At 43.2% G+C, this 115,343-nt stretch carries 78 protein-coding genes and 1 tRNA gene (1 of these 79 only partly in view); 48 read left to right on the top strand and 31 right to left on the bottom strand.

Annotation, left to right across the window (positions count from 1 at the left end; genetic code table 11):
* On the bottom strand, nucleotides 1-882 hold the beginning of the coding sequence (locus BUB99_RS11870) for a sensor histidine kinase (protein WP_084190526.1). It extends 1,116 nt beyond the left edge of the window; the window shows 882 of its 1,998 coding nt (coding positions 1-882); the start codon lies at nucleotides 880-882; its stop codon lies off the left edge, out of view.
* 402 nt (nucleotides 883-1,284) lie between these two features.
* Here BUB99_RS11870 and BUB99_RS11865 point away from each other — a divergent pair, with 402 nt between their 5' ends.
* The 5 genes from BUB99_RS11865 (at nucleotide 1,285) to BUB99_RS11845 (ending at nucleotide 6,481) form a co-directional block, all read left to right on the top strand.
* A complete protein-coding gene (locus BUB99_RS11865; protein ID WP_073122734.1) occupies nucleotides 1,285-3,501 on the top strand; it encodes an NADP-dependent isocitrate dehydrogenase in 2,217 nt (738 codons plus the stop codon).
* A 166-nt stretch (nucleotides 3,502-3,667) separates the two neighbouring features.
* On the top strand, nucleotides 3,668-4,135 hold the full coding sequence (locus BUB99_RS11860) for an NADH-quinone oxidoreductase subunit A (RefSeq protein ID WP_073122733.1): 468 nt from the start codon (nucleotides 3,668-3,670) through the stop codon (nucleotides 4,133-4,135).
* Nucleotides 4,136-4,242: 107 nt separating this feature from the next.
* A complete protein-coding gene (gene nuoB / locus BUB99_RS11855) occupies nucleotides 4,243-4,764 on the top strand; it encodes an NADH-quinone oxidoreductase subunit NuoB (protein WP_073122732.1) in 522 nt (173 codons plus the stop codon).
* The gene (locus tag BUB99_RS11850) at nucleotides 4,764-5,267 is read left to right on the top strand and encodes an NADH-quinone oxidoreductase subunit C (protein ID WP_073122731.1); all 504 of its coding nucleotides are present in this window, start codon (nucleotides 4,764-4,766) and stop codon (nucleotides 5,265-5,267) included. Before nuoB ends, BUB99_RS11850 begins: the two co-directional genes overlap by 1 nt.
* The gene (locus BUB99_RS11845; RefSeq protein ID WP_084190525.1) at nucleotides 5,264-6,481 is read left to right on the top strand and encodes an NADH-quinone oxidoreductase subunit D; all 1,218 of its coding nucleotides are present in this window, start codon (nucleotides 5,264-5,266) and stop codon (nucleotides 6,479-6,481) included. The genes BUB99_RS11850 and BUB99_RS11845 overlap by 4 nt, the downstream gene beginning before the upstream one ends.
* 633 nt (nucleotides 6,482-7,114) lie before the next feature.
* On the opposite strand, the gene BUB99_RS11840 is transcribed toward BUB99_RS11845, so the two are convergent.
* The 4 genes from BUB99_RS11840 to BUB99_RS11825 all read right to left on the bottom strand — a co-directional run bounded on the left by BUB99_RS11840 (nucleotide 7,115) and on the right by BUB99_RS11825 (nucleotide 13,062).
* On the bottom strand, nucleotides 7,115-7,921 hold the full coding sequence (locus BUB99_RS11840; RefSeq protein ID WP_073122729.1) for a hypothetical protein: 807 nt from the start codon (nucleotides 7,919-7,921) through the stop codon (nucleotides 7,115-7,117).
* Between the two features lie 606 nt (nucleotides 7,922-8,527).
* Nucleotides 8,528-10,066 (bottom strand): flavin-containing monooxygenase, encoded by a 1,539-nt coding sequence (locus BUB99_RS11835; protein ID WP_073122728.1) that lies wholly within the window; start codon nucleotides 10,064-10,066, stop codon nucleotides 8,528-8,530.
* On the bottom strand, nucleotides 10,056-10,451 hold the full coding sequence (locus tag BUB99_RS11830) for a hypothetical protein (RefSeq protein ID WP_073122727.1): 396 nt from the start codon (nucleotides 10,449-10,451) through the stop codon (nucleotides 10,056-10,058). The genes BUB99_RS11835 and BUB99_RS11830 overlap by 11 nt, the downstream gene beginning before the upstream one ends.
* A 280-nt stretch (nucleotides 10,452-10,731) precedes the next feature.
* The gene (locus tag BUB99_RS11825; protein ID WP_073122726.1) at nucleotides 10,732-13,062 is read right to left on the bottom strand and encodes a carbohydrate-binding protein; all 2,331 of its coding nucleotides are present in this window, start codon (nucleotides 13,060-13,062) and stop codon (nucleotides 10,732-10,734) included.
* 449 nt (nucleotides 13,063-13,511) lie between these two features.
* Between BUB99_RS11825 and BUB99_RS11820 the strand changes: the two genes are divergently transcribed.
* Both BUB99_RS11820 and BUB99_RS11815 read left to right on the top strand, forming a co-directional pair.
* Nucleotides 13,512-15,035: a bifunctional ADP-dependent NAD(P)H-hydrate dehydratase/NAD(P)H-hydrate epimerase gene (locus BUB99_RS11820; RefSeq protein WP_073122725.1), complete on the top strand. Its 1,524-nt coding sequence runs from the start codon at nucleotides 13,512-13,514 to the stop codon at nucleotides 15,033-15,035.
* A 142-nt stretch (nucleotides 15,036-15,177) separates the two neighbouring features.
* A complete protein-coding gene (locus tag BUB99_RS11815; RefSeq protein ID WP_073122724.1) occupies nucleotides 15,178-15,567 on the top strand; it encodes a T9SS type A sorting domain-containing protein in 390 nt (129 codons plus the stop codon).
* Between the two features lie 184 nt (nucleotides 15,568-15,751).
* On the opposite strand, the gene BUB99_RS11810 is transcribed toward BUB99_RS11815, so the two are convergent.
* On the bottom strand, nucleotides 15,752-18,700 hold the full coding sequence (locus BUB99_RS11810; RefSeq protein ID WP_073122723.1) for a glycosyltransferase family 117 protein: 2,949 nt from the start codon (nucleotides 18,698-18,700) through the stop codon (nucleotides 15,752-15,754).
* Nucleotides 18,701-18,896: 196 nt separating this feature from the next.
* Between BUB99_RS11810 and BUB99_RS11805 the strand changes: the two genes are divergently transcribed.
* From BUB99_RS11805 to BUB99_RS11785, 5 genes are all read left to right on the top strand, one after another.
* Nucleotides 18,897-21,386 carry a M1 family aminopeptidase gene (locus BUB99_RS11805; RefSeq protein WP_084190523.1) on the top strand — a complete coding sequence of 830 codons (2,490 nt, stop codon included), beginning with the start codon at nucleotides 18,897-18,899 and terminating at the stop codon, nucleotides 21,384-21,386.
* 116 nt (nucleotides 21,387-21,502) lie between these two features.
* Nucleotides 21,503-22,033, top strand: a complete 531-nt coding sequence (locus BUB99_RS11800; protein WP_073122722.1) for an RNA polymerase sigma-70 factor — start codon at nucleotides 21,503-21,505, stop codon at nucleotides 22,031-22,033.
* A gap of 124 nt (nucleotides 22,034-22,157) precedes the next feature.
* Entirely contained in the window at nucleotides 22,158-23,102 is a 945-nt protein-coding gene (locus BUB99_RS11795) for a FecR family protein (protein ID WP_073122721.1), read from the top strand.
* Nucleotides 23,103-23,176: 74 nt separating this feature from the next.
* Entirely contained in the window at nucleotides 23,177-26,413 is a 3,237-nt protein-coding gene (locus BUB99_RS11790; RefSeq protein WP_073122720.1) for a SusC/RagA family TonB-linked outer membrane protein, read from the top strand.
* Nucleotides 26,414-26,419: 6 nt separating this feature from the next.
* Nucleotides 26,420-28,168, top strand: coding sequence for a RagB/SusD family nutrient uptake outer membrane protein (locus BUB99_RS11785; protein ID WP_073122719.1), 1,749 nt, complete (start codon nucleotides 26,420-26,422; stop codon nucleotides 28,166-28,168).
* A gap of 157 nt (nucleotides 28,169-28,325) precedes the next feature.
* On the opposite strand, the gene BUB99_RS11780 is transcribed toward BUB99_RS11785, so the two are convergent.
* Nucleotides 28,326-30,230: a metallophosphoesterase family protein gene (locus BUB99_RS11780; protein ID WP_073122718.1), complete on the bottom strand. Its 1,905-nt coding sequence runs from the start codon at nucleotides 30,228-30,230 to the stop codon at nucleotides 28,326-28,328.
* Nucleotides 30,231-30,649: 419 nt separating this feature from the next.
* Here BUB99_RS11780 and BUB99_RS11775 point away from each other — a divergent pair, with 419 nt between their 5' ends.
* Nucleotides 30,650-31,177: a DUF1697 domain-containing protein gene (locus BUB99_RS11775; protein WP_073122717.1), complete on the top strand. Its 528-nt coding sequence runs from the start codon at nucleotides 30,650-30,652 to the stop codon at nucleotides 31,175-31,177.
* 22 nt (nucleotides 31,178-31,199) lie between these two features.
* On the opposite strand, the gene BUB99_RS11770 is transcribed toward BUB99_RS11775, so the two are convergent.
* From BUB99_RS11770 to BUB99_RS11755, 4 genes are read right to left on the bottom strand one after another with little or no spacing between them, the layout of a single operon-like run.
* On the bottom strand, nucleotides 31,200-31,913 hold the full coding sequence (locus BUB99_RS11770; RefSeq protein ID WP_073122716.1) for a LytR/AlgR family response regulator transcription factor: 714 nt from the start codon (nucleotides 31,911-31,913) through the stop codon (nucleotides 31,200-31,202).
* Complete coding sequence (locus BUB99_RS11765; protein ID WP_073122715.1) at nucleotides 31,910-32,962, bottom strand: sensor histidine kinase; 1,053 nt, start codon at nucleotides 32,960-32,962, stop codon at nucleotides 31,910-31,912. Before BUB99_RS11765 ends, BUB99_RS11770 begins: the two co-directional genes overlap by 4 nt.
* A gap of 39 nt (nucleotides 32,963-33,001) precedes the next feature.
* On the bottom strand, nucleotides 33,002-33,559 hold the full coding sequence (locus BUB99_RS11760) for a DUF7010 family protein (protein ID WP_073122714.1): 558 nt from the start codon (nucleotides 33,557-33,559) through the stop codon (nucleotides 33,002-33,004).
* A gap of 12 nt (nucleotides 33,560-33,571) precedes the next feature.
* A complete protein-coding gene (locus BUB99_RS11755) occupies nucleotides 33,572-34,477 on the bottom strand; it encodes an alpha/beta fold hydrolase (protein WP_073122713.1) in 906 nt (301 codons plus the stop codon).
* A 266-nt stretch (nucleotides 34,478-34,743) separates the two neighbouring features.
* Between BUB99_RS11755 and BUB99_RS11750 the strand changes: the two genes are divergently transcribed.
* From BUB99_RS11750 to BUB99_RS11735, 4 genes are all read left to right on the top strand, one after another.
* Nucleotides 34,744-35,901, top strand: a complete 1,158-nt coding sequence (locus tag BUB99_RS11750) for a J domain-containing protein (RefSeq protein WP_073122712.1) — start codon at nucleotides 34,744-34,746, stop codon at nucleotides 35,899-35,901.
* 61 nt (nucleotides 35,902-35,962) lie between these two features.
* Nucleotides 35,963-37,516: a M1 family metallopeptidase gene (locus BUB99_RS11745; RefSeq protein ID WP_073122711.1), complete on the top strand. Its 1,554-nt coding sequence runs from the start codon at nucleotides 35,963-35,965 to the stop codon at nucleotides 37,514-37,516.
* A 111-nt stretch (nucleotides 37,517-37,627) separates the two neighbouring features.
* Entirely contained in the window at nucleotides 37,628-39,463 is a 1,836-nt protein-coding gene (locus BUB99_RS11740; RefSeq protein WP_073122710.1) for a M61 family metallopeptidase, read from the top strand.
* 230 nt (nucleotides 39,464-39,693) lie between these two features.
* Entirely contained in the window at nucleotides 39,694-41,040 is a 1,347-nt protein-coding gene (locus BUB99_RS11735; RefSeq protein ID WP_073122709.1) for a PhoH family protein, read from the top strand.
* Nucleotides 41,041-41,323: 283 nt separating this feature from the next.
* On the opposite strand, the gene BUB99_RS11730 is transcribed toward BUB99_RS11735, so the two are convergent.
* Nucleotides 41,324-43,048, bottom strand: coding sequence for a 7TM diverse intracellular signaling domain-containing protein (locus tag BUB99_RS11730; RefSeq protein WP_084190521.1), 1,725 nt, complete (start codon nucleotides 43,046-43,048; stop codon nucleotides 41,324-41,326).
* Between the two features lie 349 nt (nucleotides 43,049-43,397).
* Here BUB99_RS11730 and BUB99_RS11725 point away from each other — a divergent pair, with 349 nt between their 5' ends.
* Genes BUB99_RS11725 through BUB99_RS11715 form a run of 3 tightly spaced genes read left to right on the top strand, consistent with a single transcriptional unit; the run spans nucleotide 43,398 to nucleotide 57,667 of the window.
* A complete protein-coding gene (locus BUB99_RS11725; RefSeq protein ID WP_073122707.1) occupies nucleotides 43,398-53,975 on the top strand; it encodes a LamG-like jellyroll fold domain-containing protein in 10,578 nt (3,525 codons plus the stop codon).
* 3 nt (nucleotides 53,976-53,978) lie between these two features.
* Entirely contained in the window at nucleotides 53,979-56,750 is a 2,772-nt protein-coding gene (locus BUB99_RS11720) for a cadherin domain-containing protein (protein WP_139280990.1), read from the top strand.
* Between the two features lie 2 nt (nucleotides 56,751-56,752).
* Nucleotides 56,753-57,667, top strand: a complete 915-nt coding sequence (locus BUB99_RS11715; protein WP_073122705.1) for a PorP/SprF family type IX secretion system membrane protein — start codon at nucleotides 56,753-56,755, stop codon at nucleotides 57,665-57,667.
* Nucleotides 57,668-57,671: 4 nt separating this feature from the next.
* Here BUB99_RS11715 and BUB99_RS11710 read toward each other — a convergent pair whose 3' ends face one another.
* The gene (locus BUB99_RS11710; protein WP_073122704.1) at nucleotides 57,672-58,622 is read right to left on the bottom strand and encodes an ABC transporter ATP-binding protein; all 951 of its coding nucleotides are present in this window, start codon (nucleotides 58,620-58,622) and stop codon (nucleotides 57,672-57,674) included.
* An 82-nt stretch (nucleotides 58,623-58,704) separates the two neighbouring features.
* On the opposite strand from BUB99_RS11710, the gene BUB99_RS11705 reads away from it, so the two are divergent.
* From BUB99_RS11705 to BUB99_RS11695, 3 genes are all read left to right on the top strand, one after another.
* Nucleotides 58,705-59,223, top strand: coding sequence for a hypothetical protein (locus tag BUB99_RS11705; RefSeq protein WP_073122703.1), 519 nt, complete (start codon nucleotides 58,705-58,707; stop codon nucleotides 59,221-59,223).
* Between the two features lie 85 nt (nucleotides 59,224-59,308).
* Nucleotides 59,309-59,764 carry a lipocalin-like domain-containing protein gene (locus BUB99_RS11700; protein ID WP_073122702.1) on the top strand — a complete coding sequence of 152 codons (456 nt, stop codon included), beginning with the start codon at nucleotides 59,309-59,311 and terminating at the stop codon, nucleotides 59,762-59,764.
* 101 nt (nucleotides 59,765-59,865) lie between these two features.
* Nucleotides 59,866-60,279 (top strand): GNAT family N-acetyltransferase, encoded by a 414-nt coding sequence (locus BUB99_RS11695; protein WP_073122701.1) that lies wholly within the window; start codon nucleotides 59,866-59,868, stop codon nucleotides 60,277-60,279.
* A 3-nt stretch (nucleotides 60,280-60,282) separates the two neighbouring features.
* Here the strand turns inward: BUB99_RS11695 and BUB99_RS11690 are convergent, their stop codons facing one another.
* Nucleotides 60,283-63,003 (bottom strand): triple tyrosine motif-containing protein, encoded by a 2,721-nt coding sequence (locus tag BUB99_RS11690; RefSeq protein ID WP_073122700.1) that lies wholly within the window; start codon nucleotides 63,001-63,003, stop codon nucleotides 60,283-60,285.
* A gap of 299 nt (nucleotides 63,004-63,302) precedes the next feature.
* Between BUB99_RS11690 and BUB99_RS11685 the strand changes: the two genes are divergently transcribed.
* Nucleotides 63,303-64,160, top strand: coding sequence for a bestrophin family protein (locus BUB99_RS11685; RefSeq protein ID WP_073122699.1), 858 nt, complete (start codon nucleotides 63,303-63,305; stop codon nucleotides 64,158-64,160).
* Nucleotides 64,161-64,239: 79 nt separating this feature from the next.
* Here BUB99_RS11685 and BUB99_RS11680 read toward each other — a convergent pair whose 3' ends face one another.
* From BUB99_RS11680 to BUB99_RS11660, 5 genes are all read right to left on the bottom strand, one after another.
* Nucleotides 64,240-64,704, bottom strand: a complete 465-nt coding sequence (locus tag BUB99_RS11680; protein ID WP_073122698.1) for a periplasmic heavy metal sensor — start codon at nucleotides 64,702-64,704, stop codon at nucleotides 64,240-64,242.
* 12 nt (nucleotides 64,705-64,716) lie between these two features.
* On the bottom strand, nucleotides 64,717-65,007 hold the full coding sequence (locus tag BUB99_RS11675; protein WP_073122697.1) for a hypothetical protein: 291 nt from the start codon (nucleotides 65,005-65,007) through the stop codon (nucleotides 64,717-64,719).
* Nucleotides 64,997-65,563: an RNA polymerase sigma factor gene (locus tag BUB99_RS11670; RefSeq protein ID WP_073122696.1), complete on the bottom strand. Its 567-nt coding sequence runs from the start codon at nucleotides 65,561-65,563 to the stop codon at nucleotides 64,997-64,999. The genes BUB99_RS11675 and BUB99_RS11670 overlap by 11 nt, the downstream gene beginning before the upstream one ends.
* A 54-nt stretch (nucleotides 65,564-65,617) precedes the next feature.
* Nucleotides 65,618-66,076, bottom strand: a complete 459-nt coding sequence (locus BUB99_RS11665) for a Spy/CpxP family protein refolding chaperone (RefSeq protein ID WP_073122695.1) — start codon at nucleotides 66,074-66,076, stop codon at nucleotides 65,618-65,620.
* Between the two features lie 77 nt (nucleotides 66,077-66,153).
* The gene (locus tag BUB99_RS11660; RefSeq protein ID WP_245816832.1) at nucleotides 66,154-67,371 is read right to left on the bottom strand and encodes an S-adenosylmethionine:tRNA ribosyltransferase-isomerase; all 1,218 of its coding nucleotides are present in this window, start codon (nucleotides 67,369-67,371) and stop codon (nucleotides 66,154-66,156) included.
* Nucleotides 67,372-67,432: 61 nt separating this feature from the next.
* Between BUB99_RS11660 and BUB99_RS11655 the strand changes: the two genes are divergently transcribed.
* A complete protein-coding gene (locus tag BUB99_RS11655) occupies nucleotides 67,433-68,527 on the top strand; it encodes an o-succinylbenzoate synthase (RefSeq protein WP_073122693.1) in 1,095 nt (364 codons plus the stop codon).
* Nucleotides 68,528-68,642: 115 nt separating this feature from the next.
* Here BUB99_RS11655 and BUB99_RS11650 read toward each other — a convergent pair whose 3' ends face one another.
* The 5 genes from BUB99_RS11650 to BUB99_RS11630 form a co-directional block, all read right to left on the bottom strand.
* On the bottom strand, nucleotides 68,643-69,440 hold the full coding sequence (locus tag BUB99_RS11650; protein WP_073122980.1) for a queuosine precursor transporter: 798 nt from the start codon (nucleotides 69,438-69,440) through the stop codon (nucleotides 68,643-68,645).
* A 143-nt stretch (nucleotides 69,441-69,583) separates the two neighbouring features.
* Nucleotides 69,584-70,813: an ATP-dependent Clp protease ATP-binding subunit ClpX gene (clpX, locus tag BUB99_RS11645; protein WP_073122692.1), complete on the bottom strand. Its 1,230-nt coding sequence runs from the start codon at nucleotides 70,811-70,813 to the stop codon at nucleotides 69,584-69,586.
* Between the two features lie 27 nt (nucleotides 70,814-70,840).
* Complete coding sequence (locus tag BUB99_RS11640) at nucleotides 70,841-71,518, bottom strand: ClpP family protease (protein WP_073122691.1); 678 nt, start codon at nucleotides 71,516-71,518, stop codon at nucleotides 70,841-70,843.
* Between the two features lie 87 nt (nucleotides 71,519-71,605).
* Nucleotides 71,606-73,030 (bottom strand): trigger factor, encoded by a 1,425-nt coding sequence (gene tig / locus BUB99_RS11635; protein ID WP_245816831.1) that lies wholly within the window; start codon nucleotides 73,028-73,030, stop codon nucleotides 71,606-71,608.
* Nucleotides 73,004-73,085 (bottom strand) — tRNA-Leu (locus BUB99_RS11630). The genes tig and BUB99_RS11630 overlap by 27 nt, the downstream gene beginning before the upstream one ends.
* A 258-nt stretch (nucleotides 73,086-73,343) precedes the next feature.
* On the opposite strand from BUB99_RS11630, the gene BUB99_RS11625 reads away from it, so the two are divergent.
* From BUB99_RS11625 to BUB99_RS11570, 12 genes are all read left to right on the top strand, one after another.
* A complete protein-coding gene (locus tag BUB99_RS11625; protein ID WP_073122690.1) occupies nucleotides 73,344-75,566 on the top strand; it encodes a RelA/SpoT family protein in 2,223 nt (740 codons plus the stop codon).
* Between the two features lie 59 nt (nucleotides 75,567-75,625).
* Nucleotides 75,626-76,099 (top strand): Fur family transcriptional regulator, encoded by a 474-nt coding sequence (locus BUB99_RS11620; RefSeq protein ID WP_170863790.1) that lies wholly within the window; start codon nucleotides 75,626-75,628, stop codon nucleotides 76,097-76,099.
* 14 nt (nucleotides 76,100-76,113) lie between these two features.
* Nucleotides 76,114-76,455, top strand: a complete 342-nt coding sequence (locus BUB99_RS11615; RefSeq protein ID WP_073122689.1) for an STAS domain-containing protein — start codon at nucleotides 76,114-76,116, stop codon at nucleotides 76,453-76,455.
* Between the two features lie 7 nt (nucleotides 76,456-76,462).
* Nucleotides 76,463-77,731 (top strand): adenylosuccinate synthase, encoded by a 1,269-nt coding sequence (locus tag BUB99_RS11610; protein WP_073122688.1) that lies wholly within the window; start codon nucleotides 76,463-76,465, stop codon nucleotides 77,729-77,731.
* 217 nt (nucleotides 77,732-77,948) lie between these two features.
* Nucleotides 77,949-78,866 (top strand): sugar phosphate isomerase/epimerase family protein, encoded by a 918-nt coding sequence (locus tag BUB99_RS11605; protein WP_073122687.1) that lies wholly within the window; start codon nucleotides 77,949-77,951, stop codon nucleotides 78,864-78,866.
* A 128-nt stretch (nucleotides 78,867-78,994) separates the two neighbouring features.
* Nucleotides 78,995-79,768 (top strand): LytR/AlgR family response regulator transcription factor, encoded by a 774-nt coding sequence (locus tag BUB99_RS11600; RefSeq protein ID WP_073122686.1) that lies wholly within the window; start codon nucleotides 78,995-78,997, stop codon nucleotides 79,766-79,768.
* Between the two features lie 50 nt (nucleotides 79,769-79,818).
* Nucleotides 79,819-81,426, top strand: coding sequence for a histidine kinase (locus tag BUB99_RS11595; RefSeq protein WP_170863789.1), 1,608 nt, complete (start codon nucleotides 79,819-79,821; stop codon nucleotides 81,424-81,426).
* A 101-nt stretch (nucleotides 81,427-81,527) separates the two neighbouring features.
* Nucleotides 81,528-84,026 carry a zinc-dependent metalloprotease gene (locus BUB99_RS11590; protein ID WP_221407502.1) on the top strand — a complete coding sequence of 833 codons (2,499 nt, stop codon included), beginning with the start codon at nucleotides 81,528-81,530 and terminating at the stop codon, nucleotides 84,024-84,026.
* Nucleotides 84,027-84,038: 12 nt separating this feature from the next.
* On the top strand, nucleotides 84,039-87,311 hold the full coding sequence (locus BUB99_RS11585; RefSeq protein WP_073122683.1) for a SusC/RagA family TonB-linked outer membrane protein: 3,273 nt from the start codon (nucleotides 84,039-84,041) through the stop codon (nucleotides 87,309-87,311).
* Nucleotides 87,312-87,322: 11 nt separating this feature from the next.
* Complete coding sequence (locus BUB99_RS11580) at nucleotides 87,323-88,657, top strand: RagB/SusD family nutrient uptake outer membrane protein (protein ID WP_073122977.1); 1,335 nt, start codon at nucleotides 87,323-87,325, stop codon at nucleotides 88,655-88,657.
* Between the two features lie 25 nt (nucleotides 88,658-88,682).
* Nucleotides 88,683-89,711, top strand: coding sequence for a DUF5018 domain-containing protein (locus BUB99_RS11575; RefSeq protein WP_073122682.1), 1,029 nt, complete (start codon nucleotides 88,683-88,685; stop codon nucleotides 89,709-89,711).
* 353 nt (nucleotides 89,712-90,064) lie between these two features.
* Entirely contained in the window at nucleotides 90,065-91,552 is a 1,488-nt protein-coding gene (locus BUB99_RS11570; protein WP_221407501.1) for a glycosyltransferase, read from the top strand.
* A 24-nt stretch (nucleotides 91,553-91,576) separates the two neighbouring features.
* Here BUB99_RS11570 and BUB99_RS11565 read toward each other — a convergent pair whose 3' ends face one another.
* Nucleotides 91,577-92,752, bottom strand: coding sequence for an MFS transporter (locus tag BUB99_RS11565; protein WP_073122681.1), 1,176 nt, complete (start codon nucleotides 92,750-92,752; stop codon nucleotides 91,577-91,579).
* A 363-nt stretch (nucleotides 92,753-93,115) separates the two neighbouring features.
* On the opposite strand from BUB99_RS11565, the gene BUB99_RS11560 reads away from it, so the two are divergent.
* On the top strand, nucleotides 93,116-94,744 hold the full coding sequence (locus BUB99_RS11560) for a methyl-accepting chemotaxis protein (protein ID WP_170863788.1): 1,629 nt from the start codon (nucleotides 93,116-93,118) through the stop codon (nucleotides 94,742-94,744).
* A gap of 48 nt (nucleotides 94,745-94,792) precedes the next feature.
* Here BUB99_RS11560 and BUB99_RS11555 read toward each other — a convergent pair whose 3' ends face one another.
* The 6 genes from BUB99_RS11555 to BUB99_RS11530 all read right to left on the bottom strand — a co-directional run bounded on the left by BUB99_RS11555 (nucleotide 94,793) and on the right by BUB99_RS11530 (nucleotide 99,482).
* A complete protein-coding gene (locus tag BUB99_RS11555; protein WP_073122679.1) occupies nucleotides 94,793-95,698 on the bottom strand; it encodes a helix-turn-helix domain-containing protein in 906 nt (301 codons plus the stop codon).
* 1 nt (nucleotide 95,699) lies between these two features.
* Nucleotides 95,700-96,461 carry an SDR family oxidoreductase gene (locus BUB99_RS11550; protein ID WP_073122975.1) on the bottom strand — a complete coding sequence of 254 codons (762 nt, stop codon included), beginning with the start codon at nucleotides 96,459-96,461 and terminating at the stop codon, nucleotides 95,700-95,702.
* Nucleotides 96,462-96,773: 312 nt separating this feature from the next.
* The gene (locus BUB99_RS11545; protein WP_073122677.1) at nucleotides 96,774-96,992 is read right to left on the bottom strand and encodes a DUF6500 family protein; all 219 of its coding nucleotides are present in this window, start codon (nucleotides 96,990-96,992) and stop codon (nucleotides 96,774-96,776) included.
* Nucleotides 96,993-97,017: 25 nt separating this feature from the next.
* Entirely contained in the window at nucleotides 97,018-97,620 is a 603-nt protein-coding gene (locus tag BUB99_RS11540; RefSeq protein WP_073122675.1) for a WG repeat-containing protein, read from the bottom strand.
* 303 nt (nucleotides 97,621-97,923) lie between these two features.
* Nucleotides 97,924-98,586, bottom strand: coding sequence for a hypothetical protein (locus BUB99_RS11535; protein ID WP_073122674.1), 663 nt, complete (start codon nucleotides 98,584-98,586; stop codon nucleotides 97,924-97,926).
* Nucleotides 98,587-98,954: 368 nt separating this feature from the next.
* Entirely contained in the window at nucleotides 98,955-99,482 is a 528-nt protein-coding gene (locus tag BUB99_RS11530) for a DUF4924 family protein (RefSeq protein WP_073122672.1), read from the bottom strand.
* Nucleotides 99,483-99,713: 231 nt separating this feature from the next.
* Here BUB99_RS11530 and lepA point away from each other — a divergent pair, with 231 nt between their 5' ends.
* From lepA to BUB99_RS11480, 10 genes are all read left to right on the top strand, one after another.
* Entirely contained in the window at nucleotides 99,714-101,501 is a 1,788-nt protein-coding gene (gene lepA, locus BUB99_RS11525) for a translation elongation factor 4 (protein WP_073122670.1), read from the top strand.
* Nucleotides 101,502-101,505: 4 nt separating this feature from the next.
* Nucleotides 101,506-102,378: a bifunctional 5,10-methylenetetrahydrofolate dehydrogenase/5,10-methenyltetrahydrofolate cyclohydrolase gene (locus BUB99_RS11520; protein ID WP_073122668.1), complete on the top strand. Its 873-nt coding sequence runs from the start codon at nucleotides 101,506-101,508 to the stop codon at nucleotides 102,376-102,378.
* A 40-nt stretch (nucleotides 102,379-102,418) separates the two neighbouring features.
* Nucleotides 102,419-103,000: a 7-carboxy-7-deazaguanine synthase QueE gene (locus BUB99_RS11515; RefSeq protein WP_084190520.1), complete on the top strand. Its 582-nt coding sequence runs from the start codon at nucleotides 102,419-102,421 to the stop codon at nucleotides 102,998-103,000.
* Between the two features lie 109 nt (nucleotides 103,001-103,109).
* Nucleotides 103,110-105,044 carry an OmpA family protein gene (locus BUB99_RS11510; protein WP_073122664.1) on the top strand — a complete coding sequence of 645 codons (1,935 nt, stop codon included), beginning with the start codon at nucleotides 103,110-103,112 and terminating at the stop codon, nucleotides 105,042-105,044.
* 257 nt (nucleotides 105,045-105,301) lie between these two features.
* Complete coding sequence (locus BUB99_RS11505; RefSeq protein ID WP_084190519.1) at nucleotides 105,302-108,445, top strand: SusC/RagA family TonB-linked outer membrane protein; 3,144 nt, start codon at nucleotides 105,302-105,304, stop codon at nucleotides 108,443-108,445.
* 12 nt (nucleotides 108,446-108,457) lie between these two features.
* Nucleotides 108,458-109,948, top strand: a complete 1,491-nt coding sequence (locus BUB99_RS11500; RefSeq protein WP_073122659.1) for a SusD/RagB family nutrient-binding outer membrane lipoprotein — start codon at nucleotides 108,458-108,460, stop codon at nucleotides 109,946-109,948.
* A gap of 12 nt (nucleotides 109,949-109,960) precedes the next feature.
* Nucleotides 109,961-110,773 carry a hypothetical protein gene (locus tag BUB99_RS11495; RefSeq protein ID WP_139280988.1) on the top strand — a complete coding sequence of 271 codons (813 nt, stop codon included), beginning with the start codon at nucleotides 109,961-109,963 and terminating at the stop codon, nucleotides 110,771-110,773.
* Between the two features lie 20 nt (nucleotides 110,774-110,793).
* Nucleotides 110,794-111,639, top strand: a complete 846-nt coding sequence (locus BUB99_RS11490) for a hypothetical protein (protein ID WP_073122654.1) — start codon at nucleotides 110,794-110,796, stop codon at nucleotides 111,637-111,639.
* Nucleotides 111,640-111,783: 144 nt separating this feature from the next.
* Nucleotides 111,784-114,144, top strand: a complete 2,361-nt coding sequence (locus BUB99_RS11485) for a TonB-dependent receptor (RefSeq protein ID WP_073122651.1) — start codon at nucleotides 111,784-111,786, stop codon at nucleotides 114,142-114,144.
* Between the two features lie 12 nt (nucleotides 114,145-114,156).
* The gene (locus BUB99_RS11480) at nucleotides 114,157-115,233 is read left to right on the top strand and encodes a DUF4249 domain-containing protein (protein ID WP_073122647.1); all 1,077 of its coding nucleotides are present in this window, start codon (nucleotides 114,157-114,159) and stop codon (nucleotides 115,231-115,233) included.
* Nucleotides 115,234-115,343: the final 110 nt, after the last annotated feature.

Raw genomic sequence — 115,343 nt, 5'->3', positions numbered from 1 at the left:
ATTAGCTGTCGAGACTTGCAGTGTATAGATGATGGCAACTCCTAGAACAATCCATAGGCTGCGTCCTAGCCATAGCCAGAAACTAAACATAGCAAACTCCTCTTGGTCGTCGGGGGATGAAATTGCGTATTCCCATCCCTGGTTGATGAAGTTCGTCTGTAGTTTGAGCGCATTGTTTTGTTCGAAAAGCTGAGGGTCACCGTACAGGTTGATATAAGCGTCTTTGTGCAACCGACGAATGGCCACTTCATAGCCTTTGGAGGTAAACTCTGTAAAAGCGGCGTTAAAAAAGGGTGAGATTTCTACCACAGTGGATAGGATGCCCCATAGCTCACCGTTGGTATAGATTGGTTTTCGGTAGATAAAAGACTCTCCTCCCTGAACGAGGCTGACAGGGCCTAAGAGTAAGCCTTCTCCAGTTTGGATTATTTGGTTGATGTCAGGCCATTGCTCTGGATTTTTTCGATAGTCCATACCTATGGCTTCTTCATTGCCTTCTATGGGAGCTACGTATTGGATCACAGTACCTCGTGATAGTCCCAAACTCCGTATGAACGGAGATTGTTTCCATGTTTCTGTTAATACTTTTTGAAGTTTTTCCGTGTTTATTTCCTGGTGATAAACTTTGAGATAAGCTTCTATCCCCATAGAGAGGTAGGCGACTTTGTTGAGCTCACGGTCGAGTCTAGGAATTAATTCTTTCCCAAGAGAGAGTGTTCTTATGTCGAGACTTTTTTGATGTTGCTGTTGCCGATAGTGCATCATCGTTTCAAATAACACGAGCAAGGATATGGACATCAGACTGCCGATAAAGAAAGAAAAGAAAGAGAAATGGAAGGTCTGACCTTTTTTATTCGTTCTGGATCTTATAAAGTTTAGCATGGAAGAATTTTAACCGTAACGAATAACTTAATCTAGCACATCAGGTGAATGGCTTATCAATATAAATATTGGGTTTCCATTACGCAATAATGACCAAGTTTTTTTATGAAATAAACTTGGTTAGAACCAGTGGTTTTTGACCAGTCTTTAAAAAAGGGGCTTGCCGTTTTTGTAATCTTATGAATGATTTCTTGCAAATCGTTCATTAATCAGGAGGGTTACTTCTTTATCCATTCAATCAATAAGCCATTACGCTAAGATTTACTAAATTCGCCCTCTCAAAAGAAGGCTTTGTGGACGAATGCCGAAACCCCGTTTTGGAATCCTCATTCCCTCGATTGACCAAGACTATTTATTCAGTAAAACACGCGGGCTACACCGCTACCAAGCAGTTTTAAAAATATGACAAAATCTAAGATCATTTACACCAAGACGGACGAAGCGCCTGCTTTAGCTACTTATTCATTTTTGCCTATCGTTTCAGCTTTTACTTCAGCGGCTGGCGTGGAGGTTGAGACCAGAGACATTTCCTTGGCAGGTCGTATCATTGCCAATCTTTCTGACTACTTGACGGATGATCAAAAAGTAAGCGACGCTTTGGCAGAGCTCGGCGACTTGGCCAAGCAGCCAGAAGCGAACATCATCAAATTGCCCAACATCTCAGCTTCTATTCCGCAGCTACAGGCCGCTATCAAGGAGCTGCAAGCGCAGGGCTATAAGTTGCCTAACTACCCGTCTGAGCCTAAGACGGACGAAGAAAAAGAAATCAAAGCGAAATATGCTAAAGTACTCGGTAGTGCAGTAAACCCTGTCTTGAGAGAAGGTAATTCTGATCGTAGAGCACCCAAGGCTGTAAAGAATTATGCCAAGAAAAACCCACATAGAATGGGTGCTTGGGCTGCAGACTCTAAGACGCATGTTGCTAGTATGACGAGTGGAGATTTTTACGGGAGTGAAAAATCAGTTACGCTCGCAGAGGCGACAGATGCTAAAATAGCGTTTGTGGGAGCTGATGGCACTAGTGAAGTATTGAAAGCTTCTACGCCTCTTTTGGCAGGAGAAATCATCGATGCTTCTGTGATGAGTATTTCTAAATTAAAGACATTCATTGCCGAAGAAATCAAATCAGCCAAAGAAGCTGGTGTGCTCTTCTCATTACATATGAAAGCGACGATGATGAAAGTCTCTGACCCAGTGATATTCGGTGCGGCTGTAGAGGTTTTTTACAAAGATGTATTCGAAAAATATGCAGAGCTGTTCGCTGAGTTGGGCGTGACCGCTACCAACGGACTAGGTGACGTCTATGCGAAACTCGCTGGACATGCCAAAGAAGCAGAAGTACTCGCTGCGATCGAGGCAGTATATACCGACAGCCCTGACCTAGCGATGGTCAACTCTGACAAAGGAATCACCAACCTACATGTGCCGTCTGACGTAATCATCGACGCTTCTATGCCAGCGATGATTCGTACGTCAGGCCAGATGTGGAACAAAGCAGGAGATCAACAAGATACCAAAGCGGTCATTCCAGACAGATGCTATGCGGGCGTGTATCAGGCAACGATTGATTTTTGTAAGAAAAATGGTGCTTTCAATCCGTCTACGATGGGTTCTGTGTCCAATGTAGGATTGATGGCACAGAAAGCCGAAGAGTACGGGTCACATGACAAAACTTTCCAAATTCCAGCAAAAGGCACAGTTCAAGTAACGGATGCATCAGGAGCAGTATTACTAGAGCAGCCGGTAGAAGAGGGAGACATCTTCAGAATGTGTCAAGTGAAAGACGCTCCGATCCAAGAATGGGTGAAGCTAGCCGTGAACAGAGCAAAGGCTACTGGAGATCCTGCGATATTCTGGTTGGATGAGAACAGAGCGCACGATGCACAAATCATCGCCAAGGTGAATACTTACCTAAAAGATCACGATACGACAGGTTTGGATATCCAAATCCTAGGGCCAGTAGATGCGACGAATTTCTCTCTAGAAAGAACGTTGAAAGGTGAAGATACGATCTCTGTGACGGGTAACGTACTGAGAGATTACTTGACAGACTTGTTCCCGATTTTGGAATTGGGTACGTCGGCGAAGATGCTTTCTATCGTACCGTTGATGAACGGCGGTGGATTGTTCGAGACAGGTGCTGGCGGATCAGCACCAAAGCACGTACAGCAGTTCAACGAAGAGGGATACTTGAGATGGGATTCTTTGGGCGAGTTCTTGGCACTTGCGGTTTCGTTGGAGCACCTTTCGGAGACTTTTGACAACCCCAAGGCCAAAGTTTTGGCAGAAGCACTAGATGCAGCGACTGGGTTGTTCTTGGACAATGACAAGTCTCCTGCGCGTAAAGTAGGCGGTATCGACAACAGAGGATCACACTTCTACTTGGCGATGTATTGGGCACAAGAATTGGCTGCTCAGGACAAAGACGCTGAGTTGAAAGCACGCTTTGCGGGATTGGCCAAAGCCTTGACAGAAAACGAAGCGAAAATCAACGAAGAGTTGATCGGCGCACAGGGCAAGCCAGAAGACATCGGTGGATACTTCCAGCCTAACGTCGACTTGGCATCAAAAGCCATGAGACCTAGTGCGACTTTCAACGAAACACTTGCTGCACTCTAAAGAGCATAGATAAAGTAAAGAGGCTAGCTCGGTTTGGGTTAGCCTCTTTTTGTATAAATGGTATAATTTAGTGAAGGGGTAGTCCAGAGACAATTGATCTGGAATATATGGGCTTAGATCAACTCACCGTAGAGGTCTTCGTTAACTTCACGAAATACAAATGACAATGGAACTAACTAACTACCAAATCATACTATTGTTCGCTGTGGGGGGCTTTGTGGCCATCATGGGTTCATTAGTGACGAGCTGGGTACTCAGACCCCGCAGACCCAACGAGGAGAAACTGACTACCTACGAGTGTGGAGAGGACCCGACGGGCACGGCTTGGGGTAAGTTCAACATCCGATTCTATGTGATTGCACTGGTGTTTGTGTTGTTTGAGACAGAGTTGTTGTTTTTGTTTCCTTGGGCGATCGTCTTTGGGGACGAAGGACTCAATGCCCTCACGCAAGGCAAATGGGGAATGCTCGCATTCGTCGAGATGTCACTGTTTATACTGATTTTAGCATTGGGTCTAGCCTATGTCTGGGGCAAGGGGTTTCTCGAATGGGAAAAGCCAGACGTGAAAGTCACCGACGTAGAGAGCAAAGTCCCAGAAAGCCTCTACGAACAATTGAATACAAAATACCAATAGCGTGGATATGTGTTAGACTCCAGAGACTAGATTGAGACAGAGCATGTACATTCTAGTATTCCCAAAGTCTAATATCTAACATTTAGAATCTAATATCTAAAAAAGAAATGAAAGGTTTACTCGATCAAAAATTCAGCAACGGCGGGGTAGTCATCAGCAGCCTCGAAGATATCACCAATTGGGCACGACTGTCCAGTATCTGGCCTATGGGCTTTGGCTTGGCTTGTTGTGCGATCGAGATGATGGGTGCCTATGCGTCTGGCTATGACTTGGATCGCTACGGCGTGATCCCACGTGCCAGTCCTAGACAGTCCGATGTGATGATCGTAGCAGGTACGGTGACCTACAAGATGGCCGACAGAGTCAGACGACTCTACGAGCAAATGGCCGAACCACGCTATGTGATCTCGATGGGCTCTTGCTCCAACTGTGGAGGTCCCTACTGGGAGCATGGCTACCATGTCGTCAAAGGAGTCGACAAAATCATCCCAGTAGATGTCTACGTGCCTGGATGTCCTCCAAGACCCGAGGCACTGATCGGAGGGATATTGAAGCTCCGAGAGAAAATAGAAAAAGAAACCTTGAGAGAGCCAGAAGGCCTGCGCGAAATCGTAGAAAATCTAGACTAATGGAAATAGCTGAATTCAAAACCCTTGTACAGGATCGTATCGGCGAAGCAGTCGTGATCGGTGTGGACGAAAATGCAACGCCCAAGGCATTGCTCATTGCGCCAGGTTACATCAAGGATGTGTGTCTCTATCTTCGTGACAATGACCAGTCGTATTTCGATATGCTCTCTTGCCTCACGGCCATCGACAATGGGCCAGAGGTCAATACCATGGAGGTCGTCTACAACCTGTACTCGATCCCACTGGAGCAATCCCTCATGCTCAAAGTGACCCTTGATAGAGAAAAACCAGAAATAGACTCGATGACCGAGCTCTGGAAAACAGCCGATTGGCACGAAAGGGAGGCCTATGATCTATTCGGGATACAATTCGTCGGGCACCCCGACTTGAGGAGAATCCTGATGCCAGGAGACTGGCAGGGACACCCCATGCGCAAAGACTATGTAGAGCCCGAAGAATACCGAGGCATGAAAACCATCAGAGAGGAGGAAGATCCATCATGAGCCAAGCCATAGAATACAAATACCGTCCAGAAAACCTCAACGAGTCTGCTCCCAACAAATACACCGAGGCAGACCTGACTCGTGAGGAGATGATCATCAACATCGGGCCACAGCACCCCTCTACACATGGTGTATTGCGACTGGAGGTCGTCACCGATGGAGAGATCGTCGTGGATGTGGTGCCGCACATGGGCTACCTGCACCGATGCTTTGAGAAGCACACCGAGTCGGTACCTTTCAACCAAGGGCTACCCTTCGTAGACCGCATGGACTATGTCGCTGCGATGAACTCAGAACATGCCTTTGTGATGGGAGCGGAGCGAATGCTCGGCATAGAAAACGACATCCCAAAGCGGGTAGAGTACATCCGTGTACTGGTCGCGGAGCTCAATCGCATCGCATCGCATTTTGTGGCGATAGGTACTTATGGACTGGATATTGGAGCGTTTACCCCCTTCTTGTGGGTGATGCGTGATCGGGAGCACATCCTGCGTATGCTGGAGTGGATCAGTGGAGCACGTATGCTCTACAACTACATCTGGGTAGGGGGCTTGTTTTACGATCTACCTGTAGGGTTCGAGGAGAAATGCATGGAGTTCATCAGTTACCTGAAACCGAAACTCAAAGAATTGGATGATGTCCTCATCAACAACAAGATATTCGTAGAGCGTACCGCCAACGTCGGCGTATTGCCTCGCAACCTAGCCATTAGCTATGGGGCAACAGGCCCCGTACTACGTGGTTCGGGATTGAAGTACGACTTGCGTCGTGTCGACGGCTACTCGGTCTATCCGGAGCTAGACTTTGATATTCCCGTAGGTACAGGAGCCATGGGACAAGTGGGAGACTGTTGGGACCGAACCTTCGTCAGAGTACAGGAGGTCAAAGAATCTGTCAAGATCATCGAGCAGAGCCTAGAGCAGCTCACCAAAGCACACAAGCGCACCAAAGATTTTGATCCGAGAGCGGCAGTGCCCAAGAAGATCAGACCCAAAGCGCAGGACTTCTACGTCCGTGCCGAAAACCCAAAAGGAGAACTGGGCTTTTTCTTCCGTACAGACGGTCGATCCGACATCCCTGTGCGCTGCAAGGCGAGAGCTTGTAGCTTCTCCAATCTCTCCGTACTGGCAGATATCACACGTGGACACATGATCGCTGACTTGGTCGCCATCATCGGCTCCATTGATATCGTCATGGGCGAAGTGGATAGGTAAGGCTGTATTTTTGTCTGAACTATGTGGTTGAGTGAAGATTTTTCCTAGCGCGCTGTTGCAAAAGCGCGCTCATTTAGTTTAGTATTATCGATGCGAGTAACCGCATGACGCCAGTATAATGAACCTGCACACAATCTACTCAGCAGGCAATCGTGAGGAAGTATGAAATCCTCGAGTCATAAGCCGTGTATTTGTCTGACATTTCATCAATTCATATCCTTATCCATCGCATTGTAAATACCAGGAAAATAGAGGGGAGAAGCAACAATTGAAATCAGTTATCTTTAAATCGAGCGGATGCTATGACTAGAGGAGCAGTCTTTTTCTTTCCAGTCATTACTGATAATCATAAATTCAAGAATATTTCTACTACTGTTTGAAATTTTATAATCAATATCAGTCAAATCAAAGAGAAGTTTTAGTGCCGCCAAATTGGAAGTTTCGTCTCTTGTATACGTCGGCTGTTGCTATATGCAACAGCCCTGTTTTTATGCACCAACAAAATCAGAAACTATAAAATATTGGATAGCATCGAATTAGATCCCGATGCTATCTAATATTTTATATCCTTAAAAACTGTATCGTTTATTCAGGACTAGAGGTACACAAATTCATGAAAAAATTCACCAATTCTTAAAACGGGACTCCAGGCTGGTACTGACGGTAATCATAAAGCATCGTAACCTCAAGAATATTGCCACTGCTGTCTGAAATTTTATAATCAATATAATTGACACCAGCCTTGGTTATTGCTGTACCGGGAGCTGGCGTCTGCTCTATAACTGTAAGTCCATTGTCACAATTATCAGTCAAATCAAAGAGAAGTTTTAGTGTTGCTAAATTGGATGCCTCGCTTTTTACATACGTCGGGAATTCTGCGTATACAAGTACAACTTCACAAGACCAACCACCAAATAAACCAGTTCTATATTCACATTCACGATTAAAAATAGGCGCTTCTGTATCATTTTCGCATGGATCTACTTCATATATATATGATTTCCATTCCACCCATTCTCCAAAATCATCATGCAAAAACCAAACACTAGCTTTATCATTAGGTTTCCATGTCGGTAAAGCCATACTAAGATCACGAGAATCATCATATATATATAGGAAATCTATACCTTGAAAATAAACTGAAAAAGTCACAACGGTTTCACCCCCTTTCTTTTCTATCACTTGATCCCCTTCGAGATAAAAATATGATGAATTTGGATCATTCGGGTTATCAGAAGGAGACCAAAACGTTGAAGTCTCCGTTGCGAATAATCTACCTTGCTCTATACCATCATTATCATTAATTGATGATTCGAGTAGTTCGATATCCATAGGCTTTATTTGTTGGATATCTTCTTGTAGTAGAACCTCGTCATTACTACAACTAACTGAAATAAATAGCAAACCTATGATTGCTATTTTCTGTATTGTTTTATTCATTTCTTTATTTGTTGTTTAAAACGCAAGAATATAGTCATCACTATACAAATCAATTGTTCGGTAAAAAAAAGATGAGGAGACAGGCAAATACCACTATTTATAGGGGGGTAATTACCAAATCTTATCACTAAATTTAGTGATAGTGCAATCGCACGATTAATAATATTGAACCAATCAAAATGAAAATCTATTTAGAATTAGCCTGTTTATCATAGTTCCACTGCTAATAAAGATATCAATGTTAGTGGTGCGTTTGGAAGAGGGCTTTCTCGATTTAAAATATTGAAAACTTATCTATATCCAATAGGGTTTTATATGATGATGTTCCTGCTAGGTCGTCATTGAAAGTCTCTTTTTCTTGCCTTGCTCATGTCCTCTAAAAACGACTTGTACACCCAGAAAATGATAAGTCGAGATTAGTAAATAGGCTTTTGTCTCTTCAGATTGCCATATTTCACCTTTACCTATTTTTACTTCCCAGTATAGTCAAAGCATTCATACTAAGAGTACCTTATCCCCAGATCTATATGACAGCTACGATATAGATACAGGGATAAGATTATTCATGACTGATGAGCTAAGCTACATGACAGGCATAAACTAGATCTAAGCATCGACTGGCATGACATGTTTGACTTGGCCTTTGGCTTTTCTCTTTGCACTTTTTGCCAAATACTCTTCTACGACTCCTTTGTAGTCGGTAGGGTCGTAGCGCGCGAATATTTCGGCAGGTACATTGGGGAGCTTTCTCCATTGAGAGATGCCCAAGTCTTGAAGCAGAATATCTAGATGTTGCTGATACCTCGTGCTCACAGCGATGTTGAATGTAGACTCATAGGAGGAGTGCGCTATCTTCCACTGGGAAACACGCTGAGCAGAGGCGAGCATTTCTGTCTCTGAAGGCAACTGGAGGTCTTTTTGATGTGCGGCTATTTGCCATAGCGTACCCATCTCACATAGTGCGATGTGCATAAACCCATGATTGTACCCCGCAAATCCCAGATCAGGAATCCGAGGGTCTATCTGATGGCGATAGAGTGACGGCCCTCCATGTACTCGGAGGTACTGTGCGTACGTTTCGGGTAAGAAACCGTAGGTAGGTGCCTCATTGCCGCAACAGATACATACCATGTCGGCTTCTATTTTTTGACCATCGGATAAGATGAGTCCATGTTCAAAAAATGAAGCAACCTCCCCTCGGTAAGGGATGATGCGCTGGTGTGCGACGTATTCATAGTAGTGATTCGGAGCTACTGCCGAGGCACTTCTCAAATCCGGAACAAACTGTGATTTGGGAGGGAAAACCAAGTCCAATACGCTTGGGTCAAGTGTGCCTAACTTTGCATCTTTTCGGTGCTGATACTGAAAGAGCGTAGCTATAAAGCCCCAAAAAGACTTGACCACAAAGGTCAGTTTCTTGTGCAGCAAGTTTTGGATCAAGGAGCTATGGCACCAAGACGGCATCATGTCACTGCCAAAGCGAGAGAAAAAAGGCCGAGTGTAGTCAATCCCTAATAAATGATCGGGGATGGTCCACCTTGGAGTCCTAAAGATGTGCTGCGTGCTTTGGGCTACTGCGCCGCTCCATGCTGCAAAATCGAGAGCCGTCTTGCCAAACCCTACGACGGCCACATGCTTGTCCTTGAAGACTTCTTTGGAATTGATGTTGGTTACGACCTCTCCTCGGTATGAATCGATGTTTTCAAAACGAGGCTTATGCTTTTTGTCTCCTCCAGGGTATTGGCCTGTCGCTATCATGACATAGGCAAAATTCCCTTGCGTTCCGTTTTCAAAAGTCAATTGCCAACCGATATCCTGCTTGACCATTTGAGTCACTTTGTGATTGAGCTTGACCTCAATACCATATGCTGCAACCGCAGCATGCATGTATTTCAAGACTTGCTCCCCAGTCGGGTGACGATCAGGAGTAAATGGCCAGGGGAAATCGGAGAACTGGTATTGCGGGGCGGTGTTTTGCAGCCGGACACCTGGGTAGGTCATGTTCCATTGGCCCCCGATCTGATCGGAGGCCTCATATATTGTGACTGAATAGCCGCATTTTTGCCAAACTCTTGCTGCCGAAATACCCGACACGCCAGCTCCTATAATGGCAATATGCTGACTCTTTAATGAATTATTTTGCATCAGGGTCGATCTCGTCTTTGATCCAGTTGATACCAGTTGCTTCCCAGTCTTTGTTGTTAGAAGCATCTATGTATCTTTCCCATTGGTAGATTCCCGTAGTTTTTGCGATCCTTTTGAACTGCATGGTAGGAATCGAACTACTTAATACGACGACAGATCGCACCATCCCTTTTTGTTTGTAGTTCTTTTGGCCTTCTTCCATGACGCTTTGGCTTTCTGCAGGGAGAGGTTTCATGTCTCTCAGGTCTGCAAACACACCGAAATGAGCAGGGGCTTTTTCTAGCAAGGCTAGAGATTCTTTGTACCACTCTTCCATTTCTTCTTTTTTGATAAAGCCACTAAAAGTGAGGTAGTACCCAAAATCTTTTTGTTCAATTTTGTACATAATTAATAAGTCTTTTATTGTTCTTTCGATAACTGTTAAATTGTCGTTAAGATACTTTTTTTTGTGAAAAATAGTAATGATTCGATTACCTACTTATGCATAAGGGGGTGTGTGTGTCTAACGGTAGGGGCAAAGGAGTCGTGCGTGAGATCAGGTTATCTAACAAGACTGTTTTTGTGGAGATTACATCAAAAAAAGCCCCCAATCTCTCGGGGGCTTCTAAACTAAGAATGATTAAAACCCAGATGCCATGTGGTATGGAGGGTTTACTTCAGGATTACTATCTTTTGACGAACCGGATGCAGTGTACTCCGGTAGCTCCTTGGATGCGCAGCACAAATACGCCTGGATTCAGTGCCGACACATCGATGCGGAGTTCGGAGGCTCCTGAGAGCGACTGATCCAGCTGCATGCGTCCATCCAGACTGTAGATGCTCAGGTGTGAGTCATCAGCCGTTAACCCCTGTAGTGTCAACTGATCAGCGGTCGGGTTAGGATAGCAGGTGAGGCTCGATTGGCTCAGTATATCTGCTCCTGTATTGGCTGTTCTTGCCCCCGATACACTTGCGATTTCGAACCAGTTGAGGTTGAATCCACCCGAAGGGAAGGCCAAGGCCAACTGCTGTTGCCCAGCTGTGAGCTGTACACTATGAGAGACGGTCGTCCACGTTTGCCATCCACCTGTGGCGTTGACATTCATCGTACCGTAGACTGCTCCTCCGCCGAATCCTTCGAGTTGGATCTGTCCACCACCATTTTGCGAAGCGACACGGTAGCTGACGGTATAGGTATCCGTCGCTGGGACGTTGACATTGTAGCCTGCCCAGTCGCCTCCATCGATCCAGCCGACGTTTTGTCCACCGTTGGTGTCAGAGGTGTTTTCAGTTTGTAGCCCAGACATTTGGAAGTAGTCTTCTGCTTGGATCAGTAGTGCTGTCGGGTTGGGGTCAGGGTTTGTCGTACCTCCGTCAGGGGAGAATGCCACGTAGTTGACATTGAGTCCCGATACCGGGAAATAGAGGTGCACCGTCTGACTTCCCGCACTCAGCCAAATGGTGGTAGAGACTGTCGTCCAGTTTTGCCATCCGCCTGTGGCGCTGAAATTGGCCGTGGCGGTAGTGCCTCCGGCTTGCAGCTGTATGCTTTTGCTGCCAGCTCCATCTGCCGCTACTCTGAATTGCACCTGATAGTTGCCCGCACTCGTGACATTGACGGAGTAGTCTGCCCAATCTCCTGCGTCTACATAGCCGATGTTTTCTCCTCCTTCGGAGCATGCTTCTGTTTGGATGCCGCTCATGGTGCTATAGCTTTCGGCCTGTACCGTTCCGGGTAGATTCACGGCTGTGTTGTTTTTAACCGCTTCATACCAGCCTTGATCCCAAGTGAGCCCTGGCGCTCCGTTGGCGATGTTGTTTTGACAAAAGGCAATCATATCGTTGTAGATATTGGCAGGTGGATTGCCTCCGCTGTTGATGAAGTTTTTGAGGTCATTGTATGGGCCGTTGGGATGGATGGTCCAGAGCGTTTTGTCGTGCGACATTTTTTTGAATGACCATGGGAAGTAGTCCACGTCGTTGTTGATGCACCAATCGGTCATGTTTCGCAAGTTGTTGTTGTCACTTTCACCGTATTCCCCCAATATCATGGGGACATTGAGTTTGTTGCAGATGGCGAGTCGGCCGTTGAGTGCCGAGACGTCATTGGAGTAGTGGTGTGTCTGGTAGACGAGGTTGTTGTCCCAGCGGTAGTTGATGCCACTTTGGTTTTGTGTTTCGGGATCCATCCAGTCTAGTTTTTGCATGTCCGAGCCCCACCAGCTGCCTTCTGCCACGATGATGTGGTTGTTGTCTACTTGGCGGATGGCATTTCGCATGGTGATCATGGAGGCCATCAGTTCGAACTCACGACCAGGCTGGGGGACGGGCTCGTTGATCAAGTCATAGCCCCAGATGACGGGTTCGTTTTGATAGTAGTCCGCAATGTGACGCCATACATCAGCTGCGATGTTGACATTGTTTCCATCCCAGAAGGTCACCGTCTCGCGCGGTTGGCTGGCGTTGGAGTTGACATTGTCCGAGTGGTCGCCGGGGTTTTGGTAGCCGGGAGCAGCGTGCATGTCGAGTAGGATGTACATGTCATGTGCACGGCAAAAGTTGACTAAGCGATCGATGTATGCAAAACCTCGGTCTGAGGGTGCGTTGCTGTTGTAGTCCCAAAAGAGGTTGTAGTGAAAGGGCACACGTACCGAGTTGAATCCAAGGCCTTTGAGATCTGCGATGGCCTGCTCGGTGACGTAGTTCATGCGCCACTGGTGCTCAAATTCAATGGCTTGATTGAGATCACCACCGAAGGCATCCTTGACGGAATTGAAAAACTGCGTGTGTGTTCGGTAATTGAAATCACCCATCATGAGGTAACCTTCCCAGAGCAGCCAGTTGCCGAGATTCATGCCGGTGAAGTAGATGTCGTTTCCGTTTTCGTCTACGATCTGTGTGCCATTCGTGTGAATGTACTGCGCGGAGAGACGGGTGCTAGGACACATGACCGCCAGACCGAGTAAGGCCATGACGGTAGCCGTCTTCCAGTTGAGGTTCGTTTTGTTTTTTTTCATAGTAATTAGTTTTAAGTGAAGCCTTGTCGGTTTGCAGATTCACTCTCTCATGCTTTCATAATCAATCAAATAGCCAACCGGTCAAACCTCAGGCATTGTGAATCAAATGTCTCTCGAAGAGAATAAAGAAACTATTCGTAGTAGTGGATTGGTGGATGAGGGTGGAAGTATGGTTTTGTTACAGTCTGTAATACAGTTTGTTATGTTTCGTTTGAAGCTAAAATAAGTGGACAGTTGGGAGTGTCATTACCTTGAAAAAGGTGTGATTTGGCAGGAGAATGTTCTTATATATTCCTTATTTTATTGATCAATAAAGAATGACTCAGCTTATAGGTACAAAGTTTAGAGCGTAGTAGTCATGTTAACCGTTGATGTAGTTTTTCTTAATATTAAGGCAATCAGTCAGGGGACATTATTCTTTAAATTGGGCTTTTTTTAATTTGAATTATATGAATAGTAATCTCTGTCTCAAGATTTTTAGTGCCGAACAAACCCGCCAAGCAGATCAATATACGATTACGCACGAACCCATTGCCTCTATTGATTTAATGGAGAGAGCGTCTACGTGTTTTGTTCAGGCTTTTCTGAGAGACTATTCGAAAGATCAATCTGTTAAGGTCTTTTGTGGGACGGGAAATAATGGAGGAGATGGATTGGCTATTGCCCGTTTGTTATTAGACGCTGATTATCACGTGGAGGTGTACCTCCTTGGTGATGTTGAAAAGGGGACGCCTGATTTTCAGTCTAATTTGAAAAAACTCAAAGGGTTGCTAGCGCCTGTATGGGTCAGTGATATGGTCGTTTTTCCTACTATTGAAAATGGAGATTTGGTCATAGATGCTTTGTTTGGGTCGGGCGTATCGAGACCCGTCGAGGGGATTTATGCAGAATGTATCGAAGCAATTAACCGCAGTATGGCGAAAGATGTGATTGCTGTAGATATCGCTTCGGGACTGGGCTGTGAGACGCGATATGGTAAGGGGGCAGTGATGGAGGTGAGTCATACGATTACATTTCAGTCTCCTAAGTTGACACAATTGTTGCCTGAGAATGATGTACATACTGGACGGTTGGACGTGATCAATATTGGATTGAGTGAAGAGTTTATTCGTTCGGTCGCTGTGCAGCAGTATTTTTTGACTGAAGCATTCATAAAGTCTCTTTTGATCCCGAGAAAAAAATATGCACACAAAGGAGATGCTGGTCGTAGTTTGATTGTGGCAGGGAGTTTTGGCAAAATGGGAGCAGCGGTGCTGGCCGCACAGGCATGTCTCCGATCTGGTGTGGGGCTATTGACGATGCAGGTACCTGAGTGCGGTGTAGATATATTACAGTCGACGACACCTGAGGCAATGGTACGTGCAGATAAGAATAGTAAGGTCAATGAAAAGTTCGATGATCTGGAAGGGTTTGATGCCATAGGTGTGGGGCCAGGTATAGGTACGGAGGACGAAACTGCCAAGCGACTAAAGCTGCTTATAGGGTCGAGTAAAGTCCCGATGGTTTTGGATGCAGATGCATTGAATATATTGAGTCAACATCCGACATGGTTAGAGTATCTGCCTAAGGGCAGTGTGTTGACCCCTCATCCAGGAGAGTTTACTCGGTTGGTAGGGGAGTGGGATGATGATGCGCATAAATTGGCGTTGCAAATGGAACTGGCACAGCGGTTGGATGCGATTGTATTACTCAAAGGGGCGCATAGTACGGTGGCTACCCCAGATGGGCGTCTGTTTTTTAATTCGACTGGTAATCCAGGTATGGCCACTGGTGGTAGTGGGGATGTACTGACGGGAATGGTCACTGCTTTTTTGGCTCAGGGGTATGATAGTCTGTCGGCTACTTTGGTAGCTTGTTTTGTTCATGGTCGTGCAGGAGATTTGTTTTTAGCAGAGGGGGCGGAGGAGTCTTTGATCGCATCGGATCTTATCACTAAAACCCCATTAGTGCTTAAGTGTCTAAAAAGTAGATAGATAGCTTTTCTGTTTTTTGACAGTTATCTTAGTTTTAGTCTAAGGGGTCTTCGGATATTAATAATAATTTAACTATATTCATTTGAACCATTACGAAAGTATTTCGTAAAATCTGCAGCAGTGTTTTTAGTAAGTAATATATATGGAGTTAAAAGCAGTTATACTATGTTTCGTTTTGAGCAGTGCTGCCTTGGTGACCCAGGGACAGTTAGCTGATACGAGAGCAGTATTTGCTTCCAACTCAGAGGTCATTGTCTACTCAGACGAATTACTAGACCTCACCAATCAAATCGATATTTATCCCAATCCTTCAGTTAATTTCATTGTAGTGAATATCGAAAATTCCAACCTAAAGAAAGTTACTTTCCAGCTTCATAGCGTGATCGGTAATACAGTAGATGTGCAGGCCGAATCTATTGGGAAAGACAAATACAAGATCGACCTGAGAAATTATTCATCAGGTTATTATTTTCTAATCATAGAAGATGAAGAGACCCAGTTCAAAGAAGCTTATAAGTTTTTGAAAAAATAATAATGGTTGGTTATAAAAGCCAAGTACTCGTATGAGTCTTGGCTTTTTGCTTTTAGTACACCACCATCTCCAAGGAACAGGCGCATGAAAAAGCCGAAGAGATATTTCCCCTCGGCTTAAAATAATTTTCACTAAAATCTGTCAATCTATTTCAGTACTAGCCACAGATGAAACCGTCCTTGGCTTACTCTATCATGCCATAGTAGTTGCGGAATAGTGTTTCATATTTTTGTGCTAGCTCGTTGTTGTCCGCTGATCTGAAGGTTCGGGCTAGCTCGCTTAGCGAAATCAGGTTTTTCTGTAGATCGAATCTATTGGTGATTCCTTTGTCAAACATATAGGCAAGCATTTCATCTGCACGTGTACCGATTTTTTCTGCCATGTCTATAGCAAGTTCTTCTTCTTCGAGTATCATGAGATAGTTAACTTGCTGCACGCTGAAGTGGTCAAATCTAACTGCCTCATCAGGCATGACCTCTAGGCATTTCATCACGGCATTGCGTGCACGTTCTTTGTCTCCTTCCAATAACAGTGCGTCTATCAGTGTGTTGAACGTCGCTCTATGGTTGAGGATGAAGTTGCGGTAATCTTCTGAGTAGTATACCTCAGGATTATCCAGCTCTCTCCAGTGGAAGTTGTTCATCAGATTGTCATACATTTTGTCTGTATCGACCATCATTTCGTTACCTGCTGGGTTCTCTACTGGCAATAGTCTAAAAGCATTTCCTTCTTGCATCATGTATTTCTTGATATTGAAGTTGACACTCGATGCGGAGGTGTTGTTGAAGTAGATCGGGCGTTCCCAGTTGTTGTTGACTATGAGATCGAGTATAGCAAGATCTTTCTTCTCTAGACCACTCCCTTTCATACTCCATGTCATTCTATCTACGAGCATGTTTTGATATTGCTCAGGGACGATTCCTTTAGCCGTTACACTCGCAGTATCTACAGCTAGGAAGAAGTTCTTCGCAGGGACTGAGTTGTACTTGCTGATAGATGTCGGTACCTGAAGAGCAGGGTGCTCATCGTTGATCAGTTTGATGAACTGCTCAGCGTTCATCATACCTCCTTTGATGTTTTGTCTCTCGACTAGCGGTAGGTAGTCATTGAGTCCGCCCTGTGCGTAGCGATCTAGGCTCAGTCCAAATGGCAATGGCTCAGATTCATAGGCGTCACGCATCATCTGCGCGATGTACCAGTCTGTATTGAAATAGCTGAGTACAATCACACGAACGTCTGTTCGGAATCCTTCGACCTCTTGTACATACCACAGTGGGAAGGTGTCATTGTCACCACCAGTGAAGATGATTGCATTTTCCTCGCATGAGGCTAGGAAGTTCTTCGCAGAGTCTACAGAGAAATATCTGTCAGATCTATCGTGATCATCCCATCCTTCACTCGCCATGATCGCAGGAGCGGATAGACATAGTAAGATGGATAAGATCGCAGCGACATTACCCGCTTTGATTATTTTTTTCAATCCTAGCGATAGCGGTATCACAGCTAAACCGATCCAGAAAGCATAAGCATAGTAGGATCCTGCATAGATATAGTCTCTCTCTCTAGGCTCAGTAGGAGGAGAGTTGAGGTAAAGTACCACTGCCACACCTGTGAGGAAAAACAACATCGCGACGAAGGAGAAGTTCCTTGGGTCTTTGTAGTACTGAAAGATCAATCCGATGATGCCCAGAAAGAGTGGGATCATGAAGAAGGCGTTTCTCCCTTTGTTTTCTGCTAGTGAAGAAGGTACCTCTTCGAGTGCATCGAAGATGCCGAGCCAAGTGGCTCCTTGTATGTCGGAGGCTCTACCAGCGAAGTTCCACATAAAGTAGCGGAAGTACATCGTGCCGATCTGATGCCTTAGCATGAAGTAGATGTTATCACTAAAGCTGGGCTTCTCTCCCTGTTTTAGTCCTAAAACTTCACGGTATTTCTGGACATGACCTGGTTGCGAACTGTAGGTTCTCGGTAGGATGGTTGTCTGTTTTGGATCGTATTTGTATTCCAGTTTGTAGTCGGAGATTTCGTATTTTTCTTTGCCTTTTCTATAGACAGCATCTCCCTTTTCTTGCCCCACTAACTCGGCAGTGAAGTATTGGCCATGGAGTAGTGGTCTACTGCCGTATTGCTCACGTTTGAGGTATGATACATAACTGAGTATATCCTCAGGGTTGTTCTCATCAATAGGAGGGTTGTACGTCGAGCGAATCAAGACGATCGAATAGGATGAGTAACCTATGATGATGAAAGCAAAGGCAACCAAGATGGTATTGAGTGTAACTTTTTTTGCTTTGATAGAATAATAGATTCCGTAGATGAGCCCTCCTAAGAACACGACAGCAAAAAAGATAACACCTGAACCAAATGGGAGTCCGAGGTTGTTGACAAAGAAAATTTCTAATACACTGGCCATACTCGGTAGACCAGGGATGACACCACTCATGATGATCATCACGATAGCGCCACTGATGGCGAGGGTAGCGATGATGCCATTTCGGGTGACTTTTTCTCTTTTCTTGAAGTAGTAGATCAGGCCGAGTGCAGGTAGTGTGACCAAGTTCAACAAGTGAACACCAATAGATAGACCTACCATATAGGCGATCAAAATAATCCATCTGTTTTCGTCTGAAGGGTCTTTGATGTTCTCCCATTTGAGGATCGCCCAAACCACGAACGCGGTAAAGAACGAAGACATGGCATATACCTCTGCTTCTACAGCAGAGAACCAAAATGAGTCTGAGAACGTGTAGGCCAATGCACCTACTACACCACTACCGATGATCAGTAGGTAGTTGGTTAATGTTTCTTCGCTAGGGACTAGTTTTTTAGCAATGTGCGTGATTGACCAGAAGAGGAACAAAATCGTGAAACCACTACTCAATACACTGAGCATATTGATCCAGTAGGCCACTTGTTCTCGGTCTCCTCCTGCTAGGAAGGAGAACAACCTACCGAGTAGTAGAAAGAAGGGGGCCCCTGGTGGGTGAGGTACTTCTAGTTTGTACGACACGGCGATGAATTCTCCGCAATCCCAAAAGCTGGCAGTAGGTTCCACGGTCAATGCGTATACGGTGGTTGCTAGTGCGAATATGAGCCAGCCCGAAATATTGTTAAGTCTGTTGTAATCAATCATTGAATATATATTATTAGACTGGCGAAAATAGTAATTATTGACTAAACACAGGGAGACTTTAACCTTATCTTATCTCTTGTCGTTTTAGGGTCTAAATTTTTAACTTGCTACTACATTGTAGCTAGTTGGGTTGAATGCCCTATTTTCGTTTGAACATCATTACACATGGCTCGGGTTGAGCTTAATTATTACCTCTATGCGAAAGATCTCGTTTCTCTTTATTGTTGTTTTGTTATCTATTGGTCATGTGCAGTTATTTGCGCAAGAGACTGAGTCTGATACAGTCTCTCAGGACTATGCCGTACCTGTGTCCTACCGCGCGTCCGAGACGCGGTATTTTGATCTGCTACATACCGATTTGGCCGTTTCTTTTGATTGGGAGAAGGAGCGGTTGATTGGTACGGCTAAACTGAGTCTGAAACCTTATTTTTATGCACAGGAGGATTTGACGCTAGACGCAAAAGCCATGGCAATCCAATCCGTCATGTTACTAGATAGTCAGGGCGGGACTAAAAAACTGACTTATGACTATGACGGATCTGAAATACAGATTCGTTTAGACCGCATCTATGAGCGGACTGACACGTTAGAATTAGCTATAGATTATATCGCCAAACCCAACGAACTACCAGCAGGAGGTAGTGAAGCCATCACTGAGGATAAAGGGCTGTATTTTATCAATGCTGACGGAAAAGATCCTAACAAACCACAGCAGATATGGACACAGGGCGAGACCGAGGCGAGTTCCGTTTGGTTCCCAACCATAGACGCTCCTAACGAGCGTTGTACACAGTCCATCGCGATGACTGTTCAAGACAAATTCAATACACTCTCTAATGGGATTTTGACCAGCCAAAAGGACAATGGTGATGGCACGAGAACGGATAGATGGGTTTTGGATATCCCTCATGCGCCCTACCTATTTATGATGTCGGTAGGAGAATACGCTGTGATTCGTGATCAGTGGAGAGGTATTTCGGTTTCTTATCATGTGGAAAAGAAATACGAGGCAGATGCACAAGCGATTTTTGGTCATACGCCAGAGATGATGGAGTTTTTCTCTGAGAAGCTGGGTGTGGACTATCCATGGCCAAAATATGATCAGGTAGTAGTGCGTGACTATGTCTCAGGTGCTATGGAGAACACCACCGCATCAGTGTTCATGGAAGGGCTGCAGGTGCAAGAAAAGGAGTTGTTAGATTTTAACTGGGATGATATTATCGCCCATGAGTTGTTTCATCAGTGGTTTGGAGATTATGTGACTTGCGAATCTTGGTCCAACTTGACCCTGAATGAGGGCTTTGCCAGCTACTCTGAATACCTATGGAATGAGTACAAATATGGAGTGGACGAGGCGGATTACAACCTGCTGAATGATCGAGAAGCTTACTTAGACGAAGCGGAGGAGGAATCTAAGGATCTCATCCGGTTCTACTATGAGGATAGAGAAGATATGTTCGATACGCACTCTTATAATAAAGGTGCCGCGGTGATTCACATGCTGAGAAACTATCTAGGAGATGAAGCATTTTTCGCAGGACTCAACCTATACCTGACCCAAAATGCGCTGTCTTCCGTAGAGATTAACGATCTCCGAATGGCTTTTGAGGAGGTGAGTGGAGAGGATCTGAATTGGTTTTTTGACCAATGGTTCTTTTTTCCTGGTCATCCTGAGATCATGGTGAGCGAGACGTACGAAAATGATACGCTGACGTTGCTGGTACAGCAGGTGCAAGGAGATGACTCTCCAGTGTACAAGCTGCCGCTCTTTGTCGAGATTTGGTCTGAGGGAAAAAGCGCCAACTACCCGATTATTTTGGAAGAGGCTGTAGAGACTTATGAGTTTGCATTGACCAAAGAGCCAGAGCTGGTAGTTTTTGATACCGAGCGACAGCTACTGGGTACGGTGACGCATGCTAAGTCTCCTGAAGCTTTGGCTTTTCAGATGACGCATTCTCGGAGTTTTCAGAGTCGACTGGAAGTGGTAGAGTCGTTAGATGAGATCACGGACAAGAAACTGATCCAGCAGATATTGACGCAAGCACTCCAAGACCCGCATTACATTATTCAGGAGTTTGCTTTAGACTATATGATAGAAAAGGAAATCAAACCCAAGAAATATCAAGCACTGCTAGATCAAGCCTATACTCATGAGTCCTCCAATGTACGGAGTTATGTGATTTCCTATTTGGCAGAGACGGATTTTGAAGAGAACCAAGACAAGATCGTAGCAGCCTTGGACGATCCGTCATTCCTGGTACAAAGCACCGCTATGACTTTTCTGCTCCGAAATGGGGAGACGGTAAGTGAGGAATTGGTGCAAATTTTTTCTAAAGAGACCAATATCAATGTCGTTTTGGCCATGTCAGAGTACTATCTGACTCGGACTGGCGAAGCTTCTTTCCAGTGGTTTGCGGACAAAGCCATGGTCGTGGATGACGAAGCGCTTTACTTTTTGCTCCAAGTGTATTCGGAAAAGCTCGTCAACGCCTCGGAGGTTCGTCGCAAAGAAGCGGTCGTTTTGTACAGTGATATTGCACGCAATCACCCGACCTATTTCACCCGATTGGCTGCTTATCAAGGGCTAGTCCTGATGTCGGATCTCGATGGCGTCAATGATCTACTAGACGAAATCAAAGCAGGAGAGAAGGATGAGCGGCTACAGGCGTACTACGAGCAGTTTTAGTTTAGTAAATCGATTTATCAAATTTAGATTTCACGAAAACATAATTTTGACATAAAGAGCTTGTAATAGTATCCAGATAACTTGTGCTGACAACTAATCTGAATATTGTTACCTCTATGCATTCATCGAGTGATACGGCGTTAATCGAGCTACTGAAAAAGGACAGTAAAGTAGCATTTGAGGCGATTTATCGTCGCTATTGGGAGAAATTGTACCTCTACGCTTTTAAGTTATCGGCGGATCGTGAGCTATCTCAGAATATCGTACAGGATTTATTTGTTTCTTTATGGAATAAACGGGCATCACTTTCTATTGAGAAATTGGATACTTATTTGTTTCAATCCGTCAAGTATCAGATTTTCAAAAACTATCGAGATCAAAAGCTCTCTAAAGAAGTTTTGGAGTCTAGGTTCGAGGACTTTGTTATAGAGAACCCTTCGGTAATAGATGATTCGGATCTTACTCAGTCACTTTATACTTCTATCAATAAGCTGCCCAGCAAAAGAAAGGAGATATTCCTGATGAATAAGATTCATGATCTGAGCGTAGAGCAAATTGCCTCTGAACTGGCACTTTCTAATCAAACCGTTAAAAATCAAATCTCTTCAGCGCTCAAACAACTCCGTTTGGATCTGCAAGATGTGTAGCAAGGTTGGTATGATTGATCAGATGTTGCTTTTTTAACTTAATGATTCCTTCATCTTTTCATAATATCTACGCATAGTACGATCGGCCTCCCTTCGGTACTCTCCTTCGAATAAGAGATTTACTATGAAGCAAGGTTCCCACATATTGGAGGTTCTAATTGATAAATTTTTCAAGAAAAGGACAACCGTCAAAGAGGAGAAGTTATTAGATGATTTTTCGGAAGCCTACCGAACGGAAGAGGCGTGGGATAATGCTGTGCTGGGGGACAAGGACGAATTGTCCAACCGGATGTTTGAGACGATCTCCAATCAGATAGAGCATGAAGAGCCTAAGGTGATACAACATTATGCGCTCCAGTGGGGGATGTCCATAGCGGCAAGCATTGTCTTATTGATAGGCGTGTTTTTGTGGTTGGATAGCGATGAGGTAGAAAGCCAAACAATGATGTTTGCCTCAGGAAAGCAAATGGATTCTGTCCGTTTAGTAGATGGCACAATGATATACTTGGGAGCACATTCTGCCCTGTCCTGTGCGCCAGATTTCAATAGCAAGACGCGCCAAGTGACTTTAATCCGAGGCAATGCCTTTTTTGATGTAGCTCGCAATCCCCAAAAACCCTTTGTGATATCATCTGGACAGATTAAGACTACTGTGCTGGGTACATCCTTCAACATAGACTTGAAAGAAGACAACTGTACGGTCACGGTTCATACTGGGAAAGTCAATGTGAAATCCCAAGATCAAAGTGTCGATTTGATCCCCAACCAAGAGGCTTATTTCGCTGGAGCAACCTCTAGCCTGAGTAAAAAGACTTTGACAAATAGTCATATGACGCGGTGGTATCGACGAGATCTTCAACTGGAGAATACCTCACTCGGTGAAGTGCTGAGTGTGATTGAGTACAAATTCGGTGTTAAAGCGCAGGTAAAGAATCAAGAGGATTTGAAGACTCCTGTTACGGTATTTATTAGTCATGATGCTACACTCAGTAGCGTGATAGAGCAATTAAATTATATAACAGGTAACCTAAAAATTGAAATGTATGAAGAAATAATCACAGTTAAATAGAAACGAAAAAAACCGCAGTTGGTGCAACAACTACGGTCTTAAATCAAAGCATTGTAAAAACAAATACTTAAATAATGTATTCAAATATAATTTTTTATAAAACAAAAGCAACGGCATGTTTGGTATTCATGCTGGTAGTTTTGCTAGCTGCTGGTCCAGTATGGGCCAATAGTGAGTCACCACAGGTCAGTGTAGCGTTAAGAAATGCTACGTTGACTACTATTTTTTCTCATCTGGGAGAACAAACTGGGTACAAGTTCAGCTACGGAGAGAAGGTGATCGAGGATCAAATGACATACTCTATTGTACATAGAGGAAAACAATTACGAGAGGTACTGGACGAGTTGTCAGCAGAGGCGGACTTTAGTTATGCGGTGTCCGATCGATTGGTTTTGATCCGGAAAAACAACCCGACGGATGCCGTAGTAGGGACGGCAAAAGGTCGAATAGTGGACGAAAATAACGAGCCACTACCAGGAGCCAATGTGCTGCAAATAGGTACTACTAACGGTGTAGTGACTAATATCAATGGAGAGTTTAGCATCGATATGTTAACAGGTGATCAGACATTGGTGTTTTCATTTATTGGTTATGATTCGGAATCGGTGAGTGCTGATGAAAACATGGTGATTCAACTACTCCCGAGTTTAGAGAGTCTACAGGAAGTTGTCGTGATCGGATATGGTACGACCAATAAGGCTGATGTGACAGGAGCTTTGGATAAAGTGGATAGTGATCATTTCAGAGAGGGAATTAACACTTCTCCAGAACTGTTGTTACAAGGTAAATCTCCTGGGGTACGTGTGATTAGTTCTAGTGGGGAGCCGGGCGCAGGTGTCGACGTGATGATCAGAGGTGCAGGGTCTATTCGTAGTGGTAGTACACCGCTGTTTGTCGTGGATGGTGTGCCACTTAGCAACGCCAGTGTCAGCCCGGGAGGTCCCGATTCGGGAATCGGTAGCTCTAGAGCCAAAAACCCGTTGAATTTTTTGAACCCATCAGATATAGCATCTATCAGTGTGCTAAAGGATGCGTCTGCTGCTGCCATCTATGGCGCCAGAGGGTCTAATGGGGTCATCATCATCACTACCAAAAAGGGGCGAAAGGACGAAGGTACGCTGACTTTGGATAGTTATGTAGGACTATCTACGGTCTCTAAAAAACTGGATCTTTTGGATGCAAAGACCTATGCAGAGAACAATCCTGGCCAAGTCTATGACCCTAATGTCTCTACCGATTGGCAAGATGAGGTATTTAGAACAGCGATGACGACTAGCAATAGCTTGTCATTTTCCAAAGGAACAGATTCGGGCAATTACTATGCGTCTATTAGTCAGATGGATCAAGAGGGAGTTATCGAGCAGAGTGAGTTTGAAAGAATCTCTGGACGTATCAATGTGATGGAGTCATTCATGGATAACCAGCGGTTGAAATTGAAGGTGAATTTGACGGCTTCTCAAACGATCGACAATGCAGTACCGACTAGTGAAACTGCTGGTGCGACAGGAGAACTAATCACGCATACACTCAAGGCCAACCCTACGAGACCAGTCTATGATGAAAATGGGGACCTCTTCGATTTTGATACAGAGGGTAGTTACAATCCTATCTATATGTTAGACTTTCATGAGGATGAGACGCGGACACTCAGAGTTTTGGGCAATGTGGAGGCTAACTTTAGAATCATCAATGGGCTAGAGTATCAGCTTAATTATGGAATAGATCGCTCATTTTCGGAACGAAATACTACTTTCTATCCTAATACAACCGAGATCGAATCTTCTGGAGCCTACTACCAGCAGAACTTTGAGAACTATAATCGTTTGCTAGAGCAGTACCTGACCTATAGCAAACTCATTGGTAATTCTAAACTGGATGTATTGGGAGGGTTTTCGTATCAAAAATTTGAGCGATCAGGAACCACTTTTGGGCTCAGGGAACTAGATGACGACAGAGTCGATCCTGCCAACAACCCGAGCGTAGCATCTAACCAAGAGGCAATCGAGACGACAGGCTTTGCGGAGATCAATGAATTGCAGTCGTATTTCGGACGGTTAAACTATACCTACAAAGGAAAATATTTAGTCACGGCATCTATTCGGGCTGACGGTTCGACCCGTTTCGGGGACAACAACAAGTATGGTTACTTTCCATCATTTGCCCTAGGATGGAATATCGGTGATGAAGGCTTTCTAGCAGGTTCTGATATCGTGAATGAGCTGAAACTAAGAACGAGCTGGGGACAGACTGGTAATCAAGAAGTGCCTAACAAGGTGACACAGGAGACTTATTCTACGACTTCTAGCAATGGCTATTTTCTCAATGGCGAGGATAGCGAATTAGTCAATGGAGTGACATATACTCGTACAGCAAACCCTGATCTGAAGTGGGAAGTTGTTACGCAGTTTGATCTTGGTTTGGATTTTCAACTTTATGGAGGAGTACTTTACGGTAGCATTGACTATTATAACAAGGCAACTACAGATGCGATTCTTTTGCTCCCAGCCATACAGCCTAACTTCTCTAGTGTATGGACAAATATGGATGGAGAAATTGTCAACTCAGGTATTGAGTTCATGTTGGGTAGCCAAATCATCCAGAGTAATGATGTGTCCTGGTCCGTAGATTTTAATGGAGCGACACTCAAAAATGAGGTCAAAAATCTGCCAGTTACAGAGATATTATCAGGCAATGTGTCTGGTTCTGGAGTGTCAGGCGAGACAGTCAATATCTACAAAAATGGCTCTGCCGCAGGATCATTCAATTTGTATGAGCATCTAGGTTTTGATGAAAATGGAATCTCTCAATACTCGGATGAAAAGAAGGTTACTGAGAGTGCATTGCCGACTTTTACCTATGGGTTTAATACCATGTTTAGGTATAAGAATATTGATTTGTCTATGTCCGTTGTTGGGCAGACTGGAGCTTATATTTTCAACAATACCAAGCTGGCGACAGATCACATGTCCAATTTCTTGTCTAGCAAAAACGTGACGAATGACGAGCTGAATTCTGGACAGTCTGTGAATGATGCACTTCGTGTGTCTGATTATTATCTCGAGAGTTCAGATTATATCCGTCTCAACAATCTCCGAATAGGCTACACGTTCAATACAGCCAATATCAAATGGTTGAAGAATTTGACCCTCTATGCGACAGGTCAAAATTTGGTAACTATTACGGATTATTCGGGTTTTGATCCATCTGTCAATACCAGCAAAAATGTAGGAGGTAATACGTCTCTAGGAATAGACTATGCCAGCTACCCGAGTTCAAGAAGTTATTTATTAGGTGCAACTATTAAATTCTAAGAAACCATGAAGTTTAATAAAATGTTTAAATCAACTACCCTGTGGGGTTTGAGTTTTCTTTTGGTCGCTACGAGTTGTACTGACTTGGAAGAAATCGTGATAGACGAAATCGTCCCTGAAGACATCGAAACTGTCGAGGGCATAGAGGCCTCTTTGTTAGCAGCTACGTATGCCAAGCAGGAAAATGTATTTGCTGATTATGGTGGCGTATGGGCATTGCAGGAGTTTAGCACCGATGAGGCACTGTTGCCCGTGAGAGGTGAAGATTGGAGAGATGGTGGCAAATGGAAAGAGCTACATGAGTTTGGATGGAGTGCTGCCAGTGTAGTGCCTGAGGGTATATGGATTAGACTGAATCAAGCGGTGGCTCAGGCTGCCAGTTCGATTGAGGTTATCAAGGATAGCAAAACCGAAGAGGCTAGTTTGTACTTGGCGGAGTCACGAGCACTTTGGGTACTGTATACCTTCAATATAGTTGACTTGTTTGGTCAGGTACCATACAGAGACCCGTATGATTTGAGTTTTGGTAGCGCACCACGTATTTTGACGAGTGAGGAGGCGATAGATATATGTATCGAGACCCTAGAAGAAGCAATTCCTGATTTGGCTAGTTATGGTACTAGGGGTACTGATTCTGGCAGGTTTTCTAAGGAAGCGGCTTATGCACTTTTGGCCAAAATCTACCTGAATAAAGCGGTGTATGAGGATCGATACAACCCTAACTCTAGTTTTGATTTTGTAAGTAGTGGGTATATGGATAAAGTGATAGAGTATACCGATTTGGTCATCAACTCAGGGGCTTTTTCACTGGAGGGAGACTACTTCGAAATTTTTGATGTCAGTAATAACAATAACCCAGAACATATCTTAGCCTACATCCAAAGCAATAGTGGAGGGAATACGGGTCAGAATGATTTTACGTATTTGTCAATGGGTAGAAATCAGAAAGCTAACCCTGACAATAACCGGGGATCAAATGCTTCATGTACTACACCTGACTTTTTCGCAACATGGGATGACAACCGTGATGATCCTCGATTTCATAAGCACACGACGAATAATGGAGGAGAAGTGTTTAGAAACGATGGGACAGATGTGAGCCTTCCGTATGATGGTGTTTTTCACTTCAATAGAGGTTTTATAGAAGGACAACAGTACGGCCCCATTATTAGTGATGGAGCCTTCGAGTTTGATCCCGTAGATGCTTCTCGTGTATTGGTACAGGCACTTTATACTGAGAAGACACCTGACTTGTTGATGGACTTTACAGCAGGTTTAAACTTTGATGTAGCGGGTGATGCAGCATTTTCTCAAGACCAAATTAATCGTGGTGTCCGAGTATTCAAGCAGGAGTATGATGCAGAGAACGAGCGAGGGACAGGAGGTGTTAATATCCCATTGTTTAGGCTTGGGGGCATATATACTATGCGAGCAGAGGCGAAATTTAGAAAAGGTGATTTGACTGCTGCACTAGCGGATATCAATTTGCTACGTACCTCTCGGTGGAGTATTGATATAGATGGAAACCAGTTTTTTGGAACAGCTTTGACGAATATAGATGAGGCGGTGCTATATGAAGAGATCAGTCATGAGATGTACTGGGAAGGAGAACGTAGACAGCAGATGATTCGGTTTGGTACTTTTGAGGATGCTTATACTGCCAAGCCAGTGTCTCAGCCTTTTCGTCGCGTGTTTGCTATTCCTCAGTCAGAGATGGACGTCAACAAGGATTTTGTCCAAAACCTAGATTATTGATTTACAGATGAATCATTTCTAGTGTATAGTTGTGAAGCGCTACCAAAAAATGGTAGCGCTTTTTTTGTATGGACTTTTTGAGGTTCGGTCGGAACTAACCCTATGTTGTGTCACACGGTGTGTTCAAGCAAATACTAAGTTCTCTTAGTTTATAGGACTAGTTGTCGACCCTAGATAGGACACCAGTCTTTAGGTCAATATTAAAGTGATCCGCAGGAGCTCCATGCGCGAATGAGTGAAGTATCCGAAGTATACCATGTATGGATTTTTGTAGAGGGTGTCTGGGATCAGTAATTATGGATGTAGAATAGAGTAGCTCATATTGAGCCAGCCTATTTTGACCGATATCCATAAAAGCCAATTCGTCCGCACTTCGAAGACGGTAAAAGTCTAATATAAGATCATATCCAGTCCAAGCTTCTAGTTGTGCTGGAATGATTGATTGATTGCGGATGAGGGAGTCGTAACGCTGTATCGACTCTTCGGATAGGTTTCTGGATGAAACAAAATCGTCGAATTCAGACGCGTGCTGTATCAGTGTAGCACGCAATAGATCCAATCCATTCATGCTTAAAAGTTGATCCTTTAGATCCTTAGGCCAGTCCTGCATAAACCGAAATCGGATGAGTTCCTTGAGGTGCCATTCGGTGTATTCATGGTAGCTCTTGGATTTTAATATTTCGTCATTCCAGAGTTTTTTGCGGTTTTGTGATTGTAGATAGTCATGTTCCATTTGATAGAGAGGAAACAACTCGTCGAATCTTGGAACCTTGTCTAACTTGACAGTTTCTACTTCGAACCGATCAGTATGAATTGTTGCTATTTTATAGCCTGGGATATAAGCGGCCAAGGATGGGACTTGCACATTGGTTAGATGATTCCCTTGTTCTGTCGTCCTCTCTCCGGTATCGTTGATGTGCATATGTCCACCAAAGTGTACTTTCAGTCCAGCGTCCGCAAAGGTTTGTGCGACAATTTCTGAAGGCACACGATGTAATTGGAGTTTGTTCTCCCCTAATACTTGCGCAATGTCTGCCGTCGCATCATCATTGAAGTCTATCATGGGGTAATGACTAAATGGGATCAGTGTTTTATCTAATCTTTTGGCGTTCTTTATGACTTCTTTGATCCATGGGATTAAGTGAGACTTGTGATGCATCACATTGTTAAATCCCGTACTAGCTCCTTCATAGCTATTTGGGTCATGCGGAGCATTTATGGCTTGTTGTTTTGGAACATAGACGTTGGCGTCTATTGACAGGAACCAAACTCCCTCGATAGGTTCTGAGAGATAACTAACGTCGGGAATTCGAAAAGGCTGAGCCCCGATGGTGTATTGTCGGACATCAAGAACTGCTTCTTGCTTAGCCAAATCAAAATCATAGTCTTCATAACTATAGCTAGAGTAGGGACTAGCCCAGTAGAGATCAGATGACTTAGGAAAGAAACCAAAATCTGCCAGTTCATTTGTAATGTCTCGATACCCTGATTTTTGTATATCGGAGGTGATCACCACGGGTAGATCATCCATAGATGAGCTGTTGTATAAGTCGGCTTGACTCATGATGACTTGCTCTTTTCCTCCTAGCCCCATAAAATCCGTTTTGCCAGCAGGCAGATTGAAAGGTCGTACAGGATCATGGTTGCCTGTCGCCATTAAGAAACAGATACCATGTTTTGTCCGGTACTCCTCCAAAATCCGCTTTAGCGCACGAATATTTATGGGTTGACCATCGTCACTAAAGTCACCTGGCATGACTACATACTTGATTTTTCTTGATACTATGTCATCTAATGCAGCGATGAATGCGAAGTAATTTTCGTTAAATATCCGTGTGGAGTGGAGCTGAGCATCCATTGTCCGGATTGTATTATACTTACCGTTTGCCGGGTTTTTTATACCTCTGTAATCTGTGTCGCCCCATTGAGCATAGATGTCCTGTAGATGAATATCTGCTAAGAAGGCTATGGATAGGGGATCGTTATGTTGTGTGCAGCCTAAGTGGCTTATAGCGGCTGCTAATATGATACTAAGGAGTGTTATGCGATTAAAAATCATCATGGAGACGGGTTGAAAGAGTCTTTTGTAAAGTGCAAAATACTTGAAAGTCTATTTTTAATCTGCTTAAAGCAGAGTTATCAAACTGTTACTAATTATTGATTGTCAGAGGAGAGGGACCGTTCTCCTATTCTGCAAGTTGCGACTCTTTGTAGAAAATTGAATAAAGGAGAGCACCAACTATCCGATCATTTTGGAGGACATTTCAGGCGTACTGCGTGCAGTTTTAAATGCCTCACTGACACATGCTTGATTTGGCTGAAATACCTATGGTTATTCGAAGTTGATTCAGAGTGGAGTGAATATATTTTGCCTATGCTATGAGTTGAAAATGAACCGAGTCTGCCAGGTGTTTCGTGTAGGTTTAATTGCTAATTCTGTCTGCTTTGTGAAGTCTAGTTACTAATCTCTATCTTCATCCCATGAAAAAATACGTCGCACTGCTGAGAGGAATCAATGTCAGCGGACAAAAGAAAATCAAAATGGCTGAGCTGAAGGTCGCTCTGGAGGCTGCGGGCTTGCAGTCGGTGCAGACCTATATCCAAAGTGGCAATATAGTGTTCGAGAGTGAGGAGTCGGAGGAGCAGGCCGCTGCCCGCATCGAAGGGGCGATCTATGGAGCATACAATTTTGAGGTGCCGACGGTGGTGTTTGAGCAGTCGACTTTGGAGGGGATTAGAGCGGCGCATCCTTTTCGGACACAGGTAGAAGATACCAAAGGGCTCTATGTCTGCTGGATGCTGGACGAGCCTGCCGAGGATAGATTACAGCTTTTGGCGGATGCCGATCTAGGTGGAGATGAATATCAGATCATAGACCACCTCATCTATACGTGCTACCACCGGGGGATGGGAAAGTCCAAAATGGACATTAGTTTCTTAGAAAAGAAGCTGAAAGTCCGTGCCACCTCGCGCAACTGGAACACAGTGAGCAAACTCATCGAGATGTAATTCGATCAGCTGATGTGCTGAATCAAAAACTCATCAGCTCCTTGAACTTGAGGGTCTGTCGACGGGAAACCTCTACGATGGAGCCATCACGGAGGTGGATGCGTATGCTCCCACTAAACCAAGGTTCGACACGATCGATCCATTTGAGGTTGATGATTTGTTGGCGGTTGGCTCGGAAGAATGTCTGAGGGTCAAGGCGCGTCTCCATATAATTGAGCGTCTTGGGGATCATAGGGGTCTGCTCTTCGAAGTAGATTTTGGTGTAGTTGTCATAGATTTCGAAGATACGGATGTGCTTTAGTTCGACGAACCAGCAGTTCTCCCCGTCCTTGACGAATACTTGGCTGTTTTCAGAAAGTAGTTCTTTGGGTTGCTCTTGTTTGTCACTGAGTTTACTCCTGACTTTGTCCAGTGCTGTTTTGAGACGCTCTTCTTTGACGGGTTTTTGGAGGTAGTCGAGGGCGTTGTAGTCAAAGGCCTTCATGGCGTACTCGTTGTAGGCGGTGACGAAGATCACTTCAGGCACTTCGTCGAGTAGCTCTAGTAGCTGGAACCCGTCCTTGCCCGGCATCTGGATATCTAGGAAGATCAGGTCTGGGTGTACTTGTTCGATGAGGGTTTTGGCTTCATCGACGTTGGCCGCTTCGCCGACTATATCTAGACCCTTCGTGTTTTGGAGTAAAAATCGTAGCTCCTGTCGGGCCAGTTTGGTGTCGTCTATTAGTATTGCTCTCATTGTCTTGCGGGGAATTGTAAGGTTGCGGTGACTAAATTATCCTTTTCTGTCAAATCAAAAGAAGGGGATACATCGAAAAGTAGCCGGATGCGCTCTTGCGCATTTTTGACACCTATGCCTGTGCCTGTTTTGGAATGCTCGAGGCTGCCCGTATTGGATGCAGCGATGACGAGCTGGTCGTCTTGTTGCTGGATCGAGATGCGTATTTGTCCTCCGTCTTTGATTTGTGAGATGCCATGCTTGACGGCATTTTCGGCCATGGTTTGGATGATCATGGGAGGGATGATGCAGCTCAAGGTGTTTTCGTCCGCATCGACGTTGTAATCTAGACGTCCGTCGTACTGGATGCTTTCGAGATCGAGGTAGTTTTTGACGATATCGACTTCCTCAGCGATGGTGACCTGTGCCCGCTGACTAAAGGCGATGGAGTAGCGAAGCAAGTCGGAGAGGTTGGTCACCATGTCGCGGGCGATCATCGGTTGGTCGAGGATGAGTGCCCGGATGTTGTTGAGCGAGTTGAAAAGGAAGTGTGGATTGATTTGTGCCTTGAGGGCAATGAGTTCGGCTTCCTTGAGCGAAGATTGAGTCTCTAGTTTCTCGATTTTATTCTTTCGGGCGCTTTCGGCGTATTTGTATCCCACATAGATAACACTCCAAAACATCAGCATGAAAAACAGGTTGGCAGTGTATAGAGGTATGCTCGACCACTCGATAGGGTGCACGGTGTTGTGCCAATCCAGTAAGCCGACCATCATCAAGTGTATCGCCGCGATCGCCAGTACCGAACCTGCAATCGTGAGTCCTAAAATTCGCAAGGCTAGTGCTCCAGTTCCTAGTTCGATCCATCCTTTGCGCAGAATGACGATTCTGATCGCGTGGGAGGTCAACAGTACACATAGCCCGATGATGACTTGCAGCGCGATGACTTTGGGGAGCTTGTCATCCTCGGTGGTATGAGTGATAGCATTGTAGATGAGTAATCCCACATATATGCCCCAGCCGATGAGTTGGCAGCTCCAGTAGAGGGTGGCTTTGGTGATGTTTTGCATGGGACGTAAAGATAATAGGTTCTTGTTTTCTCCTGTTTCTTATGACGTAACGATACTCGGCAGTTGTTTCTTTCTGTTTCGGAAGATGATGAGAGTTACGATGTAGATCGCTACGATGGCGAAAGGAATCGTGACGAAGCGGTCGTCGGGAAAGATATACCAAAGCGCAAGCAGTCCAAGGGTGCGTGTGACAGCATGAAATATCCCCACCCAGTGCTGAATGATCCAGGTGAAGGGGAGCCACATCGTCCCCGTGAGTATCCCAACAGCGAGCGGGAGCGAGCTGATGTCCTGACGAAAAAATGGGATGGCTATCGCATAGACAAGGAAGGATTGCCCTACGGCGAATAAAAATAGTTGGTCAAAGGGGTTCTTTTTCTTTCTCTGTTCGGAGAAGTTCTCCCCTGTGAATCGGGAGAGGAACATCGCCAAATAGACGATACTACCCGTACCGATGAATAGGATCCAGACGGTGGCCTCAGTAGAGAGAAAAATGCCTGACAAGCCGATGAATAGCCAGATGATTAGTCCCGCTAGAGGAGTAGCGATGAACGGGCGGTTAGAAAATTCGATTCTGTGTTGCTCTAGTGTTTTCATGGTTTGGGGAGATTATTGTTTGGAGAGGAAATCGGTCGTCTGCTGCATGAAGAAGTCCGGGTCGTCCCACATGATGAAGTGCTTGCCTTTGTCAGAGAGTGAAATTTGCACGCCTTTCAGTTCGCTGTATTGATTTTGGAAGTTGGTTAGGGTCATTTCTTTGGTGACGCCATATTGGAGGTAGGCGATGTATGCGCCTAGTACGAGTACGGGCTTGTTGATCTGAGCGATATCGTCTCGTAGGTCGGTCGTGTAGAGATCGTACATGGCTTGCCCTACCGTGGACCGGTCACTGGCAGCACCCCACTGCATGGCAGTATCGATATTTGCTTCGTCAGTGATCATGGAGCGCAGGTACATGCGCTGTTGTTCGGCGTATTGTTCTGGCGGTGTGTTTTGTTGTGCAGCGATCATATTTTTAGCTGCGGGCTTCATGGATTCTTCGGTGGCTTGGGGGTTTTGGATCTTAGCGAGGAAGGGGAGTGCATCTACAATCACGGCTTTGCTGAATAGCTCTGGTTCTTGCGACAGCATATCCAAAGCAAGAAATCCGCCCAGACTGTGTCCGATGACGATGGGCTGATTGAGTTGGTTTTCCTGCACATAGCGAATTAGTTCGCTAGACATCTGGGGAGTGAAACCCTCTGATACATCGATAGCAGGTTGCTCCGCGAAACCTGGTAGTGTGATCACATGACAAGTGTAGTTTTGCTGGAGTTCGCTGACAGTAGCGTCCCATACCGCTCCGTCGCAGGTGAGTCCAGGGATGAGAAGGATGTCTTGCCCCTGACCCGATAGGTCGATGCGAAAGGAGTAGTCCTGTGCCTTGGAGACGGAGGATAGTGCTGTGAAGATGCCGATGAGTACGGCGATCCAGGGTGTGAGTGGGTTTTTGGATTGGCAAATTAGATTTTTCATGGCGTGTTTGTTTTTGTTGATGAATCAAAACTAGAGGGAGCACCTTTCGAATCACAGCAAGTTGTAGGGAGCGGTCGAGGAGGCCGCTGAGTGGTTTGATGTACTATTAGGTTTATTCCTAGGTCTAGGTTAGTTTCTATGAATTGTAGTTTAGAGAGGGGTAATGTGTAAGTCATAAACGGGGTTTCGGAGGTAGGATCGGGAGATGAGCTTGGGTTCTGCTTCATTTAGAATTATCTTGAATGAGGATTCACCTATACTGCGCAATGCAAAATCACTATGATATACTCGGGGTACTCGTCTCAGCGACCAAGGCAGAGATTAGGGGCGCTTACAAGCGAAAAGCACTGGTATGTCACCCTGATAGATATTTTGGTGATCCCGACAAAGAGGAGCAGTTCAAACAGATCAATGAAGCCCATCAAGTCCTGACTAACGACTATGCGCGAGCCAAATATGATATGGAGTTGCGCTATGGACAGATATCCATACCGAGCTATAGCTCACCGCATCCTACTAGTTATCATCGTGCGGCTAGACCTGTGCGACGTAGTACATCCATTACTTCCAAAGAGAATATCCGTGCCACAGGCTATGCCTTTTTGTTCTCTATGATCATCGCAGTGATCATCAAACTGAGTATTTATTTCTATCAGGAGCAAAAATCGGCAGAATTAGCGGAGGTACTGGGTCAGCGTCGTGAGGTGTTCGAACGGGCACGTTCCGCCCGTGATTCGGGACAGTGGGTGAGTAGCTTGGAGATGTTAGCAGGGATGGGATATTTTTATGTTCAGGAGAACGACATCAAGGCGTTCAAGACAGACTTGTGGTCGGATATCAAACGGCAAGGAGATCAATACTTGGCAGAGGAGGAATATGCGGAGGCGTTGGTGCTGTATCAGTCACTTAAGGACTATTCTGTGGGCAACTCTATGGATTATATGAAGAAATTGGCTTTTGCGCACAAAGGGGTTGGCGAGATCAAAGAAGCACTTGATATCTATCGCACTTTGCACCTGTATGGTTATGAGTCTTTAGATTTCTATTACGAAATGGGGGAGTTGTACGAAACAGGAGTAGGCGATTTGACGCAGGCACTGCGCTACTATCAGATTTGTGCTGACAAAGCCATTGCCAGTTATGAAATCACCATTGGTAAAGCATATCCTATCATAATACATGCAGGATTGGTGCCAGATAGACACTATGATGTGTACATGAAGGTGGCCGAATTGCAATATCATACAGCGCAATATGATGCGGTGATCAGATCAGTGGCTTGGACCAAAGATATATGGCCAGACAGTACGCAGCAGTATGTTTGGGAGGCAAAGAGTTACGATGCGATAGGTGATCAAGGTGCGGTACGCCGTATAGTTGGGCTAGCTAGAACCAAAAAATCAGACTTTACCCTTGATCAATAGGAGTGTATGTTTTGACATGACGCAAATAAGCTTATTTTTGATGCATCATTAAACTCAACCTATGTTTCCTCGTTCCCAACTGCTTTTCCTCGTTCTAGTTTTATCTTTTCACCTTCAGGCACAGAATTCACAAGTAGATGCGCAGCATTATCGTTTTGACGTGACACTGAGCGATGCTTCGGACACGATACAGTGTGACGCACAGTTGACATTGCGAGTTGCTGAAGAGGTGGCCGAAGTGAGGGTGGATCTCGCACGGACGATGCATGTCTTAACCGTTACTCAGGGAGGAGATACGATCGGTTTTGAACACGATTTGGATGTACTGAAGTTGCCGACGGGAGGAGTGTCCGGAGAATTAACCTACTCAGTGCACTATCGTGGCGTGCCAGAGGATGGTCTGATCATCTCTCACAATAAGTTTGGGGACCGAACTTTCTTTTCGGATCATTGGCCTGACCGAGCGCGTGAGTGGTTAGCGGTAATAGATACGCCTGCCGACAAGGCTACTTGTGAGTTTGTGGTGACAGCCCCCATCCAGTACGACGTAGTTTCCAATGGTCATTTGCTATCCATAGATACCTTGTCCGCCGAGACCAAAACCACCCACTGGAAGATGGATTATTTGATTCCAACCAAAGTCATGGCGATGGGTGCTGCTGCATTTGAGACGCAGCAGTTGGATAGTATGTCGAGGGCTTGGTTGTACGCTCGCTCTGGTGAGCAGGGACAGAATTATGATTTTGAAGAGGCACCAGAAGTATTGGCTTTCATGGTGGAGCAGCTCGGGGATTATCCTTTTGGGAAACTAGATCACGTAGAGTCTACGACCAAGTTTGGTGGCATGGAGAATGCCAGTTGTATATTTTATAGCGAAAAGCATATTAATGGTAATCAGGATGTTAATGGGCTAATTGCACATGAGGTGGCCCACCAGTGGTTTGGCAACAGTGCCAGCGAATCTAGCTGGGTGGATGTTTGGCTCAGTGAAGGGTTTGCCACCTACTACGAATATCTCTATATCCAGACCCAGTATGGGCTAGATAGCATGAAAGCACTATCAGACGAAAATGAAGAGCGTATTCGTAACTATGAGGAAAAGTATCCAGATCGTGCTATCCTTTACCCAAACTATGATCATATTTTCGAATTACTCAACCCGCTGAGCTATGATAAAGCAGCTTGGATGCTTCGTTTATTATCCTATCAGGTGGGGCAGGATGTTTTTGCTGAGATAGTGAAAACGTACTATCAGAGCCATACTTATGGCAATGCCACCACAGACGAGTTTATTGCAGTGGCGGAGAAAGTGTCAGGCAAGGATCTCAAGTACTTTTTTCATCAGTGGCTTAGTGTACCCGGCGCTCCCGATGTACGCTATACCTGGAAGTATAAACGAAATACACTAGAACTAAGCTTTGAGCAACAGACAACATTTACTTATCAGTTGATGATAGATGTCCCTGTGCAGACTAGCAACAATCAAGTGGAGATTAGGCAAGTGTTTTTGACTCAAAAGAAACAAACTTTTAAACTAGAAGAGGTGATGATCCACAATGCGCCGGATCTTGATCCTCTCAATATTATTTACGGCCGAATCCAAGAGAAAGAATAGATTTCGATGTGAGAAAGGGATTGTGATGGTATGGTTTTGACCATTCATCATAAAGTCATTTTGACCAATAGACGAATTCATTAGCTTGTCATTCCATTATCTTAACTAAGTATGAAAAAGAAAATATCCTCAATATTAGTATGCCTACTAGCGCTGTCCGTACAAGTGATCGGGCAGGAAAAGTACCAAGTCAATATCGATCTTGCTCATGTCGTGGATGACAAAGTACAGGTGACTTACACGCTCCCCAAAGTGACCACAGATACGATAGAGTTTCATGTTCCTAAAATTGTACCCGGCACTTATTCGATCTATGATTTTGGTCGTTTTTTGATGGGAATCGAAGCGAAAGATTCAGAAGGGAATGTACTGCCTACTGCAAAGTTGACCGACAATAGAACGCAGATCACGGGAGCGACTGGATTGACGACATTGTCTTATTGGGTAGAGGATACATATGACACGAGTCAGGGCAATAAGATTTTCGAACCAGCAGGGTCTAACATCGAAGAAGATACTTGTTTCGTACTTAACACTTTTGCGATGGTCGGGTATCTAGAGGGAATGAAAGATTTGCCATACGAGGTGACCGTGACCAAGCCCGTTAGCCTTTTTGGCGCATCAGCACTGAACAAAACAGTGATCAATGATTCTACCGACGTGTTTACTACCTCGGATTATTTTAATCTGGCCGATGGCCCGATCATGTACAGTTTGCCAGATACTGCGACTTTTGCGGTAGGAGGGGCAGAAGTACTGATCTCTGTCTACTCGCCAGGAGGTATATTGGAGTCTTCATTTGTAAAAGAGCAACTGATCCCCACGTTGGAGGCACAGAAACAATATATGGGTGGTGAGTTGCCCGTGGATAAGTATGCTTTTTTGATTTACCTCTTTCAGGGAGCGTCAGCATCAGGAGGGTATGGTGCGTTGGAGCATTCGTATTCATCGATGTATTCTTTGCCAGAGGCTGACCCGAGTTATCTTGCGCAAGTGGTGAGAGATGTAGCTGCACATGAGTTCTTTCACATCGTGACCCCACTCAATATTCACTCAGAAGAAATTGGCGATTTTGATTTTATCAATCCTAAAATGTCAAAGCATCTATGGTTATACGAGGGTATGACGGAGTATGCTGCGGGATTGGCTCAGGCTAAATATGGAGAGATGAGTCTAGATGCGTACTTAGATGGTCTGAAAGGGAAAATAAAAAATGCAGAACGTTATAAGGATGATTTGCCATTCACCGAGATGAGCCTTCATTGCCTAGATGAGACCAAAGATCAGTATGGTAACGTGTATCAAAAAGGAGCGTTGATAGGGATGTCGCTAGATATCGAACTTCGTGACCTCTCGAATGGAGCCTATGGTGTGGAGCAGATGATGATCGACCTGTCTAAGAAGTTTGGTAAGGAAAAGTCTTTTCAGGACGATCAGCTTTTTGACATCATCACAGAGATGACGTACCCAGAGATTAGAGATTTTTTTGCGGAGTATGTAGAAGGGAAATCGGCTATCCCATATGAGGATTATTTGGCGAAAGTGGGGGTGGATTTTACCTATGGAATTTCGAAAGATGAGCTATCGTTGGGGCATATTAGTTTTGGTGTGCATGATTCGCTGTTGATGATCAATTCCGTCTCTCAGGTCAATGCCTTTGGAGAGGAAATGGGTTATGAAGAAGGAGATATACTCTACGAGTTTGATGGTAAAGTCGTAGATATTAGTAACTACGAAGAGGTTTTTTCTACTTTCAAAGAAGAACACCAGGCAGGAGATAAAATCACTGCGGTGGTATTGAGGAAAAATAAGAAAGGGAAATACAAAGAAGAGAAACTAAAGGCGTCGGCATTGGAAGTGAAAGTCAAAACTGCTGGTGAAATTAAACTGATAGAGGAGCCCACAGAGGAGCAATTGTCCCTGCGCAAGGCATGGGTCAACAAGTGATAGTAGTCACAAAAGGGAGTTGAAATACTGTCTTTGTCAGTAGCTATTCGCTTTTAGCCCCCACAATATTTATGAGATGTTAGATGCCATATCAATTTACCCAACGGACTGGTATGGTGTCTAACAATCTAAAGTCTTGATTCTAGGTTTTTGTCTGAAACCAGTAGTGGTTTTTGTTGTAGTTGTTCTGTTTTTTATACAGTTTAACGATAGGAAAAACCACCACTCTTATGGCGAAAAAAAACAGCGTAAAAAAGATTTTTGTTCTTGATACCTCTGTAATCCTCTTTTCTCATGATTCGATCATGAATTTTGCCGAGCATGACGTAGGCATCCCCATCACAGTACTAGAAGAGCTCGATAATTTTAAAAAAGGTAACGATACACTCAACTTCGAAGCACGTGAGTTCACGAGACTGTTAGATAATCTAGCAGCGGATCACATGCTACAGGATTGGATCCCACTCAATGGGCATGGGCGAGGTAGACTAAAGGTCCTCATGTACTCAGATACCAAGACAGACTTGGATGCAGAGCGGATTTTTGGTGAGAAAAAAAATGATCACAAAATCATCAATGCAGCACTGAAACTCCAAAAAGAAGAGCCTAAGAAAAAGGTGATTCTAGTATCGAAGGATATCAACCTGAGACTAAAAGCTAAGTCTCTAGATCTGTCAGCGGAGGATTACGAAACGGGTAAGATCAAGAACGTCGATTCGATGGCAGCACTGGGCAAAAGTGAAGTCAATCGTGTGGCAGCCACGACCATCGATGAGTTGTATAAGAATATGGAGGTTTCGGCGAAAAAAGCACTAGGAAAACTAGAACCTATCAACAACTGCTATTACATTCTGAAGAGTTCTAAGAACTCTGCCCTATCGTTTTACAACCCTGTGTCAGAAAAAATAGCACATGTAGAAAAACGATCGGTCTACGGGATAAAACCTAAAAATGCTGAACAGGCTTTTGCGATCCATGCGATGATGAATCCCGAGGTAAAACTCGTAGCGATTACAGGGATAGCAGGGACAGGAAAGACACTGATGGCACTGGCCTCTGCACTGCAGCAGCGTAGGGACTTCAAGCAGATCTACATTGCTAGACCCATCGTGCCATTGAGCAACAAAGATATCGGTTATCTGCCAGGTGATATTAAATCCAAGCTAAATCCCTATATGGAACCACTCTGGGATAACCTAAAATTCATCCAAAACCAGTGGAAAGAAACTGAAAAGGAGAACAAGCAACTGACCGAGATGGTCAATCAGGAGAAATTACTGATTACACCACTAGCATATATCAGAGGGCGTAGTTTGTCGAATATCTATTTTATAGTGGATGAGGCACAGAACTTGACACCTCATGAGGTGAAGACGATCATTACCCGAGCGGGAGAAAACTGCAAGATTGTATTTACAGGTGACGTGAATCAGATCGATACGCCATACCTTGACTCTCAGAGTAATGGGCTGTCCTATCTAGTAGATCGTTTACAGGGACAGTCAATCTTTGCGCACATCACTTTGGAGAAAGGGGAGCGTTCGGAATTGGCAAATATTGCAAACGAACTACTGTAGAAGCAGCATTTACTGGAGGAGTACTGCAGCTAGTGTGACTTTGTGCATCATGGCTGGAGTACTCTTTTTTATTGCTACTGTACTCTAACAGTGAAAGAACTTCTTCTGGGGTATGAGCTACGATCTTAGACTGGAGGAAGCCCAGTTGTACAATTACTAGGAGCAATATCATTGCTGCGATTAACTTTTTCATCGTGATAGGTTTTGGATATCTATCTAGTAGATGACTGTCGTTAGCGTATAGTTGCACACAGCATTGGTTATTTTAGAAAGATGAGATTGGTTAGATGACCATTTCGGGTTTTAGAGATTGTTCAAGATATTCCAGTAGGTCACAGTCGGATTCTAGTCCTATTTTTTTTCTCATTCTACGTTTACTTTGTTCGATGGCTTTTTTTGTGACGTTGAGTATCTGTGCCATTTCTTTGTTGGATAGCTTCATTTTCATGAATGCGCATATTTTGAGATCATTTTGAGACAACATCGGGTAGTTTTTTTCTATTCGTTCAAAAAAGCCCCTGTAGACATTTTCGAAGTGGAGTTTGAAGCTGTTCCATTGGTCTTCAAAATTCTCAATTTCCTCGATTTGCTTTAAAATTTCTTTATAGAGCTTTTCATCGGTCTCTTTGAGCTCCTTTTTAAGTTTTTTCTTGAGAGATGTGAGCTGGTCGGTCAGATTGAGCCACTGGACGGAGGAAGAGGTCAGTGTTCGAGATTTTTTTTCTATTTCTATTTCTAGTTTTTGTTTCAGGTCTAGTTCGTATTCGATACGTTCTCTTTGGAGTTGATTTTTTACTCGCATGAGATAGAGTTCTTTTTTGGTTACTTTTTGTTTGATTGCGACCGCAAAGGAGAATAGTATGACCTCTAACATCAGCGCTATGATTGTTAGAGAGGACATGTGTACTACGGATATCAGGCCGTAGAGTGATAGCAGCTGTAGCAGCCCCACTGATATGAGAAGTATATTGCCTGCCAGAAAATACCGGGCGTAAGAAAGAGAACGCGCTCGGCACCAAGATGCATAGAGTATGCTCATAAATAAGGGAGGCATCAGGGCTGTAAATACAATAAAAACTAGGGTAAAGTAGGAGAGGAAAATGCCTAGGAGCATGATCGGAAAGATCCAAAACAAATGCCAGAGTATTTGATATAAACGGAAATTTAGTTTTTTCAAATCCAGAAAGGATATAGAAAATAGCAGGTATACAGCTATTCCTATGATCGCTGGTGTGAAACGGAGGTTCCTTTCGAGATCGAAAGGAGTGACCCAGTCTAGCTCTATATGTAGGTTGGAAAAATTGATACCCAATAGGACAAAGCAGAAGTTGTAAATGGAAAAGAGAATGTACTCTCTATAATGTGTGCTCAAAGCAATGCCTAGGTTGTACAAAGACATCATGAGAATGCCGCCGAAAAAAAAGAATAGCAGGGGCTGTGGTAATCGATATTGACTTCTGAATCCGTGGTCCGAATAGATCTTGGCACAGTTGGACGTGAAGTAGCTAGACAGCATTTTAGAATTTCTAGTATGAGAAATCAGTGCCAATAAGTAGGTCTTTCGAGTCTGCTTAGGATGGTGAAAACTTATGATTGAATTCCATTTTTTGGATTTAAAGTACTGTGGGAGGTATCCCGTAGTATTGAGTAGATGGCTACTACTGTCTTGATATATTTCATACAGCCTCACCTCATCATAAAATTTACAATTGATATGCAGCGAATCACCAGAGGATTGCTCACTTTCTATTTCAAAAATCATCCATATAGCCTGGGTTTTAGAATCGGGTGAGATATACTCATACGGTTCGAACTTTCCTTGTGATAAAATGGACCGGACATCTGTGAGCGTATCTGTCCTGAGTTGGTAGAGACTATTGTTCTCTAGGCAGCTCCACCCTTGGATGTCGCTTAGCTGGACAGGAGGTATAGACTCAAGACTCCAACATGGATTGGGTAGAATTAAAACAAATAGGAAATACATCCATCTTGAAAAGGTGAAAATCATCTCTTAGGCATTACTGATAAGCGGTTCGGTAAGGGTAGCGAAGCTATGTTGGAGACTGTGAAATATGTTGTCCTCTGCGTTAATATACTATTAAATAATCGAGAATAATCTATGACTGATTCGAGGTGTGGGAGGATTAGGGTGATCGTTTGGATCGTATACAGGTGGTTTGAATTTTGGAGGTTTTGAGGGTTTTCTGCGTGTTAGAAGTATGATTTAGGATAGTGTAGGGTGTTTGAAGCTATGAGACAAGTAGATGTAGGGTGTTTGAAGCTTGAAGTTTTGAGTACAGGGTGTGGAGCCGTTATAGGTTTGTGGTGGTAATACTACAACCATATCAACGAACATCATGAGAACAATATTCAACAGCCTAGCAGTTATACTCTTTATTTTGCTGAGTCATTGGCAAGCAGTGGCTGGCGGAGGAGTGTCTAACTTTAACTACGACTTCTGTAAAAATCAAGTTTCCTTTAGAGTTCATATTGAGGAAGTTTATAATGGAGGCGGGGTTTGTGCGGTTGGAAGTTTTGCCGACCGTACCAGCAGTGCAGAGGTAAACATTGTTGTCAATGGTACGAGCACTCGAATTTATGACCTTGTCAGAACTTCATCTACTTATTCTTGGAGTAAAAATAGTGGGTTTTCAGCTTCTTATTCTTGGCACAACACTACGGATAATGTAGGGTGTGCAGCCTCTACAGGTCATCGTTATCATAAGTATACGGATTTTACCATTAACCTGCCAGATGATAAATCTGGAGAAGGTCAGACGTTTAAAATAGAATACAAGAGTGTTTACAATGGAAGTTCAAAATCTTGGGATTCCGGTAATCAGACAGCTCCAAATATTCCGCGTATAGTAGGTCCTTTGGAGTTGGAACCACAGTGTGATGGGGTTGAGTTGGAATGGGGGAAACCGAGCTTTTCGTGCACGAATGCGTCATTCGTTATATATCGTGATGGGGTATACCGAGCGGCTGTCTCTTTCAATACGCTCAAATGGAAGGATACTAACGTGACCTACGATAACGTCTCGGATCACGAATACGAAGTACGGGTACGCCATAATTCGGAAGTCAGGGATTTAGGATTGCCTACCTCAGTAGATGGAAACCCAATCAAAAATTTTAACAGTTCGGATTACTTCGAATCTTTTTCTTTGAGCACACCTAATTTTTGTGACCAATCGGTTCGTTTGCAGTGGGAGATAGATGATCAGGTAGATATAGACTATTTCGAAGTAGAGCGAGATGTCACCGATGCGTTTACTGCTCCTATTGTCAGCACAGTCACACAGACTTTTGGCACGATCACATTCGACGATCCAGGAGTACCGGTCAATCAGGATTTTTATTATAGGGTTAGAGCATTTGATAATTGTGGCAACCAAGTATATACCAAGAGTGAGTATACCCAGCACATTATGTTTGAGGGACCTCCTTCCAAACCCTCTATTGTGCAGATCATCCCAGCGACTGATGGGACAGACGAAGCAACGGTCGAATGGACCTACCCATTAGACGGCACTCCTGTGGATTATTTTCAGGTCTATCGCGACGGATCACCTAGATCTGACAAGCTGCCCATCGGGACTACATCGTTTGTAGACGATGGTCTGAGCAACTGTCTACAGTATGAGTACATGGTCGTAGCAGGCAAGGACTGTTTTGATGAGGCCAACTCTATGCGTGTAGAACAGGTCATTTCATTCAATACGGACCTCAATGGCTTTGACGAATTAGAGGTGTCCAAATATCACTACAATGATCGTGTGGCGCTTAATTGGATAGTGAGCAGTGACAATGAGGCTTCCGAGATCATTATATATCGAAAAAGAGAGGGATCGGAGGATAACCCCGAAATCGTAAATAGACAAGACATCAAAACCTCTTCATTTGAAGATTTTGATACCGAGCCAGGCGTACTGTACAACTATGGACAACTGGCCATTTCATGTCCGAACTACGTCCCGTCCAAGTTAGAAATCGCATCGATGATCACAGATGTAGGAGTCAGGTCCGAGACAGGTATCATCAACGGTCAAATCAACTACGAGGGAGGCAATGCCGTCGAAGGAGTGCGTGTATTGGCTACCCCCTCTGATGGAGAAAACAGAGGGGTCAGTCTCGATATGACCAACAATCTCTTGACAATCCCTCTAGAAAATGAAGGAGAAAACTGGTTTCCAGACAAGGAATGGTCTCTATCGTTTTGGTTTCGGTTGGAAGATAAATCCGCAGGACAAACCCTCATGCAGGTGTCTGATGGGACAGATTACTTGCAGATTGCACCTTTGGCAGGTGGTGCTACGGAGTTTCATGAGATAGACTATTTGGAGGCCACAGAGAGGGTAGGGGTAGCAGACGAACTTGTGGGGTATATGTTGCCTTCTGGTGAGGTACAGTCCTTGCAGGGTCAATCGATATTGGGCCAGCTGTCTGGGACGGGTTTTGTCCAGTATAGCAAGGAAGAGATTTCAGCTTTAGCTTCGGGAGATACGCTGTATCACTTTGTGGGAGGAGAGCCATGGATGGTCAAACAGGACGAGAAGTGGTATCCGTTGGAGACACAGCGCACCTCCCTAGCAATGGCAGACTCATTGGTCGGGTACTTGAGAGGAGACACGGTTTACGAAGCTTTTGATAGTGATTTTGTACTGGCTTTTATAGATAGTGATCAGCTGAGACTAGCCAAGCATTTCAATATCTCCTATGAGCTAGGGCAGGCGTATGCTAGCATCAAGGACAACCAAATGATATTCGCGAATGATGCGGACACCAAAGGGACGATTATAGATGATGTCGTATACAATGCAGCGGGTGATGCGATGCATATGATCGTGGGCAACAACGTGTACTACGTCTATAGAGACGAACTCAACAATAAGCTCGTCCGAGGAAAGCGCTTTGCGCGCAGGTTGCCGAATGATACAGACCCAGAAGTGAGTTATGACGTTTTTTTGCTTGACAAAACCATAACAGAGGAAATCCAAAAAGGACAGAGCCTAGGGGTCGTCAATACAGACAGAACGAAAGTATTTGATACTACTGGATCGGGACTGACGCAGTACCTCATCGATCCATCAGGGATTCTTCGCACTGCCGAGTACCAGGACACCGTATTGTATGTGCCACAGGGAGCTGCTAGTCATGCTGTGACTGCTTTGACTTTGACGAACTTATCCACAGGCGAAGAAGAGTTTTTGTTCAACTCAGCGAAGGATACGCTGTATCAAATCTCCCTAAAGGATGGATACCTAGATGTGGAGGATTTTGTCCGGGACGCAACTACCGACGAGTATGTGTACTATTTGGGACAAACGCTAGACGGAGAGAGACAAGTTTTCAAGGCGATGGGAGAGCAGTTTTCATACATCGTCAACGATACCGTCAATACTTATCAAAAGGAGGCCTACCAAGCAGCCTTGAGTATCCAAGCAGGAGGTATGGGGAGCGAAGAGGTTGTTTTGAGCCCGGAGCTTTACTTGGGAGAGTACAACAACCTGCTGATGACCTATGATGGTGCTGACTTGATCTTATATATCAATGGCAAAGGGGTGGATACAGTGGCTGTTTCTCATCTCGAAGATTTGTTTGAGGCGGAGGATCAGGAGATACATTTCGGAGGATTTGCGGGGATGATAGATGAGGTGTTGCTTTGGTCGGGAGCCAAGAGCCAGCAGAGTATTGATCAAGATTACAACCGCTACTTGTCAGGAGGACAGGAAGGTTTGGTTGGGTATTGGAGAATCGATGAAAAGGTCTCTACTCATGCGTTTGATGCCTCGTATGCCTTAGACGGCACAGGCAAGAAGGCTTTCAATGGTCACCATGCGACGATAGGACTTGCACAGTGGACGAATGTTGTGCCGGAGCAAGAGGATTTGTCCTTTACAGCCTTCACGGATGCAGACGGTAATTATTCTATTCAGTCTATTATCTATTCGGGTAGTGGCAACAACTTCAAACTGGTACCAGTTTTTGGGGCACACAGTTTTGAGCCATCCAACAAGATTCTGTATATAGGTCCATCGCAGCAGATACAAAACGAAAAGAATTTTAAGGACAACTCGTCCTTTGCTGTCACAGGTACGGTCAAGTACGATCCGAGGATTTTAGGTTATGAGTCTGCGGATGATCCAGATGCGCCCAATTGCTATGTAGAGGGAGTCAATATATATATTGATGATCAGCCAGTGTTGGTAGATGGGCAGGTGTTGACTACTGATGCGAATGGTCGGTTTGAAATGGATGTACCGATTGGTAAGCATAGAATCAAAGTTGCCAAAAACAATCATACATTCGCAGAGGCGGTTTGGCCTCCGTCGGGTAAGTACAATTTTCAAGACAATGTCTTTGACCTGGTATTCTATGACAACACCACGCGTACCTTGATCGGCAAGGTAGTGGGAGGCGCGACAGAAGGGGAGAAAATATCTGGATCTGGCCAATCAATCAACAACATCGGTACAGCCGAAATCAAACTCAAATCAATTGGGAAGACATGCTTTGAGACGGTGGTGACCACTGATGTCGCTACGGGGGAGTATCTCGTTGACCTTCCTCCATTTCGATACAATATCGTTGACCTTCGAGTCCCCTCACAAACCACTGAATTTAATCGAGAGCTTAAACGGTTGGCAGAGTCTTCGATTGATTTGTCAAGAGACGATCTAGAGACGGATACAGTAGCGTGTACAGGGACTACATGTGATTCGGATTTGGTACTCTATGACTTGAAGAGAGATTTTGTTTTTAGAACACGAGAACGATTTACTGTGAAACAGTACCGGGTAGGGGATGATTTGGTGGAAATACCTGGGGTGTTAGGCTCTGAATTCTATGAGGTTCTTCCGGGTGTTTCACTTGATATTAAGGCCTCTCCACTTCCGTATGAAGTGTTCGCGACAGGTGAATACACATGGGGTATCACACTGAGTGAAGAATATGAAAACAGGGACAATAATGTGTTAGACCCCCATAATCCGATTGTTTATTACCAGGATACCATAAGGTCAGGTACAATACAGATTGATAATGAAATTGCGGGACACTCCGGCGTGATGAGTTTGGAAAATGGGGAGGTTATATACACGTTCTCTGTTGGCGAACCGTCACTGTTAATAGATCGTCAATATCCAGAAAAGAGCTTTACCAAGACGGTTCAGATCATAGGGCCTACTACGTCGTGGAAAGAAAAGGATGATTTGTTTCGTGGAATTGTGCTTGGAACTTCATTGGATAAATCACAGCAAAGTTTCTACACGGTCTCTCAGGAAGAATATCAAGTTGTAGATATTGTTTTAAGAGATCCTCCAGGAAGTCAGAGTTACACTGAGTTTTTGAATAAGGCCAAATTTACAAAAGTCAGATCGTCCACGTATAAGCGAGGGTTTAAGCAACAAGGGTCAATAAAAATGGGGGTTTATTATGAACAAGATATAGGCACACTGATTAGTTCCAATGTGGCAGTCAAAATGAAGACTACTTTGGGGTTTGTGGAGAATTCGAGTGGGGATAGGCAAGCCAAAGAGACCTCTATTATATCATTTACCGAGGGGGTCAAACTCAATACTTCTAAAGAAAACAAAAACACTGGGGCTGGGAGCGATTTATTTGTGGGTAATGCTTTAAATATATTCTATTCTCCCAGTTATAATCTTGATATTATCCCTTTAGACTCTTGTGGAGGGGTCAATGAGTGTTATGCGAATAGTTTTGTTGTTAACAGTGAAGAGTATGCTTTTGCTAGGTCAAAATCTATTTCTTTTAACCTTCAAGAATCGACGCTTTTTTATTACACACAGAGACAAATCGAACAGCTCATTGCTGACCTTGAAAAGGATCTGGTAGCCGTATCTGACGCTGATGATCAAAATAGATTGAAAAATCAGATTAGGATTTGGAAGTCCGCAATTGCCCAGAACGAATATGATAAACTGGTAGCGAAGTATTTTGCCTCTCGAAACGATAGCGATTATAGGAAGGAAAATATATCGTTTGGGTACGGTTCTAACATTGAAAAATCCTATGAACTCGGAGTGACCAATGATTTTGGGTACAGTCAGCAGTATAGTTGGTACACAGCATTTGATTTTCATTCGGACTTTTCTTTTTTCGGAGCTTATACAGATATCAATTTTCAAATAGGCAATGCCGTATATGTAGAAACAGGAAATAGCTCTGAGCAGAGTAGTACCCAAGCTACCACCATCCATCTTCAGGATGATGATCCAGGCGATCAATATTCAGTTGATGTGATTTTGAGTGGAGCTAATTATGATACAGATAGTGCAGTGATCAGTATGAATGATCTATATTCTAGATTTGATCAAGGTGTGGCGGCTGTGCCTGCTAGTGCGGGTAGTATCAATGACGTTGACGGAGAGTTTCATTATGTGAAACCTGATACTACAGACTATATCAATCCCGTGTTTATCACCAAAGGGGGGCGAACCTCTTGTCCATATGAGCCTGAGGAGAAGGCTAGGTATTTGGAGTTTTTAAGACCAGAATTATTGGATGACCTACAATCAAAAGGAATAATTGGAGGGTACTTAGAACATCCTGTCGACGATAACCGATTCGTAATAGAAAATAGCTCGTCGGAGGATTATGTTTTAAACTACGGTACTTTTCAGCGAGATCAGCCTGGCTTTAGGATTGAGCCACGTGTGCAGAGAGGGATTCCTTGGAGTCTAAACGACCGGGCTACTTTTGATATCATTCTTGAAAACAAGAATGCAGAAGACACGGTCCGTACCTATAATCTCGTGGTGGATCAGCGAACTACAGGTGCTGGGCCAACGATGAGGTTGGATGGAGAGCGGTTCATCAAAGGGACGCCCATCGCCCTTTATGGAGGAGAGCAACTGACCAAGTCGATTACTCTCAGGCCCGTCGAAGATGTCTATGACTATGAAGACATCGTCGTTTATCTAGTCGCGGGGTGTCAGTTTGACTTTGGTCAGGATTTGGATTTTCAGGAGGACATCTATGCCCGAGACACGCTATCTGTTTATTTTGACCCCTCGTGTCCAATAGCTACTGTGATCTCACCTACCCCTGGATGGATAGTCAACAATCAAGTAGACTCGAAGGTCCAAGTCGAGATTCAGGAGCAGAGCTTCTATTTTGCCAATCATGAGAAAATTAAACTTCAGTTCAAAGCAACGTATCAGACCGATGAGGATTGGGTAGATGCCGCTGTATGGAGTAGAGATGTTGATGAGGTAGCCGAGCAGAGAGCAATAGGGGAAAATTATTTCGATTTCCCGATAGACAACAATTACATCGTGTATGATTGGGATACAGAGGAGTACAATCTGCCAGATGGTGGGTATCAGCTTCGGTGGCAATACATGTGTACCAACGGGTTGGAGTCCTACTCCAATCTCATCAATGGGACTCTGGACCGTACGAGTCCTCATGCCTTTGGGCGACCCTCCCCCGCAGATGGTGTATTGTCGCCCAATGACGAAATCATACTGACACTGAATGAACCGATAGAGGCGGGGTTGGTCGATAGGGATTTTATCCAAGTCACGGGTAAGATCAACGGTACAACACTAAGACACCCTACGAGTATTCGTTTTTCAGACAGTGATACGGATCAGGTAGTCATAGACCATGTTCAGCTTCAGAATACGGCGATCACTGCAGAAATGTGGGTGAGGCGTGACGAAGAGTTTGCTCATAGAGAGCAGGAACTTTTGCATCATGGTGACGCGACGACTACTGACCTGAGTTTAAAACTGCTTGCCGATGGTCGTCTTCAGTTAACTTTGGGGACGTTTGATGTGACCTCTGATGGACCCGTTTCGTTGGATGTTTGGTCACATGTGGCTTTCAGTATCGACCCGATTGAGAACAAAGCTGCGCTCTATTACAATGCCGAGCTGGTCGGTTTCAACGAGACTTTCGTTGCGACACATTTTGCTGCGACACCTTTAGTGTTGGGCGGAGAGGGAGCTACTTCATTTACGGGAAATGTCCATGAATTGAGACTCTGGGATCAGTATATGTTGTCTACAGACATAGCGTCTAATTTTTACAGAGACCTGTCTGGGCGTGAAATAGGACTATTGGGGTATTGGCCGCTCAACGAAGGGCGTGGCGCATTGTCGGAAGACAGAGTGCTGGCCAGGCATGCTGCGATCCACGCAGATTGGTGGTCTGAACCTACTTCGCTTGCTTATGATTTTGATGGAACCAATCCGGTCACACTCGCATCTCAGGCTTTTGATGATGACGAGGACTTCTCTTTGGAGTTTTGGTTCAAAACCGCCAACACCAGTACCGTCGATACCATGACGCTCGTGAGCAATGGCAATGTCACTGGTCTGGACTGGGAAATTGCCATTACTCCTCTGGGGCAGATTATATTGACTCATGACAATTCCTTTTTTGTACTTGTAGGACAGTCGGTACTGGATCAACAATGGCATCACCTGGCATTGGTTGTCAATCGTGTCGGTAAGACCAGTGCTTTCTTTGATACGAAATTGATTTCGTCTTTTGGTGCAGATTCCTTTGGAGGGTATGGAGGGCCTGCAGTGGTCTTGGGTAGCCGTTTGAGCTTCCATGAGTCAACGCAGCTACCTTTCGAGGATTCCTTTGTCGGTCAGATGGACGAGTTTAGGCTGTGGCGCATGGCCAAACGTAGCGAGCAGATAGAGCGCATGGCGTACTACAAGCTGGACGGTGATGAATTGGGTTTGGTGTGTTATGTGCCTTTCGAAAAGTACAACGAGTTGTTGAGAATCTCCGAAGGTAGTCTTGATTGCTATGACGAGTATGACCTGGGAGAGGAGGGGATGAGTACTGGTGAGCAGTATTCGGTAGAAAATCCTGACATTGTCCTGAAGCCTAACGAGACACCGGTCTATTTTAATTATTCGGTCAACGGGGATAAAATCATCATCACGCTTGATGAAGATAGTCCCGAAACGATCGAAAACTGCATACTGGACATTTCGGTGAGAGGGCTAGTGGATCAGAATGGAAATGTGATGAAGTCTCCTGTGACCTGGTCGGCATATGTGGATCGCAACCAAGTGTCGTGGGAGGATAGGACAGTATCGTTACAAAAATTGATTGATGAACCTTTGAGCTTCACCAGTACCCTGATCAATGAAGGAGGGGAAAACCAGTCTTTCGTCGTGGACAATCTCCCTACATGGCTTAGTGCCACCCCATCATCTGGGGTGATTGCTCCGGAGGGGGAAGAGGACATTGTATTTACAGTCAATGCCGGGCTCAATATCGGTGAATACCAAGAGGCGATTCATCTTAGAACAGATTTTGGTTTCAACGAGACTTTATTGCTGGATCTCAAAGTCAGCCGATCACTTCCAGATGATTGGGTATTCTCACCTGAGGATTTTCAATACACGATGAGTTTTATCGGACAAGTCAAAATAGGGGAGGTCTATTCGGTAGATGATGAGGATGTCGTAGGGGTATTTGTCAATGATGAGTTGCGGGGTATGGCGAACCTTTCGTACCAAGAGGTGTACGATACCTATCAGGTGTTCTTGTCTGCCTATAGCAATGCACTGTCTGGTGAGGAGTTGGAGTTTAGGATTTGGGACGCTAGTGAGGGCAAAGTGCTCAATCATATTGCAACTCCACAAATTCCATCTGATCCTGTTATGTTTATCCAAAACGAAATATATGGTAGTCCTTCTACGCCAATTGTTTTTCAGTCTAGCGAACATGTGGTGACTACAGTCAACATACCAAAAGGTTGGAAGTGGGTGTCCTTTAGTTTGGATTCTGATGATTTGACGCGTAGCAGTCGTTTGTTTGCTGGTCAGCCACTGACGTCAGGTGATCGGATCATCGGCATGGATGGTTTGGATATCTATGATCAGGAAAATGAGCTTTGGATAGGAAGCCTGGCTGGTGACAATTTGCCAGTGGGTCAAGGAGGTTTGGACGTGACGAAATCGTACCGGGTGTTCTCAGCCAACACGCAGCGGATTAGTTTTTCTGGTCAGCCAGTCGACACGCAGGTGTCACAGATACCTCTGTATTCACCGACTAGTGAGTCCTTGGCGCGCGAGTGGAACTGGGTCAGTTTCTTGGGGCAGGAAAACATGGAGATCAATGAGGCGCTTGCTTCGCTACAGGCTAGTGACGGAGATATTATCAAAAGTCAATATGCGTTTGCAATCTACGATCCAGTGCTCAAATGGACAGGGAATCTTAAATACCTATCTCCAAATGAGGGGTATGTGATGAAGGTTTCGGAAGATCAGCAGTTGGTGTTTCCTCAGTCGGGTTTGATCAATGCGTCTTCTAGGGCCAATCAAGTGGCTGCTATCTACGAACAGTCAGGTTTGGATCCGCATCATTACCGAGACAATATGTCCATGGTTGTGCAAGTGATAGGTCTGGATCTGGCAAGTGATGCACCTGTCTTAGAAGCGTATCATGAGGGGCAACTCCGAGGTGTCGCAGAAGCGCAGGAGGTCAATGGCCAATCTGTGTATTATTTGACAGTATATGGAGATGCATCAGAAGATGTGGTATTTAAGCTACGGTTTGGCGAGAAGAGCTATCCACTGGATGAGTCACGAGTATTTGAGGCAGCTACCTTAGAGGGGACAACAGACTCACCAGTTCTATTCAACTTTCATCTAGAGGAGGATGCGTACTTGGGGTCCAATGTCTACCCAAATCCATTTGATACGGATGTCAAGTTTGTTTTTGTCCTAGATAGCGACGGTTTTGCACAACTACGAGTCGTATCGATGGACGGCAAACTATTGATTGATCGTGAGTTTTTAGGAAACCCTGAAGAGCTCGTGGAGTTCGAGTGGAACGGTCTAGATGACCATGGAGGAGAGGTCCATCGAGGAGTGTATGTACTCAAACTACAATCGGCTAGTCAGGATCGATCGCAACTGTTGATTAAAGAATAACCAGTGAATAAGATAATTAGCGTATTGGGGTTTTGGGTGCTATCGATGCAGTGCTTGCATGCCCAAGATCCCGACTGGTCAGTAGACTACAGTCAGTTTCCTTTTCGAATGTCTGTCAGCGCAGTGATTGAGCGAGAGGGTGGGCTACTGGAACAAGGAGAAAACAAAGTGGCTGCATTCGTAGGGGGGGAGATACGTGGCATAGGATATGCCGATTCGTTTCATGAGCCTTCGGGTAGATATTTGGCGATTTTTCAGATAGGCAGTCGGGTAGCACAGGGGGAGCAAGTCACATTCAAAATCTATGACGAAACGGAAGATGCTGTAGTAGAGGGAAGGTTTGAGTTGGCTTTCGTAGCGGATCAACTCGTGGGATCGGTCAGTGATCCGTATGTGATCTCAGACAATCGCTATCCCACTGCTGTCACAGTTTCTACTACGAGATTTGAAGAAAATCTAGCCAGTGGGGAAGTGATCTGTACCCTAGAGGTGTCGGATGGAGATGATGACAGTCATGTTTTGGGATTGAGTGATTTTGATCCTCCTGCAGCATCTTCGCTTATAGCGATCAGTGGGAGCTCTATAGTGGTGAGCCAAGTAGCGAATTATGAAATGCTGAGTGTATTTTCTGTCAGACTGACTGCTACGGATGTTTTGGGTGCTAGTGTGTCCGTGGATTTGGATTTTGATGTGACGAACCTCGAGGAGGCTCCAACTGATATAACCCTCTCTCAGTATGCGATCACCGAAAACAATTCTCCGCAAGCAGTGGTTGCGTTGATCGCTACAGCGGATGAGGACAGGGATGAGATGCACAGTTATTTTTTTACTCCAGTGAGTCAAAATGAGGATACGGCATTTTTCGTGATCAACGGTAGTCAACTGAAGGTGAACACCGTCTTGGATCATGAGAGTCGTTCAGAATATCAACTATTGATATCGAGTGAAGACAAGTTTGGGTTGACATTTAGCAAAGCCTTGACACTATCCGTATTAGATGAGAACGAAGCACCACAGATCAGTGAGGCGACATTCGGTACAGTTGAAAATGTATCCGTTGGATCTTCACTGGGTACGTTGACATTTAGCGATCCAGATGTGGGGCAAACTTTGACTTTGGAGATGCTGACGACTGGCCTTCCGTTTTCGATGGATCCGGTGTCTGGGGTGCTGACCGTGACAGGAGCGATCAATTATGAAGCGGCTACTCAATATGCTTTTGATGTGAAAGTGACTGATGATGGCACGCCATCCCTTTCTTCTACGCAGAGCTTGGTGATGGCAGTGACGGACGAAAACGAACCGCCAAGTGACGTGACTTTGTCAGAGATCTTTATTTCAGAGAATCTAGATGTCGGCTCCTTGGTAGGGGAACTAGAGGTAGACGATCAGGATGCGAGTGAGCGATTTTCATATGAAATTTTAGCGACTGAAAACCAGCAGGATCATACCTACTTTGAACTGATAGATAATCAGTTGATCACCAAAAAGCAGATTGATAAGGAATCTTTGGATAGCTACTCCTTGGATGTGCGTGTCAGGGATAAGGCAGGACATCAACTGGAAAAGACCCTTTTTGTTTTTGTGACAGATCAAAACGAACAGCCCCGAGCCTACGATACGTTATGGACGGTGTCCGAGGAGCATGCTGTGGGGATGTTGGTTGGACAAATCGAAGCATATGATCCGGATGCAGGACAGCAGCTCAGTTATGAACTGAGAAGTACACTAAGCGATTTGCCTTTTGAGATGGACCCAGTGACAGGAGCTGTTTCATTGACAGAGGTGTTGGACTATGAATCTAGGTCGGACTACTATCTATCAGTGAGCATCGTAGATGATGGTGTCCCGTCGTTGGAAGAGGTGATTTCGCTGCATGTTCGACTGACCGACATCAACGAGGCTCCTACACGTATTTTGATTTCAGGTCAGACACTTTTGGAAAACCGAAATTCGGGAGCGCTAGTGGGGACGTTGGAGACGTTGGATGCTGATCAAGTAGACTTTCATAGCTATGAGATCATACAGATTGATCAGTCTCCTACCAACAATGCGTTTGTTGTTTTGGACAACAAGCTGTTTGCCAATCAATTGTTCGACTATGAAACCCAGTCGAGCTATCAAGTAGAGATCAAGTCATGGGACAAAGGAGGACTGTCGGTCTCTGAAAAGGTAGAAATCCTGATTGAAGATACCAACGAGGCACCTGTGGTTTTAGATGCTGTTTTCTCTGTGCGCGAAAACACGGCGTTTGGTCACGTCGTAGGGCAACTTCAAGCTATCGATCAGGATCACGGTCAGCAACTGACTTATACTTTTTTAGAAGATGGGGCTGGGGTATTTGCCCTAGATGATGTGTCAGGAGAGATATCGGTCAATATGCCTGAGGTACTTGATTTTGAGCAGACGATTTCTTTTTCCTTCGAAGTAGTCGTGGAAGATGACGGGGATCCTATACTGCGAGACACGTGTACTGTCAGCGTGGAAGTTGAAGACTTGCCTGAGGCAGAGCTACCTATTCGAAATTATATCTCCCCAAATGGAGATGGTTTCAATGATTTTTTGACCATTGAGAATCCCGAAGTTTACGAAGGATTTGTCTTGCATGTGATGAATGCGCGAGGTGTGCGTCTGTACTCCAAAGCGAATTATGATAACAGCTGGGATGGGTACTACCGTGGAGCGGTTTTGCCTGTGGGAGTTTACTATTATCTATTCGAAAATATCAACACGGGGGTGAGGTATCAAGGTCAGTTTTATATCAAAGATCGATAGTCATGAAGAAAATAATTTTACTACTAATCATCGGTCTTTGTGGTGGGGCAACGTTCTGTTTTGGACAGCAGTATCCTGAGACGGACTTTTACAGTGTGAACCCTTATTTAATCAATCCGGGATTTACCGGCGCGCTCACGGGACTGTCTGGCTATGTGACAGGTAGACGTCCGATGACCCAGCAAGTCAATCAAATCAGCAACTACCGTATAGCTGTCAATCAGTCCTTGGAGAGGACTCAGCTCGGTATTGGAGGGAAAATGACTTACGATCGACGGGCATTTTTTGAATCGTTGTATTTGGATTTTAGTTTCGCTTATAAGCTGGTTTTAGATCACAAGCGCGTTCTTAGTTTGGGAGCGGATGTCGGGATAGTCAATCGGAGTTACTCCTTGGATGAGTTGTCGGCCTATGTAGATTTGTCTGATCCTACGTTATCTTCAGATTATTATTATGGCACCAATTTTCAGATGGGTTTGGGGCTAGCCTATTACTCTACAAGTATAGAAGCAGGTATAGCGATGCCTTATATCTTTGATGACTCGCAGGCAATCAACCAGTATTTTAATGCGTATTTTGCTTACAAACATTACTTTTCTCAAGACAGATGGATACTAAAACCCAATGCTTACTGGGTATCTTATCTTGACAAATCAGAGAAAGTGAATTTGAGTCTGTTTGTGGAGAACCGAGGACGTTTTTGGGGGCAACTGGGTGTGTCAAGTACTAAAGAAGTTTCTATCGGTATGGGGTTGAAGTTTGATATTTATCAGCTGTCCTACAGCTACGCGTACAACTGGAATCAAAACAGTGTCGCTCCTAGTAGTACGGGTGAAATTATGCTGAGCATACACTACAGTAAATCGAATAAAGAATTTGCGCACATTACCACAAAAAGAAATCGCAGAGTCAAGTGATAGTCTAAGTGATTTCGGTTGTCATCAGGTTGAAATGAACGGCCTGTCCGATATTGAGCGCGGAGCTATGGTACAAAAGTATGGTCTTGTCTGCAATATCTGATGTCAACCAAACATGGTAGTGCATTCCCATAAAGATACACTTGGTGACCTTCCCTTCATGTTCACCTTCTTTGTGTATTTTTATTTGCTCAGGTCTTACGCCGATTGGCTTTCCATCGACTTTTAGGTAATTAATTGGCCCTAGGAATTTGGCTGCATAGGGAGAGGTCGGCTCTTGATAGATTTTTTGAGGTGTGTCTATCTGAGCAATGTGACCATCTTCGAGGATGATGACACGGTCTGCGATGGCCATAGCATCTACGGGATCGTGACTCACGAAAATTACAGTGACTTCTGCCTTGCGTAGAATTTCGACGATTTCTCCTCGAATCTGCGTTTTCATGTTGACGTCTAGATTACTAAAAGGCTCGTCCATCAGCAGTAGGAATGGTTCGTCTGCCAGTGCCATTGCGATCGCTACACGCTGTTGTTGTCCACCAGAGAGTTCGCGCGGATAAGCCTCTGCTTTTTCGCTCAGTTTGCAAAGCTCCAGTAGTTCATGGATGCGATCATCAGCATCAGACTGTGCGTAGTATGAGATGACAGAGTAGATGTTGTCACGTACAGTTCTGAACTGTTCTAGCTTGAAGTGCTGTGTGACAAAGTTGATAAAATCATACCCTGGTACAAGGTTATTGGCTGGGCCAGTAATGGTTTCGTCATCTACTGTTACATCACCCTGATCCGCGTCTTCCAACCCGCCGATGATGCGTAGGAGTGTACTCTTGCCTGAGCCACTCTCACCTAGTATACAAATGATCTCCCCTTCAGTGACTTCAAAATGGATGTCATGTAGAACTTGATGATCTTTAAAGGATTTGTTGACGTGTTGGATTTGGACGAGTGCACTCATAATCTTGGCGAAATTAGCCTTATTTTCTGATCTAGAGTCTAGGATTGTTTTAATTTGAAGCGAATTATTGAATCAAAATGATATGAATAAACGGAATGTGGTTCTGTTGATTTTTCTACTAATTGGCAGTATTTCAGGCTATGCTCAAAAGCGATTGATATTTCAGAATGATCAATTGGATGAAAGCGTAGAAATTAAAGAAGGAGACTATGTGAAGTTCAGATACAAGGGTTATCTCAATCAAGAAGCTGAAGTAGAGAGCTATGTACTGGAAGTGACTGATGCCGCAGTTACTTTTAACCCAGGAGGGAAAAAGAGTGAATTTAGAGATGATCGTACGATACTACTTTCTGACGTAACAGGTTTTCGGAAGATGTACAAGCTACGTCCTATATTGGCACCCATCACGAGCTTAGGCGTGGGGATAGGTATATATTATGCGATAGGAACCAATGACCAGTTTAATAATACCGAACAGTTGCTCTACTCGCTGGGAGCGACTTTAGGGACTTCTCTATTGATTAAGTGGGTGTTCAAAACAGATATCAAACTCAAAATGTCTGATGGTTGGTATATACGTGTGGTTGGAGGGCCATATTGAGATGCATATATTGACCATTGAGCGAATATCTTAGGAGCAAGGGTTGTTTTGCTTTTGCTTTACTTTTCAATCAAATCACAATTATATGAATTCGAAAATAACAATGGCTATTGGGGTAGGGGTCATCTTACTAGCCTCGTGTGCCTCTACAGTAGAGAAGACTAACCCACTGATCGGGACATGGGAGTTGCAAACAGGGACAATCATTCGAGGGGGCGATACTACTGTAACGGACTACACGGTAGGGCAGCGGATGATCAAAATTATCAATGCGACACATTTTGCATTTTTGAAGCATGACCTGACGAAGGGAGTAGACTCTACAGCGACTTATGTAGCAGGTGGCGGAACCTATGAATTAGAGGGGAAGCAATATATAGAGCACTTGGAGTTCCTAAATTACCGTGAATGGGAAGGAAATACTTTTGATTTTACGATCGAAATTACCGGAGATACGTTGGTACAGCAGGGACGAGAGGATATACCGTCTCTAGGTGTAGAACAGTACAATATCGAGTGCTATGTGCGTGCGCGTAATTAATCGCAGGGCGATAGCCTGTTGGGTCTAAAGCTCCTTTGCGCTCCGCTGCGACGGACGAGTTTCCCGACGCTCTGCCTCGGGGTTGTTCATTTTAGAAAAATATGTTGATTAAAGAAGTGCCGTTGGAGGATGTGTGGCAGATGCGCTACACGATTATGTATCCTGAGACTAGTTTGGCGTATGTCAAACTCCCCAAAGATGATGCAGGAAAACACTATGGATTGTATGACCGTGGGGAGCTAATGTCAGTTGTTTCTGTCTTTTGGGAAGAGGGTAAACTACAGTTTAGAAAGTTCTGTACTCGGGTAGATCAGCAGGGTAAAGGGTACGGTTCAGCTTTATTGAAGTATCTCTTTGAGGAATTGATCCCGAAGCATTCGGTAAGTGCAGTATGGTGCAATGCGCGAACAACGGCAATTTCTATCTACGAACGCTTTGGCATGACCAAAACAGATCAGACCTACCAAAAGGATGGCTGGGATTTTGTGATCATGGAAAAAAGGTTAGCGGACTAATTATTAAGTACTGACTGCTTCTTTTTTCTTCTTTTTGAACGGTAGGGTGAGGATGTCAATAATCCCCATACCTTCTAATCCTTTTCCTTCTTTTTCTGCCTTGAGGTACTTTTTGAGGAACTGCTCTAGTGGGAATACGCACAGGGCAATCGCTACATCGAGACCAAAATCCACAACAGGAGAACTTTGAATACTGAGGTAATTGCCCGCCGCTGACTGTAAGAACTCAATCACCATCACGATAGTAATGATCGTCAATGCCTCTGTGAGGAGTACGTTTTTGGATTTGGCACGTCTGTTTAGAATGATAGATCCGACTAATAACATGACCATCAGGAGGATCTGTAGTCCGTAGAACCAGAGTGTCTGCCAGTACGGTGGGTGAATGACGAAGTTGATCTCTTCTGATTCCTGGACATTGCCAAACGAGTCTCTTGATTTAACCTTCAAAGCATAGCTTCCTGGTTGCAGGTTGAAATCAATACGGTTGTTTTCTCTCCAGTTGGACCATTCATTGTTGAGGCCTTTGAGTCGATATTGATACTCTGCTTTGAGTAAGCCTCGATAGTCAGGGCGAGACATCTCAAAATGTAAGCTGTTTTCCTCGTGGGTAAAACTCATGTTGTTTTGAATCTTAACATCCCCGTTGTTGTTGGTCACTCGCCTAAAGAACATTTTGCTATTGGCAATGAGGGTGTCGGCTAGCGCAGGTTCGTATTGCAGGATTTCGGTAGATTCATTGAGTAACCATAGTCTGCCGCCATACTCAGAGACGTAGTTCATATTAGGAAAGAGCCTGAAATTCTCCTGCATTTCCAACCTTTTGTCAGCGTGGATTTGATACCAGTTTTCTCCATTATACACCCATACTATTTCATTTCGTTGTTGTAGGTGTTTGAGAGGAGGGCCAATTTCCTTGAGAAGGGTAGTGTCTTCTACGATTTTTTTAAGGGTAGTATTGAGGTAAAAGTATCCTTGGTTATTGATTAGGTAGAGTTGTTTGTCAATATAGGCGAGCTTGGCTTTGTCTACGAATGGATTGTTGAACACATATACATTGAAGTCTTGTGTATTAGATGAGAGCATGTTGAACTCGTAGAGGGCGCCAGCTGTAATGAACCAAGTACGACCGCTTACATCGTTGAGTGTATTGAGGATTAGGTTGCCATGCAGATCGATTTCGTCGGCAATCACCCATATTTCGTCATCTAGTTCGTATAATTTGATCTCATTAAAATAGGTGACTATGATTAGTCGATTCGTTTTACGTTCTTTCTCAATGAGCCGTACAGGTTCATGGATAACGAGTTCGCCAGAACCATCTTTTATTTCGTATACTCCGTTTGTTCCAGCGGCAAGTAACTTGCCCTTGTATATGACAAATTTTTCAATTTTGGAGTGTATTCCTTCTACGGGTTTGAAAAGGAATTTGGAATGCAGAAACTCCTTGTGAATTCTTTTGACATATTGCTTTTTGTCAGCTTTCCTGATGTGCTGTGGGTTAGTATACTTTTCATCCTTTTCCTCTTCTTTGTTTCTCCCGAAAATCCACCATCCTTTTTTCTCTTGCTTTTGATCAGGCTCTTCTTTTTTCACCTTGTTGGTCTTAGCTGACTGTTTGCTCTTTTTCTCTTCATAGTAGACGGTGTTCTTGTAGACGTCTTCTTTATCCAGAAAATAGACCCCTTCGCTGGTGGCGGCATAGAGGGTTCGGTTGTGAAAGTACACTTCTGAGATATTACCATGTAGCCCTTGGAAATTAGAGAAACTTCTGAACGGAATACTGATCTCCATACGGCTCAGTCCATAGGCGTGAGAGATCCATAGTCCCTCTTCTTGATCTGCACCGATGGTATAGATTTGGTTGTCTGGTAGCCCTTTGCTTTGGTTGATGATCTCTTTGATCTCTGATTTTTTATTGTCGTAGAGGATACAGCCATCTTCCAATGTACTAAGCGCAAAGTATCTGTCGTTGACCCATTTTCCATCGTTGACAAACGATTCGTGCTCCTCTAAGAATTCGGATATTTTACATTCGTAGAAATTGGGCTTACGGTAGATGAAGGTTCTGTTGTCAGTGGTACCTGCGACATACTTGTCTTCTGTAGGATGCTTGTCAAAGAACAAAAATTTAGCATCAGAGGGAGGATTCCAATTGTAAGAAGAGAGAGAATCATTTTTGAATTGGTATAGCGTATCACTAGTTTGAACGAGGATTTCGTCATAAACTTCAAACATATTAGTGAAGTAGTCATTTTTGTCATCTAGGTACAACAGGTTTGCACGTTTCTGTACGGTGTGATATCGGATGATATTGTTTTCGCTCATGAAATAGATGCTCGAATCTTTAAAGAGCGTCTTGTTGTAGAGCCCATGATCGTTCTCATTAGGGTTGAGCGAGATGAATTGATATTGGTTATCGAGGTGATCTATCTTTCCAAAATCTCCCACACAGCCTACATAGAGATTGTCATCTTTATCAAAAGTGACCGATAGGGCACTGCTGGGAGTGGACACATAGTCCCATTGATCTCCGTCATAAAAGAGGATACCAGATCGATTGGCAATACAAAGTTGACCTTTGCTATTGCTCGTGATGTCAAAGTTAAGGTTGTCCATACCCTCTATACTCAGTGAGTGATGGGTGAGAAAGAGATCTCCTTGCTGGCCTTGACTAGTCAGAGAGATGCATAGTAATGCAGTGAGGCAAATGTATCGTAACATGGTGTTAGGTGGCTGATATAGTTAAGGTTCTAAATCAAATCGAAAGATAACAAGTTATCAGGAGCACTTCCACGATCCTTAGACGAAAAGTGAAAGATATAATCACCAACGCTATTTTTGAAGGATCAATTTTTGAAAAATTCGATCAAGGTTGTTTTTTATTCTGTCATATTGGGCAATCTTTGAAGAACTATTGGATTACCCTATATTTATTAATCGGCAAAGATGAAACGCTGCATCACGCTGAAATAGAACCATCTTGAAAACTAACTTAACCAAGGTGGGAAGAATTTATTACTATGATAAAATATAACCCGAAAAACTGGCTTGTTTTTAACTTTTATAGCCGTTTTGTATTCCGTAGATTGTTGCCTATGCTCATTGGGATGACTGCTTTTACAGTCGCACTTGAGTATACAGTGTTGGATTTGATGAAGTTGCACTACCCAGGTATTTTGAGTTTTCATTCTATACTTGGGATTTTCTTAGGTTTGTTTTTAGTGCTTAGAACGAATACTGCCTATGATCGATGGTGGGAGGGGCGTAAGCTCTGGGGACAACTAGTGAACAATACCAGAAACCTTGCGATCAAGGTGAATACATATACCGAAGACAAAGAGACGAGGGCTTTTTTTAGAGAAATGATACCTAATATCACCATGGCTATCAAAGAGCATTTGCGTGATAGTCGCATCATCGGAGAGATGGAAATAACTGATGATAAAACCCGTGAGGATATTATCGCTAGTGATCACCGCCCTAACTACATAGCTAATTTGCTGTACAAGAAAGCTAGGGAGATGAAGCAAAACGGTGATATTTCAGAATTGGAATACCATGCAATGGACAAAGAGTTAAAAAGCTTTTCGGACATATATGGTGCCTGTGAGCGGATTCACTCTACGCCGATTCCTTATTCGTACAGCATGTTTATCAAGAAGTTTGTTTTCTTTTACATCTTTACTTTGCCTTTTGGGTTGGTATGGCAGTTTGGCTATTGGACAACTCTTATCGTGCTGCCAGTGTTTTACTTCTTGCTTAGTCTTGAATTGATTGCTGAAGAGATCGAAGATCCTTTCGGGACAGATATCAATGACTTACCTCTCGATGGATTGACCAATAAGATGAAAGCCAACGTTGAGGAGATTCTAAAATAAGATTTAAGTCTTGACTATTTCTAGTCAGTAATGATGAATAAAGTTCTATGATTTAACACCAAAACGGGTGAGGAAAACCTTAGAACTTTTTTTTGTTAATACGGGCTTGTATTCTTTCCATGGCTTTATCAAACGCTTCATATTGATCAGGCCTACAGATTGTTTTGAGCTCTCTAAAATGCGCAAACACCATCATGTCCAGTTCTTTTTGTGATTGAGCAATGCTGTCCGTCTGTGCGTCGATGTTGAAGTTGGGATTGTCCAGACCATCAAACATCTTTTTTCGTAGATCTTGTACCCGACTCATCTTGATGTGCATCTCTTGCATGTGTTTCTTTTTCATTTCCATGAAGGCTTTCACCTGCGCATCATCTAGTCCGATGTCTTTTTTAAGTTTGGCTTCAAACCTTCCTTTTTGTCTATCACGAGGAGCGTCCTGCATTTTGCGGTGATCCTGAAATATGAACCAGACACATCCCAAATTGATAACAATGAGTGCACCTATGAGGATGTTTTTGAGTGTGTTGTATGTTGTAGATTTCATTTGGTGTGTCGATTAATAGTTGTAGTATTCGGGTGTTTCTAGATTATATTCATCAACGATCAGTGTACTTAGCTCTGTTTCGGACTGCTCGGAGGGAGTAGTCGTCTGTGCATAGAATACCCATGATAGGTTCATGAGAAGAAGTACAGCAGCTGCGGCGTATTGCCATGGACTGATACGGATCTCTGGTGTAGACTGATTGATTTTTTGATGTATCCGTTGGTATAAACCAGAGGGGGGCTCGGCTTGCTGGGTTGCTTCTACTGTTTGCAGTAGTCGGTTATAGCTTTTCTCATTTTTCATCTTCGAATAGATTTGTAGTGGATAGTTTCTTTTTCAAATTGCTCTTTGCTCTAAACATCAATGACTCTACGGAGGACAAAGAAATGTTCATGACTTTTGTGATTTCTTGATACGTAAGTCCTTCCATATGAAACAGTGTAAAGGCGACTCTTTGGTTTTCGGCCAAGCCTCCCAAAAGGCGTTGGATCAATGCCATTTTTTCTTTGTGCTCTTCGTCTACACCAGGATGATCTATGATGGTGTTTTGAAGATTGGCATCATCTACAGAGACAAAGAAAGCAAAACGCTTTTTTCTTTTTGCACTGCGAATGCGTTCAAGGGCTTTGTTACACGTGATTCTGTAAATCCATGTTTTGATACTGGATTTCCCTTCGAACTGGTCTATTTTATGATGCACCTCTAGGAAGACGTCCTGCGTCACTTCTTCTGCATCTTCTTGCACTTGCAAGAAATTCAAAGCAGTGTTATACACCATCTTGGCATAGCGATCAAATAGTAATTTGAAGGCTGTTTCATCATGTTGCTGGAGTTGCAGTACGAGCAGAGCGTCTTCCAAGGGGGCTAATTTAGTTTTTAAAACGAAGGGACTTACTAGATCAATTTAGTCAACTTAGTTGTGATGCTTTGGCTTGCCTTGTCTTTCGCTTTTTACTCTGTCGAATTTGAGCTTTTGTTCATCATTCAACATTGATCTAATCTCTAGTTTAGCCATTGTTTTACTTAAGAAGAGTTCCCCTTTCAGCTCACTGATTTGGTTGGCTGTATTCGTGATTGCTTTTTTGTTTGGTGTTTCAGCAGTCGTTAGGGTTTGTAGTTTGGCTTCTAGTTCGTTGATCTGATTATGTACAGACTGATTTGCTTTAGCAGATTTTAACTGGATAGCTTCTACTTGTTCTGTTTGTTCTGGAGTGAGTTCCAGTCTGTCTGCTAGTCTTTCGATTGGGCTGGCTTTTTTGCCTTCTCTCATTTCAGATTTGGGACCGTTGCTTCTTTTGTCTGTGTGCTGTGCTAGTACAGTACCCGCTACGGCTAGTAGCATGAATGCGGTGTTGAAGATTCTCTTTTTCATTTCGTTAGTGTTTAATTGTTTATCTATTTACTCTTTAGATGACAAGTCAAACAACAACTTGCGGTTGGGGTAAAAAATTACCTTAATAATAGAGAAGAGTCTCCGTAGCTTAAAAAACGATAGTCATGACTCAGTGCTTCATTATAGATTTTTCGCCAATCCGACCCGAGAAAGGCAGCCACTAACAATACTAGCGTAGAGCTAGGCATATGAAAGTTCGTGAAAAGCCCTTGCACCACTTTGAAATCATAGCCTGGGTAGATGAAAATCTCTGTTTCTCCGTGTAATTCGTCGATACCTAACTGATCCATTTGATGTATGATGGCCTGAGTAGCCGTCTCTAGACTAATACCAGCGAGCTCTTCTCGATAGGCAGTATGTTGATCGACCTTGAAGTCTTTAGTTAACTCCTTAGAAAGGAGAGCTCCATACCAGTATGTGCTTTCGAGTGTACGCATGGCGGTAGTGCCTACTGCTACTATTGGTCCTTTGCTTTCAAGGATGTTTATGAGGTTATGCCTATAGATAATGATGCGCTCATTGTGCATGTCGTGCTCGGTAAAGTCCTCAGTTTTGATCGGACGGAACGTTCCTGCGCTGACATGTAGTGTTAGTTGATCCACGACGTGTCCTTTGGAGCGGATTGTATCTAAGATGCTATCGGTGAAGTGTAAACCAGCTGTGGGAGCAGCTACGGCTCCTTCTTTTTCGGAGAACACGGTTTGGTATCGGTATTTATCTTCAGACTCCTGTGCTCGATTTAGATATGGCGGGAGAGGGACATGGCCTGCTGCCTCTATGACCATTAGGAACTCGTCGGCTGTGTCCCAGCAGAACTCGACTAGGCCGTGAGAACGATCTAGAAGTTTGGCTTCCAGATTGATCGCGCCGAGGGTCAAGTAAATACTTGTATTGTCTTTCCATTTTTTGAGGTTGCCGATCATGCATTTCCAGATGCAGGTTTTTTTTGCTTTTAAGGCAGGCTCGAATGCCGTGTGAGGAGAGATTGGTTCTGTGAGGAAAACTTCGATTTTGGCTCCTGTATTTTTCTGGAAGTAAAGGCGCGCTGCGATGACCTTGGTGTTGTTGAGGAAGAGCGTCGCGTCGGTAGGAACATGATCTAACAGGTTTCGGAAGTGGTCATGGTGGATGGTGTCGTTTTTATAGACGAGTAACTTAGATGCATCACGATCTTTTAGCGGATGTTTGGCAATTTTTTCATCTGGGAGATCAAAAAGGTATTGTGCTAAGTCTGTGTTATTGTTGACCATAATCAGTTCTTGTTCAAAAGTCAAAATTCTCGTTTTCTGCGCTAAATTTGATGAGATTGTCCGATTTTATTCTGTACTTAGCCTCATGTCATTTAATCTAAAGTTTACCAAACATACCTTGCAATTCAAGTTCGATGCAGGGACCTCTCGTGGGGTTATGAAGACCAAAGATGCTTGGATATTGAAAATTTCTCATAGTGAACGACCCAAGGTTTTTGGCTATGGGGAAGTTAGTGTGATCGAGCGATTGAGTTTTGATTACCAACTGGATTTCGAGAATGAGCTAGAGCAACTCGCTGAGGAATTGAAGAACCATAAACTGCCTAAAACTGAAGGGGAAGTATATGCACTCGTAGCACGAGTGGTAGAGGTAACTAAACCCGCTATCCGTTTTGGTTTAGAGACCGCATTGCTTGACTTGGTACATGGTGGGCAGTTTCAGATATTTGAAAATGATTTTTATACCCAAGAGCGAAAAATCCCGATCAATGGATTGATATGGATGGGGGATGAGTCCTTCATGCTAAAACAAATAGAGGAGAAACTTCAGGCGGGGTTTCGCTGTATCAAAATGAAGATAGGCGCCATAGATTTTGAAACGGAGAAGAAGTTGCTGTCCTCTATTCGTAAGCGGTTTTCTGCTGCTGATTTGACGTTGCGAGTGGATGCGAACGGCGCTTTTCAGACGCAAGAGGTTTTGAAACGATTAGATGAATTGGCTCAGTTCGACTTGCATTCGATAGAACAGCCGATTATGCCTCGACAGTTTCATGCGATGCAGTTGACTTGCAAACGTTCACCTGTACCTGTAGCACTAGATGAAGAGCTAATAGGTGTTTTTGATCTGAGAGAAAAAAGAAGCTTGCTGTCAGGGATCGAACCTCCATTTATCATTCTGAAACCATCTTTGTTAGGAGGCTTCAAGGCAACTGCTGAGTGGATTTCTTTGGCAGAGGAGTTAGGGATTGACTGGTGGATCACCTCAGCTTTGGAATCCAATGTGGGACTCAATGCTATATGTCAGTTTACGGCCGAATATTCAGATTTAAGCTATCAAGGTTTAGGGACAGGTCAGCTCTATACGAATAACTTTCACGCACCTCTGACTATGGAAGGGCAGTTTATATACTATCATCAGAACCGTTCATGGGACCTTTCTCCGCTACTCTTCGGGAAGTAACCAGTCGTTCTATACGACGCTTTGATCGAAAAATGTTGATAATTGAAACCCTATTAGGCAGTTTTACTTAAATGTATATGCGAATAAAGGTTCGTAAATATGCTTTTCAAAATTGTCAAAGTAAGTTTTTGCTGGACTCAGCGGCCTCTGCAGCCAAGAGTTCAGCATTTTTTTTGCCCAGATAACGATCGATGATGCCATGTCCTACATAGATCATAGGAGTGAGTAGAATAGCAACCGAGAATTTGTAGATATAGTTGATGATGCCGATAGCAATCACTTGCTCTAGCGGCCAAGTCCCCCAGATGTAGAAAGCGATGAATAGTACGACAAAGCTATCTATGAACTGTGACACGAGGGTGCTCCCTGTGGCTCTCAGCCAGATTTTTCCAGATCCGGTGATACGGCGAAGTTTTTGAAAAATGAATACATCCAGTAATTGACCTACTAGAAAAGCAACTAAAGAACCGACCATGATGCCTAATCCTTGCTGAAAAATAAGTTTGTAAGCATAGTTCACATTAAAGGAATTGCCGCTAGAGTCTTGATCATTATACTGCATCCAGAAATTAGCAGGCGGAAGTAGTGTGATCAGATAGATAAGTAGGAATGCTAATGCGATAAGTCCGACGGTCAGGAAGCTGATTTTTCGAACGCCCTTTTTACCAAAATACTCGTTGATGATGTCAGTTGTGATGAAAACTATGGGCCAGAGTATGGCGCCAGCCGTGAGGTTGAAGTCTAGGTTCATCTGCCCAAAAAAGTTGATTTGAGCAGGAGGTATGTCTAGCATCTTTTCGAGAGAGAAAATCTTTACACCCAGAATTTCTGCGAGTAGCGCATTCATAATGAATATACCAGCCAGTATCAGGAATAGGTTGTTTTTTTTCTCGTGGTATTGATGATCTGGCATAGGTTTTTCGTACGAAGATAGGTGTTGATGCTGAGATTTGGAAGAGCCTTTCACGCATGCTTGTACGTGTACTAGTTTGTTTTTTTGATATAAAAAAAGCTCTTGAATTATCAAGAGCTTTCTATTTCGTTAATCGCTGCTTACTAGGCGACCTTGAGCTTGTTGATTTTTGATTTCTCAAATTTTTCTTCAGCGTAGGCTTTGTTGATGACGAGTTTCTTGGTTTTGGTATCCGAAGGAATCTCGAACATCGCATCGTTGACGATAGATTCACAGATCGATCTGAGACCTCTTGCACCTAGTTTGTATTCTAGTGCTTTCTCGACGATGTAGTCAAGTGCTGTTTTCTTGAACTCTATCTCTACATCCTCCATCTCGAAGAGCTTAGTGTACTGTTTGACTAGTGCATTTTTTGGCTCAGTCAAGATTTTTTTCAGTGCATTGGCATCTAGTGGATTGAGGTGTGTCAATACAGGTAGTCGCCCGATCAACTCTGGGATCAGCCCAAATGATTTCAAATCTTGAGCTGTAATGAATTTGAGTAGATTGTCTTTGTTTACTTCTTCAGTTTTTTCTTGAGCCGAAGCACTAAAGCCAAGTGGACGAGTATTGAGTCTCGAACCAATGTTTCTCGTGATCCCGTCAAATGCACCACCACAGATGAATAGAATGTTCTCTGTATTGACAGTGATCATCTTTTGGTCTGGGTGCTTTCTGCCTCCTTGTGGAGGGACATTGACAGAAGTTCCTTCGAGGAGCTTAAGGAGTGCCTGTTGTACGCCTTCGCCGCTTACATCTCTGGTGATGGATGGGTTGTCAGATTTTCTGGCAATTTTGTCCAATTCATCTATATATACGATTCCACGCTCTGCAGATTCTACATCATAGTCAGCGGCCTGTAGTAGTCTTGTTAAGATACTTTCTACATCTTCTCCTACATAGCCGGCCTCTGTTAGTACCGTTGCGTCGGCTATACAGAAGGGTACCTGTAGGATTTTGGCCAACGAACGAGCGAGATAGGTTTTTCCTGTACCGGTCTCTCCCACCATGATGATGTTTGATTTTTCAATTCTGACATCATCATCTTTGTTCTCTTGCATGAGACGCTTGTAGTGGTTGTACACCGCTACAGAAATGACCTTTTTGGCCTCATCTTGACCGATTACATATTGATCGAGATGAGACTTCATGTCTTTAGGCTTGATCAGATTAAAGCTAGGAGAGGAAATGTCATTTTTAGTCTTCGATTCTTCGCTGAGAATCTGATTGGCTTGGGTGATACACTTGTCGCATATGTGCGCATGAATGCCCGATATCATCAAATCCACATCTTTTTTATTCCTCCCGCAAAACGAACATGTTACTTGTGCCATTTCCTCTTCTTTCTTTAAATATACTAATTATTTTTTCGAGTCTCTCTCCAGTACTTCATCGATTAAGCCATATTTCTTTGCTTCATCGGCTCTCATCCAGTAGTCTCGGTCAGAATCTCTCTCGATTTCTTCATAAGTTTTGCCACTGTGGTGAGACAGGATTTTGTAAAGGTCTTCTTTTACAGAGAGTGTTTGTTTCAACGAAATCTCCATATCAGAAGCTTGACCCTGCATGCCTGCCATTGGCTGGTGAATCATGATCCTAGCGTGCGGTAGTGCAGCACGTTTCTTTGCAGCTCCGCCAGCGAGCAATACTGCACCCATAGATGCTGCCAGTCCTGTACAGATCGTGTTGATGTCTGGATTGACATAGTTCATGGTGTCGTAGATGCCTAGTCCAGCGTAGACAGATCCTCCTGGGCTATTGACATAGAGCAGGATGTCTTTTTTTGCATCTACAGACTCTAAGAAAAGCAACTGTGCCGTAATGATGTTAGCGATATTGTCATCTACTCCAGTGCCTAAGAAGATGATTCTGTCCATGATCAACCGTGAGAACACGTCGATTTCTCTAAAGTTGGTAGGTCGCTCTTCGATGACAGCACGGGTCATATTTTCTATATGTCCAGTGTACTGATCGAATGTATTTCCATTTATGTTTTGGCCCTTTACGGCAAAATCTCTAAACTCCTTCTTGTCCATTATTCAGTTTTTATATTACAGATACAAAAAAACAAAAAAAGCCCTTATATCAAAGGACTTTTCTATTAGACGATCTTAATGTGCAAAAGTTTATGCTTTTTCTCTGTATTCTTCTGCGGTCACTTCTTTTGACTTGATGGTGACATTCTCTTTCAAGAAACTAATGATCTTTTCGTTGAAGACAGTTTCCTGCAATTTCATGTAGTTTTTGCCTTCGTCAGACTGTAGGTAGTTGTCAGTGAATGCGTCGATATTCGCTTCCATTTGCTCTGACATGCCCATAGACCCGAATTGTTGGCGAATCATATTTTTCGCTTCGTTGACTACATCTTCGTGTTCTACTTTGATGTCATTGGCTTTGGCCAATTTGCTCTTGATCATTGACCATTTGAGATCATTGGTGTAGAGCGGATACTCTTGTTCGATCTGCTCGTCTGTGATATCCTTGTTGGAGATCTTTAACCATCTCTTCAAGAACTCGTCCGGCAATTCGATCTTAGTGTTCTCGATGAATGCGTCTCTGATCTTGAGTTGTGTATAGCCATCAGTTTCTTTGCTATAGTTTTCACCGATTGTAGATTTTACTTTCTCGATGAACTCCTCTTCTGATTTTACTGCGTCTTTGCCGAATACTTTGTCGAACATGTCTTGGTTCAGATCAGCGGGGATCACACGGTTGATATTTTTGATCTCAAATTTGATTTTGCCAGCCAGCTCTTTGTGCTCGCCTAAGAATTGATCTCTAGCCGCATCATTCTTAATAGATTTAGCTGGATCGAATTCTACTACGTCCCCTGATTTTTTACCGATGAATTTCTTTTGGTCTTTTTTCTCTACTTCTTTCAAGTCGAGTGTGTTGCCAGCAGGTTCTTCTTCAGTGGATTCTGTTTGAATGAATCCGTATAGCGAATCCCCTTCCTCGGAAGTCTCTGGGTTGGTCATTTCGCCAAACTGATTTTTGAGATTGTCCAAGGTCTCTGTCATCAACTTGTCATCCACTTTGATTGTGAAAGTGTCTACTTTGACTTTTTTGTCAGCCTTCACTTCGAATTCTGGAGCGATTCCGATGTTGTATTCGAACTCAAAATCTTTTGAATCTTCCCAATTGATTGTCTCGATTTGCTCTTGGTTAGGTAGGGGTTCGCCTAGTAGCTCGATTTTATTCTCACGGATATACTCCATGATTTTAGCAGAGACCAACTGGTTGATTTCTTCTACCAAAATAGATTTGCCGTACATCTTTTGGATTACAGGCTTGGGTACTTTTCCTTGTCTGAAACCTTTGATAGTGGCTTTCTTGCTGTAGTCCTTGATCTTTGCCTCAACATTAGGTTGATAATCAGCCTCTTTTAAATTAACTTTAATAAGGGCTTCTGTCTTTGAGATTTGATCTAATTGAATATCCAAAACCGTGATGTTTTTATGTACTAAGTTGTCAAAATTAAAAAACCCTCTAGCCTGATAGTCAGGTAGAGGGTGATTGTGTTGTGCGGATGGAGGGACTCGAACCCCCATGCCTCGCGGCGCTAGATCCTAAGTCTAGTGCGTCTACCAATTTCGCCACATCCGCATGATGTTTTTGAATGTCTTTCGAAAATTTTAGATCTGAAATTATCAACATTAATCTTTATTAATGTGCCTTTCGGCGATTCTGTCATTTTCAACACATTCTCGTGACTGAAAAATTTGGAAGTGCAAAGCTAGTGTAGAAATTGAATTAAGCAACATCAATCTTGTAAATATTTTAAAGAATTTAATAATTGTTTTCAGGTGCTAATTCTGATCTTTGTAGATCAGTCTTTTTACAGGTTTTAGCTAAGGAATTCGAATGGGAGATGCATTTGTTGTAGATGTAGAAGAAGAGAAAAAAGAGATACTCAGACGGTATAGGAGGCTGCTTAGACGAGCCAAACCCTTTCTAAAGGATGATGACGCTAAGATTATTCGAAAGGCCTTTTTTACTGCAGCAGAGGCGCACAAGGATATGCGTCGAAAAACGGGAGAACCCTATATCTATCACCCGATAGAAGTCGCCTACATCTGTGTGGCAGAGATCGGGCTAGGTACTACGTCCATTGTGTCTGCGCTACTGCATGATGTCGTGGAAGATACTGACTGGTCACTTGGAGACGTGGAGCGTGAGTTTGGTGTCAAGGTCATGCGTATTATCGATGGGTTGACCAAAATCTCTGGCGTGCCAGGAGAGAGCATGTCAGAGCAGGCAGAGAATTTTAGAAAAATGCTCTTGACCTTGTCTAAGGATACCCGCGTCATTCTGATCAAACTAGCTGATAGACTTCATAATATGCGTACCCTAGAGAGTATGCAGCGACACAAGCAACTCAAGATCGCTTCGGAGACTTTTTACCTCTATGCACCGCTGGCGCACCGATTAGGTTTGTATGCGATCAAGACTGAGCTTGAAGACCTCTCTATGAAGTACCGCGAAGCGGACGAATACAACTATATCGCAAAAAAGATCAACGACACGAAGGAGGAGAGAAGCCGCTTCATTCGCAATTTTATCCGACCGGTTCAGAAGACGATCAACGAACAAGGGTATAAAGTAGAAATAAAAGGGAGGCCCAAATCGATCTATTCGATTGCTACTAAGATGAAGAAGCAAAATGTGCCTTTTGAGGAAGTGTACGATTTGTTTGCGATTCGTATCATTATAGATGTAGAGGAGGAGAACGAAAAGGCGGCTTGTTGGCACGTCTACTCTATCGTGACGGATAACTATACGCCCAACCCAGACAGGTTAAGAGACTGGATTAGCATCCCTAAAGCCAATAGTTACGAGTCCTTGCACACGACCGTAATGACCAACAAAGGTCAATGGGTAGAGGTGCAGATTAGAACCCGGCGTATGGATGATATCGCAGAGAAGGGGTATGCCGCCCACTGGAAGTACAAGGACGGAGCGTCTAGCGGAGAGTCTTCGTTAGACCTGTGGATCGCTAGTGTACGAGAGTCTCTGGAGCAGAATGACATTTCAGCGATCGAATTTGTAGATGACTTTAGATCGAATCTGTTCCAAGAGGAGGTTTATGCCTTTACACCAAAGGGTAAATTGATCACGCTACCGAATGGCTCTTGTGCTTTGGATTTTGCTTTTGATATTCATACAGAAGTGGGAGGTTGTTGTATTGGTGCCAAGATCAATAAAAAGCTTGTTTCACTCAATACCAAAATTAAAAATGGTGATCAGGTAGAAATACTGACCTCTTCTAAACAGCGTCCGAATGAAGGCTGGCTCAAGTATGTCATCACCTCCAAGGCGATTGCGAGTATCAAAGACTATCTCAAGGAGGAAAAGAAAAAAGCGGCATCAGAGGGCAAAGAAATAGTGCTTCGGAAGTTGAAGCAGATCAAACTCGATCTGAACAATGATACCATCAACCGAATGATTGCATACTTTGGTTCTGAATCTCCACTGGATTTTTTTTACGAGGTTGGTAAAGGGAAGATCGATCCGAAAGAGATTAAGAAAATCAGTGATGTCAAAGAGGAGAAAAAGCACAAGCGAAAACACAGCGATCAACCGAATGAAGTAGCTCACGCTACCAAAAAAGCCAAGGAGGCTAATGATAATCCATTGATTCTGGGTGAGGATATGGATATGGTAGACTATAAGTTTGCCAACTGTTGCAAACCTATTCCCGGCGATGACGTTTTTGGATTTGTAACCGTGAGTGATGGGATCAAGATTCATCGCACAAGCTGCCCTAATGCAACCGAACTCATGTCTAACTATGGGTATCGGATCATCAAGGCCAAGTGGACTTCTCAGCAGGAGATCGCCTTCTTAGCAGGAATCAAAGTAGTAGGGACGGATCGACTTGGTATGATCAATGACATCACACAGATTATATCCAACGACCTGAAGGTCAATATGAGATCGATGAGTATTGATACGGACAACGGGATATTCGAGGGGAGTGTGATGGTATATGTAGATGATACTTCGCATCTCGAAACGATGATAGACAAGCTGGGAAGCATCAATGGAATAGAGAGAGCATACCGCTTTGATTTATATGAAGATTAGTTTCGATAAAAAGCTATATTTGCACGCTGAAAGTCAAAAACACAGATAGAGTTAAAAAATTGAGCCAAACAGAAGGACATACAGAGTTACGGTCAAAGATTTATGAAGAGGTGAAAAACATCTTTACTAAGTTTTTGGAAAATAAATCATTGCGAAAAACTCCAGAACGCTACGCGATTTTGGAAGAAATCTATAGTAAGTCTGGACACTTCGATGTAGAGACGCTCTATATCAGTATGAAGAATAAAAACTATCGCGTCAGTCGCGCGACAGTGTATAATTCTTTGGATCTATTGGTAGAGTGTGATCTTGTGACTAAGCATCAGTTTGGACAGAATCTGGCTCAGTATGAGAAGTCTTACGGCTTTAAGCAGCATGACCATATCCTGATGGAAGGGACAGGTGAAGTGCTAGAGTTTTGCGATCCGAGGATACAAAATATCAAACGAACTCTAGAGGAGATGTTTGAGATAGATATTACCCATCATTCGTTGTATTTTTTCGCAAAGAGCAAAAAGGACAAGATTCAATAATTAATTCACACGAAATGACTTTTAATTTCAAGCAAGAGAATGATTTGACTATCATTCAATTTGAGGGTGACCTGATTGGTGAAGAGAATGGCCCAGAAATCATCGCGCAAGTCAACGATACCCTGAACAACAACATTACGAAATGCGCTATAGATATCACCGATGTACGGTATATCAACAGTAGTGGTATAGGCGTATTGATTACGATTTTGACCAAGTTTAGAAACAATGGTGGAGAGGTCGTACTCATTAACCCTTCTGATCATGTTAAAAAATTATTGGTTATCACTAAACTCAATGCGATTTTTGCGATCGCTGATAACCTCGATCAAGCGAAAGAAGAACTGAATAAATAAAAGAAGCATGTCTGTAGATGTATTGCTAGGACTCCAGTGGGGAGATGAAGGAAAAGGGAAAATTGTTGATTATTTGACGCCCAAGTATAATGTGATTGCCCGTTTTCAGGGTGGACCTAATGCGGGTCATACGTTGAAGTTTGGAGATACCAAACACGTATTGCACCAGATTCCGTCTGGTATTTTTCACGAAGGATCACTTAATGTAATTGGAAATGGAGTGGTGCTAGATCCTGCTATCTTCCAAAAGGAAATCCTTGCTTTGGAAAAGTTCGAGAACTACAATCCAAGCAAACTAAAAATATCTAAAAAAGCGCAACTCATTCTACCGACACATAGGATACTAGATGCGGCGTATGAAAACGCCAAAGGAGCGAAGAAAATAGGTTCGACCCTCAAGGGGATCGGTCCAACCTATGAAGATAAGATCTCTAGAAATGGACTCAGAGCAGGTGATACACTGGGAGCTGATTTCATGGATAAGTATGAGGTGTCTAAAAAGAGACACTTGGAAATTCTTAGCAAATACGATTTTGAATTTGACCTGACAGAACTAGAGGATGCCTTTTTCAAGGGCATTGAGTTCCTCAAAACCTTCGACTTGATCGATAGTGAGTATATGCTCAATGGTCATTTGGATGCTGGGGATAAAATCTTGGCAGAAGGAGCGCAGGGATCAATGCTCGATATTGACTTTGGGAGCTACCCATTTGTGACGAGCTCCAACACTACGACTGCTGCAGCATGTACAGGACTGGGTGTGGCTGTCAACCGTATCGGTGAGATATTTGGAGTGTTCAAGGCATACTGTACGAGAGTAGGTAGCGGTCCATTCCCTACCGAACTACACGATGAGACGGGAGAGACACTGCGTACGAACGGTGGAGAATTTGGTGCTACGACAGGACGTCCACGTAGATGTGGATGGTTGGATCTGCCTGCATTGAAATATGCGATCATGGTCAATGGAGCAACACGCCTTTATATGATGAAGGCCGACGTATTGACAGGGTTTGAAGAGATTAAAATCTGTACTCAGTATAAAAGCAAAGATGGTAGCGTGACGGATCAGATACCACATGATCTATCTGACGATACTTTCTCACCAGTGTATGAGACATTGTCAGGCTGGAGTGAAGATTTGACAGGTGTCTCTAGCTACGATGGCTTGCCTGATACGGTCAAGCGCTACGTGGAGTATATAGAGAAGGCAGTAGGTTTGCCGATCGATATCGTATCAGTAGGGCCAGATAGAGATCAGACATTGATCAAATAAGTGCTGTGACACTTTAGAGAATTGAAACCTCGGCTATGATGCCGAGGTTTTTTTTGTTTTCACGGAAGTGAACTTTGTAGCGATTATCCTTCGGTATTGGTCAGAATGTCTAGGGTAGGTGTGCAATGAAGGTGATAGTTTTGACTTACTAATTACTAACATCTACATGGGACAAGCAGAATACTGCGAGTCTATTGGATAATAAAACAAAAGCATAATGAAATTGATGAATATGATCGCTGTGGCTTGCCTTGTAGTAGGAGGAGTAGCCTGTCAGTCAGCACAGAAAAATGAAGAAACTGTAGAAATGAGTAAGATGAAAATATCACTAGCCGAATGGTCGCTGCACCGTGCGATCAAAAGTGGAGAGATGGATAATCTGGACTTTCCGAGAGTAACGGCAGAGGAGTTTGGGATCTATGCTGTGGAGTATGTGTCGCAGTTGTTTCCTGACAATAATTTTGATATGGCATACTTGCAGCAGCTCAAAGATAGCTGTGAACATTATGGAGTGAAGAGTACGATGATCATGGTCGATCATGAGGGAAATCTAGGGGATACGACAGAAGTGTCCCGCCAAACCGCAGTGCAGAATCATATCAAGTGGCTGGAGGCTGCACAGTTTTTGGGATGTTTGTCTATTCGTGTCAATGGCAATGGCTTTGGGTCGGATGAGGCGGTGACGGCTGCTTTGGTGAAGTCACTGAGAGAACTGGGAGATGTTGCTAAGGAAAAGGAGCTGATGGTGATCATAGAGAATCATGGCATCAGCATGCCGGATGGCTCGTGGAACATGAACTCGTTTTCTAGTGATGGGGCGAGATTAGCCCATGCGCTAGCAACGGCTAATCACCCTAATGTAGGTGCATTACCTGATTTTGGCAATTTTGCAGACTATGACAAATACCAAGGTGTGAAGGATTTGTTGCCCTACAGTTTTGGGATCAGTGCCAAAACATTTGCTTTTGATGAGCAGGGCGAATGTGCTGAGACAGACTATCAGCGCATGTTTGACCTGATCAATACCAGCGATTTTGACGGATATATTGGTGTGGAGTTCGAGGGAGATGGAGTCTCTGAGTACGAAGGGATCAAAATGACCAAAGCATTGATAGAGAAGTATCGAGAGGATTAATAGGATATGATTTTTCGGACATGAGGTTGCCTTTTGATAAGAGAACCGCTTTTTTTTAAGGTAGTTCCTTGACGAGGAAATGAATAGAGATTAATAACGTTTGACATTAAAGATTTAGTTATTTCTTTATGAAAGTAGTAATCATAGAAGACGAAGATTTAGCGTCTGAATTTTTAGAGAAATTATTGCTCAAGAGTCCTTATGATCTAGAAGTCATCGCGATTTTGGATAGCAAAATGCAGGCTTTTGAGTGGTTTCAACACAACAGTTGTGATTTAATATTTAGTGATATACACTTGGGTGACGGGATGAGTTTTGAAATATTCGATTCTTTGGATATTAAAACCCCGATCATATTTACAACGGCTTTTGATAAGTATGCCATTCAGTCTTTTGAGTATTTTGCGATTGATTATTTACTGAAACCATACAACCGTGAAAAGCTCAATTCTGCATTGGAAAAGTATACCGGTTTGAATGCTACAGGTAGCGAACAGGGTGACAAGATTGAAATGCTACTTAAGGAGTTTAAGGGACAAGCGCCTAAGAAGAGCCAAGAGCGTTTTTTAGTCACTAGAGGTGATCAATTGATTTCGCTAAAGAGTAGTGATATAGGGTGTTTTATGGCGGATGACAAGTACCTGTATCTTTATACAAAAGAGGGAGATAGTTACTTATATGAGGATACGATTTCTAATTTAGCGCTTAAACTAGACCCTGAAGATTTCTTCAAAGTCAACCGAAAATATATCGTGAGTCATGCCGCGATCAAGACTTTATCTAAATTCAGCAAGAATAGAATTAATGTTGAACTAGGAATAGGAGCTCTTTCCGAGGAGTTAATATTGGTAAGCGCAAAGAATGTAGGAGCATTTAAAAATTGGTTGAACGGCGTAGAATAAATCGTGTCTGGAGGTTTGAGAACGATAAATTGGAGTATTAGAAAATGCAAATGGGATTTTTGCTAAATATCAAAAGGCATCAGCACTACTTTTATATCAGTATATTTTTGGTAGGGTTGTTTTTTGTAATTATCGGGTTGATTACGTCCAAAATTACAGATGTCACTGAGGAATTGGTAGTAGAGGTAATTCGTGAAAAACACGTTGCTCAGCAAAATGCCTTGTCATTTGAGATCAATGCATTGGACTTGTACATGACAGACGTAGAAAATACTTTTAGTAATGGCCTTTCGTCTGATCAACTGGTTTCTAGGTTAGGCTTGATCAGTGAGCTAACATTGACCAATGAAAAGATTGTCAATAGTTGGGTAATGGTGTTCCAAAAAGGCGAGTTGATCGATAAATTTTCGTCTAGGATACTAGGTGCTGAAGAATGGGCAGGTATTGCTTTGGAAGCAGAAGCGTTGATGGCGCTGACGATGGAGAGTACTATCAACAAGATCGTACGGACTGATTCTTCGACATTGGAGCGAAAGATGATTATGGGTAAATCCACGAAGGGGGATGTGATTATTTTTGGTTATGATGTGGATTTAATTCGTTTTTGGGAGTATTATTCTCAGAACTATTCCTCACGTGGGGGGTATAATGTATTGTTCAATGGTGATGGTATTTGTATGCTGCACCCTGATCCAAAATACATTGGACAGGCGATTGAATTTTATTTTGAAGAGGTTAGTATTCAGGATGTGTTGAATAATGAAGAAGGTTCGAAAGGAATATTTCCGTTTATTCAGATTCAGGCTGTTTCAGAATATTTGGGGCTGGAGGTGATGCGGTATTATAGCGTGATAGAGACCAACCGAAAACATGATGTGATTCAGGTTGCTAGTTTTCCGATTCAGATCAATATTGAAGAGTCACTTTTAGATACCAAGCGTTATTTTTATTGGATTGGACTATTGACACTGGTGACGTTTATTATGATTCTCGGTTTGTCCAGATTTCAGCTTAAAAGGGAGTTTGTCAAAAATAGAGTGACAGAAAAAGAGAAAGAACATCTTAAGCTCATGAATGAAAAATATCAGCGAGAGAATGCTGTATTACAACTTAGGCGCTTGAAACGAAAAATGAATCCGCATTTTCTTTTCAATGCGCTCAACTCTTTGATCATGTTAATCGAAACGAATCCAGAGCTGTCTCAGGAATTTGTACTCAAACTCTCAGAGGTCTACCGATACTTATTAAAAGACAGACAAGGGAATTTAATCACCGTCAAGGAGGAAATGGAGTTTTTGCAGCAATACATTTTTCTTCAAAAAATAAGATTTAGCACAAGTCTCAATGTATCGATCCTCTATGAGGACGGAGGTATGAGTATGACCAAATCCATTCCGTTGTTAGCATTAGAGACTCTTGTAGAAAATGCGATCAAACACAATGAGATAACCAAGACGAACCCATTGTATATAGAAATTAAGGTTAAGGAAGATCAAATCGTGGTTAGTAATAATTATAACCCTAGAGCCGTAGCTGATAGTCATCACTTGGGGTTAGAGTACTTGAAAAATAGCTATGAATACTACGAAGTATCGACATTTAGAGCGCGAGTGGTAGGGGATCAATACATTTGCTGTTTGCCTTTACTCACTGTATAGACCATTTCACTCCTATTAATGTCGTATTGACTCCTTTCTATTTTTTAAGGAAAGGAGGTAAATATACATTTGAGGAAATTGAGTGTAGTATGGTGAGTTGTTTGAAATCTGTTTTCCTTTTTCCCTTATTGGTTGTAGTTGTCTTTTCTGGATATGCGCAGGAAGTAGAAGGTAAGGCTGATAGTGTCAAAACTGATGGTGAGTTTTCTTATGCGAAATTGATGAAAGAAGCGAAGAGCCAAGTAGGCCTTTTCTCAGTACATCAAATGAAGGAAGATGTATATTTCGAAATCCCCGATTCTGTATTGACGAAGGATCTATTGATTGTCAATAAGGTGTCAAGTGTACCCTATGCATTGAATGGGCATGGATTGAATAAGGGTATGACTTATGAAACCAAATTGATCCGGTTTTATAAAGATACATTGATGAAAAAAATATGGGTAAAGACAATTAACCCTAGAGTAAAAGTGCCAGCAGATGATGCGATTTCTTTGTCTGTCCGAGATAATTTTGGCGAATCAGTAATAGAAGAGTTTAAAATCGAAGCGCAAAATGAAGACTCAACGACCGTTGTTATTAAGGTTAATAAAGTTTTCAACGGGACAGAGAAGAGTTTTACTGACATACTCGCGAATACAGGATTAGGAGGAGGTATTAAAGCTAACTTGTCTAAGATAGAAGAAGTTAAGGCCTTTCCTGAAAACATCGTCGTGAAATCTCTAATGACTACATCTGTGAGTGAGGGAGGTCCAGCATTGCCACTCTCTGTAGGTGTTACGATCAATATTGTTTTGCTACCAGAGGAGGTGATGACTCCACGTTTTGCTGATGATAGAATTGGCTATTTCGGAATTCCACTGGAGTATTATGCAGATGATCAACATAAGGTTGAGCATAGAGAGATCATCACCAGATGGAGACTCGAACCCAAAAAAGAAGATGTGTCCAAATACAAGGCTGGAGAACTTGTTGAACCACAAAAGCCAATTGTGTACTATATAGATCCCGCTACTCCTCCACAGTGGAGAAGCTATATAGAGCGGGGAGTTATGGAATGGAATGAAGCGTTTGAATCTGCTGGCTTCAAAAATGTACTACATGTCAAGTACCCGGTAGCGGAGGATACGACTTTCGATGTGGACGATGTGCGATACTCTGTCATCACCTATGCAGCTTCCGAAAAACAAAATGCTATGGGGCCAGCTATAGTTGATCCACGGAGTGGTGAGATACTGGAATCAGACATCATTTGGTGGCATAACCTGATGATGGGATTGCATCAATGGATGCGTGTTCAGACAGGCCCAATAGATCCAAAAGCTCGTGCCAACAAGTTTACCGACGAACATATGGGGGAGGCGATCCGGTTCGTGTCATCGCATGAAGTGGGACACACTTTTGGTCTATCCCATAATATGGGGGCATCATATAGCTATCCTGTAGATTCGTTGCGTTCCCCTTCATTTACAGCTAATATGGGAGGAACAGCTCCATCGATTATGGACTATGCTAGGTTTAATTATGTCGCTCAACCAGAGGACTCTGTCAAGGAGATTACGCCTCAAATAGGTGTATATGATCGTTATGCAATTAATTGGGGCTATAGATGGTTAGATGTGGAGACGGCTCATGATGAGTTGTCAACCTTGGACCGATGGATCAGAGTTCATGAAAATGATCCTTTGTACTTTTTTGGGGCACAGCAGAGCCCAAAGGATGTTGTTGATCCAAGATCTCAATCAGAAGACTTAGGTGATGATGCAGTAGCAGCTAGTGAATATGGATTGCTCAACCTTAAGCGCATCGTGCCTAACATAATAGACTGGACTTATGAAGAGGGTGAGGATTACTACAATGCATCCAAACTCTACAAAGGAGTCATCGATCAGTGGGTCACTTATAGTGGACATGTCATGGCCAACATCGGAGGCGTCTATCTCAATAATACTGTATATGGAGATGGTAAGGATAGTTATGTGCCAGTACCAGCAGATGTCCAACGTCGGTCACTTGCCTATTTGATAGAGAACGCTGTACTGCCACAGCACTGGCTATTTACTCCTGATTTGATTCATAAAGCATACGTAGTACGTGACGCGCCTGATGGAGAGCGGTATTATTCCCCTGTGTCTCTCATGAGAGTATATCAAACCAATGCGTTGTTTGGCCTAATCAAAACAGATAGGTTGATGCGAATAATAGACAATGAGGTATTGGTGTCTGATTCGGAAGATGTTTTTACGGCACATGATATTTACGATACTTTGTTCGAAGTGATTTTTGAGGAACTCGCTGCTACTAAAAATTTGTCTATGTATGACCGAATGACACAAAAGAACTATGTCGATGTACTGACCGTTGATCGGTTGGAGTTATTAAAGAAAACTAAAGAACAGTCACTGACCCCCGAATCAGAGGCTTTTAAGAATATCCACTACACCTATATCCCTAGAGTCTCTGATATAGCCTCAGGCAAACGCGCTGAGCTAGAACGGATACTTGCATTTTTAATTAAGAAGCGTAAAAAGGGAGACCGAGATACGCGCGAGCATTATGAAGATTTGATTGCTAGAATCGAATACAATTTAGAGAACTAAGAGATAGAAGGAATGAAAAGAATTGTTTACTTATTATTTCTATTGCCGACCATCGTTTTTGGGCAAAATCAAAAGCAAGTGAGTGGTCAGGTCGTAGATATGGATTTTAAAGAACCGGTAATTGGAGCCTCGGTGTATATCACTATGGATGCTGTCGGTAGTGAGCGCTCAGTAGTCGGGGCGATTGCAGACCTAGATGGTAATTTTACCTTTAGAGCTCCTGCTGATGCTAATACACTGGTGGTCTCATTTACGGGATACGAATCACAAACGGTCGATATCGCTGGGATGAATTCTACAGGACTGCTCATAGAGATGAAAGTCTCTGTGGAGATGCTTGATGAGATAGTCATGACTGGGTATCAAGAAACTACCATGCGAAAGACAACCTCGTCTATGGCCAAAGTAGAGGCTGTAGAAATCAAGCAAGCTGGGGTCGCTAATATCGATCAAATGCTTGTGGGGCAGCTTGCAGGGGTGTATGTCCAACCTACTAATGGAGCACCTGGCTCTCCAGCCAAGATTAACATTCGTGGAACCTCTACACTCAACGGTTCGTCAGATCCGCTCTGGGTACTAGATGGTATACCATTGGAAGGAGACGATATTCCATCAGATTTTACAGATAAGGATAACATTGATTTGCTCAAATCTTATCCTATATCTGGAATCAATCCTGATGATATTGAGAGTATCACCGTGCTAAAAGATGCCTCAGCGACTTCTATTTATGGAGCCCGAGCAGCGAATGGTGTCATTGTAATCAAGACTAAAAATGGTCAAAAAGGAAAGACGAGAGTCAATATTACTGCTAACACTTTTGTGACACAGAAACCTGACTTTAGTAAGCTGAACCTGATGAATTCTTCTGAAAAAGTTGACTTTGAGCTATACATGGCTAGTCGGTCAGATCTAAGATACCAACAAGGGCAAGGAGAGGTGGCACGTATACTCAACGAGAGCGGAGAGTATAATAACTTTACCAACAATGGTTTTTCAAGTCTAGACCCAAGTGTACAAGCCGCTATTAATGGTTTGAAAGATACGGATACCAATTGGGGAGACGAAATTTATCAGGCAGCTATTAATCAGCAGTATGGGTTGAGCATGTCAGGCGGGAATGATCGAAATGACTATTATTTTTCTGCAGGTTATTTTGATGAAAAAGGAGCTACAATAGGTGCTGAGCAAAAACGATTCAATCTTACACTCAAGAATAATTATGATCTGACTGATAATTTCACAGTAGGAGTAGCATTGTTTGGTAGTCAAAACAGAACTAGTTCATACCTCACGGGAATAGATGCCTATACCAATCCTGCGTACTACGCTCGAACAGCTAATCCATATCTAGGGCTGAAGGATGCCAACGGAGACTACATATATGATCCAGACTTAATAGAGCGGTCAGATATCAATCTGGACTATAACCTTCTGGAAGAGCGTGCTAATACCAGTAACGAGCTGATCGCTAATTCTATGAAGTCTATTTTTAGCATTGACTATACTTCTGAGATTGGGATTAAAATCACGAGTCAATTGGGACTGCAACTGGACAATGATGCTGCAGAGCAGTTTTCGGATCAGGAAAGTTACTATACTAGAAAATATGAACAAAAGTCACAGTACCTAGGAGATAATAGCGAAGACCTGTACTATATGCCAGAGGGAGGGATCATTCAAAATACTAACGCTAATGCATTTCAATACAACTGGAAAACGATGATCAACTATGGTCAGGTTTTTTATAATAAGCATGAAGTTGATGTTTTGGTTGGGACGGAGTTTAGAGAAGATAATAATACAATGGTCAGGTCGAGAGGTTTTGGCTATAACCCCAATACACTGACAACTGTTCCGATCACCAATGAGCGCGCAGCAACTGGTTCTGATTTTAATGTTTATAAAAAATCCTATTCGAGTAATGCTTATGCGTCATTCTTTGGGACGCTATCTTATACCTATGATGGTAAATATTCATTGTTTAGCAGTTTACGCTATGATGGATCGAACCTATTTGGGGTCAACCCAAAGTATAGATACCTGCCGATATGGTCAGTAGCGGGTTCTTGGGATTTGGCCAAAGAGAACTTCTTATATAGTAGTAGGTTGGATATGCTGAAGCTTAGAGCTTCGTATGGTATCCAAGGAAATGTTGATAAAACCACTTCACCATACGTGGTGGGTACCTATGGTACGGAGAGTGTTTTGCCAGGCATCAGTGAGGAGATAATTAGAGCCAGTGGAGCACCTAATGGTGATCTCAGGTGGGAAAAAACTACTTCGAGTAATATTGGGTTTGACCTAGGGATTTGGGATGGTAGATTGTTCATCTCCAATGACTACTACTACCGAAAGAGTACCGATCTGATAGGGCTACAGTCTGTGCCGTTAGAGTCAGGGTATAATACGATCAGCACGAACTGGGCTACAGTGACTAACAAAGGTTTTGAACTGTCAATTACCACGGTCAATATCGATCACACTGATTTCAGATGGAGCACCAGTTTCAATATCTCTGCTAACAGAAATAATGTAGATCGTGTCGAGATTCAAGAGGAGAGTTTTAAACCATCACTACAAGGGTATAGTGTCAATGCCATATTCGCGATCAAGACGGATGGGCTAGATAGCAATGGTATTCCGCTCTTTGTCAAAGATGGAGAAACCATGTCCGCAGTTGATTTTTATAATCTATTGGAGGGGACAGATGGCAGTCAGTTGACCCGAGAGGAACACCGTGATCTCTATACCTATGTCGGAGATGCCACGCCTAAGTTCTCTGGAGGGATTAATAACACGTTTAGATACAAGCAGTTTGATTTGCAGATTGCAGCTAATTTTAACATCAAGCAGACGGTGAAGAGAAACGCGCCATATCACATGACAACTGTGAATCCAGGTAACAATTACAGCACTGAGGTTCTTTCGGCTGGGACTGGAGACTTGCCTGGTCTCATAGGTTTCAATTCTGCTGGTATTAATACCGATTTGGTCTACAGCTGGTTCAACTCTGGAGATGGGGGCAATACATATAATGACCTAGATGTTTGGGTTGAAGAGATCTCTTATCTGCGAATCAATAGTATTCGCCTAGGGTATAGCTTATCACCTGCTGCAGCTTCGAAGCTCAGAGTATCTACAGTTAGGTTTTATTTAGAGGGAAGAAACCTCCTAGTATTTGGCTCTGACTATACGAACTACTTTGACCCAGAGACATACGGTAGTGCCTACGCCCAACCATTGCCAAAGCTTGTTTCTGCAGGTCTTAATCTCTCATTTTAACCATGACGATCATGAAAAGAATAGCACAAATAATATTGATTTTCTCGGTGATGTTGAGCGCTTGCGAAAATTACCTTGATATAGAACCCATTGGTCAGGTGATCCCTAAATCAGTGGATGAATTTAGAAGTTTTTTGACGGCAGCTTATGATACAGAAATTCAGCACAAAGTGGTCACGACATACCGTACTGATGAGTTGCTTTTGGAGTCCAATAGAGAACGCTTTGATTTTTACAAAGACATCTATGTGTGGAATGATGTGAACCCAGGCTTGGATACACGTGTTTTTCCTTATGCGACGTTTTATACTATTATTTTTTATACCAATCACGTCATCGGGAGCGCTGATGACATCACGGGGGATTCCGAAGAGATCGATCAGTTGGTAGGAGAAGCACACGCTCTTCGGGCCTTGCAGTATTTCGATTTGGTCAATCTGTATGCCAAACCTTACGATGCAGCCACTGCTGCTAGTGATGAGGGAGTGCCTGTGACGACTGAGTATGATGCTAAAAGGGATTACCCACGAGCACCTGTTTCCGAGGTTTATAAGTTGATAATCAGTGATATTGAGCAAGCTGAGGGGTTGTTAAATGTTGAACAGCAGCCTGAGGGGTACAATTATAGATTTTCTGTTTTGGCGATTAAAAGCTTAAAGGCCAGAGTCTATTTGTATCAGAAGGAATGGCAAAAAGCGGTCGATGCAGCACAGGAAGCCATGGCGATTAAGTCTGACCTTATGGATCTGAATCAAGCACAAACGGTGATGGCATCAGAGTATAATTCGGTAGAATCGATTCTTGCCCTTAATACAGTGACGTCATTTGATATGATTGAATATGCCTCTGTCTCACCTGAGCTTATCGCTCAATATGATCAGACGACTGATCTTAGATATGCCAATTATTTCACACTGAATAGTGATAATAAATATAAATCAAATAAGACATCAGCAGATAACTTTAAATGTACCTTGAGGACGTCAGACCTCTATCTGATTATCGCTGAGGCATCTGCTCACTTAGGAGGAGCTTCTTTGACTCAAAGTAGAGAAGCATTATATGCATTGACCCAAAATAGATATACTCCTGATGGGTGGGAGGATTACAAACTTCGCGTAGGGAGCTTGGACCAAATGGGATTGACCGACGAGATCCTGTCCGAGCGTCAGCGTGAGTTTGCCCTAGAGGGACAGCGCTGGAACGATCTAAGAAGAACGACCCAGCAAAGAATAGACAAAACATTGGATGGAGAGACCTATGTGCTCGAACAGAATGATGAGCGGTATGTGATTCCTTTTCCACAGGACGCGATCATTAATAACCCTGATTTACAATCCAATTAATAGTAATCATTTAAATAAAATAATTATGAGAAAAATTCATGCAATACTAGCTTTAGCAGCATTGGTTATTGGCTTTACGTCATGTTCAGAAGACGATAGCCCGTCATTCTCTAGCCTCAACGATATTGAGTCTTTTGAAATTGATTTTGGTGGAATAGAAGGTGTGACGTATGATTTCGGTACTGATATCGAGATCAGCGTTCCTTTTGGTACAGATCTATCTGGTTTGGTGCCAACGATTGTTGTTTCTGAAAACGCAACAGTGACACCTGAATCAGGAAGCGCAGTTGACTTCACAGACGGAGAGGCTACTGTCTTTACAGTCACCGCTGAAAATACTGTAGATGTAGCGACTTACAATGTTATCATCACTACTAGAGGTGAAGTAGGGAGTGGTTCAAAACTGAAAACCTATCAATTAGCTGATGCGTTTGGTGAAAATTCGGTTACGACATACGAGTACTCTGAGACTTCAGGCTTTGTGACTAACTATACTAAAGTATTAGATGACTGGGGTACGGAGGTTACTTCGACTTATGAGTTGGTGTATGACGAGAAAAATCAAGTGATTGAGGAAATATTCACAAGTGGAGATATTGAGGGAAGTACTGTATATGAATACGATGACGGTGTAATCGTAGCAGCGGAATATACCGAAGGTACTGAATCAATCTACAGTTATACCTATAGCTACAGCAGTGAATCAGGATACCTAACCACTGTCGTGCGTGTAGATCATACTGATGAAGATTTTGAATCAACGACAGAATATACCGTAGAGGGAGGGAATGTAGTTGTTGAAGTGTTGTTTGGATCAGAGTATACTGCGACTTACGATGATAAACAAAATCCTTTTAGTGCATTGTATCCAGCTGCCTACTCAGCAATCAATATTGGGATAGAGTCTGTCAATACCAATAATCCTATTTCAGGGACATTGGCGGATGATGGTGTGACTTATGAGTATAATACTGACGACTACCCTTTGTCTGCTGATTATACCTATTTTGATGGTTTCGCTACAGTATCTAAGGTTTATACTTACTTCGAATAAAGACAGTTAATGTAACGTTAACCCAAGTCTACATATAGCAATAGTTGGAAACCTCAGACATGTATTTGTTTGAGGTTTTTTTGTGTCTTTTGATAGAGATAGCACTGTTTTTTGATTAAAATCACAAGGTGTCCAATATGGGTAGTTTATCCTTATTGTGTAGATAAAGTCTACACTTTGTCCATTTAACAAATAACCCCAAAATACGCTGGTTCGCTTGGTTTCTTGTTTTGTCCGAATGGCATGTTACTTGACATGTTGGCTCTTGTTCATGTGATGTGCTGATGGCTCATTCTTGTCCTAGACAGTACGCAGATGAATAAACGCAAACATTAGTGATCAAGACATACACCATGGGTACAACTAAGTCCAACAATAGAGACGCTACTGCGTCTCATTCAGAAACACTAAATGATCGACGGAAGGATAACGAGCAGCGACTGTTTAGTTTCATCTTTCCGATGTACAATAAATCACTAGGAAAAAAAATATTTTCTAGCCGTTCGAATGCGATTCAGAATCCTATGGGACTAATGGTTCGTTTAGGTACAGTGCTGTTATTGGCAGGCGCGGTCTTTCTAATCTTTGAATTACAGCCTGCTTTTGAGCAATTGCACTTGGATCGAATCAACTCTACTTGGGGTTATGCATTCATCGTCCTTACCACTTCTCTATTGGTATTTCAGATTGGATTTTTCCTCTTTAACCTGTACCTCTACTGGAGGTACAAGCCCATCGAATCAGTAAGTGATGAAGAGCTGCCGATGTGCACGGTGATTGTGCCAGCATACAACGAAGGCGAGTTGGTATGGAAGACCTTGCATAGTGTAGCGAACAGTGACTACCCTGCTGACAAAATACAGCTGATAGCGATAGACGATGGGAGTCAGGATGATACTTGGTCATGGATGCTAAAGGCTAAGCAGGAGTTGGGTGACCGACTGTCCATCTATCAGCAGCCTGAGAATAAAGGCAAGCGTCACGCGCTACACAGAGGGTTCAATCTAGGGATTGGAGAGGTGTTCGTCACGGTGGACAGTGATTCGATTGTCAAAACTGATACGTTGCGAAATCTGGTAAGCCCTTTTGTAGTGAAAGAAAGTTGCGGGGCGGTGGCTGGTAATGTTCAAGTACTCAACAATGAAAGAGCTATTCTTCCCCGTATGCTCAATGTGAGTTTTGTCTTCAGTTTTGAATTTATCCGCTCGGCACAGGGACAGTTAGAGACGGTACTTTGTACACCAGGTGCACTGGCAGCCTATCGTAGAGATGCAGTGATGGCCTGTCTACCTGATTGGATCAACCAAACATTTATGGGACAGCCGTCGGATATCGGAGAGGATCGAGCGATGACCAATATGATACTCAAGCAAGGATACCATGTGATGTTTCAGAAGAATGCCTATGTCCTGACCAATGTCCCTGAGGACTACACAGGGCTGTACAAAATGTTTATCAGATGGGAGCGAAGCAACGTCCGTGAGAACATCATGATGTCAAAATTTGTCTTCAAGAATTTTAGAGAGGGATCGAAAGTAGGTGCTAGGCTTTTGTTTTTCAATCAATGGCTCAAAATTATCATGGCATATCCATTTACCATATTGATGTTGTTGTTTGTGATCACACAGCCTGTGCTGTTTTTGAGCTCCACACTATTTAGTATCCTGATCTTGACCAGCATACCTGTGTTGTTCTATGCGAGGAGATACAGCTCTTACGAATCGATATGGGCTTACTCATATAGTTTGTTATATACTTTTGGGCTGTTTTGGATTACGCCGTACGCGATCGCTACAGCAGGTCGCAGGGGCTGGTTGACACGAGGGTTGTCAGCGAAGTGATTTTTGAAAATAAGATTAGTCTGACTACTGGCTAACCCTCGCTTCTTTTTTTGCTCGGGATCTTCTCATAAGGATGATCCCAAAGGCAATAACTACACCAGAGCCAGCCATGATTGCTCCTACCACATCTGCGGAGGTAAAACCATATCCCATAGCTATCGGTAGCCCTGCGAAGTAGGCCCCAGAGGCATTCCCCATATTGAAGGCACTTTGGTTGAGAGATGAACCGAGGACTTCAGAACCTTTGGCGGTATTGATCATCACCATCTGGATCGGAGTGCCTACGGTAAAGGCCACTACTCCGATGACGAAAGTCATGACGAGTATCAACGTAGGATCATGTGCCAAATACACGTTGACGATCAATAAGGTCGCCATGGTAGTAAAGCTGATAATGACAGAGTGGATGGGAGAAAAATAGTCCACCAATTTTGCACCGAGGACATTGCCAATCACCATACCTAGACCAGCTAGCGTCATCGCATAACTCACGACATAGTCAGGGTGTCCTGCGACCTCTGTAATCAGTGGCGCGATGTAGCTGTACCAACAAAAGAGCCCTCCTGTACCTATAGTGGTAAGTAGGATGACCGCCCAGAGTTCAGGGTTTTTGAAGAGTTTCAAGTCTTCTGAGAAACCAGCCGAAGAAGATTTAGGCATGACAGGCATCCAAAACTTAATACTCGCCAATGCAACCAGTCCAATAGCCCCAGTGATGACGAAAGCAATACTCCAATGGAAGGAATGACCTAAATAAGTACCTATCGGGACACCAATCAAATTAGCAACCGTAAGCCCGCCAAACATGATGGCAATAGCTTGTGCGGATTTCCCAGGACGACAAATCTGTCCTGCCACTACAGCCCCTATTCCAAAAAAAGCTCCATGAGGCATGCCAGATAAGAAACGAGCAAGCATTAGGGTTTCATAGCTGTATGCCAGAGAAGATAGGGTGTTGAATACCGCGAACCACGCCATGAGCATCATCAGCACGGTGTTGGAGGACCAGCGTCCGCCGAGTGCCGAAAACAGCGGTGCACCTACCACCACTCCTAGCGCATAGGCGGATATGAAATGCCCTGCTTGCGGGATGGTCACATCTAGTGCCTGAGCTACATCTGGCAATATGCCCATCATGACGAATTCTGTCATACCAATACCAAAACCACCTATTGCTAGTGTTAAGAGCCCTTTGTTCATATACATTGAATTTTACAGCTGCAAGGTTAGTCCATTACGTCTATAAGTGTCTTGTGTACACTGTATGAGTTTTTATTGTTTTAACAAATAAGGGTGTTTGGTGACATTTTGAACAGCTAAAGAAGGGGGGAGTAGTATGTGTGAAAGTTTGTTTTAATCTCCAGAAGTACTATGCTTTAGACCATATATAAGTTTTTGATTTTAAGTTTCCTACTGCATTTTTGTAGTTAATTTTATAGTGAGTCACACTTCACCTAACAAACTTGTTTCATGACTATGCATACCATCATCTTTTTTTTATCTCTTGCGTTAGCCATACCCTTTTTATACTTTATTAATCGATACATTTTTAAAGGCTCATTTTTGGCCAGAGTAGGCTTTTATACAATCTTACTTGCTGCTTTTATTGCCGCTTTGGCTTACATGGTCGCTAATATGGCTGCCATACATATGATTTGGGAATTCCCTATTGGGATGTTTGCAGTGTATGCTCTCCTGCGATATATGGTCGTCAACATTAAAAAACCGCTTGAAGAGGTGATCCTTCACCTTGAAGAATTAGAGGAGGGTAATCTAGCGTTATTGATCAAAGAAGCAAATACGAATAGAAATGACGAAATAGGAAAGATATTTACGGGTTTGGATAGTTATATCACACGAATGAGACGGATCAGTGATTTCGCAACCGAAATAGGGATGGGTAATTTAGAAAGCTCATTTGAAACCTCTAGTGAAAAAGACTCTCTAGGAAAAGCCTTGGTCAAAATGAGAGTAAATCTAGCGCAAGTAGTCCGTGAAATTAATGGAGTGATCAATGAAGCGACTGATGCTGGAAATCTATCTAGCCGAATTAGTAAAGAGGGTAAAGAAGGGGTGTGGTTAGGTATGGCTCATGAAATCAATGAATTGTTAACTTCATTTTCTTCTCCATTTGTTATACTCAATGGTATCATAGATAATATGGCTAAAGGAGACCTAACCATGCGATATACAGAGGAAGCCAAAGGAGATATCCTTAAGACAGCAAGTAGCCTGAACCTAGCACTTCAAAACATCACCATCTTACTGGAAAGTATCTCTACGAATACCATTTCTATTGATGAGGCATGTTCTGAAATGTCTCTATCTAGTACTGAAATGAGTCAAAATACGAGTGAAATAGCGTCTGCTATCTCACAAATGAGTAATGGGGCACAGACACAAGTTCGCAAGATAGATGAGGCGTCTAATCTCATAGAGAAAATCGTACATTCGGCAAGAGATATGGCTAGTAAAGCTGAAAATATATATGAATCAGCTCAGGTCGTCGCTGAAAATAGCAAAAAGGGAGACCAAATGGCTAATAACATGACGAGTAGTATGACGAGTATTTCGACTTTCTCTAACAAGACCAAGGATTCAATATCTGTCCTAACCGAACGGTCAAAAGAAATATCAAGGGTGCTAGGAGTCATCACTGATATCTCATCTCAGACGAATCTGCTCGCACTAAATGCGGCAATAGAAGCAGCGCAAGCAGGAGATGCCGGACGAGGATTTGCGGTAGTGGCCGAAGAAATCAGAAAACTCGCGGAGGATTCCAGAAAGTCAGCGCTCGAAATAGAAGATTTGGTACAGGGAGTTCAAAAAGATACAGAAGACGCGTCGAGAATAATAGAGGAAATGAACCTTACTGTTCAAGATGGCAATCAAATATCTAACGAATCCTCTAAAGTGTTCGAAGAGATAAGTAACTCCAGTACTGCCAACCTAGATCTATCTAGAAACATATTGGAAGCAGCTCAGCAGCAGATGGAGGATAGCAATAATGTTGTTAGTATCACCGAAGAAATCGTAGTGATAGCAGAGCAAACTTCAGCAGGGACAGAAGAGGTAGCGAGTTCAGCTATAGAGTTGTCTTCAGGAATGGATACCTACAAGTCTAAAAATCTAAAACTGAGCGAAATATCTGAGATGCTCAAGTCTGAAGTGGCTAAACTAAAATACGCTTAGTATAGGTGTGAATTTGTCAAGTTATTCCGGTAAGGAATAATTTTCAGATTACTGGAAGGACCGTCTAAAAGCAATAGGAGACAGATTGGTCTTGCGTTTGAATAGCCGGCTGAAGGATTGGGCGTGTTCAAATCCGAGACCATAGGCGATTTGACTAACGGTTAACTGAGTAGTGGATAGTTGCTCTTTTGCCTTTTCGATCAAGCGGTCATGTATATGTTGCTGTGTGTTTTGGCCAGTCAGTGCTTTGAGTACACTACTCAGGTAGTTGGGTGAGAGATAGAGCTGGTCGGCTAGTTCTTGTACCTGTGGGAGACCTTTGTTGGCGAGATTATTTTGGTCGAAATAGGTGGTGAGGAGGTCTGCCAAACGATTGAGAATTTCATGATTAGCGATTTTTCGGGTGATAAACTGCCGTTGATAGTAGCGTTCGGCGTAGTTGAGCAGTAGCTCGATCTGAGAGATGATGATATTTTGGCTGAACGGATCGATATTAGCATGGTACTCTTGTTGGATGTTGCGCATGGTACTGACCATGGATTGCTCCTCTTTGTCCGAGAGGAATAGTGCCTCGCGAATCTGGTAGCCAAAGAAATCATAGTTTTTGATTGTTTTGGCTAGTGATGTACCCCACAAAAAGTCAGGATGGATGAGCAGTAGCCATCCACTAGGCTTAGTGTCCGTGTCCTTATGCGCTTTGACGGTGATGACCTGACCAGGAGAGACGAAGGACATCAGGCCTTCATCAAAATCATAAGGCATCTGACCGTAGCGCATTTTTCCGGAGACACCCCTTTTGAGGGCGATGGTGTAGTTGCCTTGTAGAAAGGTGATCTGCTCTTCATCAGTCTGGTAGTTGACCTGGCTATAGTCAACTAGACTGACTAGCGGGTGCTCTGGTTTGGGGAGTCCCGCTAGTCGGTGATAGTCGCTTATGGTATTTAGTTTATGCATTTTATATCAATGTTCCGCCAGATGCTTCGATGCGTTGGGCATTGACCCATTGGGCATCTGGAGTGCACAAAAAGGCCACTACAGGCCCAATATCTTCAGCTTCACCTACTCGACCTAGCGCAGTGGCAGATGAGATCAAGGCTCTTTTTTGTTCATTGTCACGATTGGTTCCTCCACCGAAATCAGTGGCAACTGCTCCAGGTGCTACTACATTGGCACGGATACCTCTGCCTCCTAGCTCTTTGGCAAGATACTTCGTAAACACCTCAATGGCACCCTTCATGGAGGCATAAGCGGACGTCCCTGGTAGGGTAAATCGTGCTAGTCCCGATGAAATATTGATGATGCTGCCGCCATCGTTTAGAAGTGGGAGGGCTTTTTGAGTTAGGAAGTAAACGCCCTTAAGATGGATGTTCATCATTTCGTCGAATTGTGCTTCGGTGGTTTCTGTAAAGGGGGTATAGATGCCTGTCCCTGCATTGTTGACCAAGTAATCAAAATGCGCATCGCCTGTTTCGTCTAGGAGTAGTTTTGATAGTGCTTCATAGAAGCTGTCAAAGGATCCTGTCTTGCTACTGTCGAGCTGGAGAGCATATCCTGTGCTTCCTGTTTGTTCGATAGCCTTGACGACTTCAGCTGCTGCAGTTTGGTTGGTGTGGTAGGTGATTACTACGTCTATGCCTTTTTTTGCGATGTTGAGTGCCATGTCCCTACCTAACCCACGGCTACCGCCTGTGACGAGTGCTATTTTTCGTTGTGTCATGTGTCTGTGTGTTTTGGTTTTATTCATTGTACGATACAAAGATGAAAAGGACTGATGTGCTTTTCGTATCCATATCTACGCTAGATGTAACCGAAACGAGGAAGTTGGCTATAGTTGTTAGGGAGATTTGATTCCCAATTGTTCATACTAGCGAGCCTGAGATCTAAGACACCTTCATCTACTTTCATTATTCAATAGTATGTGTCTATAGCTTAAACTTATTTATAGTGCAATAGTAACAGTGCGTGGCAGTTCTGTGACACACAGACCCAAGGTGCGGGGAAGATGAGGTTTGAAAATTAGAGGATCGTGTCACAGCTCGTCGCGTACCATGTTTCGGATTTTGACGGCTTTTTCGAAGTGGTCAAGTTGGTGTGTTTTGATCCACCATGTGGCGACCTCTAAGAGTAGTTCGGGATTGTCGTTTTTGTTGGCAAAGAAGGCGTAAAACGAAAGCCCGACCTTTTCGCCTTTCTTTTCGATTTTCTCTTCACAGACGGAGATTATTTTTTTTCTGATGGTTTTGTTCATGTTTGTAGCAGTTGTGAGTTTTGAGCTAGAGTGTGATGATGCGTTTACCATGGCGATCTATGTCGAACCAAGTGTCACTCTCAACGCGGAGATGGTCGTCTAGGTCGTAGTACTCGGTGGCCTCAAAGGTCACCTCGGCTTGGCCTCCGTCAAACCGCTGGACATAGTCATAGATGCAGGGGATGACGATTTGTCCTTTTTCGTTGGCAAAGCCCATTTTGCCGTTGCGCAGTACACGGAGTAGACCATCGTGCAGTGGCTCTGGTCCATTGTCATACATGACTAGGTCAAAGAGGATATCTTGGTAGCGGTTGATCCCGACCTGCCGTCCGTAGGTGCTGTCGTTGGGGTGCAAGATGACATTCGCTACATGCGTGAAGGAGTCCGTGCCATAGTAGGCAAAGTGGCCGAAGGGGACGATGGTGTTTCCCGCTGCAGTGACATAGGAGACATCTGCCCCGTATTGCAGATACTCTTCGTCGGATACTGCATAGAGCATCGGTAGCGTAGTGGTGTCTGTCGTCACATCGACATAGGGGGAGTCGGTCTGGACTTGCTCGACTATTTCACGGCAGGCACTCATGGCTACCGTGAGCAGGAGGAGTACATGGACTGGATAGTGGTTCATTTGGTACTTTTACTTAACTCGATGAAGGACTGGACTAGTTTTTTTAGGTCGGTTTTCATGCTTTGATCCAGTATGGTTCCGTCCTTGTTTTGGTGATTTGATATTTGCAGCATTGCTTTCCAGTATGATGAAAACGTATGCGATTGAAATCAGAATTGATAATTTGTCTTTCATGCTATTTTAGGTAGTGTTTCAAGTATTGCTTCTGAATGGGGTGGCAAATTCCTCTAATCTACGGAGGAAGATAAGGGGGGACTCCAAGGATCAGTGATCAATGTTTTACAACCTAAAATGTAGTTACGCTCAATTCAAGCTATCTAACTCACCATCAGTAAAGGATCTAAAAGCGAATTTGTAGCCCTCATATCCTGCAATTCCATAGAATACCAAATCCATGAAACTAAACGTTTCTTGCATCAATGGAACCAAGTAGTTGTAGTCGAATTCTGTCAGGGTGTACATGAAATCTAGTCCTTCGCTGTTGGCGATGAAACCGATCACACTGAGGAAATTTCCAAGAATACAGCTCAATACTGCTAAGGCTCCTCCTGCAAATCCAAAGATCGGATCAATGCCTTTGCCTGTATATCTCATCGCCATGCCTACAGCTGCACCGATCGCGATTGCCATGTAGCCAATCTGGAAATTGGTCGCTACCGTAATAGCACCCCATAAGATTGCTCCTGCGATTCCCGTTACGGTTCCTGCGATCAGTGCGACAGGGAGATTTTGTTCCAGACGGAGTTTCTCTAATAGCTCTGTTGATATTCGAATTCTCACCTCCCCATTGTCGATGACTTCTGACGAGTCGTGTTCGTATTGTGTACTTGAGTCTAGGCTATAGTCTGGACACTCTCCAGTGAAAGTAGCTTTAGCATCAGTCAGGGAGCAAATGAGTCCTTGTTGAAAATCCATTTTTCTGTTGCTGCACTGTTTGCAAAATACCAGTTGTTCTTCTCTAGCCATAGCGTCTTTTTTTAGGTTAAAGGCATCCTAAATGTATCTGATGAGCTGTCATCAAATGATGGAAACGCAATCTGATATGGAGTAGCCTAGTCACAAGTATAATAAAAGCACTTAAAAAGGTGAAGTATTCTCGTGAGGAGCTTTAATTAAATGAGTACCTCTTCTTGAATGTAGCGCAGGGCAAACGTATTTAAAATTAATAGTCTATTCAAACTCATTCTGGCAGAGGTAGCTTTTCCAACGTTCTATCTTTTAACCCCTCAAAAGTCCGAATTTCTTGAAGTCACTGTAAATGAAATCTTTGGAAAAGTTCAAGATCGTTTAAATGCGATTGCCTTAGCATGTAGCTAGTTCTTAGAGTCAGGAGGTTAGTTCATCACCTTACGTTCGTTGTATTTGTAACTGAGGAGGGAGAGGAGGTTGCCAAACTGGTCGATCATGGTTTGCTCTTCGGGTTTGATTGGGCGCTCTTCGATTTTGAGGAGGAGGAAGCCATAGATGCCGTTGAGGCAGAGCTGCACTTCGCTGGTGATGGTACCATTGGCTACTTGCATGTTTTCGTTGATGTAGGGCTTGGCTTTGAGGTAGACATGGTTGTAGTTTTCGTCAGAGGATTTGAGCTCCTCGTGTAGCTGATCTAGTTGTGCTACGATCTCATTGACCTCAGCGAGGTGACCAGACTCTTGGATGCCTTGCTCGGTCATTTTCTTCATGAAAGCCTCGTAGTAGTTGACCTCAGCGAGTTTTTCTTTGGGTGTGATGGGAAAGAAGTTGATGACCTGCGTCCCGAATTTCTCCAAATCAAATTTGTAGGCACGCATCAAGTCTTCTTTGCGGTAGATCTCAATGATGTATTCTGTGATGTTTTTGTTTTGATCCATAGTTTTTCGATTCATTTTTTTGTAATGAAGTCATCAGGTCATCGCTATAGTGCTACTTTTTCTTTGTCCAGATCTTTTTAATGGCTCACCGCTACTCCTTTTTTTTACTTTGTCTCACAGGTTACGCACCGTATTTCCTTTCTCAATACACAATACTCGATACTAAATATCAAGGGCGTAATCCCTCTTGAACTTTTTGCAAATGTGAAATTTTATTTATCTATTTTTGCCTTCTTTTTAAGAAAAATGGATCATCTAAGGAATTTTTGCATCATAGCGCACATCGATCACGGCAAGTCTACACTGGCCGATCGTTTGCTTCAGAATACAGGTACGGTTACAGGGAGAGACATGCAGGCACAGTTGCTGGATGACATGGATCTAGAGCGTGAGCGTGGGATTACCATCAAGAGTCATGCGATTCAGATGGCCTACAAGCACGAGGGCAAAGACTATACGCTCAACCTCATCGACACCCCAGGTCACGTGGATTTCTCATACGAAGTGTCCCGCTCGATTGCGGCCTGTGAGGGCGCACTACTCATCGTGGACGCCTCTCAAGGTATCGAAGCGCAGACGATCTCCAACTTGTACCTCGCACTGGAGCACGATCTGGAAATCATCCCTGTATTGAATAAAATCGATTTACCCGGTGCACGACCTGAGGAGGTCTCTGAGGAGATTATCGATTTGATCGGTTGTGATATGGAGGACATCATCCATGCGAGTGGGAAGACAGGTTTCGGCGTAGACAATATCCTCGATGCGATCATTAAGCGAGTCCCTGCGCCTAAGGGCAAGCCAGATGAGCCGCTACAGGCGATGATTTTTGACTCGCAGTTCAATTCATTCAGAGGAATCGAAGTGATTTTCCGCGTATTCAATGGTTCGATCAAAAAAGGAGATAAGATTAAATTCGTCGCGACAGGCAAGACCTATGAAGCAGACGAAATCGGGACGCTGGGACTACAGCAGCATCCACAGAAAGAAATTAAGACCGGAGATGTAGGCTACCTTATCTCGGGTATCAAAGTGGCCAAGGAGGTCAAAGTAGGGGATACGATTACGGCTATAGATCGACCTACTACAGAAATGATCAAAGGTTTTGAGGAGGTCAAGCCGATGGTTTTCGCAGGGATTTACCCTGTAGACACGCAAGATTACGAAGAGTTGCGCGCCTCGATGGAGAAGCTACAGCTCAACGATGCTTCGTTGGTCTGGGAGCCGGAGACTTCTGCAGCACTAGGTTTTGGATTCCGATGCGGGTTTCTTGGGATGCTGCACATGGAGATTATCCAAGAGCGATTAGAACGCGAATTTGACATGACTGTGATCACGACTGTACCATCAGTACAGTTTAAGGCTTTCATGACGGATGGTTCTGTCCAAGATATCAATGCCCCGTCTGAAATGCCAGATCCGAGTAGGATCAAACATGTCGAAGAGCCTTTCATCAAAGCGCAGATCATCAGCAAGGCAGACTATGTCGGTCCGATCATTTCGCTATGTATGGACAAGCGTGGGACGATCCAAAATCAAGTCTATTTGACGGCAGATCGCGTGGAGTTGACTTTTGACATTCCCTTGTCAGAAATCGTGTTTGATTTCTTTGACAAACTGAAAACAATCTCTAGAGGTTATGCTTCGCTGGATTATGAGTTGACAGGGTTGAAACAGTCCAACATGGTCAAACTTGACATCATGCTCAATGGCGAAGCGGTGGATGCTTTGTCCGCGATCGTACACAGAGACAAAGCCTACGAGTGGGGCAAGCGTCTATGTGAGAAATTGAAAGAATTGATCCCAAGACAGATGTTTGAGATTCCGATCCAAGCCTCTATAGGAAATAAAATCATCTCCAGAGAAACGGTGAAGGCGATGCGCAAAAACGTATTGGCGAAGTGTTATGGTGGAGATATTTCGCGTAAGCGTAAACTGCTCGACAAGCAGAAAAAAGGAAAGAAACGTATGCGTCAGGTGGGGAACGTAGAGATTCCGCAGGATGCATTTATGGCTGTGTTAAAACTGGATTAAGAAAATGCCTACAATCATAGACGGTAAGAAGGTGTCTGGAGACATCAAAGACGAAATCAAACTACAGGTAGAAGCGATGAAGAATGAGGGCAAGCGCGCACCTCATTTGGCGATCATTATCGTCGGAGATGATGGAGCCAGTCATACCTATGTAGGTGGAAAAATTACATCTTGTAAGGCAGTAGGCTTTGATTATACGTTGATGCAGTTTGCAGGGACGATCTCTGAGGACAAGCTGCTCAAACATGTCGATCAACTCAACGCGGATGAGGATATCGATGGATTTATCGTACAGCTGCCCTTGCCAGAGCATATCTCTGTAGAGAAAGTGACCGCTAGCATCTCACCAGAGAAAGATGTGGATGGATTCACGAACGAGAATTTCGGCAGTATCACTTCCAAAGCACCGCTATTGATGCCAGCTACTCCGCTAGGGATCATGGAGCTGATCAAGCGTTATGAGATCGAGACCAAAGGTAAAAACTGCGTGATTATCGGAGCGAGCCGCCTAGTAGGAGCACCTCTTGCACTCATGATGTCCAATGATGCCAATGCTACCGTGACGCTTTGCCATAAATACACCGAGGATCTAGCCGCTCATACGAGACAGGCGGACATCCTCGTGGTAGCAGTAGGTAAGCCCGGTCTGGTGAGCAAAGATATGGTCAAAGAAGGTGCTGTGATCATCGACGTAGGAACCACTCGTGTAGAGGATAAGACGAAGAAGTCAGGTTTTAAACTGTCCGGAGATGTGGAGTATGCCGAAGTAGCACCCATCGCCAGTTATATCACGCCTGTCCCTGGTGGTGTAGGGCCGATGACGATCGCGTCATTACTTATCAATACACTGCAAGCCGCTAAGAACAACCTGAAGTAGTTTGAGTTACGTCCCCAAAATATCTGAGAAGCTTCCCATTATGGAGATTTTCTATTCCATCCAAGGAGAAGGGTACTATGCGGGGACACCAGCGATATTTATCCGTCTAGGAGGCTGTGATGTGGGCTGTGTATGGTGTGACGTCAAAGAGTCTTGGGACGAGAAAGATCATCCGTTTTTTACTGTCAAGGAGATCATCGAACAGATCCAGGATTATCCCTGCAAGACGATCATTGTCACAGGTGGAGAACCACTGATGTATGACATGACGGAGTTGACCACTGCGCTCAAGGAGAAAGGGTATCAACTGAATATAGAAACCTCGGGAGCTTATCCTATGTCTGGTGTGTGGGACTGGGTATGTTTCTCCCCGAAAAAGTTTAAAGCGCCAGACCAGTCGGTCTACGCTGCAGCAAGCGAACTCAAAGCCATTGCCTTCAATAAATCTGATTTCAAATTTGCTGAAGAGCACGCGGAGCAAGTCAATGACAGATGCAAACTCTATCTACAGCCCGAGTGGTCCAAGGCTGATAAGATGACTCCAGAGATCATCGAATATGTCAAAGCGCATTCCCAGTGGAATATTTCGCTGCAGACACACAAGTATCTCGATATCCGATAAAATTTTCTTGGTACTTTTGTTTCAGAGGTCAAATGACAAAGGTGCTGACTCCTGAAAGGGTAAGTTGTCTTTAGGTCAGTTTGGCTATCCTAAAAGATACCTGTTCGAAATGCGCTACACACTTCTATTTCTCTTTGTTTTTATTTTTGTTGACTCACACGCCCAGTACACTTCGTATCATTCGGAGGACAAAAAGGCACTTCGAGACTATGAGGAAGCACGGCAGTTGCTCAAACGTTCTCAGTTTCGCGAAGCGATAGAGCCGATGCTGGATGCGGTAGAGCGAGATCCGGACTTTATCGAGGTGTGGTTGGCGCTTGGTAGCGCTAGCAATCGTTTGGGTTGGGATAGTTTGTCTTTTGTGTATTTTAAAAAGGCGATTCGAATTGATCCCGATTATCCCAAATCAAAGTATGCCTACCATGCTATTGGGGAGCAGTTTTATAAGGAAGCGGTATATGATAGTGCAGAGGCTTATTTGGAGCATTATATCCGAACCATTCCCAATGATCCAGTCAAAGAAACTGTTGCGAAATCTATGATTATGGACTGTAGGTTTGCACAGCAGGCTCTTCTTAATCCTTTCGAATACAATATTAGGCAGTTGGCAGATCATGCCAACTCTTTTCAACTACAGTATTTTCCCGCACTATCCGTCGATCAGCAGAAGCTTTATTTCACACGTCGCGTAGGGATGAACAACTATGACGATGAGGATATTTATTTCTGCGAATATGACTCTGCCAGTCAGATGTGGTCAGTGCCTGCTTCGGTTTCTGATCAAATCAATTCGGAGTTCAATGAAGGAGCGGCATCCTTGTCTGCTGACGAAAGGACGCTTGTGTTCACGTCATGTGATGGTAGACGTGGCTATGGTAGTTGTGACATATATATCGCCCAGAAAGTAGGAGATGATTGGAGCAAGCCAGAGAATATAGGCAAGGCTGTTAATTCTGCTGCATGGGAGGCACAGCCATCTCTGTCTGCTGATGGGCGTACGATCCTTTTTGTGTCCAATCGCCGAGGTGGGTATGGAGGAAAGGATATTTGGATGTCTACCAAAAACCGTCGCGGAGAGTGGCAGTCGGCTATCAACCTCGGAAAACGCATCAATAGTAACAAAGATGAGATTAGTCCTTTTATTCATGCCAACGGCGAGACGATTTATTTCTCTTCTAATGGACACGAAGGGTTGGGAGGTCTAGATATCTACATGAGTGAGATTGAGCGAGATTCTTTGTGGAAGTTTCCCGTCAATCTAGGGTATCCGCTCAACGATGAACATGATCAGGTATCGCTGTATATCGCTTCGGATAGCAAAACAGGCGTGTACACTATTGAGAAACTTACCAAAACAGGATTTCAGAGTAAGCTCTATACTTTTGATTTGCCTGATAGGTTTCAGGTTACGAACCAGAGTGCCTATCTAAAGGGTCGCGTAGTTGATGCGGATAACCATTCTCCTATAACTGCGGAGATACAGGTGTATCACTTGTCGAATAATCATTTTTATTCTGAACTAACCTCGGATGCCAAGACGGGGGCTTATACGTTGGTGCTAACGGAGGGGAATCGCTACGGTATATACGTGACGAGTCCTGGGTATATGTTCGTTGACTTTTCGTTCACGCTAGAGGATCTAAAATCCTTCGATCAAAACCTGTTGGATATTGAACTACAACCCATTAAGGTTGGTGCGTCGAGTACTTTGGGCAATGTGTTTTTCGATCATGATGATGCAAGCCTGAAACCTGAATCTATGTCGGAGCTTCGTGTTGTGTATTACTTCCTACGGCAGAACCCAAAATTGAAGATGGAGATCGCAGGGCATAGTGATAGTGAAGGTTCCGAATCCTATAATTTAGAGCTATCCATGCGACGAGCCAAAACTGTCCATGATTTCTTAATATCAAAGGGGATTAGCCCTTCTCAATTGAGTTACAAAGGCTATGGTGAAAGTCGTTTACTTTACACAGGAGAAAATCCCCATCTTCTCGCAGAAAACAGGAGAATTGAGTTCTTAGTGAGTGAAATTGGCGAGTAGCCTTACGCACGACATTTGATGACCCTTCCAAAGATTAGTTTTAATACTCTGTTAATATTGGTTAAAAAAGTATTTTATTCTGAATCTCCCACTGATTGTGAAACAAGATTTTACCTACAGGTAAAAACCTGTAAAAAAACAGTATGCATGCCAACTAATAATTGTTAGTTAGTTTTAGTGAAAGTGTTCTAAAAAGCATAAGTTTGGAATTATTAAACATATTATTTAAACATTTATTAACAATTAAAACATACGATATGAAGAGGATTCTACTTATTTGTTTCATGTTGTTGTCTGCACTCGTGACAGAGTCGTGGGCACAAGATCGTACTGTATCTGGTAAAGTAACAGATGATACAGGCGAAGGATTACCAGGGGTAAACGTTGTATTAAAAGGTACGACGGTTGGATCTACTTCTGATATTGAAGGTAACTGGAAAGTGAGTGTTCCTTCGGACGGAGGAGTTTTGGTTTTCTCATTTGTAGGGATGACCGCTCAGGAAGTTGCGATTGGTTCTAGATCTGTAATCGATATTACGATGAAGGCAGATGCACAGCAGTTGTCTGAATTAGTAATTACGAGTTATGGTATTGCTAGAGCCAAGGATGAGTTGACATACGCTACGCAGAAAATTGAATCAAAAGACCTTGTTGCAGCAGAGCAACCTCAGGCAGGTATTGGTCTTGTAGGTAAAGTTGCAGGTATGCAAGTCAACGTACAGAACAATGGTGTGAAACCAGATGTTCAAATTGTCCTTAGAGGTTTGAACTCTATATCTAAAAGTAATGCCGCTTTGATTGTAATTGACGGGATTATTGCCACATCTTCTGCTTTTGGAGATTTGAACCCACATGATATAGAGAGCATTAACGTATTGAAAGGTGCTAATGCTGCAGCCCTGTATGGAGCTGACGCTGTAAATGGTGCATTGATTGTGACAACTAAGAGAGGTACTGGCAATGCAGATAAATTTACTGTGGGTATTAATACGTCTGTGACATTTGAAGAGGTCGCATATATGCCTGATTTTCAAAGTGAATATGGTATTGGTTGGGATGGACATTATGACCCCATTGAGAATACAAACTGGGGCCCAAGGTATGATGGTGTGACCAGACAAATAGGACCTACATTTCCCGACGGTTATGTGTTGGAGACGCAAGAGGTTCCATATGCTCCAATTCAGGATAACCTACTTGATTTTTATGATAGAGGTGTGACCAATATGAACACGGTTTATGCTGCAGGTGGAGATGAAACAGGTTCATTCTATATGTCTTTTGGTAATCAAACGACTACTGGTATTGTGCCTGACGATGAATTTGAAAGAACAACGTTCAGAGTAAATGCTACTAAGCAAATAGGGAAATTAAAGTTGGGCGTGTACGGTGGTTACTACCAAGATAAAACTAACGTAGTGGGTGATCAAATTGGTGATCAAGACAGGCCGTTGTATTGGTTTATCCTTAATACACAATCAAATATTCCTCTAACTAGTTACAAGGATTATGACAATCCTGCGAGCTATGGATATGCAGACAACTATTATAACGCCTATTATCAAAACCCATATTGGGCGATAGGTACTAATAGAGACGAGGATAAAACTTCGAGATTGTACTCAGTGATGTCGGCATCTTATGATATCTTGGATAACCTCAAATTTGTAGGTAATGTAGGTGTGAACTCAAGACAAGGTTCTGGTAAAAACCATAGAGATCGTCAAGAGTATAGTGATGAACTTCAGCCAGCTCACTCTACAGTATCTTCTTTTGTAGAGGATTTTGAATTTACGGACGTTCGTTACAATGGTAACTTCACATTCCAAGGGAGTTTTGATATTGGCGAAACATTTAATATCACTCCTATTGTCGGTATGTCATTTAAGAATGATACTTATAGAGAAAGTACTATTCGTTCGAATAATTTAAGTATACCAGGCTTCTATGATGTGAATAGTGGGGTGATAGGTAGTACTGATGTAGATGAGTGGACCAAACGTCAAATTGGTGTGTTTGCAGATGTGACATTTGGATACGATAACTGGGTGTTTTTGAATGCAACGGGTCGTCAAGATTGGACGTCTACTTTGCCATTAGATGACAATACATATTTTTATCCTTCAGTTGGTTTGTCTGTAGTGTTGACGGAAGGAATTAGTGCATTGAAGGATAACGATATCTTGTCTTATGCTAAGCTTAGCGTAAGTAACGCGACTGTATATAACGACCTTCCTGTTTTCTTGATTAATGAGACTTATCGTCAACAAAATACAAGAGACCTAACGGGTGGGTTTGAAAACTATCCAGCTTTTCCTCTCGCAGGCCAAAACGGATATTATCTCAGTACCACGACTGTTGACGCTAATATATCTAAGGAAAAACTAAACACAACGGAGTTTGGTGCTACTTTAGGTTTCTTAAGAGGACGTATCAATCTGGATGGAGCTTATTTTATTACTACCACGACGGATTTGATTACAGGTACTACACCATCTAGGGCTTCTGGAGCATCATATTTCTATACTAATATTGGAGAGTTGCAGACAAAAGGTCTAGAGTTGGCATTGGGAGCAACGATTCTTGAAATTGGAGATTTTTCATGGAAAGCCAATATCAACTACACTTCTTATGAGTCTGTGGTAAAAGAGATCAAGGAAGGTTTAGATGAGATAGGATTGGATGTGTATACTGCTGGATATGGTACTTATGCAGTGAAAGGTGAGGCTTTTCCTCAAATCAAAGCTGCAGGTTATTTGAGAAATGATAATGGTCAAGTTATTATTGATTCTAATGGTAACCCACAAGTGGGTGACGTTATTTCTCAAGGCAAAACTACGCCAGATTACATTTTGGGAGGGACATCAAGATTTGAATACAAAGGCTTGTCTCTTTCTGCTACTATGGATTACAGAACAGGGCACGTTTATTATGAACAGGGTTCAGACGCGATGGAGTTCACAGGAAGGTCTGTTGCCAGTGTTTCTTCAAATCGACAAGATTTCGTTTGGCCTAATTCAGTAATTGACAATGGTGATGGTACTTACACTGATAATACCAATATTCCAATTACTGGTGGTGTTATGGGATTTTGGAAGGATAGATATAATGAGATTAAGGAGAATTACGTAAAGGATGCAACAGCCTTGAAATTGCGTGAGGTGACTTTGAGATATGCTATCCCTTCTGATATTTTGGAAAAAACCAAAGTTATTAGTAGAATGTCCGTAGGTGTGTTTGGAAGAAATTTGGTTACATGGTTGCCTGAGGAGAATAGATTTTCTGATCCAGAATTTAAGAATACTAGAGCTACTGATGATGCCAATGGAGTGGGTATTGGTGGTTACTTTACATCGCCTCCTACGAGAACATATGGATTTAACTTGAATATTGAATTTTAAGCAAAATCAAAGATGAAAAATAACAAAATATATACATACATACTGGCAAGTGTAGTTCTTTTATTTGGAGCTACATCTTGTGATGATTTTTTGGACGTCAATACTGATCCCAATAATCCAACAGAAGTAACAGTTGATCTGATACTCCCGGTTGCACAAGTTTATACCGCAACTCAAATGCATGCTGATCGTCGTATCAACCATTTAGGAAGTATGATGATGTACAACTGGAGTGAATCTCAGGGTTTTTCTTGGTATGATAACGAGTTTCAGTACTTGGTAAACTCTACTTTCTATGCGTCTATTTTTGATGAAGGGTATAGAGACCCATTGAAACAATATAATCTATTGACCGAATTAGGTGAAGGGTATGATAATTATGAGGCAATTGGTCTTATTATGAAAGCATATCATTATCAGTTGATGGTAGATTTTTATGGTGATATTCCATATTCTGAAGCGTTGCAGCGTAGTGAAAATGCAACTCCTGTTTATGATAGTGGTAGCGATGTTTACACTAGTTTGATGGTAGACCTCACAGCAGCTATTGATTTAATTAATGTTGCTGCAGGAAGTGGTGTCGCTGTTAAACCAGGAAGCGACGATGTGATGTTTGGTGGTGATATGACTATGTGGAAGCAATTTGCTAACACTTTAAAAGTTCGTATTCTTACCAGACTTTCTGATATGACTTCTATGCAGGGGTATATCCAGACTGAATTCGATGCAATTACAGCTGAGGGGTCTGGTTTTATTACAGCTAATGTAGTAGTCGATCCTGGCTATGAAGTGTCTGAGGGAAAGCAAAATCCTTATTGGGATGAAATGGGATTCACCCCTACTGGGGACGAGCAGCTAAACTATAGAGCTACTTGTGCAACGCAGTATATTTTAGATTATCTGGCAAGCACTAATGATCCGAGAATCAGCTTTTTGTATGAAGAGCCAGATACAGGACATCTAGGTGTTAATCAAGGACTAGAAGTAGATGAAAATTATGCGCCTGAGTTGGTTTCTAATATAGGGCCTGGGATTTTGAAAAGTGCTACGATGGGTGACATCATATTTACTCTTGCAGAGAGTAATTTTAATAGAGCTGAACTCGCACTCAAAGGATTTGGTGGAGATCCACAGACTCTTTACGAAGCAGGTATTTCTGCGGCTTTTGTGACTTTATCACATGGAGCAGCAGTTTTAACGTCTGCAGACGCTATAGCATATTATTCTCAAAATATTAATAATGTGAATTATGCAGGGTCAGCGAATAAACTAGAAGCGATTATTACGCAGAAGTGGCTAGCAGTAAATGGACTTACTGCAGAGCAGTCGTGGTTTGATTATAGTAGAACTGGCTTTCCTTCTAATTTACCTATATCTGCACAGGCGTCTACTACAGATAGACCTGTACGGTTATTTTACCCAGCAAGTGAATCAGCAAGTAATGCGAGTAATGTTCCAGATCAACCAAATGCATTTTCAGATAAGATTTTTTGGGCTAACTAAAATATGATTGAAATGAAGAAATACATATATATATTAATTATGTCGTGTACATTCGGAGCTTTGGTTTCGTGTGTAGAGACTACTGCTCCAGAAGATGAATATGGCAAAGGATATAACCTTGCTGGTTTCGTGAATGGTAGCCAAGCTGTAAGTGCTGTGGCAGATGGTAGTGAATATGCTGTGGAGGTTCCTATGCAAGTAAAGGGGCCTGCAATGAACAAGACCAAGGGTACTGTTATTGTAAATATTGAGGTGGATGAGTCATCTACTGCGATTGAGGGTACTCATTTTAGTTTGAGTACAAAAAGTATCGAGTTGACAGAGGGACAGGATTTTCTGAGCCTATTGCCTCTTGCCGTTATGACTCAGGGAGTAGTTCCTCCTGCAACGTTTTCACTTGTATTGAAGGTGTCCAATGTGGATGGAGAAAACGTAATAGCTAATGGATCAACAATCAATTTGAACTTGGTCTATCAGTGTCCTGCAGATTTGAGTGGTACTTACCTAGTAACTAATGATTCCTGTAATCCTTCGTTTACGGCTACTATCTCTAAGAACGCAGATGGTTCATGGGCTCTCTCTTCTGCAGATGGAGGTTGGTTGCACCAGTGTACTAGTAATTCGACATTGCTAAACCCAGGGAATATAGTTGAGCTTTGTGGTGAGATTTTACCTACTTCAGATTTGGACTATGGAGGGCTTGGTATTGGAACTATTTTAGGAGGTTCGTTTAACGAAGTAACTGGAGTGCTAACTATGGAGCATGAGGAAACTTATTTCGATGGTGGCCCACGTAATTGGACATCTACGTATACCAGACAATAATTCATATAAATTATTTAAGAATGAAAAATATACTTTATATATATATAGCAGTAGCTTTTCTAAGTTCATGTGTTAATGAGCGGGAAGTAGCTCCAATTATGGATCCTACTACAAAGCCCTTAGTCACTATCAGTACAGATGATGACTTGACAAGTGTTTCGGAAGGAGATGTGTTTACATTTAATGTCATGACTAGTAAGTTAATGAAGGAGAACATTGCGTTCAGTTATAAAGAGTCTGAAGGGAATGCTTCTGTGGAAGGGATGGATTTTGATGTTTCTTCTGGTGTTCTGGCTCCATATGCATTCGAGACGACATTTACATTAGAGATTCCTATGGATAATTTCCCGCAAGAAACTACGAAATTGGCAATTGAAATAGGATCATATGAGTTAGCTGATACATGGCAGTTTAGCCCAGAGTCAGAACCTTATATGGTTGATGTTGACGTTAAAAACGTGAATGATCCAGATGCCTTAACAATTGGTGTGATTTGGGATGATCCTGAGCACGTAACTGATTTTGATGTTTTAGTTGAAGCGGAAGATCAAGGGTCATGGAGTAATCAAGGCGCTACTGGAGCTAATCCAGAGATCGATACTTCAATTAGATCAGATTATGGTGACGATACTGATGATACCTATTTAGTTGGACTTGATCCGTACGATGTGCCAGATGGAGATATTTCCTTTAAGGTTCATGTTGGATACCCAAATGGAGACGTTGAAATCTTTGAGGGTACATTTAATAAAGCGGATTTAAGTACCTACATAGCGGATGATTTTACAGCATTTGGTTCAACTATGTACCGAATTTTGAGAGTTGTTCAAACGGGTAATACTTACGACGTGACTTTTACATTTTAATTGAATCACGAGAGATAAATTTTTTAAAGAGGCAGTTTCTGACGAGACTGCCTCTTTCTTTGACAGCTGTTTTATTTTTCAATCACATATTTCTTCATTAATCATACCCAGATAATGAGTTTAATCAATTCAAGAGGAATAGTTATGCTATTCATGTTAGTCCTCTTTACCGTTTCTTCTAGTTTTTCTCAAAACAAAGACCCTTATAAAGCCACACTATCAGGACATATTAAGAGTGCTTACACAGGGCTGGATGTTATAGGAGCGACGGTGTATTTAGAGAGTGTCCAAAAGGGAACAGCTACTGATGTAGAGGGTAATTTTAAAATTGTTGTTCCCAAAGGACTATTTAAAGTTCGTTTTAGCAGTGTCAATATGAAGACTCAGATCATAGAGATTGATTTGATTAAGGATGTCAATATTGAAGTTGAGCTACGCGAAGAGGTTCTTAATCTTAATGAAGTGACCGTTTTTGCTGAGAAACAAGACGCAAACGTCAAGAGCCTTGATGTGGGTAAGAACGAGTTAGATATTAACAAGATTAATTCTATGCCGGCATTTATGGGTGAGCCTGATGTGGTAAAGTCATTGATGTTGTTGCCAGGAGTGAGTACAGTGGGCGAAGGTGCATCTGGGTTCAATGTACGAGGAGGTGGCGTGGATCAAAACCTTATTCTCCAGGATGGCGCTCTGATTTTTAACCCTTCTCACGTATTTGGTTTCTTCTCGGTTTTTAACCCAGCTGTTGTTAAAAGTGCGTCTTTGTATAAAAATGGTATGCCAGCACAGTATGGAGGTCGCCTCTCGTCTGTACTGGATGTAGAGCTACAAGAAGGAGATTTTAATGAGTATAAGGGAGAGGTAGGATTAGGCTTGGTGGCTAGTAAATTAGCCTTGCAAGGTCCTATCGTTAAGCAAAAAGTATCATTTTTGATTGGAGGAAGAGCCTCTTACTCTGATTGGTTGCTCAATAGGGCTAAGGACCTAGAGCTGCGCCAGAGCAGTGCTATGTTTCAGGATATGAATGCAAAGTTGGCCTACATGGTTAATGACAAGAATAAGATAAGCTACTCTGGCTACTACAGTCGCGATGGGTTCAAATTTGCAGCAGAGTCTGACTTTGAATGGTCTATGATGAATCATGTGGTGAAATGGAGTCATATTTTTTCTGATAGGGCAGATTTAGATGTGAATTTCGTAGTAGGTAATTACACTTCGTTAGTGAAGGAGAATGATCAAAATATCCGTTATGATGTTACCTCGATCATAGATTATCAAAAAATGAGTGTTAAGTATTCCTACCTCATAAATGAAAGGCATAGCTTAAATGCTGGTTTGGAATCAACCTATTATCAGTTTCAACCAGGTAATCGAGATGTTATAACTGAAAATACAAGTCTTACCGATTTGAATATTGAGAAGGAAAAATCTATTGAAACGGGAATCTATTTAGAGGATGATTTCACAGTTAACTCCTCATTATCAATACGGGCTGGATTGAGATTTAGTCACTTTGTTAACCTAGGGCCAGGGATAGATTATTTGTATGGAGCCAATGATTCGAGAAAGGAAAACAATATCACAGATACAGTCTACTATGACAATGGTGAGCAAATAGCGTCTTATCAAGGACTGGAGCCTCGGGTGACTGTCAATTATGAATTAACGCCTACGAGTTCAATCAAGATGGGCTATAATAGAACTAGGCAATACCTTCACATGATCTCCAATACTGCAGCTGTTTCCCCATATGATATTTGGAAAACAAGCAACTACTACATACCCCCCGAGATAGGAGATCAGCTTTCTCTAGGTTATTTCAGGAATTTTAGAGAAAACCAGTATGAAACATCGGTAGAGGTCTATTATAAGCATGGCACTGACGTGACGGACTTCAAGAATGGAAAGGATTTGTTTATGAATACAAATTTAGAAGCAGATCTCTTAACAGGAGAATCAAATTCTTATGGGATTGAATTTTTTGTGAATAAGAAAATGGGGAAGCTAACTGGTTGGATGAGTTATACTTATTCCAGGTCATTTAGAAAAGTAGAGGGTGAGAATGATGATGAAACAATAAGTAACGGAGATTGGTACCCGTCTAACTATGACAAACCACATGATTTCACTACGGCTATCAATTACCAGTCGACCCCTCTGGTTAGTTTTGGAGTGAATTTCACCTATAGTACTGGACGTCCAGTTACTGCACCAGAGCTTAATTACAATGTAGGTAATTTGACCTATGTTAATAGTTATTCATTGCGTAATGAACTTAGAATTCCAGATTACCATAGGTTAGATATTTCAATGAATCTTAAAACCAAACCGAAGGTAGAAAGGTGGTGGAGAGCAAGTTGGACTTTTGCTGTATACAATGTATATGGTCGAAAGAATGCTTTTTCAGTGTATTATAAGAATGAAGTTGGTAGTCCACCGAGTGCCTATAAATTATCTGTTTTGGGTAGTGCGTTTCCTTCCATTATGTTAAATATTGAGTTTTAAGAGGAGTTAGAGATGAAGAGAGTTTTATTTTATTTGTTATTTATAGTGGTTGCTTCTTCTTGCATTGAAAATCTAGGGGTTTTTAAAGGAAGAAATGGAGATATAGTTATTGAAGGGGTTATAACCAATGAATTTGGTCCTCATATTGTGAAATTAGCAACAACTAAAGAGTTCGGTGCCCCTACAGACTACTACCTAGTACAAGGAGCAAATGTGACTATTGAGGATAATCTGGGAGGTGCAATTGATTTGGAAAATATAGGAGAAGGTAAGTATCAGACACCAGAAAATTTTCGAGCAGAACTTGGAGGAAGTTATAGGTTAAGGGTTGTTTTGAGGTCAGGTGAGGAGTTTGAGTCATCTTTTGAGTCACTGAATGAAGTGCCAACGATAGATAAGGTTTATCATCGGATAGAACAGCGTAGTGTACTGAGTAGCTCTGATGTACTTACGGAGGAGTCAGTAGTAGTGTTTTACGCTGATTTCAATAACCCCAAAGGCGTTGATAATTTTTATAGATGGAGGTATAAAGAAACTTATCAGGTATTGTCACCATTGGCAGGTCAAAGTGAAGGTGAAATTTTACAATCTAGAGGGTGTACGATGGCTATTTCTCATCGGGATTGTTGGGTAGATCAATTTGATACGGAGTTTCTTAACATTATGAATGACGGATATTATGATGGTCTGGAGCTGCTAGGACATGAGGTGTTTGTTACTGATATAGATAAGAAATTTGCGATTGGATATAGTGCAAATATTCAATTGTACAGTTTGAGTGAGCAAGCGTATGAATACTGGGCCGCTATTGAAAAACAAGCAGAAAACAGCGGGTCTATTTTTGATACGAGTAATTTTCAGATCAAAGGGAATGTAAGCTCTATAGATGATCCAGAGCAATTGGTGTTGGGTTATTTTGGGGTGTCAGGAGTTGCGAGTCAACGGATCATGTTAATGGATTATGAGGTGCCATACACGCATACTTATGTCTGTGAAGCAAATAATAGTGGGTGTTACCCCGTGAATTGCATAGACTGTAGAGCCTACGGGGCTAGTTCGCGAACTACCAAGCCCGATTATTGGAAGTAGTATGAAATGAATGATCAGTTGAAGAGTGACAGTTACTTTTTAGCTATCCTACTGATAGATAGTTGTTTCATGAAGTTTAAAGTGAAGAAGAAGGGGTGGCATGTTTGTGC

Source organism: Reichenbachiella agariperforans (assembly GCF_900142205.1).
Classification (GTDB): Bacteria; Bacteroidota; Bacteroidia; order Cytophagales; family Cyclobacteriaceae; genus Reichenbachiella; species Reichenbachiella agariperforans.
Note: the sequence above shows the minus strand (reverse complement) of the source record. Positions and strands in the feature narration are given on the sequence as shown.

What these genes read in the sequence shown, in the direction of transcription:
- BUB99_RS11735 (WP_073122709.1), top strand. Translation starts at nt 39,694, where the DNA reads ATGGCGAAAAAAAACAGCGTAAAAAAGATTTTTGTTCTTGATACCTCT.
- BUB99_RS11795 (WP_073122721.1), top strand. Translation starts at nt 22,158, where the DNA reads ATGAAGCAAGGTTCCCACATATTGGAGGTTCTAATTGATAAATTTTTC.
- BUB99_RS11740 (WP_073122710.1), top strand. Translation starts at nt 37,628, where the DNA reads ATGAAAAAGAAAATATCCTCAATATTAGTATGCCTACTAGCGCTGTCC.
- BUB99_RS11770 (WP_073122716.1), bottom strand. Translation starts at nt 31,913, where the DNA reads ATGAGAGCAATACTAATAGACGACACCAAACTGGCCCGACAGGAGCTA.
- BUB99_RS11800 (WP_073122722.1), top strand. Translation starts at nt 21,503, where the DNA reads ATGCATTCATCGAGTGATACGGCGTTAATCGAGCTACTGAAAAAGGAC.
- BUB99_RS11825 (WP_073122726.1), bottom strand. Translation starts at nt 13,062, where the DNA reads ATGAAAAAAAACAAAACGAACCTCAACTGGAAGACGGCTACCGTCATG.
- BUB99_RS11595 (WP_170863789.1), top strand. Translation starts at nt 79,819, where the DNA reads ATGGGATTTTTGCTAAATATCAAAAGGCATCAGCACTACTTTTATATC.
- BUB99_RS11815 (WP_073122724.1), top strand. Translation starts at nt 15,178, where the DNA reads ATGGAGTTAAAAGCAGTTATACTATGTTTCGTTTTGAGCAGTGCTGCC.
- BUB99_RS11690 (WP_073122700.1), bottom strand. Translation starts at nt 63,003, where the DNA reads ATGTTACGATACATTTGCCTCACTGCATTACTATGCATCTCTCTGACT.
- BUB99_RS11850 (WP_073122731.1), top strand. Translation starts at nt 4,764, where the DNA reads ATGGAAATAGCTGAATTCAAAACCCTTGTACAGGATCGTATCGGCGAA.
- BUB99_RS11685 (WP_073122699.1), top strand. Translation starts at nt 63,303, where the DNA reads ATGATAAAATATAACCCGAAAAACTGGCTTGTTTTTAACTTTTATAGC.
- tig (WP_245816831.1), bottom strand. Translation starts at nt 73,030, where the DNA reads ATGGGGGTTCGAGTCCCTCCATCCGCACAACACAATCACCCTCTACCT.
- BUB99_RS11830 (WP_073122727.1), bottom strand. Translation starts at nt 10,451, where the DNA reads ATGTACAAAATTGAACAAAAAGATTTTGGGTACTACCTCACTTTTAGT.
- BUB99_RS11680 (WP_073122698.1), bottom strand. Translation starts at nt 64,704, where the DNA reads ATGAAATCTACAACATACAACACACTCAAAAACATCCTCATAGGTGCA.
- BUB99_RS11835 (WP_073122728.1), bottom strand. Translation starts at nt 10,066, where the DNA reads ATGCAAAATAATTCATTAAAGAGTCAGCATATTGCCATTATAGGAGCT.
- nuoB (WP_073122732.1), top strand. Translation starts at nt 4,243, where the DNA reads ATGAAAGGTTTACTCGATCAAAAATTCAGCAACGGCGGGGTAGTCATC.
- clpX (WP_073122692.1), bottom strand. Translation starts at nt 70,813, where the DNA reads ATGGCACAAGTAACATGTTCGTTTTGCGGGAGGAATAAAAAAGATGTG.
- BUB99_RS11780 (WP_073122718.1), bottom strand. Translation starts at nt 30,230, where the DNA reads ATGATGATTTTTAATCGCATAACACTCCTTAGTATCATATTAGCAGCC.
- BUB99_RS11570 (WP_221407501.1), top strand. Translation starts at nt 90,065, where the DNA reads ATGGGTACAACTAAGTCCAACAATAGAGACGCTACTGCGTCTCATTCA.
- BUB99_RS11665 (WP_073122695.1), bottom strand. Translation starts at nt 66,076, where the DNA reads ATGAAAAAGAGAATCTTCAACACCGCATTCATGCTACTAGCCGTAGCG.
- BUB99_RS11840 (WP_073122729.1), bottom strand. Translation starts at nt 7,921, where the DNA reads ATGAATAAAACAATACAGAAAATAGCAATCATAGGTTTGCTATTTATT.
- BUB99_RS11555 (WP_073122679.1), bottom strand. Translation starts at nt 95,698, where the DNA reads ATGCATAAACTAAATACCATAAGCGACTATCACCGACTAGCGGGACTC.
- BUB99_RS11495 (WP_139280988.1), top strand. Translation starts at nt 109,961, where the DNA reads ATGAAGAAATACATATATATATTAATTATGTCGTGTACATTCGGAGCT.
- BUB99_RS11510 (WP_073122664.1), top strand. Translation starts at nt 103,110, where the DNA reads ATGCGCTACACACTTCTATTTCTCTTTGTTTTTATTTTTGTTGACTCA.
- BUB99_RS11505 (WP_084190519.1), top strand. Translation starts at nt 105,302, where the DNA reads ATGAAGAGGATTCTACTTATTTGTTTCATGTTGTTGTCTGCACTCGTG.
- BUB99_RS11785 (WP_073122719.1), top strand. Translation starts at nt 26,420, where the DNA reads ATGAAGTTTAATAAAATGTTTAAATCAACTACCCTGTGGGGTTTGAGT.
- BUB99_RS11710 (WP_073122704.1), bottom strand. Translation starts at nt 58,622, where the DNA reads ATGAGTGCACTCGTCCAAATCCAACACGTCAACAAATCCTTTAAAGAT.
- BUB99_RS11575 (WP_073122682.1), top strand. Translation starts at nt 88,683, where the DNA reads ATGAGAAAAATTCATGCAATACTAGCTTTAGCAGCATTGGTTATTGGC.
- BUB99_RS11705 (WP_073122703.1), top strand. Translation starts at nt 58,705, where the DNA reads ATGAATAAACGGAATGTGGTTCTGTTGATTTTTCTACTAATTGGCAGT.
- BUB99_RS11790 (WP_073122720.1), top strand. Translation starts at nt 23,177, where the DNA reads ATGTATTCAAATATAATTTTTTATAAAACAAAAGCAACGGCATGTTTG.
- BUB99_RS11600 (WP_073122686.1), top strand. Translation starts at nt 78,995, where the DNA reads ATGAAAGTAGTAATCATAGAAGACGAAGATTTAGCGTCTGAATTTTTA.
- BUB99_RS11765 (WP_073122715.1), bottom strand. Translation starts at nt 32,962, where the DNA reads ATGCAAAACATCACCAAAGCCACCCTCTACTGGAGCTGCCAACTCATC.
- BUB99_RS11695 (WP_073122701.1), top strand. Translation starts at nt 59,866, where the DNA reads ATGTTGATTAAAGAAGTGCCGTTGGAGGATGTGTGGCAGATGCGCTAC.
- BUB99_RS11725 (WP_073122707.1), top strand. Translation starts at nt 43,398, where the DNA reads ATGAGAACAATATTCAACAGCCTAGCAGTTATACTCTTTATTTTGCTG.
- BUB99_RS11615 (WP_073122689.1), top strand. Translation starts at nt 76,114, where the DNA reads ATGACTTTTAATTTCAAGCAAGAGAATGATTTGACTATCATTCAATTT.
- BUB99_RS11535 (WP_073122674.1), bottom strand. Translation starts at nt 98,586, where the DNA reads ATGGCTAGAGAAGAACAACTGGTATTTTGCAAACAGTGCAGCAACAGA.
- BUB99_RS11585 (WP_073122683.1), top strand. Translation starts at nt 84,039, where the DNA reads ATGAAAAGAATTGTTTACTTATTATTTCTATTGCCGACCATCGTTTTT.
- BUB99_RS11730 (WP_084190521.1), bottom strand. Translation starts at nt 43,048, where the DNA reads ATGATTTTCACCTTTTCAAGATGGATGTATTTCCTATTTGTTTTAATT.
- BUB99_RS11715 (WP_073122705.1), top strand. Translation starts at nt 56,753, where the DNA reads ATGAAGAAAATAATTTTACTACTAATCATCGGTCTTTGTGGTGGGGCA.
- BUB99_RS11700 (WP_073122702.1), top strand. Translation starts at nt 59,309, where the DNA reads ATGAATTCGAAAATAACAATGGCTATTGGGGTAGGGGTCATCTTACTA.
- BUB99_RS11775 (WP_073122717.1), top strand. Translation starts at nt 30,650, where the DNA reads ATGAAAAAATACGTCGCACTGCTGAGAGGAATCAATGTCAGCGGACAA.
- BUB99_RS11865 (WP_073122734.1), top strand. Translation starts at nt 1,285, where the DNA reads ATGACAAAATCTAAGATCATTTACACCAAGACGGACGAAGCGCCTGCT.
- BUB99_RS11650 (WP_073122980.1), bottom strand. Translation starts at nt 69,440, where the DNA reads ATGCCAGATCATCAATACCACGAGAAAAAAAACAACCTATTCCTGATA.
- BUB99_RS11625 (WP_073122690.1), top strand. Translation starts at nt 73,344, where the DNA reads ATGGGAGATGCATTTGTTGTAGATGTAGAAGAAGAGAAAAAAGAGATA.
- BUB99_RS11485 (WP_073122651.1), top strand. Translation starts at nt 111,784, where the DNA reads ATGCTATTCATGTTAGTCCTCTTTACCGTTTCTTCTAGTTTTTCTCAA.
- BUB99_RS11845 (WP_084190525.1), top strand. Translation starts at nt 5,264, where the DNA reads ATGAGCCAAGCCATAGAATACAAATACCGTCCAGAAAACCTCAACGAG.
- BUB99_RS11755 (WP_073122713.1), bottom strand. Translation starts at nt 34,477, where the DNA reads ATGAAAAATCTAATTTGCCAATCCAAAAACCCACTCACACCCTGGATC.
- BUB99_RS11745 (WP_073122711.1), top strand. Translation starts at nt 35,963, where the DNA reads ATGTTTCCTCGTTCCCAACTGCTTTTCCTCGTTCTAGTTTTATCTTTT.
- BUB99_RS11515 (WP_084190520.1), top strand. Translation starts at nt 102,419, where the DNA reads ATGGAGATTTTCTATTCCATCCAAGGAGAAGGGTACTATGCGGGGACA.
- BUB99_RS11810 (WP_073122723.1), bottom strand. Translation starts at nt 18,700, where the DNA reads ATGATTGATTACAACAGACTTAACAATATTTCGGGCTGGCTCATATTC.
- BUB99_RS11545 (WP_073122677.1), bottom strand. Translation starts at nt 96,992, where the DNA reads ATGAACAAAACCATCAGAAAAAAAATAATCTCCGTCTGTGAAGAGAAA.
- BUB99_RS11610 (WP_073122688.1), top strand. Translation starts at nt 76,463, where the DNA reads ATGTCTGTAGATGTATTGCTAGGACTCCAGTGGGGAGATGAAGGAAAA.
- BUB99_RS11750 (WP_073122712.1), top strand. Translation starts at nt 34,744, where the DNA reads ATGCAAAATCACTATGATATACTCGGGGTACTCGTCTCAGCGACCAAG.
- BUB99_RS11820 (WP_073122725.1), top strand. Translation starts at nt 13,512, where the DNA reads ATGAATAGTAATCTCTGTCTCAAGATTTTTAGTGCCGAACAAACCCGC.
- BUB99_RS11760 (WP_073122714.1), bottom strand. Translation starts at nt 33,559, where the DNA reads ATGAAAACACTAGAGCAACACAGAATCGAATTTTCTAACCGCCCGTTC.
- BUB99_RS11860 (WP_073122733.1), top strand. Translation starts at nt 3,668, where the DNA reads ATGGAACTAACTAACTACCAAATCATACTATTGTTCGCTGTGGGGGGC.
- BUB99_RS11605 (WP_073122687.1), top strand. Translation starts at nt 77,949, where the DNA reads ATGAAATTGATGAATATGATCGCTGTGGCTTGCCTTGTAGTAGGAGGA.
- BUB99_RS11500 (WP_073122659.1), top strand. Translation starts at nt 108,458, where the DNA reads ATGAAAAATAACAAAATATATACATACATACTGGCAAGTGTAGTTCTT.
- BUB99_RS11530 (WP_073122672.1), bottom strand. Translation starts at nt 99,482, where the DNA reads ATGAATCGAAAAACTATGGATCAAAACAAAAACATCACAGAATACATC.
- BUB99_RS11675 (WP_073122697.1), bottom strand. Translation starts at nt 65,007, where the DNA reads ATGAAAAATGAGAAAAGCTATAACCGACTACTGCAAACAGTAGAAGCA.
- BUB99_RS11805 (WP_084190523.1), top strand. Translation starts at nt 18,897, where the DNA reads ATGCGAAAGATCTCGTTTCTCTTTATTGTTGTTTTGTTATCTATTGGT.
- lepA (WP_073122670.1), top strand. Translation starts at nt 99,714, where the DNA reads ATGGATCATCTAAGGAATTTTTGCATCATAGCGCACATCGATCACGGC.
- BUB99_RS11490 (WP_073122654.1), top strand. Translation starts at nt 110,794, where the DNA reads ATGAAAAATATACTTTATATATATATAGCAGTAGCTTTTCTAAGTTCA.
- BUB99_RS11520 (WP_073122668.1), top strand. Translation starts at nt 101,506, where the DNA reads ATGCCTACAATCATAGACGGTAAGAAGGTGTCTGGAGACATCAAAGAC.
- BUB99_RS11565 (WP_073122681.1), bottom strand. Translation starts at nt 92,752, where the DNA reads ATGAACAAAGGGCTCTTAACACTAGCAATAGGTGGTTTTGGTATTGGT.
- BUB99_RS11655 (WP_073122693.1), top strand. Translation starts at nt 67,433, where the DNA reads ATGTCATTTAATCTAAAGTTTACCAAACATACCTTGCAATTCAAGTTC.
- BUB99_RS11480 (WP_073122647.1), top strand. Translation starts at nt 114,157, where the DNA reads ATGAAGAGAGTTTTATTTTATTTGTTATTTATAGTGGTTGCTTCTTCT.
- BUB99_RS11550 (WP_073122975.1), bottom strand. Translation starts at nt 96,461, where the DNA reads ATGACACAACGAAAAATAGCACTCGTCACAGGCGGTAGCCGTGGGTTA.
- BUB99_RS11580 (WP_073122977.1), top strand. Translation starts at nt 87,323, where the DNA reads ATGAAAAGAATAGCACAAATAATATTGATTTTCTCGGTGATGTTGAGC.
- BUB99_RS11540 (WP_073122675.1), bottom strand. Translation starts at nt 97,620, where the DNA reads ATGAACCACTATCCAGTCCATGTACTCCTCCTGCTCACGGTAGCCATG.